Below are 114083 nucleotides of genomic sequence, written 5' to 3' on the forward strand. Positions count from 1 at the left end.
GAGCAGTACTTCGCCGACTACGCGGAACACTGGCAGCGCTTCATGAACAGCCTGCAGTGGGAAGCCGCCCCCACCTTGCCGGCGGCGATCGGGCAGCTCAAGCTGCTGGCCGATGCGCGCCAGTCGCCGGTGATCGCGCTGATGCGGTCGCTCGAGTACCAGGGCGGCGCCGGCGCGCGCAAGGACACGCTGTCCGACACGCTGGTGGCCAAGGCGCAGGACCTGCTCGGCAAGCAGGCGCCCGGACCCGAGGCGCCCAAGGCCGACCCGGCCGGGCCGCTTGGGGCCGCGTTCGGTCCGGTGCTGCGGCTGGTGGGACAGGGCCAGGGTGGCCAGGGCGGGCAGGGCGCCGGCGGCGACCTGAGCCTGCAACGGTTCCTCGACCGCGCCACGGCCTTGCGCCTGCGCCTGCAGCAGATCAGCAACAGCGCCGATGCCGATGCGCAGGCCCGGCAGATGGCGCAGGCGCTGTTCCAGGGCAAGGGCTCGGAGCTGGCCGATACGCAGGCCTATGCGCAGTTGATGGCCGCCAGCCTGGGCACCCAATGGGCCGGCATGGGCGAGACGCTGTTCGTGCGGCCGATCGCGCAGGCCACCCAGACCGTGCTGCAACCGGCGCAGGCGAGCCTGAACGACGCCTGGCGGCACGGCATCGCGATGGCGTGGGGCCGGTCGTTCGCCGGCCGCTACCCGTTCGCGGACACCGCCAATGACGCCTCGCTGGCGGAGCTGGCGCGCTTCCTGCGCCCGCAGGGCGGCCTGATCGCCAGCTTCCTCGGCACCCAGCTGGCCGGCGTGCTCGAGCTGCAGGGCGACCAATGGGTGCCCGCCGCCACCGGCGGGCAGGCGCAGGCCTTCGACCCGGCCTTCCTCAAGGCCATCAATACCCTGCAGCGGATTGCCGCCCACCTGCTGGCGCAAGGCGAGCCGCGGTACCGCTTTGAAATCATGCCGATTCCGACCCCGGGCCTGACCGACACGGTGCTGACCCTGGACGGCCAGAAGCTGCACTACTACAACCAGCGCGAGACGTGGCAGGCCATGGCCTGGCCGGCCAGCCACCCGCAGGATCCGGGCACCCGGCTGCAATGGCAGACGGAGAAGGCCGGCACCAACAAGAACTACGAGTTCGGCGGGCGCTGGGGGCTGGTGCGGATGCTGGAGCGGGCGCGCATCGTACCGATCGACAGCGCCACCTTCCAGCTGACCTGGCAGGGCGTGCCCGACGGCACGGGGCCGAAGCCCGGCACGGGCGAGCGCCAGCCGGAAGGGCAGGCGCCATCCCACCCCGCCGACCCGGACAGCCTGACCGAGCGCGACGCACGGCTGCCGGCGCCGGCGGGGATGGTCTACCCGATCCGCTACCAGTTGCGCACCGAGGTCGGCCATGGCCCGCTGGAGATGCTGGCGCTGCGCGGCTTTGTGCTGCCGTCGCGGATCTTTGTGGGCAGGGAGCCGCCGGTTGCGTCGCGGTCAGACGCGAACCTGCGCAAGTAGAGTAGGCGTCCAGCGTTCCCAGCTACGCGCAGATCCGGGGCATGGGCCATGCCGACAGACGGTCGCAGGCGCGGTTACGCCGGCTCGCCGAAGCGCAGCAGGTGGCCGTCCGGGTCGCGTATGGTGAACTCCCGTCGGCCCCAGGGCCATAAAGCGAGCTCCTTGACGATCGGCACGTTCTTGCGCCGGTACTCCTCATAGAGCATGTCCAATCGCGGAGCGACCACGAGGTACAGCGAACCGGAAGGCGCACCAGATGCCTGCTCGCGCTGTGTCAGTTGCAGCCGCAGCCCCTGAGTGGACCACTCGCCCCGGAACATCCCGGCATGCGAAACCGGGTCACCAAACATGAACTCGACTGAGAAGCCAAGTTGCTCGCGGTAGAACTACACGGAGGAGGCGACGTCAGCTACCTCCAGTACCGGTTCGACCCCATAGAACAGCGGCACGCTGTCTTGGTGAGTTGGCACCCGATCGTTCTCCTGCGAATTGCGGTCGAGCCACTGCGAACGCGTGCTCCCGTACACCAGCGTTTCGCGCGATTGGCGCTCTCGCGGATAGATCTGGCGGAAACAGCCTCGCCGCGCGAACCCGAGCGACTCCGCGACCCGTCGGGACGACATGTTGGCCTCATGGATCCACAGTTCGACGCGGTCAAGGTTCAACTCCAGAAATCCGAAGTCCAGCGCCGCGCGCGCCGCTTCCTTCGCGTATCCCTGGGATCGGTGTGCGGCATGGATGGCGTAACCAAAGCCCGGGATCGTACCGAAGCCGAGAAAACCCAGGAAACCGATCGTCTCCTGCGACGCGTTCGCACGCACGGTCCACCAGCATGCGCGCGGCGGGCGCAGCATGGATTCGATAGCCGCCCGCGTTTCCTCCACTGTTTGGTGCGGGAGCGTGTGCCAATACGGCATCGCTTCGGCATCGTGGAACAGCTCGAACAAGGCTGGCGCATCGTCCAGACATAACGCATGCAACTGCAGCCTGGCAGTTTGCAAGGGTCGCACTAGCATCTTCATCAGTGAACTTCCTTGTGTCGGCCGCGGTTCGCGCGGCATGGATGTTGACTGCCGCTGCGAACACATGTGATTCGCTCCGGATGGATCTACTCGATGGCCAATCCTTCCATGAGAACGTTCGTGTGAGCCGTATTCTGCCACGATGTGTTGACCGGCCTGGCGACACACTTGGAGCCAAAGCCGAAACTGGTGTGCGGGCGGGGAATTTTGGGGTGCGGAATAGAGGGCGGTGGATATTTGCTCCGACTCGCCATGGCTGGCCGTGAGCGGCTTGTTTTCCCTGCCGGGGAGAAGCGGTTGATTGATATTTGATTTTGTAAAAATTTCAATATAATTTTGAATTGATGTCTTACAATTAGGCACAACAAATCATTCGCCAAAAATGGATAAACCGAGGCGGGAGTAAAATCTGCATTGAACTCTGAATGGATGGTGGAGTCCGCAGTCAGCGGAGGTCGGCCCTAGGCACTGGCACTGATCTTTAGGCCAAGCACCCCGATGACAATTACTGTAAGGCTCAACAACTTTACGATTGTCATCGTTTCACTAAACAACACGAGGCCAAACACGACCGTCCCGACCGCGCCGATACCCATCCAAGCGATATAGCCAACGCTCAACGGAATTACCTTGAGCGCCATTGTAAGAAGCGCCACACTGCCAACGGCAGCGATGAGCGTCACGACGGAAGCGACGGGCTTGGTGAACCCGTCGGCGTACTTCATACTGGTGGCAAACACGACTTCGAGTGCTCCAGCTGCGAGTAGATATATCCAAGGATTCATAAATAGCCTCCGCGCTGTTCTATCGGCGACCAATTTAGCAAGGAGCCACTAAACCGAGAACTCCCAATTTTGTTAATGCGGTAATAAGGATCTGTTATGGCGTCGGTATTGGATGAGATTCTGCTCAGAACTTTCGTGGAGGCAGCCCGACGTGGCAGCTTCGGCCAAGCTGCTGCAGCAATGGGGCGGACTCAGGCCGCCGTGACGTTGCAAATCCGGCGTCTTGAGGACATCCTGGACCAGCCGCTTTTCAACAGGACCACACGAGGAGTCACACTGACAACGGCTGGCTTGGAGTTTTTGCCGTACGTCGAGCGGATCCTTACGCTCGCCGCCGAAGCGCAGGAGTTCATGGCGCGTCATAAGATGCCGATTGACAAGCGATCGAGACGGATTGGAATGATCGAGGATCTGTCATCAATCGCCGCACTCGATCATGGACTCGCAAGCATCAGGCGGCTCTTCGACCCCATCAAGATCGATTTGAACTTCGAATCCGGATATCAGGCCGAAGAAGCCTTCAGGGCGGGCAAGGTGGATATGCTCATCGGCGATAGATTGCGGTCGCCAGCAGGAGGCGTTGAACCAATCTCCGTTGCCTCCGTCCCGCTTGTCTGGGCTGCTTCGCCAGACTTTGATTCACTTCAACGCCCCCTTCCTCTTGCCGTCTATGGAGCCCCCTGCATCTGGAGAGAACAGATCGTGGCGACGCTCGATGCGGCATCAATTGCATCAAGAATTGCTGTAGAAAGCCGTGGCACGCCCGCGTTGCTTTCGGCAGTCAGATCAGGGTCTGCCATCGCTGCTCTGCTGCCGTCCTCAGTAGGGAATGGACTCGTCGCATTGGATCCTGCGACCGCGGGACTCCCTCGCCCTCCGAGAGTTGAGATCGTCCTCTATCAATCGCGACATGCCCTTAGGGATCCTGTGATCAAAGAGCTATCGGAAGTCTTATGGCAAGGTGTAGAGAGGCTTTCGGCCTGAGAGCCGTCACACGGGAATGTCGTTGTTTGAAAGACTAGTCTTCCGTTCTCCGTTCTCCGCTGACAGCGTCGATTGGGGTAGCCGCCATCGCGCGAGCGGCAATAGAGAGAATACACAAGGCCGCCGCGCGTTGGCCTCAGCCCTCACACGGGGGGGTAAGCGCATCCGGTTATACACAACTCTGACCACCACCGCCCGGCCTCGGGGGCGAGCGGTTACGTTCAATAAGCTGGCGCGGCCCTTGTAAACTTGCGGCACTTGGCGTTTACTCTCTGCTTTTGCGTGACGCATTGGCAACCGAATCGACGCACTGGGCAGAGACGGAATTCAAGCTTATTGCCCGTCGGCACCACGCCAGAGGACCAGACCGCGCAGGCGGAGGTTTGGACGGCAGCGACAGCCTACGCCGCGCTGCCGCACGATCTGGGCAAGATTGCCGTGGACCTCGACGTGGAGCGGGCCGATGGACTGGCTCCCAACCACGGATTTCAGGTCAGCCAACGCTCGGCCTCACGCGCCCTCTCGCGCCCGGCGCGCTGTCGGCCACCGGCATGAAGGCGGTGCCGCGCGCCGGGCGGCAGAGCGCCCGTGGGAAGCGCGACAAGGCATGCCGCCCGGACTGCACCAGGGCCCGGACGGCGCCACGGGCCCTGGTGCAAGATGTCACAGGTAGACCAACTCCACCGTGGTGGAGCCGTCGACGGCGATTTCCTGGCTCAGGTCGAGGTCTTTGGCGGGGGCTATGTCGATATAGAACTGCAGCCTACTGCTGATGTTCCGGAACGCCTGCGGCAAGCTCTGGCCAGGCTCGGCCCACGAGGAAAGAGGGGTGTCCACTTTAATGGCCCCCCAACCCAGCCCCCAGTTACTGCCCTTGGCGCTCCAGTCCACCAAGTGAACGAGCTTGGTGCCATCGCCAATGATCTCTTCAAGGAGGACGGCGATGGCGCCGACGTTCTTGCCGCCAGATGCGCCCAGGCCAAACTTGTTGTCCGAAGTCGACGTTCCTGCTCGATTGTCGAGTGCCCGGAAGGCAACCTTGGTGGGCGCCTGGCAGCGGATGTCCATTGAGATCTGATGCTTGAAGCCGGTTTCGTCGTCTTCCTTCAGATCCTTGGGCGAAATCGTGCCCAGATCGATGGTGCCACCATTGCCAAGCGCCAGGCTGCAGGCGCCGGGTTGGATGCGTCCGTTGACGCTCAGGTCGGTGCCGGCAAGCGCATGGCCGGCGCTCAGCAGCAAGGCGCTGGCGAGCAGCGAGGGAGCAAGCAGGTGTTTGAGGTGCATGATGCGTTCTCTCGGGTTGGAAGTGTGTGTGCGAGAAGGGGGCCGGCACACTGGCCTTGCTGCTTTACAGGTAGACCAGTTCCATCGTGGCGGAGCCGTCGATGGCGATTTCCTGGCTCAGGTCGAAGTCTTTGGCGGGGGCTATGTCTACGCTGATGAGCAGCGTACTGCTGATGTTCTGGAACGCCTGCGGCAAGGTCTGGCCAGGCTCAGCCCACGAGGAAAGCTCGGACGGATGGAGACCCCGGGTTGCCCCAGTACCGCCAACCACCTCCCAGCCACCGCCCTCCGATTTCACCAACTGAACGAGTTTGGCGCCATCGCCAACGCGGTCATCAGGCATGGGGTAGTAACTGCCGACGTTCTTGCCGCCAGATGCACCCAAGCCGAACCCCCCATATCCCAAAAGCGTCGTTCCTGCGCGATTGTCGAGTGCCCGGAAGGCAACCTTGGTGGGCGCCTGGCACTGGATGTTCAGTGATATCTCATGCTTGTCGAAGGTGGTCAGCTCGGCTTCCTTCAGATCCTTGCGCGAAATCGTGCCCAGATCGACGGTGCCGCCATTGCCCAGCGCCAGGCTGCACGCGCCAGCGCGTTCAATTTTTCCTGTGACACTCAGGTCAGCGCCAGCCAGCGCATGGCCGGCGCTCAGCAGCAAGGCGCTGGCGAGCAGCGAGGGAACAAGCAGGTGTTTGCGGTGCATGATGCGATCTCTCGGGTTGAAAGTGTGTGCGAAGGGGGGCCGGCGCACGGGCCTTGCCGCCTTACAGGTAGACCAGCTCCATCGTGGCGGAGCCGTCGATGGCGATTTCCTGGCTCAGGCCGAGGTCTTTGGTGGGGGCGATCATGATCTCGACCTGCAGCGTGCTGCTGATGTTCTGGAACGCCTGCGGCAAGCTCTGGCCACGCTCGGCCCACGAGGAAAACCAGGCCGGACTGAGCCACTTAGTACCGCCAACCACCTCCCAGCCATCGGCGCCCTCCTTGCCCACCAAGTGGACGAGGGGGGCGCCATCGCCAATGCGGTCCACAAGCACGAGGTAGTACGTGCCGACGTTCTTGCCGCCAGATGCACCCAAGCCGAACCCGTTGCCGTGAATCGGCGTTCCTGCGCGATTGTCGAGTGCACGGAAGGCAACCTTGGTGGGTGCCTGGCACTGGATACCCAGTGAGATCCGCTGCGTTTTTAAGAAACTTATATTGTCTTCCTGCAGATCCTTGCGCGAGAGCGTGCCCATATCGACGGTGCCGCCATTGCCCAGCGCCAGGCTGCATGCGCCGCCTGGCCGGATATGGCCGTTGACGCTCAGGTCGGTGCCAGCCAGCGCATGGCCGGCACTCAGCAGCAAGGCGCTGGCGAGCAGGGAGGGAGCAAGCAGGTGTTTGCGGTGCATGGTGCGATCTCTCAGGTTGGAAGTGCGTGCGCGAAGAGGCCCGGCGCACTGGCCCTGCCGCGTTACAGGTAGATCAGCTCCATGGTGGCAGAACCGTCGATGGCAATTTCCTGGCTAAGGTCGAGGTCTTTGGCGGGGGCTATGGCGATATTGAACTTCAGCGTGCTACTGATGCTCTGGAACGCCTGGGGCAAAGTCTGGCCTGGCTCGGCCCACGAGAAAAAGCTGGACGGGGAAATCATCTCGGCATCAGTAGTGCTGCTGGAATTTTTCCCCCAATATTGACCGTCGTAACTGCCCAACTGGAAAAGCGGTTTGCCATCGCCAAAGCGCTCGAACGGATAGAACCAATACCTGTTCTCGCTGCCAGATGGCCCCAAGCCATACATAGGATTCCCATAATAGTTCACATCTTCACGGTTGTTGACCACCTTGATGGCAACCTTGGTTGGTGCCGGGCACTGAATAGTCAGTGGAAGATCGTATCGGAAGCTATAGATGGTTTCCTCGGTTTCCGCCAAATCCTTGCGTGACAGCGTGCCCAGATCGATGGTGCCGCCCTTGCCCAGCGCTAGGCTGCAGGCGCCAGCGCGTTCAATTTTTCCTGTGACACTCAGGTCAGCGCCAGCCAGCGCATGGCCTGCACTCAGCAGCAAGGCGCTGGCGAGCAGGGAGGGAACAAGCAGGTGTTTGAGGTGCATGATGCGATCTCTCGGATTCGAAGTAAGTGCGAAGGGGGCCGGCACACTGGCCTTGCCGCTTTACAGGTAGACCAGCTCCATCGTGGCGGAACCATCGATGGCGATTTCCTGGCTCAGATCGAGGTCTTTGGCGGGGGCTATATGTATCCAGAAACCCAGCGTACTGCTGATGTTCTGGAACGCCTGCGGCAAGGTCTGGTCAGGCTTGGCCCACGACGAAAGATCGGACGGACCGATAGCCTGGGTCGCCCCAGTATCGCCAACCACCTCCCAGCCACCGCGCCCCTCGTCCACCAAGTGGACGAGCTTGGCGCCATCGCCAATGCGGTTTCGAGGTATGAGGTAGTACCAGCCGACATTCTTGCCGCCAGATGCACCCAAGCCGAACTTCCATCTGGAAGGCGACGTTCCTGCGCGATTGTCGAGTGCCCGGAAGGCAACCTTGGTGGGCGCTTGGCAGTGGATGCCCAGTGAGATCTCATGCTTCCACCAGAAGATTTCGGTTTCCTCGGCTTCCTTCAGATCCTTGCGCGAAATCGTGCCCATATCGACGGTGCCGCCATTGCCCAGCGCCAGGCTGCATGCGCCGCCTGGCCGGATATGGCCGTTGACGCTCAGGTCGGTGCCAGCCAGCGCATGGCCGGCACTCAGCAGCAAGGCGCTGGCGAGCAGGGAGGGAGCAAGCAGGTGTTTGAGGTGCATGATGCGATCTCTCGGGTTCGTAGTGTGTGCGAAGGGGGGGCCGGCGCACGGGCCTTGCCGCCTTACAGATAAACCAGTTCCAGCGTGGCGGAGCCATCGATCATGATCGATGCCTTCATATCGAGGTCATCCAAGGCCATGACCGCTCCGAAAAGAACGGCGGAAATCGCTCTGAAAGCCTGTGGAAGTCCCTGTCCCGGCTCCGCCCAGGAGACCTGGGTAACCTCGCCGCCGAATTCGCTCGATATATTGTTCTCATGCCAGGCCCCCCCCGAATTCCAACTCTGCAACGAGTTAATCCGCTGCCCATTGCCGACAAATTCCATCACCTGAAGACGGTACACGCCCACCTTCGAACCATCACTCAGGCCCAGGCCGTAGGTATATGGATTGTTCTCGGCGCCAGTGCCACTACGGTTATCCAGAGCGCGAAGCGCCAGTCGAGTGGCGTCCTGGCACTGGATCGATATGCGCTCGCGAATATGGCCGATGGTGTAATACGTGTTTCCACCGACCATACCCAGCTCGCTTTTTTCTACCTGCGAAGCCGACTGCACGCCCAAGTCAACGACGCCCCCATTGAGCAAGGTCAGGTCACAGGCACCCCTTGGTTGAATACGCCCGACAACGTTCAGGTCAACAGCCATGACCGGCTGGTTACCGGCCAGGGCGGAAGCGCAAAGCAACCCCAGAATCATCCTTTTCGGCTTCATTGAAGTTTCCTTTTCACTCAGAAAAAGCGCCGGTCGTCCGGTCAGAGATAAACCAATTCCATGGTGGCGGAGCCGTCGATGGCGATTTCCTGGCTATGGTCGAGGTCTTTGGCGGGGGCTATGTATATCTCGAACCACAGCCTACTGCTGATGTTCTGGAACGCCTGCGGCAAGGTCTGGCCAGGCTTGGCCCACGACGAAAGATCGGACGGGCTGATAAACCGGGTCGTCCCAGTATTGCCATCGTCAACCACCTCCCAGCCACCGCCCCCCTTGCCCACCAAGTGAGCGAGCGCGGCGCCATCGCCAATGCGGTTTTGAGGAATGAGGTAGTACCTGCCGACGTTCTTGCCGCCAGATGCACCCAAGCCGAACGCGTATTTATTAATCGACGTTTCTGCGCGATTGTCGAGTGCCCGGAAGGCAACCTTGGTGGGCGCCTGGCAGTGGATGCCCAGTGAGATCTCAGGCCGGAAGATGTTTAGCTCGGCTTCCTTCAGATCCTTGCGCGAAATCGTGCCCAGATCGATGGTGCCGCCATTGCCCAGCGTCAGGCTGCAGGCGCCGCCTGGCTGGATGCGTCCACTGACGCTCAGGTCGGTACCAGCCAGCGCATGGCCGGCGCTCAGCAGCAAGGCGCTGGCGAGCAGCGAGGGAGCAAGCAGGTGTTTGCGGTGCATGGTGCGTTCTCTCGGGTTGGAAGTGTGTGTGCGAGAAGGGGGCCGGCGCACTGGCCTTGCCGCGTTACAGGTAGACCAGTTCCATCGTGGCGGAGCCGTCGATGGCGATTTCCTGGCTCAGGTCGAGGTCTTTGGCTGGGGCTATCCATGCCCAGGATTGCAGCTCACCGCTGATGTCCTGGAACGCCTGCGGCAAGGTCTGCCCCTTCTCGGCCCACGAGTACAGCCAGGACCGTCTCATAAACCAGCCAACATCCGTCGCGTCCCAAGCTTCACTCCCAGGAGCGTCACGCAAGTGGTTCAGCCTCGCCTTGCCATCGCCGATGGCATTAACAATGCTGAGTTCGAGCCTGCCGACGTTCTTGCCGCCAGATGCGCCCAAACCATACGCCCACGCATTCGACGATGTAGACGTTCCTGCACGATTGTCGAACATCCGCAAGGCAACTTTGGTGGGCGTTTGGCAGTGAATGTTCAATGAGGTCGACCAACTCTGACGGTTTAGGGGGGTTTCCTCGGCTTCCTTCAGATCCTTGCGCGAAATCGTGCCCTGGTCGAAAGTGCCACCGTTGCCCAGCGCCAAGCTGCAGGCGCCGCGTGGCCGGATATGGCCGCTGACGCTCAGGTCGGTGCCAGCCAGCGCATAGCCGGCGCTCAGCAGCAAGGCGCTGGCGAGCAGGGAGGGAACAAGCAGGTGTTTGAGGTGCATGATGCGATCTCTCGGATTTGAAGTAAGTGCGAAGGGGGCCGGCACACTGGTCCTGCCGCGTTACAGGTAGACCAGCTCCACCGTGGCGGAGCCGTCGATGGCGACTTCCTGGCTCAGGTCGAGGTCTTTGGCGGGGGCTATGTAGGGAAAGAGCTGCAGCTCACCGCGAATGTCCTGGAACGCCTGTGGCAAGGTCTGGCCATACCCGTCCGCCCACGAGTAAAGCCAGGACACACGGGTCGCCCAGCCCCATCCAACCGTGGGAGCCTCCCAAGCTTGACTCCCAGGAGATTTACGCACTTGGTGCAGCCCTGGCTTGCCATCGCCGTTGATCCTGTCAACCCAGACGCTGTACCAGCCGACGTTCTTGCCGCCAGATGCGCCCAAACCAAACGCCCACGCAACCGACGACGTTGACGTTCCTGCGCGATTGTCGAGCATTCGCAAGGCAACCTTGGTTGGCGCCTGGCAGTGGATGCCCAGTGAGATACTCAGACCGCTCGGAGGGCCTAGGGGGTTTTCCTCGGCTTCCTTCAGATCCTTGCGCGAAATCGTGCCCAGATCGAAAGTGCCGCCATTGCCCAGCGCTATGCTGCATGCGCCGCCCGGCCGGATATGACCGTTGACGCTCAGCTCGGCAGCCGACGCCACGCCCGCGCTCGACAACGCACAGACCAGCACGGAAAGAACACCCCCCTGTTTAAAGCTCATCTGAATATCTCCCTCATTCGAAACAGCATGGATAAACCCATATCGAGACAGCATGCACGCCGGTGGATGCCCGGCTCCCATGCAGGCATGAACACTTCGGTGAGCGCCGCGCCGCTGCCTGGTTCATCGCTCCGCCGACACTTGCATCCCCGAAGCGCTATCGGCCTCAGAACGGGACCAGCTCCAGGAAGTGGCTACTGGACCAGAGGGATTCGTTGTTGACGACCTCGATCGAGGCGCGTGGAATCATGGGATCCAGTTCCAGTTGCAAGGCCAATCGGCTGCCCGTCGCCGGCACGCCTTGCTCCAGCACGACGACGCCCTTGTTCGGATGCAAGCTGGCTTTGCCGGCCTGCTCCGACGGTTGCTGGCCGGCATGTTCCACACTGCCCAACGCAACGGACCTGCCATCCAGATTCGCGTCGCCGGCCACCACTGAAAGAACGCCCTGCGGACCAAACCGGAACGCGCTCTGATCCAGCGCATCGCCGCGCAGGAAAATCGCCATGCGCACCGGGTCCTTGCAGACGACGCTCACGGAAACCACGCGTTTTCCCAACGCATGCCCCTGGGCCGATGCGGGCTGCCCCAGAATGGTCTGCCGATACTGAGCGCCGTAGTCCAGTTGCGCCGGCATGGCATGCACCTGACAGTTATCTGCCGCCGTCGCAGCGCTGCCCAGGCTCAAGCCCACGCACATTGTCCAAGCGCAGCGGCGGACAAACTTCGGTTGTCGCAACATATCGTCTCTCAAGGCTGGAATTCTCATTGGAGTACGCAACGTGCATCGGCGTCTTCGAACAGGGTGCCCGGAGGGACCCGCTCGGGCAGTTCATACTTCAACAGACACTGCCTGCCGTCAGACAACGCCACCGTCAACGCATCGGTCCCGGCGCCGTTGTTGAGAAACACCTTACCCTGCTCGAGCACCATGCCGACATACTTCTGGCGGCCGTCCAGCACATAGGTGCCGGAGGGCAGCGCATTACCCTCGGAGTCGCGTGCATTGAGCTGCACCCGACGCACGCGGGTAAGCTCGAAGTCGATCTGGCTCACCGACCCGCGCCCGGGGTCGACCTGGTGGAAGCCGTTGCCGATGTCGACGTTGCGTGGCAAGGTGCCGGTCATCACCTCCACACGATTGCTGCTGTACGCGGAGAGCCGAGGCACTACGGCACGCCCCCAGAAGTCGGTCCATACCGGCCCCTGCGGGGTGTTGATCTTCACGTTCGATACGCCCGACGCCGACACGATGCCGAACGTGTCCTGCACCGGATAGGGCGAAAGCGTTACCCCGTTTGCGTGCAGCACCACGCCGCCCGAGGCGCCGCCGTAATACGAGCGGGCGCGCTTGCCGTTATCGGAAAACCCCAGGTTGACTTGGGCAATGCGCAGCGTCGAGGCCACCTGGCCCGACACGGCATCGCTCTGATCGCGCGTGTTGCGCTCCGCGTTCAGCGAGTAATTCAGGTGATCGCCAACCCGCTCGTTGTAGTTGGCGCCGAATCGCGTATGGCCGCTCGTGTTGCTTGCATAAGTACGAACGCTGCGCTTCCCGAACGGGATGCTCAGCGACACGTAATAGGTGCTGCCGGGCCTACCGTAGGCACCGCCGCCGTGGCGGGGGCCGAGCTCGCGCTCCACGTTCAGCGACACGGTACCGAAGGGGAGGCTCTTTCCCCAGGAAACGTTCAGCCGCTGGGTACGCTCCCCGTTCTGCTGGTTGGATAATGCGTAGCCGAAGGTCAAACTGCCCAGCTTGGAATCGGACCACGCCAGGGCCGCGGTATGCCGGCTCCGGTAGCGCGATGCACCGAACCCGGGCTGGCCGGCATCCACGGTGAAGTCGTCCAGCGTGCGATAGCCGTTGCTCTGGTACGCACTGCTGAAACTCATGGTCAGGTTCTCGTGCAGGCCGCCTAAAATGCCCGAGGCCTCGATCTGCGTGCCCGACTTGCCGGCCGCCAGCGACATGCGCTGCTGCAGCTTGACGCTGCTCGACCGCGACATGCGCATATCCACGCCCCAACTGCCGGCCTGGTATCCGGGAGCGTATAGCGCGGCAGCGCCGACGTTGCCGCGCTTGCCCAGCACCCAGCTGCCGCTCGCGCTCGCCACCCACGGATTGCGCGCCTTGTTGCCGTCGAGATTGCGGCTCTTGCCGAACGCGAAAGCATAGCCCGGCCGCTGCCCGAGCGCCCCCGCGCTGATCGACGCGGCGGGCACGACAAAGCTGCGCCGCGCGCCGTCGGATTCGATGACGGTCACCTCCAGGTCGCTGCTATTGTTGAGCAACGGCAAGTCGGTGAGCGCGAAAGGGCCGACCGGCACGACGGTGGTATAGATCAACCCGCCCGCCTGGCGCACCTCGACGCGCGCCTGCGAATGCGCCACACCCTCGACCATGACGATGTTGCGCGTCTGCTTGCCCAGCGCCGAATCGGGGAACACCTGGATGCCGGTCAGCGGCGCGCCGGTCAGCACGGAATTGGCGATGTTGATCTGTCCGGCCTGCAGCGTGGCGCCCCATTGCAGCGAGGTTCGCTGGCCGTACGCGTAGAGGTGGCGACTCTGGAATCCTGAATTATCCTGACGTTGCGAATAGGCGCGGCTGCGCAGGATCCAGTCGCCGGCATTCGCACCGAGTTCGGAATTGAGCGACAGGAAGTTCGAGCCCGGCATGCCGCTCGCTTCGCTGCGCATGGTCATCAACTCGTAGTTGAACAGCGCCGCATTGCCGCCCCGGCTGTAGCCGGAAAAATCCGCCACCGCCTGACGAAGTGCCGTGGTCGGCACGACCAGCCGCACTTCTTCCCGCCCCGGCTTGAGCGCCACGTCGGTGCCGGGGAAAGCTTGCGCAAAATCGTAGCAGGTATCGGGGCCGACATCGCCGCCCACCGCGTACTTCGCGTCGGGCACGACCAGGCCGGCGGCGTCCAGAAAACCCCGATCGAAGCACAGCGCACCGTCCTCGTCGAAGCGCGTATTGATCCGCCCGCGCCGAATGTCGTTGACGTAGACAACAACGCGGTTGCGGCCGGGCCGATAGCGCGGCGCGGAGCGGAAATAGTCGGCGATCTGCGGATCGAGCCCGCGCTGCTGCAGGATGCTCGTGTCGAAGGCTGCATCCGCGGCGACCGAATCAGCCGTGGCTTGCGCGGCCGTCGCTTGCGCGGCGGACGCCGCGTCAGGTTGTGCGGCCGTCGTTTGCACGGCGGATGCCGCGTCCGGTTGTGCGGCCGTCGTTTGCACGGCTGATGCCGCGTCAGGTTGCGCGGCCGTCGCTTGCGCGGCGGATGCCGCGTCAGGCAGCGCGGCCGCCTGCGCGTGCGCCCGCGGCGGATAGGCGCCGGCCAGCAGCATCAACAGCGACGCGGCCGTCCCGCTGCGGTACACGCTCGATTCACGTTGGCGCCGTGCCCGGCGCGACGTACGGTCTAGCCGCATTACGGTTGCGTCGCGGCATTGACGAGCGGGGCGTCGTAGGTGTCGACCTCGTAGCCGTAGACCGTCGCGGGCGACAGTTTGACGCTGGTTGCCCGTGCCCCCGCCCCCGGCGGCAACGAGACTTCCACCGTGCTTTCGGGCAGGACATATGTCTTGCCCAGATCCACGGCGGTGTTGTCGGGCAGCAGTTGCACGCCTTGCCCCAGGCGCACCACATACGGGCTGTCGTTGCGCACGCGCAGCTTGCCGTCCGCCACCGACCACTGCAGCAGCGTCCAGGGCGAGGTGTGCTTCGCGAGCTTGGCGGGATGCACGATCAACGGCAGGTTCTGGCGGATCGTCATGCTGATGCGCGCCTTGCCGTCCGGGCCTTTGGGCGGAATGCCCTCGAACGTCACGCGCTTGAGCCGCTGCACCTGCAGCGGCGCCGGGCTCTGCAGCAGAAAGCGCACCAGCTGGGTGTCCTGACCTTCCACCCGGCTCACCGGCGGCACCGCCACGACCAGCAAGTCCTGGTCTTCCGGCGTGTTCTGTATGGTCGTATGCAGCAGCAGCGGAATCGACTCCGTGTTCTTCACGTTCATGGTGGTTTCGCCGTCCGCCTCGTTCAGGATCACCACGGACGATTCAGGCAGGACGCCCGAGGCCTGCGCAACGGTCGACATACTCAGGCATATCGGCAGTCCCGCCAACAGAAGGGCCTTCGCCAATGCGTACCGGCACGACGAAAAAGACTGGAGACGGGAAACAGGCCATGACGGGAAATGCAGGGCGCTACTAAACATGATTAGGAATCCAACTTAAATGGATTTAAAGGACAGGAATGACCGTTCCGCCCGGAAGGGCGAGGAAATTCAAGGGGGGCAGCGGGATCGATCGCTGCGTTGGCCCGGCGGCCGACGCCAGGCGCGATATTCGTGACGAGTGGGCGTTACAGGTAGAGCAGCTCCAGCGTGGCGGAGCCGTCGATGACGTTCTCCTGCGTCAGATCCAGGGAATTTTTCCCCGACAGATATATTGGCAAGTAGATGCGAATGGCGTAGTTCTTGAAGGCCTTCGGTACATCGGGTGTGCTACCCCCGTATTCCTTGAAACTGACCAAGGTACCGTTCGCATGCCGCAGCTGATGACGGCCATCGGGAGAGGGAGACCAGCGGCCGTCTTCATCAAGCGTCAGGATCTGAAGATACCCATAATCCCCATAGCTGCCGCCGTCAAGCAACTCCATTCTGTATGCACCGATCTTTTTTCCGCCGGCGGTTCCCAGCCCGTAGTAAATCTCCGGGTTCGCGATCGCGTTATGGTACAGGTCCAGATTGGCGGTGCCTGCCCGGTTGTCGCTGACTGCACGTACAGCAATCTTGGTCGGCGACGAGCAAATAACGTTGATCAACGCGCTGGGGCTAGCCACTGCTGGCAGAGTATTGCGAGTGAATGTACCGAGGTCGATAACGCCACCGCGATCCAGCACCATGCCGCATGCGCCAGCGGGTTCGATTTTTCCTGCGACACTCAAGTCGGCAGCCCGGGAGGGAACGGCGCTCGCCATCAAGAAGGCGAGCACCGCCGGAGCAATCAGGTGTCTCATCATTTGCATGACTCAGTCTCTTTGAAACGAGGAGGTTCAAACGACGTGCGTGCGCTACAGGTACACGAGTTCCATGGTCATGGAACCGTCGATCTTGAGCTCGTCGGTGAACGTGATGTCTTTCCTGAAAAAGAAATTGACCCCCAATTTGCTTGTCAGTGTCTTGAATGCCAACGGCTCTTTCTTCTGCGCCCCCGGCACGGCCCACGAGAAGATAAAGCCGGAGCTAAAGCTATAGCCATCACGCCCCCCATCCCACCCCCCTCCAAGAGCGTATATCGTGTCGGCACGCCTCCCATCGGCCTCATCGGAACCGTTAAAAATGTTGTAGTAGCCGATGGCAGGATTGCCCAGACCGAAACTGGAGTCGTGCGTCTTTCCATGCGGCCTCGTATCGGCGCGATTGTCGGTCACTTTGAATCCAACCTTGGTCGGCCGCTGGCAGCTAATCGTCCACGGAATTTCGCGAAAAATGTAGTTGTATTCCCAGCCAGAAGAGGGCTTCATATCCTTGCGCGTCAGATTGCCCAGATCGAAGACGCCGCCATTGCCCAGCGCCATGCTGCAAGCACCAACCGTTCGGATATGCCCGTTGACGCTGAGCTCGGCCGCCGACGTCACGCCCGCGCCCGACAACGTGCAGGCCAGCACGGAAAGAACACACCACTGCTTCAAGTTCATCTGAATATCTCTCTCATTCGAAACGGCATGGACAAACCGATATGGCGACAGCGCGCATGCGGGCTGATGCTTAGCTCCAATGTCGTGAAGCCCCGAACCGGATATCGGAATGCCCTTCAAATCGTGACGGTGCGCGTAGCGCCGGCGATCCGAATCACTACGCTGCTACGTGCCCGGCTCGATAGCGCGATCAGCCGCACGCGCCCAGCGTGGCGTCAACAACCACATCGCCACCAAGCAACAGCCCGGCGAACAGCAGCAACACGGTCCGATTTCCCACCGCTGACCCTTTGAAATGGGGGGATCCAACGACGCGCGTGCGCTACAGGTACACGAGTTCCAAGGTCGCGGAACCGTCGAACTCGCGCTCGTCGGTGAACGCGGAGTCGTATTTGGGCTGGAAAGTGAGATCCAACTTGGTCGTCAGCGTCTTGAACGCCACCGGCTCGATCTGCGGCCCACTCACGTCCCACGAAAGGGTCGTCTTGTCACCCCACAAATTGTTGTCCCCCTTCTCGCCCCAAGTATTCGATCCTTTCTTGCGCCAAATCCGGATACCGTCCCTTCCATCGATCCGAGCACCGTAGGCCGTAATGTGGTAATGGCCGATTGCAGGATTGCCTAGGCCAAAATAATGGGGAGCATCTTCGGATGCCGTACCTTTGCGATTATCGATCACATTGACGCCGACTTTGGTCGGGTGCTGGCAGTTAAGCGTCAACGTTGCGGAACGTTCGATCACATAGGTTGGCCCAGGAAAATGATTCTTTCGCGATAGAGTGCCAAAATCAATGACGCCACCATTGCCCAGCGCCATGCTGCAAGCACCACCCGTTTGGATATGCCCGTTGACACTGAGGTCGGCAGCCGACGTCACGCCCGCACTCGACAACGTGCTGGCCAGCACGGAAAGAACACACCACTGCTTCAAGCTCATCTGAATATCTCACTCATTTGAAATGGCATGGGAAAACGCATATCGCGGCAGCACGAACACAGGCGGATATTCGGCTCCAATGTCGTGAAGCCCAGACCGAACTGCCCGCCTTTCGGAATACCCGTCAAATCGGGACGCTGCGCGTAGCGTCAGCTATCCGCATCCCTCACCCCTGCTTGCCCAGCGAACAGCAGTGTCCGAGAGAAATCACGCCGAGCGCCGGCCATCGCAACCGCCCGACGCTCCGGCCAACTTCGATCGCTTCGTTTACAGATAGTGCAGTTCGACGGTCGCGGAACCATCCAGCTCGACGCCACCACCGGAAAGATCCAGCGCCGACAGCTTGTTGATCGTCGGGGTAACGGTCAGATCGGCCGTGATGGTCTTATAGGCCCCGGGCGCCACGCTGCCCGATTCCGCAAACGATTTGCGCGCGCTGCCGCTCGTCACCAAACCCGCGCTGTCGAACGCCCACACGTTGGAACCAGCGGGTGCGGCCAGGACGTCCGCCGTCTTGCCGTCGCCAACGGCACGTTTCAGCGCAAGCATGTAGTAGCCCGCCTTCCCCTTGCCCAGGCCGAACTCGTCGTCGTTGCCCTTGCCACCGACGGCCGTACCCGAGCGATTGTCCCGCACGTTCAACGCGACCTTGGCGCCTGCATTGCATGAGATGGCCACGGACTGCGTCTTGGCGTCGAGTGTCGTCGTGGCATCCTGGCTGAGTTTGTCCGGCACGATGTTGCCGAAATCATAGACGCCGCTATTGGCGATCGTGAGTTGGCACGCATCGGGCACGATTTTGCCAGTGACCTTGATTTCCGCGGTTTGTGCCTGCGCATGACCGGCAACAACCAACGCACCGGCAAGCAGCCCCAATCCTGCTAGTTTCTTCTTCATCGCCTTGCTCCAATAAAAAATGAACCGAAAAATGATGGCCTGCACCAAGTGACCGGTGCCGGAAAAGTCATTTCGCCACCACGCCGGCAAGTTTGCCGACCGTGTGCCTATTCAGGCTACAAGACTTATCTGGAAGAAGGACCACTCAGCCCATTTCGCCATCAATCCGAATTCGATCCGGATTCAACCCATCTCGTTGTACATAAGTCGAGGCGTGCGATCAGCGCCCTCGCCGCCAGAAGTTGACGGAGCTGGACGAGGAATTTGAAACGCTATATCCGGGCGATCCGAGGCGGGATCGGCGAGCGAAGGCGCTGCTCAAGCGGGTTGCAGCCATGCCAACGGCAAGCATTCCGAGCGCCTGCGACGGCTTGGCGGAGACCATGGCTGCTTACCGGTTTCTCGGCAACGAAGAGATCGAATGGCGAGACCTGATGCAGCCGCATTGGGAGCGTACGGCTGCGCGCATGGGGCAGTTTCCGGTGGTGCTGTGTATTGCCGATGCGACCGAACTGGATTTCAACGGTCAGGAGATGGAAGGCACTGGACCGTTGAGCTACGAAGCGCAGCGAGGGATCTATCTGCATCCGACCTATGCGGTGACGCCGGATCGGGAACCATTGGGGGTTGTGGACGCCTGCATGTGGGCACGCGAGTGCGGGATGCGAACGGAGAGCGCGGCGGCATCAAGGAGAGCGTGCGGTGGATTGAAAGCCATGAACGCGTGGCCGAGCAGGCGGGCACGCTGCCAGAGACCCGCATGGTCTACGTAACGGATCGTGAAGGCGACATCGCTGTACTGATGCGGCGAGCCGAGGAGCTGGGTCATCCTGCTCGCGCCGAACCGCTGTGAGATCTGTATAACGAGATGGGGTAAGCGTCCGACTTTAACGCAATAGGAAACCTCAATAGGAAACCTCAATAGACCGCATTTCAATCACAACCCGCTGATTTAAAAAGGGATGCTATGTCCTGCAAGCGCTACCGAGGTCTACTGGGTTCCACGAAAAATCGTCAGACGCAAACCTGCGTAAACAGAGCCAATAGAGCCAATAGACCAATAGAGCCAGCAGAAGGAAAAACCCCCGGCCACATTCCACCAGGACCGCAGCCTCCTCCTTCAGGGCTCACCCATGCAAACCTACACCGGCTTCCGATACACCACGAACCCCGATTTCTCCGCCACCTTGTCATAGAGCTTCATCGCCGTCGCATTGGTCTCATGCGTCTGCCAGTAGACCCGCTTGGCACCGGCGGCTTCGGCGCGCTGGTAGACCGCCTCGATCAGCGCCCGGCCCACGCCGGTGCCGCGCGCCGCTTCGGTGGTGAACAGGTCTTGCAGGTAGCAGCTAGGGCCGATCTGGATGGTGCTGCGGTGGTAGAGAAAGTGCACCAGGCCCAGCAACGCTCCGCCGCGCTCGGCCACCAGGGCGTGCATGGGCTCGTAGGCGTCGAAGAAGCGCGACCATGTCATCCGGGTGATTTCAGCCGGCAGCGCGGTCTGCTCCTTGCGGCCATAGAAGGCGTTGTAGCCATCCCAGAGTACCTTCCAGGCTTCGAAATCCCGCGGCTCGGCTGGGCGGATCTGGATCGGGGCGGTGGTCATGGGTGCGTCCTCGGTGTGATGGGTTGGGAGGCTGGCAGGCGTTGCCAGTGGCATTCCGATGTGCGGTGCCAGCCGCAATTGTGACCGATCGCGACGTATCCTGGTAGCCGTGCGGCGGGCGCCGGCTGCCATCGGCTGCGCGTATCCGCTACGCGCGCCTGCTTGACGTTGGCGGCGTGGTTGGCGGCGTAGCCGGCGGCGAATACCGGGCCTTGCCGGCGCGCTTGGCTTCGTAAAGCGCCATGTCGGCGCGCATGAACAGCTCGTTGGCGGTCTGGCCATCGTCGGGGTAATGCACGGCCATGCCCACGCTGGCCGTCGCCACGAAGGTATGGCCCTCGATGAAATGCGGGCGCTTCGACGCCGCCACGATGTCCTGCGCGATGCGCTCCAGCGCCGCCAGGTTGGCGGCATCGTCCAGCACGATGCCGAATTCGTCCCCGCCGATGCGCGCCACCGCATCGCTGGTGCGCACGCAGGCGCAAAGGCGCTCGCCGAACGCCGCCAGGAACTGGTCGCCAACCGCGTGTCCGTAGGTATCGTTGACGGCCTTGAAGTCGTCCACATCCACCAGCAGCAGGGCGGCGCTTTGATGGTTCGCGACGGCCCGGCTCATGACCTCGGACATGCGCAGGTCGAACCCCTTGCGGTTCAGCAGCCGCGTCAGGTGGTCCGTCAGCGTCTGCGCTTCCAGGGTTCGCATCTTCTCGCGCTCGCTGGTCACGTTGCGCGCGAATATATACAGCCCCTGCACGGTATCGTTGCTGTCGTTCCAGGCGGGCTGGTATGTCACTTCCATGCATTCGGCGCCATCCTTGCCCTCCAGGCTGAAGGTGACGGGCATTCCCTGGTAGGCCTGCTCCAGGTAAGGCTTGGATGCCATATAGACGGGCATACCCAACAGCTCGCGCACCGTAAGCCCGACGATCTGCCGCGCCGGCAGCTTGAACCGCTTCGCGTAGGCCTCGTTGACGAAGACATAGCGTTCGTTCGCGTCAATGAAGGACACCGGATCGGGCACGTGATTGGCGATGGCCTCGATGCGTTTCTCGCTCTCGGCGGCGCGGTCCTTGGCGGCGCTGAGCGCGGCTTCCCGTTCGGAAAGCTGCCGCATGACCGTGCTGAAGGTGCTGGCCAACTCGCCGATCTCGTCATTGCTCCCGGTTGGCAGCGAGGCCAGCACGGCCGGGTTCTGCGGCGCTTCGCCGACCACGCGATGCAGCAACTCCAGCGGCGCCAGCATGCGCCGTATCGCCAGCCACATCATCAGGGCCGCCAGCGCCAGCGAAAAGCCCGCGGTCTCGATGGTCTTGCGCCGCACATCCACCAGGGGGGCAAAAGCCTCGCTGGCGGGCAGGACCGACACCACTTCCCAGCCATTGGATTCAAGCAGGTAGCGCGCCACGATGGGCTGCGTGGGTTGCAGGATTTCCCAGGGGGAGGGGGCGGTCTCGAGGCCGCACGTCTCGCCATGCGCCTTGGCCGGAGTCATGACCTTGGACGCGTCCGGGTGCATCGCGTAGCGCGGATTGGTGCCGGACGAAACCAGGCAGAAGCTGCCGGTCAGCCCGACCCGGCTGTGCGCGATCTGGCCCAGGAAATTGCTGGCCGAGAGATTCAACGCACCACCCACCACGGCCAGCAATTGCCCGTCCGGCCCGCGCAGGGGAACCGCCAGGATCACGCCCGGCGAGCTGGTCAGCCTTCCCCGCAGCAGGTCGGAGACGGCAAAATCCGAGCCACGGACAATCTGCTGGAAGTAGTCGCGATCGGAAATATGGAGGCGCTGCCCGTCGGGCACCGCGGTACTGAATGCGATGTCCCCGTCGGGCCAGGCCAGGAACACCGCGTTGAAGTTTTGCGGTATGGCCACGGCATCGGCCGCGAAGCGCTTCATGTCCGCCGGCGGCTGGCCGAGCATGGGAGCAAGCTGGCGCGCCAGGCGGTGCAGGGCGATCGCCCGGTTCTCGAACTTCTCGTCCAGCTGTTCGGCAACCAGCTTCACAAGCGTATCCTGCTGCGCCTGGCGCAAGGCCTGGAGGCCCTGGAACGCGTAATACTGAGCGAACAATGCCCGCGCGAGGATGATCAATGTCACCACCAGCGCGGTGGCCACCGCCATCCTGTATTTTAAGGAATGCCGCATCATTATCTTATTGTTCGAATTTGCGGATCATGACCGTTTGACCTGGCTTGACCTGGCTTGCGCTATTCTCGAAAAACCGCCCCCTGCGAGCGACCGACCCCGAGTCGTAGGTTAGCAGAAGGAAAGGGGCCGCCCCACCAATGCCAACGCCTTCACTCGGCATTGTGTGTCTTATCGGTTGCTTTGCTCGCATGCTGAAGGCCGGCGAGGGCTAGAATGCGGCATTCCCCCAACAGTGGCGCCAGCGCCCGGGCGCGCGCCGGCCCTCCGGGCCTGACCGGATCGGCGGATTCACCGGCGCCGCCCCATTGCAGTGCTGCGCCTTAATCTAGACTTTCAGGCAACTTTCCCCTGTGATCATGGACCCCTTGCTCCACTTCCTGCATATCGCCAGCGTTGCCCTGTGGGTGGGCGGCATGTTCTTCGCCTATGTTTGCCTGCGCCCCGCGGCGGGCACGCTGCTGGAGCCGCCGCAGCGGCTGCGCCTGTGGCGCGGCGTGTTCGCGCGCTTCCTGGCCTGGGTCTGGGGCGCCGTCGTGCTGATCGCCGTCAGCGGTGTTGCCATGCTGGCCAGGGTGGGGTTTGCCGCGGCACCGCTCAACTGGCATGTGATGCTCGGTCTCGGCCTGGTCATGAATGCCATCTTCATCTATGTGTACTTTGGCCCCTACGGCGCGCTCCGCCGCGCCGTGGATGCGCAGGACTGGAAGGTGGCCGGCGCCGCGCTGGGCCGCATCCGGCAGGCCGTGGGCCTGAACCTGCTGCTCGGCGCGCTCACCATCGCGGTGGCCACGCTAGGCCAGCTGGCTGCATGATTTCCGTGCCAATGTAGCGCCTGAGCCACATTCGGGTCGCCGCTTCCCGGCGTAGCCGCGTCATCGGCCGAAGCGCGTTCCCGAACAGGTCAGGCCGCCTCCATCACCCCTTCCACCCGGTTCCTGCCGGCGCTCTTGGCCCGGTAGAGCGCCCGGTCCGCGCGGCCGATGGCGGCATCCAGGCGGGTATCCGCCTTGTCCACGCAGGCCACGCCGATGCTGATGGTCAGGTCGGCAACGCGCCTGCCGAAGTACCGGGAAGAGGTGGCCCTCAGGCGCTCCGCAAGGCCAAGCGCGGCGCCCATGCCGGTGTGGGGCAGCAGCACCAGGAACTCCTCGCCGCCAAAGCGGCCGGGGTAGGCATTGGCGGGCAGCTCGCGCTTGAGCATGGCCGAGAAATCCGTCAGCACCCGGTCGCCTTCCGCATGCCCCAGGCTATCGTTGATGCGCTTGAAATGATCGAGGTCGATCAACAGCAGCGTCATCTCGTCCCCGTGGTCATGCATGCGCGCCAGCTCAACCTTGCCGGCATCGTACAGGGCACGGCGATTGAGCAACTGCGTGAGCGGATCGGTTCTGGACAGCGTCTCGAGTTCCAGATGCACGCGCCGCGTCACCACCAGCATGAAGGCAACCGACAGCGCCAGGTCCATGAACGTGTAAGACGCCAGGTAGATAGTCTGGACAACGTCGTCGGAGGCGAAGAGCGTTGGATTCGGCAGTCCCCCGACCAGGCCGGTGGCAAAGCGCATCAGCACCACCAGCGTCTGGACGATCATCAGGCCGCCGAAGAAATACGTGCTGAAATGGCGATCGCCCTGGCGCAGGATCAGCACGCTCAGCGTAGCGTAGAAGCACGCCACGACAAAGGTCACGATCAGCAGCCGCGCGCCGTAGCTCGGTTCCACAAGCGAGAACCAGGCCACCAGCACGGTAGTGGCCACGGCGATCCCGGCAACCAGCCTGGGTGTTTGCGGCCGCCCGTAGAACGCCTGCGTAGCCAGCATCCACAAGCCCATGGCGACGATCATCAGCCCGTTGGCCACCACGATCGACAGCCAGTCCGGGGCGATGCCCCGCAGCCAGAACAGCACGGGCGTCACCACCAGGATCAACGAGCCCGACACCCAGTACCCGATGCCCTTGATCGCCCGGGGAAAACTGAAATACGCCGATAACAGGACGGCCGACATCAGGATCGACATGACCGACGCAAGCATCACCGTGGTTCTCAGGTCAATCTGGGGCATTGGCTGTTCGACTCCCCGTCAGCGTCGATTGGCTATCCTACCAAAGACCGATCGCGGCATGTTGCCTGCCGTTGCACCTTGCTCCTTGCCCGTCCAGCGCCGCCGGCGCGCCGGCAGTCAGGCCGGCTTGCTCACCATCAGCCAGTACACCGCCAGCAGCCCGCCGAACGCCGGGAAACCCAGCACCACCCAGATCCGCTCATACAGCCAGTAACTTGCCGGCAGGCCATCCACGCCCGTGGCAGAGCCCGATGCCCGCGCCGCCTCTGCCGCCATATCGCGCATCCGCCATTGCAGCCACAGCACCGGCAGCCAGCAGGCGGCGGCCAGCGCGTAGAGCGAGACCGATACCCACAGCCACATGGCCGACGGCGGATACCCCGCCGCGTGCATCATGTACAGCCCGCTCAACGGCTGGAAGACCACCGCCGGCGCGGTGATCCAGGCATCCGCGCGCACCACCCAGCGGGTCACCACGGCCATGGCCTGTACATTGCGGCTACGGTTGGCAAAGAACATATAGAAGGCCGTGCCAAAGCCCGTGCCGAACATAAACGTGGCGGACAGGATGTGCAGCCACTTGACGATCAGGTAAGTCATGCTTGCTCCTCGATTTGCGCATGGCGGCCGAGCTGCAGGAAGAGGGCGAACCACGCCAGCATCGGCAGGTTCTTCAGCACCGGCCCGAACGGATGGCGCCACCAGACCGGCAGCAGCCAGGTAATCAGCGCGGTATAGCCGAGCACCAGCGCGGCCTGCGCCGCCCATACCGCGCGCGTGGGGCGCCACAGCACCAGCACGCCGAGCGCCAGGTCCAGGCCGCCGCCCAGCCAGACCAGGGGCGCGCGCCAGGCCAGCGGCAGCCCGGCATCGCGCAGCAGCCCGGTGGCGGCGTCCAGGTCCGCAAAGCAGACATAGGCCGTGGCCAGCCACACCGCCGCAATGGCCATCCGGGCCACCCACAGATGCCAATGCAGCAAGGCCGGAAGCCGCTCCGCGGGGGTAGCGAAGCGGCCGGGATCGCGCAGCGGGCGCCCGGCCAGCGCAGCGGCGGCGTGCGGGCTGGCGCTGTTGTCGCTATGCAGCATGACAAGACTGTCGCGGTCCACCAAGCTGCCCGGGAACCGGCCCAGCAATGCCGCCGCCGCGCCGGCCAGCCAGCCGGGCACGCGCAGCACGCGCGCCGGCCGCATGCCCATGCCGCGCCGCAGCGCCCCAAGCCAGCCGGCATGCCCCAGCCGCACCGGCCCCACCGCCGCCACGGCGCGGCGCCCCGGGCAATGCGGGTCGAGCGCATGGCGCAGCAGCGCCACCACGTCGTCCAGATAGATGGGCCGCACATGCCCGGCGCCGGCCGGCACCGGCAGCAAAGGCAACGCCGCCAGCCGGCGGAACAATGCCGCACTGCGGCCGGCCGGCGCGTACACCAGCGACGGCTGCACGATCAGCCAGTCCAGCGCGCTCGCCCGCAAGGCCTGGTCCGCCAAGCCCTTGCTGCGCCAGTAAGCCGTGGCGGCATCGGGCCCGGCCCCCAGCGCGGAAACCTGCACCACCCGGCGCACGCCAGCCCGCTCGCAGGCCATGAACAGCGCGCGCGGCATCTCCACATGCAATGCCTGGAAGCGCTGCCGCCCCTGCTCCCGAAAAATCCCCACCGCATTCAGGACCGCATCCACGCCGCGCAAGGCCGCCTGCCAATGCGCCGGCGTGGTCCAGCCGGACAAATCGGCGCCGATACGATGCAGCCGCGGATGGCGCGGCAGATGCGCCAGCCGGCGCGCCAGCGCCACCACTTGGTGCCCATCCGCCAGCAGGCGGGCCACCACGGCCGATCCGATCAGCCCGCTGGCCCCGGCAACAAGAACCTTCATAGGTCACCTGTTAATTCTGTTGTTTCTGTGAAGACAGAAATTACAGAATGAAAGGAGCGAAGTCAAGGCTGGAGCAAGGCTGGGTCAGCGCCCGAACAGGGACAGGGCTAGGGGCAGGGCTAGGGACAGGGCTTCGGGCAGGGCCAGGGCGGCCCCAGTGACGTTGGTTCGGAAATCAGGGGCAAGGGCGCCGCGCCGGATATCGCCGGGCTGTGCCGGGTATAACCTGGCAACTGGCAATCGCGGAAATGGCATGCTTTGAAAGGAGGCAGCCGGTGTCAGGCAGCAGGCTCCCAGGCAGTGCCCGGCGCAAGCGCGGGGAACGCCGGAGGGCAGCGGCAATCCGAGCCGGCTCGGCGCGACGGCAGCCTACCGAAGTCATCCGGCAGCAGGCTGGCAGCAAGCAACTTGCCGAAGGCATTCAGCAGCACATCGGAAGTCAGTCCCTCGGGGCCCGCCAGCGCCGGACAGATGATCCACTTCGTGCCGTCCTTCACGAACACGCGCAATATCTTCACCTGATCCGCCGGCTGCAGCAGCAGATCCTCACCTTCCAGCCCCTGCAACCCGAAAGCGCGCAGGTAATCGTCGGCATGGCGATAGCCCAGGCAGACCACGATCTTTGGCCGCCAGCGCGCACGCATGTGCTGCAGAAAATGAAAGCGCCCACCCTGCCGGCACAGTGCCAGGTATCGATGCTTGGGCACAAGCGCCGTCTGGCCGCGAAACACCTTGGACCAAGGCATCAGGCCATCGAGCTGCGCGGGCAAGGGAAACAGGTTCAGCTTGAACTCGCAGCCATCGGGCGCGTAGAGCTGGCTCCGGTAATAGCGCCGCCAGTCGTCGTCGCCCAGAGCGACACCCAGCGCCTCTGCCCGGGCCGCAGCCATGAAGCGCGCAATGCGCTGATGATGAAGCCACTTGCCCATGTCCTCCAGATGCCGCGCGCGAAACGCCGCATCCCACGCGGGCGGCGCCGTGCGCGGCTGCAACGGCCTGGCAAGAGGCTCCAGCCACGGATGCGGGCTCCGGTCGCAGATCCAGACGGATGCCTGCGGGTTGCCCCCTTCCATACCGACATAGGACGCAAAGTATTGGTCCAGTTCCTGACTGGTAAATGTTTCCGGGTGTTGCATGAGTCCCCCTCACGGCAAAAAATGGGCTTCTCGCATGCATGCCGTAACTTGTCATGGCGGCGGCTGCCGGGTCCCGCATGCCCCTGAAATTCTTCACCAAAGGCTTCGCGCGGCAGGCGCGCCTGACCACGCTCTTATATCCAGGCCGCCTGACACATCATCGATGCGTCAGGCGAGTGCTTCTCATCCGGCTTGCCGCAGCATCACAGCCACATGCACGGCTGGGGCAGCGCCGGGGCGATTCCCGGTTCTTCCCAATGCCGGCGCGGGTCGGCAAAGCGCCCGATTCACATGCTTCGGCAAGAGAAGCCCGGCCAGCAGATCGGCATGTTCTTCGGGCCGGGCAAATCGTCACTGGGTTGAATAGATGCGGACCAGCCTAGCCTTAAGAGGCCAAGGCCGATAAGCCAGGATCCAGATGCAGATCATCGGGCCGACGACAGGAAGCAAGGCAAGATAGGCGTAATAGCCGCTGAAATGCGCAGCCTTGAACACCTTCCGGTAAGGCAGAAACCACAGCAGCTCAAAGAGCAGGAATCCCGGCAAATATATCCACATGATCTTGCTTCCTGTACGAATCCATTGTTCCCAGGCAAAGCACAAAGGGCAGACGGCGCCGCCCTGGCGCCTCCTCTATGAAGAATGCACCCGTCTCTTGCTTGATCGGCGGCGATTATGCTGCCTGGCAACGGATGCCATACCCCGCTAAAGGGGAGGACGCCGGAAGGCAGGGAGGGAAAACGAGAAAGCGGGGCACCCGCAGGAGGGGTATCAATCAGGGAACGCCGCCGGGCGATGGCGCTTGAAGAAGAGGCCGCGCAAATGGCGACAGGAGGCCGGGCCCCCGCCACGGGGGAAGGCGATGACAATGCCTTCCCAACAGCCCTCCGCATCCGTCCTGGGACGAGAACGCGGAGCGTCAAGAAAAGTGACTAAAAACAGACAAATAGGGGGCGACAGGCGCCGCCCCGGCGAGCCCGCGTGAATCAGCCCGCCTTCGACTCCTGGGCCGGGCCGCGGGCATTCCTGCGCTTGAGGGTATCGCTGGCCACGGATTCGGACAGGAAAAGCCACAAGGTACGAGCCCGGATCACGCCATCGCCCGGGCCATCGTGGGTCAGGCGGACGGCAAGCTCCTCCAGCTTGCTGAACATCTCCGGGCGAAGCTCGGCGCGCAGCACCGTCACCTGCGCCGCCGACACCTCGAACTCGTCGCGGTTACCGAATGCGCGGCGTTCCGCCAAAAACAACACGACCGCCAGCGCCGCCGCGCCAATCCCCACGCTGTGGAATCCATCCAGGTGGAAGCTGTCGGCCGCAAAGCACAGCACCGCCACGGCTGCCATCAGCGCAAAGGCGGTGCGCAGCAGCACAAAGCCGCGGGGGTTGGAAATCGTACGCGCGAGATCCTGCACCGTCGCAATTTCGTCCTGCTCGAGGATGTTGAGAACGTTGGTGGTTGAAACTTTCATTTTCTTACTGCCTTGTCTCATCGATTGGGTCGCGCATGCATGGCTACAGCGCAATGCGCGCCGCCGGTAGCGCGGGCAAACCGTTGCCCAAATAAACCGGCAGTGTATACGTATGCTGTCCAAGGCGCTTTAAACGCGGTGGCTAGGATACCTTCGTTTGCCCATTCGCGTACGTTGGCGCCAACTTGGGGCTCTTTGCGCTCTTTAAGCGATCTCTCCAAGCCCGCCAAGCCCATTTGCCACAGGCCTAAAGCCGATGTTAGCCCCGGGGCAGGTCGCGTCAATGCGCCGTTTGCCGTAGCCCCTCATCCTTTCGGCTGACGGCTGGGCGTGCGTTCCCCCACCTGGCGGCGATGACCGGCGCGGGCCGTACGCGAAATGTTCTAAATGTTTTGGGGGCGCGTCGATTGTGACGGCAAAGGGGAGGGGGCACCGGGTGCAATGTCTGGCATCGACAGCGCATGTGCTGCGGAATTCATGCCAGGCACTATGTGCTGGCCGAAGCGTCCAGCTCGCCGCCGATATCGCCGGATGCGTCGCGATCGCTATCCGTGCGCGCAGATCCGGCTATCCTGCGGCTGCCATGATCAGTCCGGCAGCGCGATTTCATCACCGGACAATCAGAGCGATCCTCCGGGCGTTCTCGGCACGTGGGGCGTTCTGATATTGAAATGCGGTTCGCCAAATGCCTCCAGCAGCCGAATGATCTCCCGCGCGGAATCTGCCCGCGTGGTACGGACCTCGCTGAGCCGCTTGGGCGCCGCCGCGCCACTGACGATGTAATGCCGCCGCACCGTCAGCACCGACTCGCTTGGCGCCGGAACCAGCACCGGCCCCGCATCCGCGTCCTTGTAACTGCCATAGGTCCAGCCCGACGGCGTCAGGTGCGCCTCGACCCAGGCCTCGCCAGACCCGCTCGCCGCGCGTGCCGCCAGCACACCGCCGTTGGTAGAACTTGAATCCTGCATTTGCTTCCGCCCTTCCAGGTGGCACGCAATGCCCGCGGTGCGCGATCAGCGCCAACTCCTGTGCGGCGCACATCGCAGCGCCAGCAAACCGGTGCCTTGACCATCGTGTGTCTGGGCGCAAGTCTGCTCTGGCAAAGCGCTGGTCGGTACCCTGCCTTGGTAGGCCCCACTCTTGCGCAGGGTAAGGCGGCAAGCACAACCGCAGAGGGAATCGCAGGGCATTCACGCAATCCGCCAAAGCGCGCCCTGCAAGCCATCGGCAGGCGAAATCCACGGCTTTCCCCCCATTAGCGTGGGGCCTACCTAAGCAGGGTAACTGTGCTCGGCACCCCCATCAATAATGCAACCCGGCAAGCGTGACCCCTTGCTAATTCCCGATAGGGTGTAGGCACTCCCCGCGCCTACACCCTCTTTTTTTGCGATGCATCGGCAAGTGAAGTGCGCCGGTCGACGCCATGCCAGGTATCCCCCGTTGCAGTAGCACCCCACGTGCACACGCGCGACACCGGTATCCGGCACCGGCATACATGAAGCGCCGCGTCTTGCCGAATTGAATCTATCCCCACCTTGGTGGGATACCGAAATTCGCGGCGCATAGCCGCCTTCGCGCGGAGAAAAACGTGGCCGGAAAGAACAGAAAAAATCGGCAAAAAAAGCGGAAAAAGCACCACGCAAAAAAGGCTCGCCCAAACGGGTGAAACACTCAACTTAGCGACGGATTTTTCCATCATGAACACGAGCCGGATTGTGCTGTATTACCCCTTTTGGGGGCATCCCCACTATTGTCGGGTCCACACTTCAGGGGGGATAGAAAACACGGCAAAAACGGCCGCTTCGCCTTGAAGACAGACCCGCAAGCGCCATACACTTCGCCGGTCTTCACGATCTGATGCAGTGCGAAAGCAATGTGTGAAGGCAGAAAAAAATCATCGCCGCAAAGTTCGTATCCGCCCGGCAGGCAAAAGAAGCGGAGAGGCACCGAAGCGTGCCGTGTTGGACAAGCGGATCCGTCGCAGCAATCCTGGACCGGGTAACCGACGGGTGCGCGGACCTTCGGGTATCAAGGGAATTATCTACACGTGTTCAAGCTTTCAAGCATTCAGTCTTGCCGTAGAGCGGTAGTGTGGCTGGGAATGGTTCCGCTGCTGGCATCCTGTGCGCTGGCGCCGGGCATGCGATTCGATCCAGGTCGCCCGCTCAATCCGGAAGATCCAAACTCCACGCCTAAAGTTACGCAGATTACGCCGGATCTGGTGCGTGCGCTGAAGGCGTCCACCAAGCCTGTGAATGAAGGCGTGGAGGATCTGTTTGGCACGGCGCAGGCTTATACGGTTGGCGTTGGCGATATCTTGTCTATCGTTGTTTGGGATCATCCGGAGTTGGTGTTTCCTACGCAGACCTATACGATTGGTAGCGCCATCACAACAGGCGGCGATCTCCCTGGCATGGGCGGGGCACCCAATGTCCCCGGGTATGTGGTCAGCCCTGCGGGTACGATCCAGTTTCCTTACGCCGGTGTGGTCACTGTGCTCGGTAAAACGCCAGACGAGATTCGAGGCGAATTGAGCAAACAGCTCAAGAGCGTTGTGAACATGCCGCAGGTAACTGTGCGCGTGCTCGCGTTTCGCAGCAAACGTGTCTATCTGGATGGCGAGGTGAAGGCCCCAGGCCCGCAAAATATCGACGACGTACCGATGACTCTCGTCGAAGCACTCAATCGCGCCGGTGGCATCAATACGACCACGGGTGACAACAGTCGCATCCGTGTATCCCGCAACGGCAAGAACTACGAACTTAGCTTGCCAGGCCTGTTGCGGCAGGGAATCGACCCAACGCGTGTCATGTTGCGCAACGGTGACATAGTGCGAGTGGAGCAGCGAGAGGACAGCAAGGTGTTCGTCATTGGCGAAGTGGTAAAGCCGTCTCCGGTGTTTCCGCGCAATGGTCGTCTAACACTGAACGAAGCCATTGGTGAGGCAGGCGGTGTGAATCCGCTCTCTGCCGACGCGAAAGAACTGTATGTAATCCGTAAGAACGTTGACGGTGAAGCCGAAGTGTTTCACCTCGATGGGAAATCACCTGTCTCACTTGCGCTAGCAGAATCGTTCGAGCTAAAGCCCAAGGATGTGGTGTATGTCGATGCAGCCGGTGTAGTCCGTTGGAGCCGCGTGATCAACCAGTTGCTCCCGCTCGGCAGCCTACTTAACTCAACTGCGTACACCCTGAAATGATTAAGACAGTACTCGTGGTGTGTATCGGAAACATCTGCCGGAGCCCGATGGCGGAGGGGTTACTCAAGCATGCATTGCCGGAGACAAAGGTGATATCCGCTGGTCTGGGTGCATTGGTGGGGCAACCAGCCGAGCCGCACGCGGTTGCGCTAATGAAAAGGCTAGGTCTCGATATATCTGGCCACCGTGCCCACCAATTGAACGGCACGCTTGCCAGGCAGGCGGACCTGATTCTTGTGATGGACAACGCGCAGAGGCAGGAAATACAGCGCCTGCATCCGGCAACAACTGGGCGGGTCTTCCGACTCGGCGAACTAGCAAAGTTTGATGTGCCGGACCCATATCGAGAAGCCCTGCCTGCCTTTGAGAACGCGCTCGAGTTGATCCAGCGGGGCGTGGAAAGCTGGGTGCCCCGCATCCGGGCCCTCCGATAACAGAATTCGCAGTAGAGAAAATGAATCAAAATCCTCCTCCCGTTCCTGTTGCCGGACCACCGGAAGACGAGATCGATCTCGTTCACTATTTGGATGTGCTACTTAACAGCCGCTTGCTGATTGCATCCATTGCCGCCGTGGTGATCACGCTTGGCATCGCCTATGCTTTCCTAGCGCGCCCTGTCTACCAAGCCGATATTCTGGTGCAAGTGGAAGACAATCCGAACAGCGCGAGTAGTCTGCTGGGCGATGTCTCTAGCCTGTTTGACGTCAAGGCACAAGCAACTGCGGAGATTGAGATTATTCGATCGCGGATGGTGGTAGGTAAAGCCGTGGATAACCTGCGCCTGTATATCTCCGCTAGGCCGAACTACTTTCCTTTTGTAGGCGCGTGGATCGCTAGCCGGGCAAAAGGGCTGTCGGAGCCGGGCCTGCTGGGCTATGGCGGCTTCGCATGGGCAAAAGAGTCGATCAAGGTGCAAATGTTTGATGTTCCCGATTCCCTTGAGGGCGAGAAATTCAAACTGGTGGCGTTGGGAGAGGGGAAGTATCGGCTCGAACAGAACAGCCTCGACAAACCTCTAGAAGGCCGCGTGGGTGAACTGCTGCATGCAGAGCAGAATGCCGGAGCATTTGACCTGCTAGTGACAGATCTCAAAGCCAAGCCCGGCGCTGTTTTCAATCTGACCCGTGCATCACGCTTGCAGACCTTGGAGCGACTGCAGGACCAACTCAAAATCGCCGAGAAGGGTAAGCAAAGCGGCATCATCGGCGCCTCGCTTGATGGTACTGACCCGGCGCTAACCGCAGGTATCCTCAACAACATCGGCGATGAATACGTCGCTCAGAATATCAAGCGCAAGGCCGCTGAAGCGGAGAAATCCTTGGTATTCCTTGGTGACCTGCTACCTCAGCTGAAAGGCGAGCTTGAGCGCGCAGAAGTGAAGTACAACGACATGCGCAACAAGCGCAACACTTTCAACCTCACTGAAGAGGGCAAGGCATTCCTGCAGGAGAGTGTCACAGTCGAAACTAGCTTGCTCGAACTGAAGCAGAAACGTACAGAACTGCTGACACGCTTCACATCTACACACCCAGGTATCCAGGCACTGGATCAGCAGATTTCCGCGTTGAGCGCGAAAGCTGCCAGCATGGCCGCCCAAATGAGGACGTTTCCAAATGTGGAACAGGACACCCTGCGTCTCATGCGCGATGTGCAAGTTAACAATGATCTCTACGTGGGTCTGCTGAACAACATGCAGCAGCTCAGGCTGGTGAAGGCGGGTAAAGTAGGTAACGTCCGGTTGCTCGACAATGCTCAGGTTCCCGAGCAGCCGATCAAGCCCAAAAAGGGCCAGACCATCGTACTGGCCGCTGTTCTCGGACTCCTGATAGGTGTGGTGGCCGCGTTTGTGCGCAACGCACTCTATGGCGGTATTACTGATTCGCAGGACATTGAGCAGCATACTGGCCTGAATGTCTACGCCACGGTACCCCTTTCCGTGGCACAGGTCGGGCTCACCGAGGAAATCCGGCAGCGAAAGCGCGGCAAGTTCCTGCTTGCGGACCTTTACCCCAACGATCCCTCGATCGAAAGCCTTCGCAGCCTCCGCACTGCACTGCAGTTTGCCATGCTGGATGCGGACAACAACCGTGTCTTGCTCACTGGCCCCACACCCGGCGTAGGCAAATCATTCGTCTCCGCAAACTTGGCTGTGGTGATGGCCTCAGGGGACAAGCGAGTTCTGCTAATAGACGCTGATATGCGCAAGGGCCACCTGAACCAATACTTCGGCAAAGAACGCTTGCATGGTCTCTCCGACGTTCTCGTGGGCCAGGTCACGTTCGATCAAGCCGTGCATCGTGGTGTATTCGATAACCTGGACTTCTTGAGTACAGGGGGATTACCGCCGAATCCAGCGGAACTATTGCTCAATGAGCGCATGGTGAAGCTGCTGAATGACGTGGGCGAGCAGTATGACTTGGTATTGATAGATACGCCGCCGGTTCTCGCCGTGTCAGACACTGCAATCCTAGCGGCGCGCTGCGGTACCGTTTTCCTCATCACGCGCTTTGAGAAGACGACCATCGGCGAGGTTGGGGAATCGGCGAAACAATTGCGCCAAGCTAATGCCGAAGTGAATGGCGTTGTTTTTAACGGATTAGACCCCAATGCTTATCGATACGGATATGGATCAAAGTATGGTCGGTATCGATATGCGTACTACGGCTACACAAGCGAGACTGGCAAGGTATAGAGGTAGATTAGATATGATCAGTAGGAGCGGATTCGACTGCCCCATAGCATGGGTTGAGGTTCCGTGCGCAGGCATCAACGTGGTGCATATGTTTATTCAGATCTGATGCACTTCCCGAGTTCGGCATCTCGATGCGATTGTTCCGCCTGTAGAGCAGTGTAACGAAGTTGCCTCTTGGGAGAAGAAGTCGATCGCACAGAAACGGACCTTCGCATAACGCAAGCCGATCTATGGTTGCTTTGACTAACTCTCCCTTAGCCTGTCTTGATCCTGGGAAATATATTTGTTGTCAATTGAATCCATGAAACTGGAAATAGACGTCGCGAAGATCGGATTCAGTCCTGGAGGCGCAATTGTAAAATGCCAAAAAACCGTTTCGCTCGCCAGAAAGCCGAATCGATAACGTGGGTCATCTAACCACGGTGCCCAGTTCTGGCTGCGGTGGAGTCATGGAGAATCGACGTAGCGTTTCGCGGAAAAAGCAAACCCTCGAAGCAACTGACTTTGTAAAGGAAGTATCAAAATCATGGATCTTAGCCAACAAACCATCGCCATCATAGGCTTAGGTTACGTCGGTCTGCCCTTGGCTGTTGAATTTGGAAAACGCCGCCCCGTTATTGGATTCGACATCAACCACGCCCGCGTCGAGGAGCTGCAAGCTGGCCTAGACAGCACGCGAGAGTGCAGTACCGAAGAGTTGGAATCTGCGACGCAATTGAGCTTCAGCTGCCAGGCAAGTGACCTAAAGGCCTGTAAGATTTTTATCGTAACAGTGCCGACGCCAGTGGATCAGGCAAATCGCCCTGATATGACTCTTCTGGTGAAGGCCAGCGAAACAGTAGGAAAGGTCATGCCTCAAGGGGCAGTGGTTATCTACGAATCTACCGTCTATCCGGGTGCCACGGAAGCAGTTTGTGTCCCCGTGCTAGAAAATGTTAGTGGCAAGAAATTCAATGTTGATTTTTTCTGTGGATACAGTCCGGAACGAATCAACCCCGGTGACAAAGAGCATCGTCTACCTGCCATTAAGAAAGTCACCAGCGGAAGTAACCCAGAAGTGGCAGAAGCCGTAGACCAGCTCTATGGACAAATTATTATCGCAGGTACCCACAAAGCAAGCAGCATCAAGGTGGCTGAAGCCGCAAAAGTAATTGAAAACACCCAGCGCGACGTCAACATCGCTTTGATGAACGAATTGAGCTTGATCTTTCACAAGCTGGAAATCGACACAGTGGAAGTGTTGCAAGCCGCCGGCACCAAATGGAACTTTCTGCCATTTCGCCCCGGCCTAGTTGGTGGACATTGCATTGGCGTAGATCCTTACTACCTCACCCACAAGGCGCAGGAAGTCGGGTATCACCCCGAAGTCATCCTTGCCGGCAGAAGAATCAACGACAACATGGCTGGTCACGTTGCTGATGAAACCATAAAGCTCATGTTGCGCAAAGGTCTGCCTGTGCTTGGCAGCAAAGTGCTAGTACTTGGTCTGACTTTCAAGGAGAACTGCCCCGACGTGCGCAATACCAAGGTCGCGGATATCGTACGGACCCTGCAGGGCTACAGCGCGCAGGTGGATGTGTACGACCCTTGGGTAAACCTCGAGGAAGCCGAACACGAGTATGGATTGAAGTGCCTAGCCGACATGCCTGCGCCCGACCAATACGCCGCCATTGTGCTCGCTGTAGGCCACTACCAGTTCGTGGCTCTTGGCGAGCAGAAAATCAGGGCATTAGGTAAGCCAGGGGCCGTGCTGTTTGACGTAAAAAGCATCCTGCCGCTGGGCGCCGCCGACGGTCGCCTTTAAAAAATATTCGATCGTTTGAAATCCTTCGCATGACAAACATCAACACACAGTCCGACGCATACGATTCTCTCAAAGAACGCTTGCTCCACGAGTCCCACACTTGGCTCATCACCGGTGTAGCAGGCTTTATCGGCAGCAATCTGTTGGAAACTCTGCTCAAATTAAACCAACGCGTCGTCGGTCTCGACAATTTTTCTACCGGCTTTCAGCGCAACCTCGACGAAGTGAAGAGTTTAGTCACAACCAAACAGTGGGCGCGCTTCACTTTCATAGATGGCGATATTCGCAAGCTAGAAGACTGCCACAGCGCATGCTCAGGGGTTGAATATGTACTGCACCAAGCTGCCTTGGGCAGCGTCCCGCGAAGCTTGGCAGATCCCATCACCTCTAATAGCGCCAATGTTACAGGATTTCTAAACATGCTGGTCGCTGCACGTGACGCAGATGTGCATAGCTTCACGTACGCCGCCAGTAGCAGCACTTATGGCGACCACCCGGCCCTACCAAAAGTGGAAGACAACATTGGCAAGCCTCTGAGCCCCTACGCCGTCACCAAGTATGTCAACGAACTATACGCGGAAGTATTCGCTCGTTCATATAGCTTCAAGACAATCGGCCTTCGCTATTTCAACGTTTTTGGAAAACGACAGGACCCTAATGGGGACTATGCCGCCGTCATACCGAAATGGATTTCGGCTCTGCTAAAGGGAGAGACGGTTTACATCAACGGCGACGGCGAGACTAGTCGCGATTTTTCATATGTAGAGAATGCAATTCAGGCCAACTTGCTAGCAGCTACCTCGAGCGAGGAAGCGAGAAATCAAGTCTACAACATGGCTGTCGGTGAGCGAACCTCGCTTAATACTCTATTCAGCCTGCTAAGAGCCAATCTGGCGCGGTACGGCGTCCCTCAGGATACTCAACCAACCCACCGCGACTTCCGTGCCGGTGATGTTCGCCACAGCTTAGCCGATGTCCAGAAGGGGCGCGAGCTCCTGGGCTATCGGCCTCGCCACAGATTGGCTGAAGGAATCGCAGAGGCAATGCCTTGGTACGTTGGCCTTCTGCGCGTGCAGTAATTGAATAAGGTTGAATCAATTGACACGAGCTAGGAGCAAAGGAGTTTTCGCTGGAATCCTTGGTGGTCTAGCGGGGCGTGGCTTCTCATTAGTTGCCCCTCTTATTGTTATGCCTGCCATGCTGAATTATTTGGGGGCGAGCAGTTTTGGCATATGGATGACAGCTGTATCGCTAACTAGTATGGCGATGTTTGTTGATTTTGGTATTGGGAACGGGTTGCTAACGCGCCTTTCTATCTCCTTTGGCTCCGCTGATTACAGTAGCATGCGGAGATATATAGCCAGTGCCTATGCCGCGTTATCGGCAATCGCAGTGGTGATTTTAATTTTATTTGCAGCCACTCTTTATGCGGTCCAATGCGGTTGGCTTGAAAAAGTTGGGTTGAGGATTAATTCTGACTCACTAAAGATATTCGTTGTGTGCCTTGTTAGTTTTATAGTTGGCATACCGATTTCAGTTATTCAAAGGGTTATGTATGCATGTCAGAGGGCTTGGTTAAGTAATATCTGGCAGATAGCTGGAGCGTGTTTTTCGGTTGTATTTTGCCTTGTTGGCATAAAGCTGTCGCTAAGGCCCTGGGAAGTGATTGGCGCGTATTCGGCATTCCCGTTATTTGCGATGCTAGTGTCCGCGATATGGTTTTACCGGAAAAATCCTGAATTCAGGCCGGGAATATCAGATGTTTCCGGAGGGCACGCCGCAGATCTACTTAAAATTGGAAAAAATTTCTTCCTTCTATCAGTAATGACATCGGTCGCGCTAAACGTGGACAACATGATTGTGGCTCACAAATTAGGTGCGCAAGCGGTGATGGAATACGCTGTTCCTGCAAAATTAGTATCTTTGTTAAGCTTGGTCGTTACTACGCTATTTATGCCCCTGTGGGCGGCAAACGGTGAGGCTTTAGCAAAAAAAGACTATGTCTGGGTAAGGAGAACCACATTAAGAATGAGCCTTTATGGCGGTATTGCAGTGTTTGCCGCTGGAGGCGGGTTGGTCGTACTTGGTGGGCCCATTTTGAGGGTATGGATGGGCCGGGATTTTGGTGATCAGACTGAGTTGCTTCTATTTTTATCGTTGCTCCCATTTTTTATGGCCATTACGTCTCCGTTTAATATGATTTTAAATGGCTTGGGGATCGTTAGGCTTCAAGTGTTGGCGTGGTTTATGTTTCTAGCCTTATCAGTGCCGATAAAGTGGTTTGCTCTGAGTGAAGGTAATTTGTGGGTAATACCTGCAACTAGCGCGATAGTCTATTTTTTGACAATAAGTATTTCTGTCTGTGTGTATATTTATCGAAATATACCTGGCTTTGGCGTTTTCTCGATGACTAGATTTGTAGATGGCGTGGAGAGGTCGTAGTGAATATCGCGTATGTAGGGCCATTTTCATTTCCGGCGTCAAGCGCTAATTCCCTGAGGATTAAGGGTATGGCGGAGGCGCTAGCTATGGCAGGCGACGAGGTTGATATCTGTTCGAGTATCCCGTCACGTGAGAAAAACATAGGCGTCGGGTTGAATGAAAAAATACGCATTCACGCAGTAGATGAATATGAAGACGGACTCTTCTCTTCTGTGAGCTCGGGTTTTCGAGGGCTATTTCTTGGAGATATTACTCTCCGTTGGTTGGAATCACTAAACCGAAAACCGGATGCTATCGTCCTTTATGGAACGCATCTTGGGTATCTTTTGAGATTGCTTCCATATTGCAAGAAATTCGATATACCTTTGCTTTTAGACGTGGTGGAGTGGTATGACCCGCGGCATCTTCCGGGCGGAATTATTGGGCCATTCGCCGCATCAAATGAACTAAGTATGCATTTTTTTGCAAAGAAAGCTGATGGCATGTTTGTAATTAGTAAATTTTTGCAAAATCACTTTGATAGGTGCGGTTGTAAGACGCTAAGAGTTCCACCTTTGTTCTCCTTCTCCTCGGAAACGTCGAAGGACTCGAATGGGGAGAGCGAAGGAATAAATCTCTGCTATGTCGGGTCTCCAGGCAAGAAGGAGGATATGGAGTCGATCTTCTTGGGCTTGCAATTGGCCTATAGGAAAGGCGCTAAGTTCACGATGCATATGGTCGGAATGACATATGACCAGTGCGTGCGAGATTTCCGGATGGAAGCGCTGGATGTGTTGAAGAATAAGAATGTTGTCAAATTTTACGGTCGCCTTAAAAATGACGAAGCAAAGATCATTATTTCAAAGTCCGATTTTATGGTCTTAGTTAGAAAGGATCTCCGCTTCACGCGAGCAGGCTTTCCATCGAAGATTGCCGAGAGTCTTTGCTTGGGTGTACCTGTCATGGCGAATTTGAGCAGTGATCTGGGTGACTACCTTCGGGACGGCGATAATTCTATTGTTGTTGGTGGAGCAAATTCGGAGGATTTCTGTGATGCCGTGTTGCGGGCATCTCATCTAGACATGAGTGAGCGCGCTCGTATGAGAGCATCCGCGCTCAGCTGTGCAGAGGCTAATTTCACGGTCAGTTCTTTCTCAAATAGGATTTCGAATTTCATAAGAACGATCCACTGAAATTAATATTGTCTGATCTAATTTTTCGATATATAAATCATTATTTCTTGTAGCGATTTTTGCATCGAATAACAAGATTTAGTGAATTATCGACGATTCTTTGTGTTAATTGTCTGGTTAATTCACTTTGTGCGGACAATAGCTAGGAGAGGTTAGTGGAAAGGCATGTTATGCAACATTGCTTCGGTAAGACCGGCACCGGCGGTCCAGTCATGGCATTTGAGCGGTTGATCAATAATTCAACTTGGCGCTATTCTCAGATCAGACAGGTTGAGCCGGCTGGCGGATTAAATTTCGCTCTTATTCGACGCTTTGTAGCCGAAATTCGTTCCGAACGACCGAAGCTGATTCATGTTCGAGGACTAGGAAATGAGGGGTTTCACGCTGCATTGGCAGCGCGGATTTCCGGTGTTCCGAATATCTTGGTGTCTATTCACGGAACCCATCGTGACTTGACTAAACCAGGAAGCAGCCTACGCCATAGCATTGTCAAAGATTTTCTTGAGCCACTCACTTTAACTATGGCCTCCCACATTGCTACGGTTTGTGAGTTTGGAGCAAGGCGAAGCTTTCTTGCTGCTCATCGCAGTAAGCTTGTGGGGGTGGTGCCGAATGGAGTGATTCTTCCTGATGCTTCACAGCTCCACAATACCTCTATTAGGGAGGGATGGGACATACCGGGGGATTGGCTTGTTGGTGTCTGCGTATCCCGTGTGACAGAAGAGAAAGGATATCGGGTGCTAGCAAAGGCACTAGCGATTTTAGACGGGAGCGTCCGTAATTTTGCTCTGATGATTATCGGAGGCGGTGATGAGGATGGACGCTTACGAGCATTGTTTATTAATTTGAAGAACATAAAAGTAAATTTTGTCGGCCATCGGAACAATGTAGGGGATTTTTTGGCGGCAAGCGATTTTTTTATATTCCCATCCTTACACGAGAATCTATCGAATGCCCTGATTGAAGCGATGGCGTATGGGCTACCCGTAATAGCAACGGAGGTCGGAGGTAATACTGAGGTAGTGGCTAAAGGTGGCGGAGTTTTGATTCCTGCTGATGATTCCAAGGCTCTCGCCAGCGCAATCAGCCGTTTTTTGGACGATGGCGTGTCCAGGACGTCTATGGGAAATGAAGCCCGTGAGAATATCCGTCAGAACTACTCCCTGCAGAAAATGGTAACCGGTTGGGAAACGATTTATTCAAGAATTTTGGATGATGGCCATGGTAAAGCCTAGAGTTCTGCTTCTTGGTTTCACGATACCTGATGCTCTGGCTCGCCATCTCTTTTCGATTGACAGTACGCCGGCGGTTCAGACCCACAAATTTGCCTGGAGCCTGGTTAGGGCACTACAGGCCGGGTTCGGAAAGATTGTATTGGCGTCGGCTAGTCCCATTCAGAACTATCCCCTTGGTCGTCAGCTTCTGTTTCGAGGGGGGGGCTTCGAAGAGCGGGGCACCGAAGGCGTATTGCTCGGCTTCATCAATCTTTTGGTGTTGAAGCACATAACCCGTTTTCTAGCTTGCGTATGGACCGTGCCGCAGATGTTGACCAGATATCAGGTTGATCTGGTTTTTATCCACGGAATCCACACGCCATTCTTACTATTTGGCTTGTTAGCTCGAGTCTTCGGTAAGAAGGTAGTAGTGATACTTACCGATCCACCGGGCGTGCAACTTCCGACGGATAGCAGTCTTTCGAGAGTTCTTAAGAGACTGGACGTCCAACTGGTAAGTTGGGTACTGGAGCATACGGATGCAGTGATTGCGCTCGCGCCGGAGCTGGTAAGGAGATTTTCTATTCGCAAGCCGACGTTGATATTTCCAGGAATTATTGACTCCGTCATTGTCTCGGAGATTGCTAAGGTAGATCGGCAAAAAAAGACGTCGATGGAGCCCTTCACAATCGCCTATGCCGGAGGGCTGAGTAAGGCTTACGGTGTTGATCGATTGTTAGACGCAATAGCGGGGTTGGAAGGTATTAATGTGCGTTTAAAGTTGTTTGGGAGAGGTGATCAGGAAACGAGAATTCGCGAGTTGGTAACCCATGACAATCGTTTTCAGTATGGTGGGTTTCTTAGCAATGAACTATTAGTTCCCGAGCTTGTCGGCGCCGACTTGCTAATTAATCCTAGGCCAACAGGGGAAGAATTCTCTGTTATGTCATTCCCTTCGAAGTTGATTGAGTACCTAGCTATGGGGCGACCAGTACTTACCACGCGTATTAAAAGTATTCCAGATAGTTATCGGCCGCATTTTTTCTATATTGATGACGAATCAGTCGAAGGCATGAAAAATGCAATAGTGACAACCATGAGAATGGATTCCACATGCAGAGAGAATCACGCTCTGCGGGCCGGTGAATTTATAAGAAATGAGGCTTCGGAGATTGCGGTTGGTAAAAAAATAGCCAATCTGCTTGGTTCGATAAGCAAAGATTATTGAAATAAAGACTACGGAGAGAATGCAATGTTCAAAGAAAAGAATCTACTAATCACCGGTGGCACCGGTTCATTCGGAAACGCCGTGCTAAAGAGATTCCTTGATACGGAAATTTCTGAGATTAGAATTTTCAGCCGCGACGAGAAGAAGCAAGACGATATGCGGAAGCGATATAACAATCCCAAGCTGAAGTTTTACCTTGGTGACGTTCGCGACGCGCGTAGTGTGATCGGGGCGATGCGTGGGGTGGACTATGTTTTTCACGCTGCAGCGCTCAAACAGGTTCCATCTTGTGAGTTCCATCCGATGCAGGCGGTCGGTACGAATGTGCTGGGAACTGAAAATGTGCTGGAGGCAGCAGTCAATGCTGGCGTGAAACGAGTAGTGTGTCTCAGCACCGATAAGGCTGTGTATCCCATCAATGCAATGGGTATTAGCAAGGCCATGATGGAAAAGGTGATGGTGGCCGCTAGTCGTAACCTAGAAGGCACTGGCACAGTAATCTGCGGCACACGCTATGGCAACGTGATGGCGTCGCGTGGTTCTGTGATTCCGCTTTTTGTTGAACAGGTTCTAGCGGGCAAGCCGATCACGATAACAGATCCTAGCATGACCCGGTTCATGATGACATTAGCTGACGCGGTGGACCTAGTGTTGTATGCATTTGAACACGGTAACAACGGGGATATCTTCGTGCAGAAGGCACCAGCGGCTACCGTGCAAGTTCTTACCTCGGCTCTCCTAGGCTTGATGGGGAAGCCCGATCACGAGGTGCGTGAGATAGGTACTCGCCATGGTGAGAAGCTTTACGAAGCACTGCTCAGCCGTGAGGAGATGGCCTGTGCTGAAGATCTTGGAGATTACTTCCGCATGCCGCCCGATGGGCGCGATCTGAATTACGCCAAGTTTGTGGAGAAGGGCGAACGACGCATCACCAAGAGCACGCATGGCGAAGATTACAACTCACATAACACTACGCGACTAGACGTCGAGGGCATGAAGGCGCTCTTGCTGAAACTCGACTTCATGCAACGCATTGCACGTGGCGAGCACGCCGTAGCGGAGGAATGAGGCTATGAAAGTACTGATTACCGGGGCCAACGGCTTTGTGGGCAGAAATCTGCAGTTACACCTCGCTGAGCGCGAGGACGTGCAGGCCATATGCTTTACGCGCGACGATGATGTAGGCAGTCTGCCCGCCTTGTTGGATGGTGTGGACTTTGTTTTTCATCTTGCAGGTGTGAACAGGCCAAGAGATCCGCAGGAGTTTGTTGCCGGCAACGTGGAATTGACGTTGGCGCTATCCCAGTCGATCGGTGCGGTGGCGGAGAGCACTGGCAAGAAGATTCCTATTGTTTATACGTCTTCCATTCAGGCAGAACGCGACAATCCTTATGGTCAGAGCAAGCGCGGAGGGGAAGAGGCCTTGCTCGCCGTTGCAGATAGAAGCCAGGTGCCGGTGTATATTTTCCGGCTGCCCAATGTGTTTGGAAAATGGTGCAAGCCTAACTACAACTCTGCTGTGGCAACGTTTTGCCATAACATTGCGCGAGGCTTACCCATACAGATCAATGACCCGGCGGCGCCGGTTACGCTCGTGTACGTGGACGACGTGATTGAACGCTTTGTCCAGCTAATGGATGGCGTCGACGCTAACGTGGGATCAGATGACCCCGGTTTTTCCACCGTGACACCCCAGTACACCACGACTGTGGGTGAGTTGGCAGCGCAGATTCAAGCCTTTAAGGACAGCCGTGCCACGCTTATGACCGAACGAGTAGGTACTGGGTTGGTGCGGGCACTTTATTCAACCTACGTTAGTTACCTGCCGGTTGAGGAGTTTGCATACTCAGTGCCGCAGTACGGTGATCCGCGTGGCGTTTTTGTCGAGATGCTTAAGACACCAGACACTGGGCAATTCTCCTTTTTTACCGCCCATCCTGGCATCACGCGTGGTGGTCATTATCATCACAGCAAGACCGAGAAATTCTTGGTGATCAAGGGGCAGGCCCGATTCAAGTTTCGTCACATGCATACCGGCGAGGCGCATGAATTGGTTACCATTGGCGATAAGCCCGAGATTGTGGAAACAGTGCCAGGCTGGACGCATGACATAACCAATGTTGGCACTGACGAACTGATCGTCATGCTCTGGGCCAACGAGGTTTTTGATCGCGCCCGGCCTGACACCTTTGCTCATCCGCTGTAAGCAGGAACGATATGAATAAACTGAAAGTCATGACCGTAGTCGGAACACGTCCGGAGATCATTCGTCTTTCGCGCGTAATGGCACGGCTCGATGAGCACTGCGACCATGTTCTAGTGCATACAGGGCAAAACTACGATTACGAATTGAATCAGATATTCTTTGATGATCTTGGTATTCGTAAACCGGATCATTTTTTGAATGCTGCGGGTGGCGGTGCAGCAGAAACTATTGGCAAGATCATTATCGCCGTGGATGGTGTGCTGGCTATGGAAAAGCCGGAGGCCATGCTTGTCCTGGGCGATACAAATAGTTGTATGGCTGTCCTACCCGCTAAGAGGCGCAAGACGCCTGTGTTCCATATGGAGGCGGGAAATCGCTGTTTTGATCAGCGAGTGCCGGAAGAGATCAATCGCCGGATCGTTGATCACACAGCAGACGTCAACCTAACCTACAGTTCCATCGCGCGCGAGTATCTGCTACGCGAAGGCTTGCCGCCAGACATGGTGATAAAGACCGGTAGCCCGATGGCAGAGGTCTTGGCACATTATCGACCGGGCATTGAAGCGTCGGATGTGCTGAATCGACTCGGATTAACCGAAGAGCGATTTTTCGTCGTGAGTGCCCATAGGGAGGAGAATATAGATTCCGACGTGAACTTTGGCAGGTTAGTGAGGGTGCTGAACACCGTCGCTGAGCACTATGGCTTGCCAGTTATTGTGTCGACTCACCCGCGCACGCAGAAACGTGTTGACGCAATTGGCGCGCAATTTCATGCCATGGTGCAGCTCCTCAAACCGCTTGGGTTCACGGATTACAACAAGCTGCAAGTGGCGGCCAAGGCAGTGCTGTCCGATAGCGGCACCATCAATGAAGAATCGTCCATTATGAATTTCCCAGCGCTGAACTTGCGCGAGGCACATGAGCGGCCGGAGGGCATGGAGGAGGGCGCAGTGATGATGGTTGGTTTGGAAGCGGAACGCGTGATGCAGGGCCTTGCGATCCTGAGTAGTCAGTCACGAGGCGAGGTACGTCTTTTGAGGCAAGTCGCGGACTACAGCATGCCCAACGTTTCCGATAAGGTACTAAGGATAATCCATAGTTATACAGATTATGTGAACCGCGTTGTGTGGAAAAAATACTGATACTGAGGTAAATACGTTGCGGATAGTCTTCGTATCACAGATCTTTGATCCGGAAAACTCGATCAAGGGCTTGGAGTTCGCGAAACGGCTTAGTGCGCTCGGTCATGAGGTCGAGATTGTAACTACGTTCCCGAGTTATCCGGGAGGGAGGATATTCCCTGGGTACAAGGTCAGTTTGATACAACGATCTGTTGTGGATGGAGTAACGGTAGTAAGGTTGCCAACATTCGTAAGCCACGGAAGATCTGCCGTGAAGAGAATGATGAGCTATGCCTCATTCGGTATGGTTGCGTCGTTTTATTCTCTTTTTTTCTTGAAAAGGCCGGATGTTTTGTATGCTTACTACCCGCCGGTAGTCGTTGGAATAATGGCGGCATGCGTTTCTCGGTTTAGGAAAGTACCATTTGTTTATGATGTGCAGGACCTTTGGCCTGAGGCTCTTGTTGCCACCGGGGCGGTGAAGGAAGGCCGAATAACCGCCATCATCGATAAGATTTGTGGCTGGATTTATAGGAAAGCAGCTCGCGTTGTCGTTTTGTCAGATGGATACCTTAATGCTATTGCGCTTAAAGGAGTGCCAAGAGAGAAGATCGAAAGGCTATTCAATTGGTGTGATGAAAGTCGCATGAAAACCGATTTAGAGACTTCCGATGAAATTTTTGAAAATGGTTTCTTTAACATACTTTACGCGGGAAATATGGGGGCTGCGCAGTCCCTTGAGCATGTCATCGATGCAGCAGAGTTGTTACGGAAATCTGGAGAAAACCGGATAAGATTTGTTTTTCTCGGGGCGGGTGTTTATAGTGAAGCTCTAAAAAAGAAAGCATCTGATCTAGCTCTTGATAATGTCAGGTTTTTCCCGCAAGTCCCCGTCGAGGAAGCGAGCAGAATAATTCCAGCGGCGGACGCGCTGTTGGTACATCTCGCCGATGAGAAGGTATTTGAGATAACGATACCATCTAAAACGCAAGCCTATCTAATGATGGGGCGGCCGATATTAATGGCAGTAAGAGGTGATGCAGCATCTATTGTCAAGGAAGCCGGCGCTGGTATGGTGGTTGAACCCTGTCAACCGGAGCAATTGGCACGCGCCGCTCAAGCAATGTCGAGTATGTCCGCACTGGAGTTGGGTGCGATGGGGCGCAATGGACGTGACTATTATCTAGCGCACATGAGCATGCAAAATGGTGTGAAGAAGGTTGAGTCGATGCTGAAAGGGATCGTTAAATTTTCCTGACTAAGAGAGGTAACGGGGTATGCGAAGGCTCGCAGAATATGAGGATCTTAATCAGATTGTTGATGTTCATGTGGTGGCATTTCCGGGTTTTTTCCTTACGTCTCTCGGTAAGCCCTTCCTGAGGGTTATGTATCACGCCTTTCTGAATAATTCTGGCAGCATATTTCTGGTCGATGACGTAGATGGAGAGATAAATGGATTCGCTGTCGGAATGTTGAAGACGGCGAGCGGAGATAGGGGCTTGGCGATCAAGTTTTTACCGAAGTTCTTGGTTGCAATTATTCCAGCTGTTCTGCGAAATCCATCTGGTGTTTTTGCGCGAGTCTGGAGACAATTTTTTAATTATGGCGGACAGCCGGACATACCGGAAGGGGCGGCTATTTTAAGAAGCATTGGGGTTTCTCCGAAAAAAAGGGGAGGTGGGGTTGCCGGTAAATTGCTCTGCGAATTCGAGAAGATATCGATGCAGAAGGGAGCCTCAAAGGTTGTACTGACGACCGATGCCGAGAGTAATGATAGAGCGATTAATTTCTATTTGAAGAATAATTATAAAATCAATCAGAAATTTAAGCAGGATAATTCGAGATCCATGCTAGTGATGCAAAAAATATTTCCGTCTACTAATTAAAAACTGGGGTAAATGATGAGTGATTTGGACAAGAAATTTCTACCATTTGCTCTTCCTGAGATCGGCGAAGAGGAAATTGCGGATGTTGTAAGCGCATTGCGTTCTGGATGGGTTACTACTGGGCCAAGAGCCAAGCAGTTTGAATCCGATTTTGTTCAATTTCTTGGGGGTGGTGTCGAAGCTGTCGCTGTCAATTCGGCTACGGCAGGTTTGCACTTGGGGCTGGAGGCTCTGGGGATTGGGGCTGGTGATGAAGTGATTACAACTACACATACATTCACGGCTACTGCGGAGATTATTCGCTATCTGGGCGCGGATCCGGTATTTGTGGATGTCAATGCGGACACGCTTTGTATTGATGTGGATGCCGTAGAAGCTGCAATCACGTCGCGTACCAAGGCGATTATTCCTGTGCATTTTGCTGGACGAGCTGCGGATATGCAGAGATTGCTGCGGGTCGCTCGGGAACACGGCCTGTATGTCATGGAAGATGCAGCGCACTCTCTTCCGACGACGTGTGATGGCAAGCTAGTCGGTACGTTGGATAGCGATGTGACAGTGTTCAGCTTCTACGCGAACAAGACTATTACGACCGGGGAAGGTGGAATGTTGGTCACACGTAACCCGGAGATCGCTAGGCGCGCTCGCGTAATGCGCCTCCATGGTATCAACCGGGATGCATTTGATCGATTTACGTCGAAGGCGCCGAGCTGGTACTACGAAATTGTGGCACCAGGATTCAAATATAATATGACGGATATTGCGGCATCGATAGGTATCCATCAGCTAAAAAAGGCGCACGGATTCCAGAAAAAACGCTTGGATATTGCGGCTATGTATGATGAGCAGTTGGCCGATCTGCCAGTAATTCGTCCCCCTCATGCTGAACAAGGCGACACACATTCATGGCATCTTTATGTAATTAGACTCGACGACTCGGTCAAGGTTAGCCGTAATCACGTGATTGATCGGATGTTCGAGCAGGGAATTGGATGCAGCGTGCATTATATCCCATTGCACTTGCAGCCGTATTGGCGGGACACTTACAAGTTGACACCTCAGATGTTCCCTCGGAGTCAGCAGATTTATGAGAGGACACTGTCATTGCCAATATATACGCGCATGACGGAATCAGATGTTAATCGTGTCATCGTCGCTTTAAAAGCAGCTATACAGTGATGGCGAAGCGCTTGTTTGATTTAATAGCGAGCGGATTTGGGTTGCTTGTATTATCACCAGCCCTTCTATTTATAGCTCTTGCTGTCAAAATTGATTCTCCAGGGCCAGTTTTTTTTCGACAGGAGCGAGTTGGACGTTTCGGAAAGAAATTCCGTATCCACAAGTTCCGGACGATGGTCACCGATGCAGAGATCCGCGGATTACAGATAACAGTGGGAGCGGATACAAGAGTAACTCGCGTAGGCTTAACGTTGCGTAAGTACAAGTTGGATGAGCTTGCCCAATTGATCGACGTATTCTCGGGTGAAATGAGTATGGTTGGCCCTCGGCCAGAGGTTCCTCGTTATGTGGCCTGCTACCCAGAGGAGACGCGCGATATTGTGTTGTCGGTCAAGCCGGGAATTACAGATCGAGCATCCATCGAGTTCAAGGACGAGAATGAGATTCTTGCCAAGACCGAGGACCCGCATCACGCTTACGTTAATGAGGTATTACCGATCAAGCTCCGTTATTACACAGATTATGTGCGGGAGCGCACCTTCCTTGGAGATCTTAGAATCATAAATGCTACGCTGATAGCGCTGGTTCGCAGGTAAGCTGGCAACGATAACTATGGATTTCATTTGTTTTCGATGCTATTTTCGGGCAAATTGGATAATCTGTATATGACGCTGTGGGCACATGTTATTCCCTTTGGTAACAGTTCATGGACTTTTCCGCTTGCTATATCCATCGCGATCGTCTTGCTCCTAGCGGGTTATCGGGCAAGCGCTTTGCGTTGGCTGGTGTCCTTTACCGCAAGTATTACGGTGATCATCGCGGGGAAGCTAGCTTTCGACCTGGGGGGATGGTGTCTGCCGTCAATAGGCCTCTACAGTATCAGTGGCCACGCTATGCAGACTATGGCAATTTATCCGCTGCTATTTATGATGATGGGATCCATGTTGAACACGCGGGCGGCACGATGGGGCTTCTATCTGGGAGTTGCGGTAGCGCTATTTATGGCGGTTACGCTTGTAGCCGGCAATTATCACACGCTGTCCGAAACTGTAGCCGGCATAACGGTTGGATTGGCCGTCGTTCATACATATTGGCGCTGGAAGCCGCATCTGGGAGCGATTAACTCGGCACTGCTAATTGGCCTTCCCATTTGTTTTTATGAATTGACTGATTGGCACGGTGCGGTCAATCCTGCTAAGCACGCTATTTGGCGCGGAGTGGCCCATTGGCTGGGTGTCACGGAATACTATTCTCGATGGATTTATCCGAATCCGAATGGAATCGGAAGGGCTGTTTTGGTAATAAAAGGTCATATTTGATGTGAGAAACGTGATATGCCGAATTTGAAGATAGTTTTGGTGAAATGTAGGTGTTTTTCGGTTTGTATATCCGTTTGATTTAATTTTTATTCTTTGGGTGGTGCTGAGGTGTGATCTGGAAATATGAAAGGTACGTATTTTAAATAGCTACTTCGAGCAAATAAATGCCATTGAATATACAATCTGCTATCAAGATTTTTGTACTTGTGATTGCGTTGAATTCGTATGGCTGCGCGGCAACGGATTCGCAAGTCGCTTCCATTGGAAAGCCATATGGTCTAAATCCGCTGCCAAATTATAAGGATTACTCCCAAAAGGAAATTGAATCAGTACTAACGGATGGTATGCTGGCTAATGGGAGAATGTGGGTATCACGACAGGCGTTGACCTGGACGCATACTGCGAGGATTTCGCTGTCTCTCGACTTGAAGGACCTGACTAATTTAAGTCAGATTGCTGTGCATTCCGGAGCCGGATTAGGAGGCGGTGTTAGTTTTCCATATCATATCTACGTCTACGTAAGCCAGGATGGCAAGAATTTTGCCTATGCTGGAGATATGATGAAGGGAGCAGACAGGTCCGTTGAGGAAAGCTACGTCGAGAGAGAATTCTTGTTGGATAGGCTCAATGTGCAAGCACGATTTGTTAGGATTGAAGTCATTACACCGCCCACATATTTCTCGTTGGATGAGATTATAGTAAAACGTGGTGGCTCCGAGGGTAGTGATACCAGCTTCCAAATAGGATTGGAGGATTTGAGTGGGGACGTGGATAGAAGAAGGGATGTTGATTTAAATGCATCATATAGATCAAATGATGAATTCAGCCTTAAAAAAGTTGGTGCTTCGAACTATGGCGATTTAAATAAAAGAAGGAGCGATATATTGCGGGGTCGCTATCCGGGGCGCGAGTTTGTTGTTCAGATCACTTCGCCTTGGGCGGCAATATCACCGCTGGAAATTCCTGCGAGCGTGTCGAATGTTAGCACATTCACAATGCTGTTACCAAATGGCGGGTGTGATTACAGATCATTTATCGTTAGCAATAGCTCTAAAAAAGATATCGATATCTCTATCGATAAGGAAGTGCCTTTGGCTGCATCCTTTAATGTGGACGTATTCGAGGCAAAGGAGGTGCGTGACGCGACAGGAAAGGCATCCTTCGATCCGTTGGTCGAATTGGGGAAGAATTTTTCGATGGTTGCCGGCACGTCAAAGTTCATTATGCTACGGTTCTGCGGTCGCCAGCCGGGAGAGGCAATATATCGGCTCAGAATGACGAGTGGGGTGGAAGATTTTGTACTAAGCGGTACGGTGAAGACAGTATCGATTGATCTGATGAAAACAGCATTGGATTCGACGACATGGAGCTATCTAAATGTCGGTGATCTGCGTACGCTTGGAACGAAAGCTGTGGAAGATTTGGTGAGCCATCATGAGACAACTGTTATCGTTCCGGTAGGATCTTTGGGTGCATATCCGGATAAGAATATAGGAAAGTTAGACGAATATTTGTCTCTATATGATGGAGTAGTGAAGAGCGGGAGAGTGACAAAAGTTGTACTTTTTTTCTCATTAAAAGGGAAGGCGGATCTTGGTTCCGATTCTTGGAGGAAGGAGTTTGTTGATTGGTACAGCGGTGCTATCCGCATACTAAATAAGCATGGCTGGAGGTCCAGTCAAATTTATTTGTATCCGTATGATGAGCCATCAATGGAAACTGTGCCAGAGGCGGTCTCATTCTATCGTTGGGTGAAATCCAGTATCGTTGGCGTGAAATTATTTGCCACAGCTGGCAATAAAGCCGCGCTGGCGTTGCGCGGAATAGTGGATGTTTTGGTGGTGCAGCCAGATCTGGTTGGTGGAGAGTTCAGTGGGAATGGGCAGACCTGGATGTACGATACCAAAGGCCCCGGAAAGACAAACGACATATATGGCTACTACAGACTGCTGCCTTGGCGGGCTATCGCCAATTCGATGTCGGGTGTCGGCTTTTGGAGTTATTCTGACTTCGGTGGGGTTCCTGGTGGATGGAATGATATTCAAGGGGTAAGTGCCTACAATTATTCGCCAGTTTATATTGATGGCAGCAAGAACCTGCGGTCAAGTCGTCGATGGGAAGCATGGCGCGCTGGGTTAGAGGATGCCGCACTGTTGCGAGCGTTGGACTATAAGCTCGGTCGGATGGTTTCAAAGGATACGGCAAAGAGGGTGCTGGCCGCACCGGCAGGATCGGCGCTGGATGCTGATGCCGTGCGGCGTGTTGTTATAGAAGAGTTGATAAAGTAGTCTTGGATTTAAGGATACTTCCTCTGTCGCCCGATTTTGGGGCAGGCTGAGTTGTGGGAACTTAAGCATGTGAGCGACGGGGTCAGCGCATGGTTGAGGGAGTGTCGTACGAGCTTGAGGGTGGGCTCCCTCCTTTAGTCGCGGCGCACCAATCGCGCTATGCTGCTGTCACTCTCGACACAGTGTTCGCCGGGATTAGTGTTCCGAAGTTCAGGCGGATGAGATCGGCAAGTTGCGGTTGTTGGTCGAGCACGACATGACTCCTATTGGGACCATGGGAGGCGACAGATGCCGTAGTTAGTACGTCAACGCGCAAGGTCCTGCCTACGTCGGTTCGTGTTGAGGAGTGGTCCAATATCCGTTGTACGATGTTGTGTGTTTAGATGATCTCCGTGGATCGCTCCCCCCCTTAGGGGGGGAGGGGGCCGGGTGTGGTTTCGCTGTGCCAGCCCGAGTCGTCGGAGTACAATAATCTTCCTTCCTTCCATCTGTTCCGGGCAGCGACGGTTCGCCACCTCAAAAAAATGAATAATCGCAGTAGTTTATGGCCGTATTTTTCAGCGTTCTTGGCTGCCGCCAGTGCATTCTTTTGCAGTTGGGCGCTAGAAATCGGACCATTTTCTGCCATTCCGATTTATTTTGTGCTCGGCATGATGGGGATATTGACGATGTTCCTAAATTCGCTGCAGCGAAATCGAATAATCCCCATCTCCGGATTGGAGGTAGCATTGGTATTGTTTTGGATGTGGGCGGCGATGAGTTTCATTTGGTCGCATGACCAAATTCAAAGTCTATACCGTACAAATTCATACTTTGGCTGTTTTGTAGCATTCATCTTGATCTCGAGGGTTTCGGCAGAACCACGGTGGTGGCGCTTAATCGGATGGGCAATTATCGCAGGTTGCGGAGTCGCGAGTGCTATTGTGGTTAGCAAAGGAGCCGAATTTGTAACGGGCGGTATCGGAGATGAAAGGGCGACCATCGGCCAATTGAATGCAAATTACGTAGCGTATTCAATCGCTACTTCAATTCCTGTTGTGCTGGCTCTGATGACTGCGAAACGGTACCCAATTGCTGTAAGGTTAATGGTTAGTGCATATGTTGCATTAGCTGGGGCTGCAATCGCATTCTCAGGATCGCGTGGTGCCATTTTCGCGATTTTGGCGAGTCTAATTGTCTTCTTTTTTATCCGGGCGCGTCGTAATCTTCTGAGTTCAGTTGTCGCCATCACTGGGGCGGTTTTGGGTATGTACGTGTTGTATGATTATTTGCCTGAACCCGTAAGAGTGCGCCTAGAGATGTTTGGTGAAGCGGTGAGCATGAGCGGTGGGACGGTTGATCTTACGGGGCGGGAGGATATTTGGCCATATGCACTTAAAGCTTTCGGTGATAATCCGTTGACAGGAATCGGAGTTGGTGCTTTTCCGACGGCTAATCCTCTTCATGTCTATGCACACAACGTCCCGTTGGTCATGCTTGCAGAGACGGGGATTATCGGGTTTGCACTCTATTTTTTTGTGGTGTTAGCAATTTTTTATCAGATTCTGTTCAAGGCCAAGGACGTTAATATTAGGGGGGCAGCATATACGCTTCTGCTGACTTGGCTCGCTATAGCGCTAACAGGTGTTTGGGAAGTCGCCGCGTTTGCGTGGCTTGTGTTTGGCTGGATGTTTGCTGGGTCAAGTCATGCACCTGCTCATGCCGAAGTGAAGGCGGTCCGTAAAAAATGGGCGCCATATCATTTGTCGGCGTTACATCGAACGCGAAGGTAGACGCATTGCAGCAGGGCAATATTCGACGTTGTGATGGCCGGCCGGTACCGGGCGGATACCGCGGTGCGCCCGTCAGTCTTATGGAGCTCGATCCAGGCCACCAACCAAGCTATACTCCCTCCGCTGCCATGCCACGGTAGCCGGGATTGGCGTCCTGAAGTACAGGCGGACCAGTAGCAACGCTGCTGGATAATTGTCGCTGTGCGGAGCCTGTCCATGATGTGTCCATCCAGGGGTGCGTGCTTGCACCTTTTCAGGATTTTCCTCTTATCAAAACCCTTTGCTTATCGGTGGTCATGCACGATAGGAGGGGGCCTCCGTGTGCGCAGTGGTTCCTTCCTGTTGCCGGAATGGTTCGCCAGCAGTCTGAGGAGATCGGGCATGCGTGAAGTAAAGCGATACGGAATAGAGGCAAGCCGGGCGGGTCGGAGTACCGTTCTAATAACCCACGCCAAGCTTGAGTCCCCCGCCGAGCTCGCCGCCACCAAAGCCGCGCAACTCCACGCCCTGTTGCTCATGACGCACGGCAGCGCCCTCGAGCGCTTCGTCAGCATGGATGCGGCCATTCAGGAAAGCCTGCTTTCTCTTGCGGCGGATCTCGCGTTGGAAATTACGGTGCTGAGCGAACTGGAACTCGAGCACGGGCAGGATAGGACGGCTTCCGTTTCGGCACCGGCGTAAGCGGCTCGGCTTCGCCATGGCCACCAGCCCGCAGGTGGGTTGTAGGGCTGGAGGCAGCAAGGTGAACCCGAGCCTCTACGTTTCAGGGCAGGGGCTCATGCCAGCTGCAGGTTTGGCCGTATCTGGCAGGAGAGGATTGTCAAAAACGGAAGTTGATCTAGCTGCTCATCGGAGCATCGCTCGGCGTTGTTGCGTCTATCTCATGGGCGAGCCCCCGCCGCCTGCCATCTTCATCTGCTCATTGGCCAGGTCCAGCATCCATAGCGCTTCGTCGAAAACACGCAGCGTCTCTTCCTGGCCCCCCCGGTCTGGCAACAGCCCGGCGCGATCAGCCTTTACGCCGCGGATGAGATCATCAAGGCAGCCGGGCTGCCGTTGCTCGGCACGTTGCAGCAACAGGTGCAGCAGGTAGACGCAGGCGCCGAGGCGTGCGTCTTGCGTTTGAGTCATCGAGGCGGTCTCCGTGAGGGGGCATGTGTAGGGATATGGTAGGGCATGGAGGCGTTTCCCTCTTGCTAAGTCCCCTCGACACGATCAGTATCTTCGATGCACAGCGACGCGATCTGCCAGCGGCCTTCGACAATCAGCCACAATTCGAAGAATTCGCATTGGCTGACGATCTCTCCGTTTCTCTTGAACCAGGCCGAACCTGAAACGGTGGCCCAGTTCTTGTGTTCATGCATCGCGGTGACTGTTTCCCTGAACTCGACATCGCTCGTTCTCTTGTTCGGAAATTTGGCGCGGCTTCGTTCGAGGTATGCTATCTGATCGGCTTTGGAGATGAGCTCAGCATTCCTCTTTACAAAGAAGGAAGGGGCTTCCAGATAGGCGAGCCAGTCCGTTTCTCCGTTCAGATAGGCATTGATCCAGACCTCTCTGATCTGCTTTACCGAGTACGCTTTACTCATACTGCAGCAGGATATCGAGCTGCTCGGCGATGTCGGACAGCTTGCGGTCCATCACACGCTTCGCGTCAAGCACGCCTTCGTTGTAGGCCTGGGCGCGCATCAGCTTGTACAGCTTCTCGGCAAACGGCACCACTTCCATGTTGCCAACTGAAATCTGGAGTTCGCTATCCAGTAGATCCCGCACTTGCGAGGAGAATTTGATCAGGTCGAGCTTGTCGTTTTGCATGATGCACGGATGGATCTGAAGTGAAGTGGAAATGCGGCGGCGGTATCTATTTTGTAGTCGTGTGGTGCTCCTTGTCAGCAGTTGGAAATCGATAGCTCCCGCGCAATCGTACGTAGGCGGAGGCCCTGCAGGGATGCTGGCAAGCCCGTCCGGTGCGCGAGAGGCAGCCATGTCCGGCTGCGGCGCTCGCGCCGGGCTGAGGCAACGCGCAGGCGATGGGTGGCCAACAAGTTACGGGAGGAGGGAGGCTTCGGGATTGGGAAATTTCCCAACGTGCATGGAGAGAGGGAGGAACCGGCGCACATTGGCCGGTTGGCTATGTCAGCGACGCTATGCGCCACGGATACGTCCCCGGCATCGTTGCCGCCATCCTGGCCTGAATGTGCTGGGTACCTGACAGGTGCGGACATATCAGCAGCAGTTCAACGACGCTATCCAGAACGCGGCGTGGAAAGCCTGATCCGGTCCCTTGCCGAACACAATCAATGACTCGCCGGCGGCAAGGACTGGCGGGAGCCTGCCTGAGCATCATGCTGCCGTTTTTCCTTCAACCAGTGGAGGAAAAAGGAAAAGGGCAGGCGCCAGCGAAACTGAATGCGCCCGCCCTGGCCCTCAGATCAAGCCCTGCACCCGATTCACAGCCCCGTCCAACTGCTGCTTCAACGGCGTCAGCAAGCAATGCAGCCCGTGCGTTGCCTCGAATGTATCGCCGTCCGCCTCCAGGAGCCGCAGCACCGCACCCAAGCCAGCGCTCACGCGCAGCAAAGTATCGCAGCCATCTTGCGCCGCGACATGCATGCTGCCGCGCAGCTCGTCCAACTGGTAAGCGAGTTCCTGTACACGGAGCTTGTCCGGGGTGTCGGCGGGGAATGTGAGTTCGATGAGTTCCGCGATCAGCGCGGATTGCCGGGAGATGGCAAGGGTGTGTGAGTACTCGAACTGAGCGGTGGTGCTGTTTGGCATAGCGGCCTCCTAGATTGGGTGGAAGCCCGCCGCTCATTTCCACGTGAGGGTGGCGGGCCCGCAGCGAGGGTGGAAAACCGGATATCTAGGAAACCGGCCAGCCCGAAGGCTGCCCCGCCCGGCCCGCCTCAGGATTGTAGGCGCGCGCGAACGCAACGGACACAAAAAAACCACAAACTGTGGCTGTCCGCCTAGATATTCCCGGGTTTCCACGCCCGATCACCGTTGTTTGCGGTGATGGATGGATTCTCGGTCACGCGTGTCGGCATGTCAATCAACGCCCCACTAGTGAGGCTGTCACGGGCGACGCGCCGGCTGCCGGGTTGCCGGATACGGTCAAAGTTGATCTCTCGCGCGGCTGTGGATTCGTGGCGGCCGGCGGGCCTTCGGCCGCGTTCCTGGCATGGCAGGCATTGACCGGCATCGTGCCAGGTTTGCGCGGCTGTTGGCGCCTGAATATCGGCATACCCGTATTTGACGTCTTCCTCTATATCCTGTGAAAACATATCCCCCCATCGGAGGGGATAAACTCAATTGTATTTCACGGGATTACATTCCATCAGATCTTTTTATGTCTGAACTGAAAACAATAAAATTTATGTTCCAAATGATTTGGGTTAAAGTTCGGTCCGTTCCTGATGATAGGCCGGCTTGGACATCGTCCTTCCACGGCCTGCGGGCGCCGTTTTTCTCTTCGGGCCTGCCTTGCGTTTCCGATATGGATATGCGTTTTCAGAAGGAGATTTTATGGATGCCAAGCGAGAGAATTTCATCAGATTGTGATGTGGATAGGGCATAAACGACAGTGTAGGGTGGCTTGAGTCAGCTTATGTCTGCATTGCATGACAATACAAGGTCGCAATTGGTTATTTGCGGCCTGTGGCAGCATCCGCCGAAGAGCGGAGTGGCGTTGGGCTACTCGACGCCGGTTATGCCGCGACACTCCAATCCCCCGCGCCCTTTCAAAGGGCAATCGTGTACGGCATAAGGCCAGTGGCAACATCATGCCGGATGCGCGGCGAGCGCGATGACAACGCACAAGAGCGGGCTTCAGCCCGCCGGGGCGGCGCGCGCGGCGTGCAGACCGGACAAACGGACCACAGCGGCACGCTAGACCTCGAAGCAGGCACCAAAGCGGCACGTTGTGGCATGGGGTAAAGAGGGTCCCATTGATAAGGGGCAACATGCAGGATCTAGGGGTATTTACGAGCGACGAGCTCGACAATTATTTTGCGTCATACGTCGGAATGGAGGGAGGTAACCCGCAGGCATCCGTCTGGATCTGCGACAGAAGTCCGCATCCCTGGCTTGAGCCGCTGGCCAGGCCATTGCGCCCGAGCATGGAGCCGCCCGCATGGGACGCGGCGTTTCGCGCCAGGCACCGGGAGGATATGGGGCGCTGGCTCCAGCATCAGCGCATTGCCCGCATCATGGCCGCGGCACGTGCGCAGGCGCTGGGCCTGCGGTCGGACGATGACGACTGGAAGCCGTACTTCTGGGAGCGCCTCTACGCGCCGGATGGCAACGAGTTCAAGCTGAACCTGTTCCCCCTGCCGGCGCAGCTCGATGGGCTGACGCCCTGGTCCAAGGTGTTCCGGGGCCAGCCTGAACTGGTGCCCAAGGAGCGCTACCTGGAGCTGTGCCGGAATGGCGCCCGTTTCCGCTTTCTGGAAACGCTGCGTGCCCGCTGGCGGCCCAAGGTGATCTTCTGCCTCGGCTATCGGCATGAGGAAGACTACCTCCGGGCATTCGGGCTGGAAGCCGTGGTGGCTGAGGAATTGCCGTTCCAGCCGGCGGACCTGGTCAAGGTCCTGCGCGTGTATGTCAGGGACGGCACCACCTGGATCGTCTGTCCTGCTTTGGCGGGCAGCATGGGACTGACCTCGGATGTGCTGCTGACTGCATTCGGAAAGCTGCTTGGCGCGCGCCTGGCGCCGAGCGATTTTGTGGAGTCCGCCGAGACGCTGAACAGTGTGCCGGCTGGCGTATTTACCGGGTTGCCAGGGGCCTGCAATGAGGTTCAGGGCGCCATGATGGCGCGGACCATGTCGGGTGCGTGGGCCGGTGCCGCAAATAGCGGCAACGGTGTGCAACGGCAGGCATCGGCTCGGTCAGGCGCGGTGTCTTGCGCCACTGCGTCGGAGGCCACGCCTCATATGCCCGCCCAGGCGCTTTGATTGGCTTGTCCGCCGTCCCGGCGGACTGCGCATCGGCCGCCAATGGCGACATGCCGTAAGCCCGGCGGAATGCCCTGGTGAAGTCCGACGCCGCGCCAGAGCCGAGACCGGGCGCGATCTGCTCCACGGGCACGCGGTGCAAGCGCGGCGGGTCGGCGGCGGCGCGCCGCCGTCGTATCTATGCCTCCACGCTGCGGGTGCCACCCCTGCCGGCGCCGGCTGGTTTCCGGGATATGGCTCCGCGTCCGGATCACGCCGGGATTGCCTTCCAGAAAGCGCTGCGCCGGGTTTGTGCTGTGGGCGTTTGCCTGGCAAAGCCGGTGCCTACCATGCCTGTACGGGTGAGCGACATGGTCTTTTTGGACTATGTATCCGGATGGAAAAACTGAGACGCACGGTCAAGCGTCCCCGGCTGGCGCGATTACGCTGTTTACGGGTTTTGCCTCGGGCTTGCCGTTGCATCCGCCAGAAAAAAGGCGGGGGCGGCAACGCCGGTGTTGCGGCAGCGGTGGGTTGGTGGATTCCTGTCGGGGCGACGAGGCAAAGCCGGGTAGTCGATGCCAGTCAATGCCAGCCGTGCCGGACCTATGGAACCCTATCAAAGCCCTTTTACCCGCGAGCAGTTCGACGCTTATTTTTCTTCCTATGTTGGCATGGAGGGGGGAAACCCCGCCGCCGCAGTGTGGTTCTGTGAATTTGCCCCCAGCGGCATCGATGCGCCGCTCTCCGGCGCGCTCGCCCCGTTGCGCAGGCCGCTGGCGTGGGACCACGAATTCCGCTGCCGGCACAGGCAGGATATGGCGCGCTGGCAGACGCACCAGCGTATTGCCCGCATCATGGCGGCTGCGCGCGAGACGGTGCTCTACGGGCGTACCGATGGCGGCGACTGGCAACAATACCTGGAGGAGAGCCTTTACCAGCCGCGCGGCTGGGAATTCAAGCTCAATCTCTTTCCGCTGGCCATCCGGCCGGAAGGCAGGCTCCCATGGTCCAAGCTGTATGGCGGCCAGCCGGAGCTGAATCCCAAGCAGCGCTACCTCGACCTGTGCCGGGAGGGAGGGCGCTTTCGCTTTATCCACGGCCTGCGCCGCCAGATGCGGCCCAAGGTGGTCCTGTGCCTGGCCGAGCGCCATACCGCGGATTACCTGCGGGCGTTCGGCATGAAGGGGATTCAGGCCGTTGAGCACACGCTCAAGCCGGCGGACCAGGCCAGGACCCTGCAGGTTTATACCCACCAGGGCACCAGCCTGGTGATTTGCCCGGCGGTCGCCGGCACGGCCGGTATTGGCTCCGATGTCTTGCTCGATGCGGTGGGGGGCTTTGTCAGCCGCTGGCTGGGGGCGGGCGACTTTGCCGAGCCGACCGGCACGGTGGCGCGGGCTGGCCTGGCAACCCCGGCGCGCGTGCCGGCAGCGGCGGCGGTGCAACGCCCGGGGGGCTCGGCGCCGGGCTCCGCGCCATCGGCGTTGCGGGCGTCAGGGCGTGCCGATGGTGGCGCTCAGGTCTTTGCTCGCTTGTTGCCGGTGTAGCCAGTGCTGGTATTCCGGGCCTTGCACCCGTAGCGCGGCGCGCAGCAGGTCTTCGCGCTGCGGGTTGGCTGCCTGGATGCGCAGGTCGCTCGGCGACATGCCGTAGGCGCGCCGGAACGCCCGCGTGAAATCCGACCCGCTCGAGAAGCCGAGCCCGTACGCTATCTCCACCACCGGGAGATGCGGAAACCGCACCAGGTCCACCGCCGCGGCGCGTAGCCGGCTTTTGCGGATGTAGGCCTGCACGCCGCCCTCGTGCTCGAACAGACGGTACAAGGTCGGGCGGGAAATGTGCATTGCCTCCAGCAGGCGGCCGGGCGAGAGATCCGGCTGGTTGGCATTGGCGTCGATCAGCCGGCGCGCCCGGGCCAGCAGGGCGCTGCGGGCGGCGGCGCGCGCATCGCCCTCCAGCCGTGCGGTCTTGCGGAAGGCAGCGACCAGCACCTGGACGGCCTCGCGCAGCGCGATGGCCGCCTGCGGTGGCGGCATGTGGGGCAGCGCCTGCCGGAGCGCCTTGATATGGTCGACCGCCAGCTGCGTCATTGGCGTGTTGGTTTCCACGATGCGGCCATGCGCCGACTCGGCATCGGGGAACACGGATTCCATCAGGCCGCGGGGTACAAAACAAGTGAGCACGCGCGCCCTTTCGCGCATCATCAGCGCGGTCTGCCCGAGATCGGCTAGCAGGATGCCGCCATGGCGGGGCGTTGCGTTGCGGCGCATGCCGTCGACATAGCCGGCATTGCCGTCGATAAAGACCTGGAGCACATAGTGCCGCATGGCATCGGTGGAAATGCGCGCCACCGTGCGCTCCAGCACCACGCTGTCGCAGCGGCAGTCGGTAAAGACCATGTCATCCACGAGGTACCGGTCGATGACGCCCGCGAAGCGGCCGGCAACCTGCTCCCGCGTTACGGAAAGATCGACCACATGGCCGACGCGGTCGCGCCAAGCCAGGATCTGCCCCGTGGCGGGTTCCTCCGCTGCGGACCTGGACTTGGCTGTGGATGCGGGCAGGGCGCCGCCGACTTCGAAGCGGGTATGCGGCAGGCTCGGTGACGGCTCCTGCTCGGTACTCGGCGCATCGGGCTTGTAAGGCGTCATGACATTCGGTGAGCGCTACCATGCCCCGGTGGTCCCGGGCATATGCGGGCCAGGAAATCGGCCTGCAGTCTCGCCTAATGTACTGGATATGGACGATATTCGCTAAAGGACGTTTTTTGCCGGATCCGATGACTTGGTCCGGTGCGGGAATCCGCGCTAATCCAGGCACGATTCCAGGCGCGATTCCGTGTGCGATGCTATGGGCGATTCCGCGCGCGGCCGGCTGCCCGATCCGGGGCTTGAAGCTTCGCACCGGGCTTTATGCCGGTGCGAGTATTGGCAGGCATGCCAGCATAAAACATTTGGTAAGACATTCAGCGAAACCTTGAATATTAAATGTCTGTACGTTTGATTTGATTGATCGCTGATCGCTGATCGCTGATCGCCCGGTCGCTTGATCACCCGATCATTTGAATGCTTGCTAGCCTGCGTTGACCTGCTGCTTTGCGTTCATTTCCGCGAACTCCGTCAATACAACTTCGGGCCCGCGTGCCTTGGTGCCCAGCGGAAACGGCAGCAATACGCGTGGCGGGCGCAACCGCTTGCCGCCCTTGCCTTCCTCGATCGAGCTATAGGGCGCGTACTCGGGCACGATGCTTTGCACCAGGCTCTGGATCCGGAACGTGTCGCGCGTATCGCAAGCGGCAAACAGGGCGGCTAGCAGATCGTGCAGCGTGGCTTCGGCAAGTGAGTGCTCCTTTGCACACATGATGCGGGCGTGCGAGCTGGCGATGACGTCGCCGCCGATCAGCAGCTCTTCATACAGCTTTTCGCCGGGGCGCAGGCCCACCACCTTGATCTCGATATCGCCGCCGGGGTTGTCCCGGGTCTTTTCCTGCAGGCCTGACATCTCGATCATCGTGCGTGCCAAATCGACGATCCGCACGGGGTCTCCCATGTCCAGCACAAAGACCTCGCCGCCCTTGGCCATGGCGCCAGCCTGGATCACCAGCTGCGCCGCCTCGGGGATCAGCATGAAGTAGCGGACCACATCGGCGTGCGTGATGGTGATCGGGCCGCCGTTCTCGATCTGCTTGCGGAACAAGGGAACCACCGAGCCGGACGAGCCCAGCACATTGCCGAAACGCACCATCGAGAAGGTGGTACGGGTACGCGGACGGGCCGCCGCGGCCTGGAACACCAGCTCGGCCATGCGCTTGCTGGCGCCCATGATGTTGGTGGGCCGCACGGCCTTGTCGGTCGAGACCAGCACGCAGGTCTCCACGCCATACAGGTGCGCGATATCGGCGACGGTCAGCGATCCCATCACATTGTTGCGAATGCCTTCGGGCATGTTCGACTCGACCAGCGGCACGTGCTTGTAGGCTGCCGCGTGGTAGATGGTGTCGATGCGGTTCTGCCGTACCGCTGCCGTGACCGCCTCCGGATCGCACACCGAGCCGATGCGCGCCGCGATATCCAGGTTCGGGAAGTGCTGGCGCAATTCCTGTTCGATCGTGTACAGCGCGAACTCGGAGTGTTCGAACAGGACCAGCTTGCGCGGCCCCTGCGAGGCGATCTGCCGGCATAGCTCACTGCCGATCGAGCCGCCGGCACCCGTCACCATCACCGCCTTCTTTTGCGTGCATTTGGCGAACAGGTTCTTGTTGGGCGGGACCGGCTCGCGGCCCAGCAGGTCTTCGATGCGGATGTCACGGATCGATTGCGTGGTGATCTTGCCATCCACGAGTTCCAGCAGGGTGGGCAAGGTGCGCACTTCCACCGCCTGCTTGCGCAGGGTCTCCAGCACCTCGCGGCGGCGCTCTGGCGAGGCCGACGGAATGGCCAGCACCACTTCATCGATATCGAGCCGGGCCAGTTGCTCCGTCATCCGGCTGACGTCATAGACCGGCAGGCCGGCCACGATCTTGTTGTTCAGCGTGATGTCGTGGTCGAAGAAGCACAGCGCCCGGTGGTCGGGGCTGGCGCGCATCGCCAGGGCCAGCTGGAAGCCCGCCTCGCCGGCGCCAAAGATCGCCAGGCGCGTGATCTTGCCATGGTTCTTGCGATACTGCGACGCGCGCAGCAGCGCGCGCGCCAGGAAGCGCGAGATCACCACGTAGCTGAAGGCGACAAACCAGTAGATCAGCAAACCGGTACGCGGCAGGTAGTCGTCTTGTATCAGCACCGACACAAAGTAGGTGAGCGAGATCAGCGCGGCCAGGCTGAGACCGGACACCCACAACACCTTGAGGTCGATATACCGCAGCACCGTGCGGTACAGCCCGCTGAAGTAGAAGACCGGGATGGTGAGCAGCGCAATTGCCAGCGGCGGCAACGCACCATATTGATTCAGCAGTCCGGTATCGCCCTTGCGTAGCAGGAGCGCGAGCGAGAAACACAGCGGCAGCACCACCAAGTCGGCCGTCACCATCAGAGCGACTTTGCTACGGCGCGATAGTGCGAGTAGCCATTGTGTAAGCGCGGATGTCATTTTCATATCCACTTAGCGAATCCGGCACCGTTGATCCGGTGCGGCAAATCTGGACTGCCGTGCATGCGGCAGGATGAGACGAAGGCAATGCCAGAAGGGTGCTGACCAATTGCTCTATGTTGTTGGTGACCGATGTAGAGGTTGGTCTCGCGGCTGGTCCTCATCGTCTTGCGATTGGTGCGAATAGTGCGTCGCAGCGGAAGTCACCGGTACCCTGCGTGAGAAGGGAACGCGTGGGGATTGGTGGGGGACGGCGCGGATAGTGCCGACAAAACGGACTATCGCGCTGTGTGTCTCGCAGGGCGTTGGGTCGGGGGCGTAATGCCTGGAGAGAACGGCGGTCGCAAGTCATGCACGCGATGGCGGTCATGCACGCAATGCGGCCGATACAGGGGGCTGACTCCGCGCCTCCGGGGATGTGATTCCTATGTTCATCCCCCGGTTGGTAGGGATTGAGAAATCCCCGTTTCACATGGGACTATCCTTAAACGAGACCTTTCAAGATTGGTTCACGTCCGAATCTGGAATAGCGGTATGTCTATCCAAAATGCTTTACGCTGGAGTCCGCCGTTCGATTCGGATATTTCTGGCAATTTCTGGCAATTCCCGTCACCTGAGAGGCACCTGATTCCTTGACGGTGCCCCACGCGATTCACGTTCAGAAAGTGGTAGTAAGGGGTAGTAAGCGGGAGAAGATTGAATAAATCGCCAAAGGCACAGAGGGCGCAACGATGCCGGGCACAAGAGCGGGTCAGAGCCCGTCGCCCCGGCGCGAAGCGCGTGCCGGTTTCGGTGAAAGACCACAGCGGCACGCGGGGCCTTGAAGGCGCCCCGGCGGCACGTTGCGGCATGGGTGAAAGGGGTCCCAATCTTTGTGGCAAGGGGTATTTATGGAGCACCCAGGGGTATTTACGAAGCAGGAACTGGACGATTACTTTGCGTCCTACGCAGGCATGGAGGGCGGCAACCCGCAGGCATCCGTCTGGATCTGCGACCGAAGCCCCCACCCGTGGTTCGAGCACCTCGCCAGGCCGTTGCAGCCGCGCACGGAGCCGCCTGCATGGGATGCGGCGTTTCGCGCGCGGCATCTGGAGGAAATGGGGAGGTGGCTTCATCATCAGCGCATCGCGCGCTTCATGGCGGCGGCCCGGGCAGAGGCCCTGGGCGTGGCGCTTGGCGACAACGACTGGCGGCGCTATTACTGGAACCAGCTCTACGCGCCCGACGGCCACGAGTTCAAGCTGAACCTGTTTCCCTTGCCCGCGCAACTCGATGGCCTGACGCCTTGGTCCAAGGTGTTTCGCGGCCAGCCGGAGCTTGTGCCCAAGGATCGCTACCTGGCATTGTGCCGGCAGGGTGGGCGCTTTCATTTTCTGCAGCACATGCGTGCGCGCTGGCGGCCAAAGATCGTGGTCTGCCTTGGCTATCGCCATGCCGACGACTACCTGCACGCTTTCGGGCTGAGCGATCTGGAGGGTGAAGACCTGCCGTTGCAGCCGGCGGATCTGGTGAAGATCTTGCGCGTCTTCGTAAAAGACGGCACCACGTGGATTATCTGTCCGGCGCTGGCCGGCAGCGCCGGGCTGACTTCCGATGTGCTGCTGAACGCGTTTGGCAGGTTGCTGGGCGCCCGCCTGGCCCCGGGTGACTTTGGTGAGACGGCCGGAGCTTGCCTGCAATATGCCTAGCGTCCAGGTTTCGCCGGCAAGGCGCCGCGCATTGGATAGGGCGCTGCCGTGGCGGATGGGCCGCTTTGTATGGCTCATATATGGATTCTGTCCACGCCTGTGCGCCAATCCGCCAGTACGGCTTGCGTGCCTTCCCTGCTGTACGCCTGCATGTCAACGCGCTGACATATTGCTGCCGCGCAGGCGGAGAGCCTGCCTTCAGCCGTATTGGCTTGGTTGCCGCTACCCTGCGTAAGAAGGGATAGAACACTACGGCTAATCCCTCCAAAGGGGGGCGCGGTCCAGGCAAATCTCGCGCAAAATTTCGCACCGCCTAGTAAGTGTTTCGCGCAAACGTGATCAGGTCGTTGGGAGCGGAATGCGGAGTGTCGCGAGTTGGAAATAACAGGCTCCGCATAGCGTTCACCATCGGGGACGATACTGATCCAGATTGGTTGCAGGCAGGTCATGCAGGGACTGGCGATATGGGCGTCAGGCCGGACTGCCTCTGGTCCAAGCAGGATGAGATCCCGCAGGTGCGTCAGCAGTCTCCGCATTTTTTTGCCGGGGTTGTCGCTATCGTTCTATTAGAGATTTGCCGATCATTTGGGTGTCTCGCGGCCCGTCACGTCGTAAAGGTAGGTTTGGCCTCAGCGCGTGGGCATCTTAAATTCCACCAAGCGGTAGGGCATGGAAATAGAACAGAAAACGGTATTCTCACGTGAGCAGCTGGACGTGTATTTCGCGTCATACATTGGTATGGAAGGGGGAAATCCAGCAGGCGCTGTCTGGTTTTGCGACAGTAATCCGCATCCCTGGACCGAGTCGCTGGTGGCGCCATTGGAGCCGCGACTGCAGCCCGGGGCGTGGGATGAAACCTATCGCGAGCGTTTTCGCGAAAACATGGAGCGCTGGCAGTCGCATCAGAAGATCGCAAGGATCATGGCGGCTGCACGCGCGCAGACCTATGCCGCACAGCAGAGCGAGTGCGACTGGAAGCACTACTTTGACCGGCATCTCTACGCGCCCGATGGCGCGGAATTCAAGCTCAGCCTTTATCCCCTGCCCGCGCACCTGATCGGGCAGACGCCCTGGTCCAAGGCGTTTCGCGGGCAGCCGGCGCTGGTACCCAAGCAGCGTTATCTGGATCTTTGCCGCAATGGCAACCGTTTCCGCTTTATCGATGGCATCCGGCAGCGCTGGAAGCCCAAGGTGGTGGTGTGCCTGGGCGAGCGGCATTTCGATGATTACGTACAGGCGTTCAGGCTGGAAGACGCGCAGGCCGGCAACTTTATCCTGCAGCCCGCGGATCTTGCCAAGACGCTGCGGGTGCTGGAGCGCGACGGTACCACCTGGATCGTTTGCCCGGCGCTGGCCGGTGCGTTGGGCCTGACGTCCGACGTGCTGCTGGAGGCCATGGGCCGCTATCTGGCGCGCTGGCTTGTGCCGGAGGATTTTCCAAGGCTGCATGCATGAAATGCGGGAAGTGCGGGGCATGTGGGACTTGATGTAGCGACACGCAGTAGCAACACGAACCAGCGATAGTCGCCAGCGTCGCCAGTGTCACTGGCGGCGCTGATGACGCTGGTGTCGGTGCGGAGGGAACAAGGGCAACAAGCAGGCGGCTAGCGCGCGAGCGTCCCGCCATTGGCCGCCAGGTGGCGATGGCGCTTGGGCGGCGAGATGCAAGCCTGTGCTTTCCCCCTCCTGGTAGGGGTGACACGGAACCTGGGTTTGTTTATCTAGTGAAGCAGGCAAAGGCAGTGTCGGATTGGGCTTGCCGATTCCGATTGCAAGAGCCAGCGACGGTATCCGGTGCAGTACGACAAGCCAGGGCAGCTAAGGGCATCAGGGACGGTGCGCTGCCTTTGCCTGGTTCAGGACCCCATAAACGACGTATCGATTCATCGATGTATTGATCTCAGGAGCGAGAAGAGTGCAAACCAATATCAGGAATATCCTTACCCTCGGCCTTATGGCTTCGGCGGCCGTGGCGCTGGTGGCCTGCGGAGGCGGTTCGGACTCGACGCCGACACCCGTAACCGTGCAAGGCAAGGCAGTCGACTTCTATCTTGCCGGTGCCACGGTGACCTTTGCCGATTGCAACAACCAGACCGTGAAGACTGGCCCGAACGGCGAGTACACTTTCCCGTCCGGTTGCTCCTCGAGCGCACTCTCGGTATCTGGCGGTACCGATATCGGTACCAACCTGCCGTTCAACGGCGTGCTGCGGGCACCGGCGGTGCCTTATGTCGCCGGCGTGACGCCCATGATCACGCCGCTGACCACGCTGCTGTCGCAACTGAGCGCGACGCAGGCTGCGACGTTTGCGACCAAGCTCGGCTTGCAAGGCAAGAATCTCACCACTGCGGACCCGATGCTGGACGCTTCGCTGATCCAGACGTCGGTGGTGGTTGAGCAACTGCTCGAGCAAGTCAGCAAGACGCTCGTAGGCCTGTCGACGGGCACGGGCGGCACGCTGACTTCCGCTGCGGCCTCGGCGGCGGCGATCAGCGCCTTGGCCAGCACGATCGGTTCGGCCACGGGTACGGTCGACCTGACCAGCAGCCGCCTGATTTCCTCGGTCATCTCGTCGGCCGTGCAGAACGCCAAGGCTGGCTTCTCTGCCAGCGTGCAGGCCAATATCGGCACGGTGGCGACTAACGTCGCGGCGCTGGCTGCCCCGGTGGTGGCGAACCAGGTGTCGAACGTCAGCACGGCCCTGAGCATTGTCGTGCTGGGCGACAATCCGGCTGCCACGCTGACGGCCTTGCGGCAGAGCGGTTCGCTCAATGCGGTGATCGCCAGCGCCAACTCGACCACCGTTACCACGCTGACAAGCGCGGTGTCTGCCGCCGGCCTGGCTGACTCGACGCAGGCGTCCAACCTTGCTGCGCTCGGCGGTGCCGTGGTTACCGGCAATTCGACGGCAATCCAGACTGCGGCCACGAACCTTGGCGGTTATGTGAACCCGGCCCCCGTTACCACCGTGATCAACGCCGTCAAGCCAGCCAACTTCATCCAGCTGGCGAGCATGACCATCAACGGCCAGACGCTCCCGATCAGCAATGCGGTGACGGTCACGGGCGGCACGCTGAACACGATCCAGGTGGCGCTGTCGCAAAACGGCAATGCATTTGCCGGCGGGGCTTCGCAGGTCCGTGCCGCCATGAGCTACACGGTTGGCGGCAACCAGGTCGATCTCATCATCGAGAACGTTGCGCTCACCTTCAGCAACGGGCAGTTGACCGCCGCACAGGTTCCGGTCAACACGACCTTCTCGTTCCGCATCGCCGGCAGCATTTCGGCCAACGTTGCTATTACCAATGCGACTGCCGACAACCTGTTCGTGAGCGACAACGGCGGCTCGCTGAATCTGCCGTTCACCACGTTCCTGAGCAGGCTGCAGAGCGCGGGCGCGTTGAGCCAGGCCCAGATCGCCGCGCTCACGCCCAAGTCGGTCAGCACCTTCCCCGTGACGTTCGCGGTGACGGGCCTGGGCGGCAAGGCCGTCGGCGTCGATACGCTGGTCAGCAGTGTCCCGCAGGCGACGCTGACGCAAACCGTGCAGACCGGCTCGGCACGGCTTAGCGGAAACGGGATCAAGACCTTGGTCACGCTGAATCCCTGATCGATGCGCTGCGTAGCTCTCCCCGTGGTTCGGGGAGGGTCTGCCCGGTCATCCGCCACACGCGCCATCCGGCGCAGTGGCGGGTGGCCGGCTTCTTTTTGTGTGCGGAGCGCCCGGGGCTGATCCCGGGCGTGCCGTGGATGAGGCCCGTCGTCCGGCCTCGGAGTCTCCCTATGCTGTTGTATCGTTCGCGCCGGCTACGCAATGCCGGCGCATTGATGCTGGGCTTGTCGTGTGCGGGTGTTGCGAGCGCCGCGCCGGACGACGTATTCATGCAGGCCGAGCCCGCCACCGGCGAGTTCACCAGTTTCCGGGCAGAGGCCAGTTATGACCTGGTCAACAGCACCGTTGACATCTTCAACCTGCGCCAGAGCCAGGGCTCTGTGCCGGACAACGCCGGCGACTATCGCGGCGGGCGCCTGATGCTGGGCTACAAGTTCAACCCGCACTGGTCTGGCTCGGCCACGTATTGGCGCCGCGGCATCGACTACGGCAAGGACACCAACAATATCGACAGTTGGATGCTGGCCTTGCACTACGACCCGCTGGCCGAACCCGGCGCGCGCGACCGGATCATGTTGCGCTTTTCGCTGTGGGGCGATCGTGCGGGCAGCCTGACCCGTTCCTCGGCGGTCAAGGTTGGGAGCACGACCTTCAACGGCGTCACCGTCCACGATGCCAACGATGTCCAGGGCCAGGCCGACGTGATTTTTTCCGGGCAGCTGACCGAGCGGAACCAGTTGACGGGTTTTCTTGGCCTTGGCGTCAGCCGTGTGACGATCGGCGGCATCAACACCAGCCTGCAGCGCGGCGGTTGTAATTTCAATGTCAGCATCGGCTCGGACAACGTTGCCAATGGCAACCTTGCCGCACCTTGCCGCGTGGGCAACGTCAACCTGCAGTCGGCGTCGTTCTCGTCCGATGCGGGGCAGTACGGGTTGAACATCAACGACGATTTCACCTATACCGCGGGCTTCCTGAACCTGGGCGGATCGTGGCGCTGGAAATACGAGAACTTCAGCGCCAGGCTGGGCTACCAGTTCCAGTACCTGGTCCGCAGCAATGTCGATAGCCATACCAGGGCTTACGGTTATTCGCCGATCAAGTCAAACCATACGCTGGGGATGGAGTTGTCCTATGCCGTGGTGAAGAATGTCGAAGTCTTCCTGCGCGGACAGGCATCGCTGTACAACTTTGTTGGCACCATTCCGTTTCTCTACAATGCCGCCACGGCAGGCAAGATGGATCGCTACTACGGCTATGGCTCGATCGGCATCCGTTTCTCCGGCTTCTAAGTTCTAAGGCGCGGATGGCTTGGGTGTGCATGGCGGAATCCCGAATACCGGATTCCGGCACGAGCCATTGGCAAGCGTGAGACGACAGGAGCTGCGCTTGGCGCACTTCTGTTGCAAGGCGAAAAGAGGGGAGGCCGGCAGCACGGCGTGGTCTTCTTGTGTGAACCACGCTTTATTGCCAGTGCGCCAGCATGCCGATGGCGGGAGTTGCCGTAGCGGCGAGGCAAAAAAAGAAGGGTGTAGGCGCAGGGCGCTCCTACACCCCTTGAGTGGTTCAGCAAGGGGTCAGTCTTGCTGAGGTGAATTGTCTTACGGCTTGTATTGCATCAGTACCCTGCCTTCGTGGGTGGTCATCCTTTGGAGGGGAATGGGGATCGACTGTGGCCTGCCCCGTGCTGGAAGAATAGGATCCGGATGACATAAGCCCGGAGCGCAAGCGCGAGCGGGAATGCGCGATGGGCCTGGGTTTGCCGTCGTTTGAATTTGCCGGTAACTAACCAAAGGCAACGGGGCCAACGAGAGCCAGCGAGAGCCAGCGGGAGCCAATGGAAATAGAGTTACCGGGCGGTATGGGTTTGCCGCTGTTCGCGGTACCTGCTTACCTGGTGCGCATGTCGTGCCCGGCCGTCCAGATGCCTCCAGGAGGTTAGATTGCATTACGCGTTTTTCAGTGGCCGGGCGTCTCACGGCGCAACGATATCGAGTGACGGCGAGAGCACCGCCGTGCCGCGAGGCGGACCGGGCTACGTCTGTGCCTCGCGCATTGCACGCGTGGTGCGGTTGCGGCGGATCATGGCGCAGTCTTCGGCGGTGGAAGCGGGAGCGCAGGCCGGCGAACGCAGCCTGGATGGCGCCGACCTGCTTGCGCTTACCCGGAACGATCTCATCGGCGCGATCGGGCTGGGCCACATCTATCCGGTATTCCAGCCGCAGATCAGCGCGCAGCACGGTGGCATCGTCGGGATCGAAGTGCTGGCGCGCTGGTCCGACAAGGGGCGGCACCACAGGCCGGAGAAGTTTGTCGGCAGCATCACCAGCCTGGGGGTGGAGACACTCCTGCTGGATTATTTCCTTGGTGCCTGCAGCCAGGTGCTGACGCGTTTTCCCGGCTACCAGGGGCGGTTTTCGCTCAACGTCAGCCCGAAGACGGCGGCTTGCGCCGGCTTTGTCCAGGAGGTACTGCGCGCGAGTCTCTCCCACGGGCTGGATCTTGCGCGGGTGGTGCTGGAGGTGACGGAGCAGACCCGGATCTCGCGCGGCAGCGAGGCCAGGCTACTGGCGAACCTCGGCGCGCTGTCGGCGCGCGGCGTGGTGATTTCGCAGGACGATTTCGGGTCCGGCTACGCCTCGCTGCAAGCCCTTGGCCTGCTGCCGTTCAAGCAGGTCAAGGTCGACAAGACCTTGCTGCACCGTGCGCGCCACGCAGAGCGTGCGCGGTTGCTGTTCTCTTCCTCTATCCATCTGGCCCGCTCGCTGGAGCTGCAGACGGTTGCCGAGGGGGTGGAGAGCCCGGACGATATGCTGCTGGCAAGATCGCTCGGCGCCGATCTGCTGCAGGGATACGCCATTTCACCGCCCGTGCCGTTCGAGCGCCTGGTGCTCTAGCCCGGTGCCTGGTGCCAGGTGGTTTGGGGTCGGGGCCGTAGATAATTTGCAGATAACTTGTAAATCACTTTATTTGCTTTATTCACTGGCGTATCGCCAGGAGTGCAAGCAGCGCCACCGCGTTGACTACCGTTATATACATAGCTATATTTCGGTCATTGGACTATCGCAGGCCATGCCTGCCGCCGGGGAAGGGCGGCATTGGGGCAACCGGCGCTTGCGGGCCTATTTCCACAAGGCGTTGCCGTGAACCAGTCGTTGCTGATCCTGGATGCATTTTCGCTGGCGCCCGGCGAACCGGCGAGCCGCGCGCTTGCCGGTGTGCTGGAGAGCGCCAACGCGGGCAGGCTGCCCAGGTTCGCGCAATGGCTCGGGCTGGCGGAGCCGGAGTTCTGGCAGATGCTGGAGCACTGCTTTCCCGGTGCGCGGGCGGCAGGGTGGGCGCCGGAGTCGGCGCCGGTCGATGCCGCGGCGCTGCCTTGCGAGTTTCCCGACCTGGCCCAGATGTTCATCGCCGCAGGAAATCCGGCCCGCCCGGAAACCCGCTGGGCCGCGCATGCCCTGGCCAGTGGCTGCTTCGGCGGCTCTCATCTCTGGCATGACATGGGGCTGTCGGGCAGGCACGATGTGTCTCGCCTGCTTCAGGCATATTTCCCGCCGCTATACGAGGCCAATACCACCGACATGAAGTGGAAGAAGTTCTTCTACCACCAGCTCTGCGAACGGCTTGACCTGCAACCCTGCCCGGAGCCGGCTTGCGATGGGTGCGACAACTACGCGGCCTGCCACGGCGCCGAGGCCGTGGTCCATTGGCGCTAGACGCGTATGCGCAGCCAAACGGCAATCCATCGCTGAAGTCCGGCGCATTCTTCAAATCGGCTTGCCGGAGCGGGAGGATGGGGGCGAGCCCATGCATGAGGCCGGAATTGCAGCGGCAGAATTCGGACCGGAAGCAGGCGCGATCCTGGCTCCCTTCCTCGTCAGGGTACCGTATCTGCTGCCTTGCAGCATACTTGTCCATGGCAACGCGACTGACCCCGTTGTTGCCATTTCTTAAAGGTGTAGGCTGTCTCCCCTGCCTACACCTTTTTTTTGCCTTCGTGCGGAAACAGCGGGAAAAATGGTCCTTTTGTTGCGGGGTAAGGCAAGTGCCAGAGCGGGTCGCACACCCCCCCGGCATCATTGGATCCTGATCCATCGAAGCGTGTCTTCTACTTCCGTGTGGTGCAGAAATTGCCGCAATGCAGCATATTCCGCCTGGCAGTTCAAATTCGTCGTGGCTGAACCAGGTGGAGAATTGGTTCTCCCGTATCCAGCGTGACGTAAGCAGCAAGACCAGCGCCATGGCGTCGAAGTAACGTTTCGGAAAGGCATCGTGCAGACGCCTTGGCATTGGAGGCCCTTGCATTCCGCATTTCCTTACCATATTGTAAGGAATCAGAAAACATGGAGGAGTTATGGCTTCCGCCACCTTGACATCGAAAGGACAGGTCACGATTCCAGTGGACGTTCGGACTCATTTGGGACTGTCTACCGGGGACCGGGTCGAATTTGTGCTCAATGAGCAATCTGGGCGATATGAGATGGTTCCCGCCACCCGGTCCGTGGCGGCCTTGAAAGGGATCATCCGCAAGCCAGCGAAACCGGTGTCGATAGAGGACATGAATACGGCAATCGCTGAACAGGGGGCCGCGGCCCGATGATCGGTCTGGATACGAATGTGCTGGTCCGGTACATCGCGCAAGATGATGCGGTGCAAGCGAAGAAGGCTACTGCTTTGATCGAATCGCTGACGGCCCAAAACCCCGGCTATGTCACGCAGGTGGCACTTGTCGAGGTGGTTTGGGTCCTTACGCGAGCGTACGATGCGAACCGCGAAGAGGTCACACAGGTGATTGAGACGCTACTAAGAACGAAGGAACTGCTTGTCGAAACTGCGGAAACGGTCTGGAAAGCACTGCGGCTCTACGCCGGATCGTCAGCCGATTTCGCCGACTGTTTGATCGAGCGAACGTGCCATGACGCGCAGTGCGAGTACACGGTGACATTTGACACCAAGGCAGCCAAAATCGCAGGGATGCAACTGGTCAGGTAGCATACCAAGACCGAAGACTGGCGGAATCGACGAGGCGCACTCTGCCGGTACAGCCCGGCCCTGGCCACGTCTCATGCGACGCCGCAACCTGAGGCGCTCCGGTCACTGTTTGTCGGAAGACGCCACACGCAGGCCCACGGATCTCCACGCCTGGCACGCTCTCCCGCAATCCGCCTATTGCGGCCGGTAGCCGCTCTCGCGCACGACGCCCGCCAGCGCCGTGCTCACCTGGGCAAGCCGCTGCGCCTGCTCCGCCGGTGTGCCCGGCGCGGGCAGCATGACATGCTCCCGCAGCTTTTCCCCGACTTCCGGCATGGCCAGCACGCGATTCAGTGTGGCGTTGTAGCGTACGACGATGGCGTCGGGCGTTGCGGCGGGCGCATACAGGCCCAGGAAATCGGTGAGGGCAAGCCCGGCGATGCCGGCCTGCGCGAACGAGGGCACGCCAGGCAGCAGCGGCGTTGGGTTGGATACAGCGATGATGCGCAGCTTGCCGTTCTGGTGGTAGGGCAGGAAGTCCGACACGCCGGAGATGCCCGCCGCCACTTGTGCGCCGAGAAGATCCTGCACCAGGGGCGCCGCGCCGCGATATGGCACGGGTACCGTGTCTGCCTTCAGCGCCTTTGAGATTTTGCCGGCGACGAATTCCGGGGCGCTGCCCGCGGCCGGCACGCCGATGCCTGTCTCGCCGGGGTGACGGGCGAACCATGCGCCAAGGCCGGCCAGATTGGTCGCGCCCGTCTTCGGGTGCACTGCCAGGGCAAGCTCGAATGTGGCAATGGTGCCCACCGGACGGAAATCGGTGGCCGGCGAGAAGCCCGCGTTCCTGACCGTCAGCGGAATCGTGGCCACGGTGTGGGTGTTGCTCAGGAGCAGGACCGAGCCGTCCGCCGGCGCAACCTTCAGGGCCTGCGCGGCAATCTGGCCGCCCGCGCCCGGGCGGTTGTCCACCAGCACGGTCCTGCCCAGTGCCTGCGTGAGTTTTTCCGCAACGATGCGTGCGGCCGTATCGGCGGGGCCGCCGGGCGGGTAGCCCACCAGCAGCCTGACGGGGCCGCGCGCGTCCTGCGCCAGGGCAGCGCACGGTGCCGACAATGCCCATAGGGCGCCGCATAGCAGGAAGGCGCGGGCGGCGCCGCGTGACCGGCGGGATGCAATGGCACGGAACATGAAATCCTCCACAGGTATCGCCGCAGGATGCGGCGAAAGAAAGTGCCGGGCGGCGATGGCCGTGCCCGGCGGTCCTCAGCCCAGCCGCTTGCGCAGGATTGCGCCGCGCGCTTGCACGATGGGCTGCATCTTTGCGCGCATCGCCGCCACGATGGCGGCGGGTGCCTTGTGCGGGCTGCCGCTGTCGAAGGGAGGCTGCGGATCGTATTCGGCGAAGAGTTGAACGCCCTGCGCCACGGCATCGCCGCCGGCCAGTGCGATCACGCGCAAGGCGCAATCGATGCCCGATGTCACGCCTGCCCCGGTTACCCGGTTGCGGTCCACCACCACGCGCTGGTCCACGGGTTTGGCGCCGACCAGTTCCAGCAACGCATGCGATGCCCAGTGGCACGTCGCCGCGTAGCCTTCGAGCAAGCCGGCGGCACCCAGCAGCAGGGGGCCGGTACAGATACCCACGATCCATTGCGCGCCCGCGGCCTGCCGCGCCAGGAAGCGCAGTACCTCTTCGTCGTCCAGCAGCCTGCCGAGGCCTGGCCCGCCGGGGACGACGAGCATGTCCAGCTGGCCGCAATCGTCCATGCGCCTGGTGGCGCGAAATTCCCAGCCGAGCTCGGTGGCGATCGGGTCGGTGTGCTTCCACACCAGTTGCAGCTGCGCGCCCGGCATGCGCACCAGCAGGTCTGCTGGCGCCACGTAGTCGGTGGCGGTGATGTCCGGAAAAACCAGCATGCCGATTTGCATGGAGAGGGTCCTTGTTTGTTGGGTCCCGGGGTATCCCGGACGATGGATCGTGGTAGTCGTGGCAGGAATATACAATCGGGCTATCTGTCTGAAATGACAATCACCCCACGATTCCTGCCATGCCGCTTCGCCATATCCGCTTCCTCGTATTCGATCGTTTCCAGGTGCTGGACGTCTGCGGGCCGTTGCAGGTCTTTGCCACCGCCAACGACCTGCTCCGGCAGGCAGGGCGCCCGCCGCAGTACCGGACCCACGTGTGCAGCCTCGCGCCCGGGCTGGTGGACAGTTCCGGGGGCGTCGAGCTGAACGCGCGGGCCATGCCCGCGCGGCTTGGGCGCAAGACGGATACGCTGATCATTCCCGGCGGCCCAGGCGTGTGGGACCGGCCGGCAACCGATGCGCTGGTGCAGTGGATTCGCCGCGCGGCGCCAAGGGTGGAGCGCATCGCTTCGGTATGCACGGGGGCCTTCCTGTTCGCGCGCACCGGCTTGCTCGACGGCAGCCAGGTGGTGACGCACTGGGCTGCATGCGACCAGCTTGCCGAGGCGTTCCCCGCGCTCAAGGTGCAGCGCGACGCCATCTTTTTCCGCGAGGGCCGGTACTGGAGTTCAGCGGGCGTGACCGCTGGCATCGACATGACGCTGGGCATGGTGGAAGCGGATGCCGGGCGCGAGATCGCCATGGCCGTGGCCAAGACGCTGGTGGTGTTCTACAAGCGGCCCGGCGGGCAGTCCCAGTTCAGCAGCGCGCTGCTGGAGCAAAGCGCGCAGGACGGGCGGATCGCGGGGCTGAACGCGTGGATCGCCAGCCATCTGCATCATCGGCTGGATGTGCCGTCGCTGGCGGAGCGCATGTCCATGACGCCGCGCACCTTTGCGCGCTTCTATCGGCAGCAGACCGGCATGACCCCGGCGCGCGCGGTGGAAAAGATCCGGCTGGAACGCGCCTGCGACCTGATCGAATCGCATGCGCAGCCGATCAAGTCGGTGGCGCAGGCTTGCGGCTTTTCCTCGGAAGAAATCATGCGCAGGGCGTTCGTGCGCTATCTGCAGGTGTCGCCGTCCGAATACCGGGAGCGGTTCTCGGGGAAGGGGGGACTTGCCTGATGGCCAGGTGCGCGCCGGATCTTCGTCTTGTGTGTGTAGAAAGGGCCACTTCGGCAAGCAGGCATTGCTGGAATCCGGTGAAATCCGGCAACGCCGATTCCTGCTATATTCCTTTGCCCCCACACTGGCGCGCACGGGGGAGGGTCGGGGACCAAACCGGAATCCCGCCGCACCGGGCGGGCCGCAACGATACGGAGATCCGCGATGCGCCCCCACGCACGATCAACCTGCTGCCCGCGCGCATGCCGCTGAGCCGACTGTTGTTGCCGCCAGAGCGGCCGGCGCTTGCGCCGGGCATCGTGCACAGCAATTTCAGCGTGCAGGGCGACGCCCGTTTCAGTTTCCTGGCCTGGCAGGAGCGGATGAGTCCGGTCTACGACATACGGCCTGCCTCGATGGACGGCGAGCAGACCTTCGATGCTTCGCTGTTCCGGTACTCGATCGACGATCTGACCTTCTTCGACATGCGCACCGCCCCCAACGTGGCCGAGCGGTCGCTGGGGCGCGTGTCGACCGAGAACGTCCGCGACGTTTCCTTCAGCGTGTTCCTGGAAGGGACGCCTGCGCGCTTCCTGGGCGGCAAGCAACGGCCTGACGCGCCGCACGTGCCGTCCGTGCCGAGCATCCTCGCGGTGGACATGGATCAGCCGTGCACCATCCGGAGTTTTCAGAGCCGGATGCTGTTGTTCTTTGTGCCGCGGGCCGTGGTGGAAGCTGCGTTCCCCGATGCCGCCTCGCTGCATGGCCGCCTGGTTGAGGCCAACACACCCTTGACGCGCCTGCTGGTCGCGCATCTGGTGACGCTCAACCGGCAGATCGTGGGCCTGGGCAAGGAGGAGGCGGCTCAGTCCTTTCGTACCGCGGTCGAACTGCTGGCCGCGGCGTTCAGCCGGCAGGTGGGTCTTTCCGGCAACGCGCGCGCGGCGGTGCGGGCCGCGGTGTACGGACAAGTGCGGCGGTATGTCGAGGCCAATCTGCACGACCCCGGCCTGTCCCCGGAGAGCGTGCTGCAATCGCTGCGCCTGTCGCGCGCCAGCGTGTACCGGCTGTTCGCGCATGAAGGCGGCCTGGCCGCTTATATCCGCAGCCGCAGGCTGCGAACGGCGGCCGATGAGCTGGTCCGCTTTCCGCATCTGCAGGTGCAGGATATCGCCGCGGGGCTGGGCTTCAACAATGCGTCGAGCTTTACACGCGCATTCCGCCGCGCCTACGGCATCGCGCCGCAGGATTTGCACGGGTATGCACCGTTGCTCCGGCGCGATGAGGCAAGGCCATACCAGCAAGCCTCCTGGCGCGCGGCGGGCGTCCGATAACCGCGATTCCCGTCCGGGCCCGGGCTGCCGCGGCTACAGCATCGCCGAATGCAGGTGGTGGGGATCGTCCAGCGTATCGGCCGCGATCTGCAGCGATTCCTCCACCTCATCCCGGTCGCCCGGTCCGCCCAGGCAGAGCCGGATCGCGTCCGGCGGGTTGCCATCGGTGGAGAAGGCGGCGCTCGATACCGCGCCGATGCCGCGCGAGCGCAGGTGCAGCGCCAGTTCGGAAGGGCGCCAGCCGCTGTCCGCCGGTATCGGCAGCCACAGGTGGAAGCCTTCGGGGTCCGCGTCGTAGGGGCGCGCCGCGAATACCTCCCGGGCCAGGAGCTGCCGGGCCACGCTCTCGGCGCGGATGGCCTTGAGCATGTCTTCCGCCGTGCCGTCCTTGATCCATGACGTGGCCAGCAGCGTGTTGAAGGGGCTCGCCATGACGGTGGTGGCGCGCAGCGTGCCGGCCAGCCGCTGGGTCTGGCGCGCGGTGGGGCCGTTGATGAAGGCAATGCGCAATCCCGCGCCAAAGCACTTCGACAGGCCGGTGACGTAGTAGGTGAGCTCCGGCGCCAGCGTGGCCAGCGCATCGGGCGTGCGCTGCGGCAGCATGCCGTAGGCATCGTCCTCGATGATCGGCACGTTGTAGCGCAGGGCGATATCGGCCAGGATCTCGCGCCGGCCTTGCGGCATGGTCCTGGTGCTGGGATTCTGCAAGGTCGGGTTGCAGTACAGCGCGCTCGGCTTCTGCGTCTTGCACAACGTCTCGAATGCCGGCCCGAGCGGCCCTTCCTCGTCGCCGGGCAGGGCCTGCAGCTGCACGCCGAGTTGCGTGGCGATGGCCTTGATGCCGGGGTAGGCCAGCGCATCCAGGCAGATGGTCTGGCCGGGACGGGCCAGCAGCGATACCAGCGCCACCAGCGCGCTGTGGATGCCGGGGCAGATCAGCACGGTATCCGGACGGCAGGCGGGCACATATCGCTTCAGCCATTCCACGGCCACGGCGCGGTCGGCCGGCGTGCCGCCGAAATCCTGGTAGCGCAGCAGGTCATAGGGATCCGTCGTGCTCATCAGGCGGGCCGCCGACTCTCGCAGCTTTGCCGTCAGCGCAGGCGGCTCGGGCGGGTTGTTCATGGTCATCTCGGCACCGGTGCCGGCGCGCAGCGGCAGCGCGGGCGGACGCCCCCGTACAAAGGTGCCGCTGCCCGCCTTGGCGTCGATCAGCCCGCGCTTGCGGGCTTCGGCGTAGGCGCGTGCCACGGTGGTGTAGTTGAGCCGCAGCGCATCGGCCAGATCGCGCAGTGCCGGAAGGCGGTCGCGCGCTTGCAGGCGGCCGCTTGCCAGGTCTTCCTCGATCAGGTCGGGGATCGCCAGGTAAGCGGGTTTGGCGCTCTCGGAGAGGCGTTTCAGCCAATGGCTGGCCATTGCGGGCAAGGTGGGCTCCAGGCGGTTCGGGGGTGGCTTCAGGGGAGGCGATACCGAGCCGTCAGGCTATCACAATGATCGTTTTCCGTGCGGAAAGTGATCGCATCTTGAATTGCGCAATGATGGTGCGTGATCGCCCGGATTGCACTGCTTGCGGGCGTCCGGCCAGTGCCGGCACGTGTCGCGGCGGTGCATGCCCAAAATTGACCTGTGTGCGCCAATGCACAAGCAAGCCGGTCAAATGCCGCCTTCCGGAAAAATCACCGATGCGATCAATGAGTGATTGTGTGCTTGATCGGTAATTGATTGCATCCATCGGTGGGATATATGGCATGGCGCGTGCTCATGGTGTGGTGTCGGCCCCCCGGCCGATCGATCGAAACGACACATCGAACGATCGATTGAACCCACCATCCCCATGGAGCACAGCATGCCCGCAGTCAACAAACCGGCCCACAAGAAAGGCGATTTCCTGGTCGACTACGAAGAGAAGGTTTTCGAGGACGTGAAGGCGGAGCCGGGCGAGAAGGCGCTGGTCACCTTCCACACCGTCGCCTTCGAAGGTTCGATCGGCTTCGTCAACCTGTTGCAGGCCACGCGGCTGCAGCGCAAGGGCTTCGAGACTTCCATCCTGCTGTACGGCCCGGGCGTGACGCTTGGCCTGCAGCGCGGCTTTCCCACGCTGGGCGACGAAGCCTTCGCCGGCCACCTCAACTTCAACAAGCAGATCACCAAGTTCATGGAAGAGGGCGGCAAGGTCTACGCCTGCCGCTTTGCGCTGCAAGCGCTCTATGGCCACGGCGAGGCCTCGCTGATCGAAGGCATCCGCCCGATCAGCCCGCTCGACGTGCTGGACCTGAAGCTGATCCACCGCAAGGAGAACGCGCTGATCCTGGATACCTGGACGGTTTGAGACACGGATAGATAGATAGATAGATAGATAGATAGGCAGATAGAAAAGGCGGGCACCACCATGTCACAGAAACGCATTGTGCGCGCGGCAGCGGTCCAGATCTCACCGGACCTCGAGCACGGCGAAGGCACCCTCGGCAAAGTCTGCGAGGCCATCGACCGCGCCGCGCGGGAAGGCGTGCAGCTGATCGTCTTCCCGGAAACCTTCCTGCCGTACTACCCGTACTTTTCCTTCGTACGGCCGCCCGTGCAGTCCGGCGGCGACCATATGCGCCTGTACGAGCTGGCGGTGGTGGTGCCGGGCCCCGTCACCCATGCCGTGGCCGAGCGCGCGCGCCGGCACGGCATGGTGGTGGTGCTGGGCGTCAACGAACGCGACCATGGCAGCCTCTACAACACGCAACTGATCTTCGATACCGATGGCCGCCTGGCGCTCAAGCGCCGCAAGATCACGCCGACCTTCCATGAACGCATGATCTGGGGCCAGGGCGACGCGGCCGGCCTGAAGGTGGCCGACACCGCCATCGGCCGCGTGGGCGCGCTGGCCTGCTGGGAGCACTACAACCCGCTGGCCCGCTACGCGCTGATGACCCAGCACGAGGAAATCCACTGCAGCCAGTTTCCCGGCTCGCTGGTGGGGCCGGTCTTTGCGGAGCAGATCGAGGTCACCATCCGCCACCACGCGCTGGAATCCGGCTGCTTCGTGGTGAACGCCACCGGCTGGCTCACCGACGGGCAGATCGCCTCGGTGACCACCGACCCCGCCTTGCAGAAGGCGCTGCGCGGCGGCTGCAACACCGCCATCGTGTCGCCGGAGGGCCAGCACCTGGCGCCGCCGCTGCGCGAGGGCGAGGGCATGGTGATTGCCGATCTCGATATGTCGCTCATCACCAAGCGCAAGCGAATGATGGATTCGGTGGGGCACTACGCCCGGCCCGAACTGCTCAGCCTTGCCATCAACGACCGGCCGGCGGCCACTGCCTCGCCCATGGCCGCCGCCTTCTCCAACTTCCACGGGAGCACCCATCATGAACTCCAGCGAGATGATGCCGGCCTCGAGCCGGTTGTCGGTAACTGAACTTCGGACCGAGCTGCAATCGGTGGGGCTGCGCCTGCTGGACCCGGCGGCGGGCGCGGCCAGCCGCCGCGGCGGCGCGGGACCGTCCGACCATAAGGCGGTGACCATCGATGGCGTGACCATCATGGTGCCGGTGCACACCAATACTGCCTGGCATTCGCCGTACGTGGCGTCGCCGCCGGATGGCAAGGGCACCAGCGCGCTGATGCGCGGCACGATCCCGATCGCCGATATCAGCTTTCCGAAAGCACCGCGTTTCTACGGGCTGCAGACGCTGGATGGCGTGCCGTACGCCCAGATCGCTACGCTGCACAGCGCGGATGTATTGGCCACCACGGTGCTGCAGACCTGCATCCGCTACGAGAGCCGGCGCAAGACCTGCAAGTTCTGCGCGATCGGGCAGTCGCTGGCCGCCGGGCGCACCATCGCCCGCAAGACGCCGGAGCAACTGGCCGAAGTGGCGCGCGCCGCGGTGCTGCTGGATGGCGTCAAGCATATGGTGCTGACCACCGGCACGCCGCCCACGCCGGACCGGGGCGCCCGCATGCTTTGCGAAAGCGCTTTCGCGATCAAGGCGGCGGTCGATCTGCCCATCCAGGCGCAATGCGAACCGCCGGACGATGATCGCTGGTTCGATCGCATGAAGGCCTCCGGCATCGATACGCTGGGCATGCACCTGGAAGTGGTGACGCCCGCCCTGCGTGAACGCATCATGCCCGGCAAGGCGGCGGTGCCGGTCAGCCGCTATATGGAAGCATTCAAGGCTGCGGTAGCCGTGTTTGGCCGGGGGCAGGTGAGTACGTATATCCTCGCCGGGCTTGGCGACAGCGCCGAGACCATCCTGTCGGTCTCGCGCGAGCTGGTCGAGCTGGGTGTCTATCCTTTCGTGGTGCCCTTTGTGCCGATCACGGGCACGCCGCTGGAAGACCATCCGGCGCCGCCGTCTGAATTCATGAAGTCCATCCTCAAGCCGCTCGGCGCCATGATCGGCGCGGCGGGCATGCGCTCGGCGGATATCAAGGCGGGCTGCGGCAAGTGCGGCGCGTGCTCCTCGCTGTCTTCGTATGAGGAGGTGGCCGCATGAGCGACGATCTTTGCGTTGAGGTGCCCGCGGCGACAGCATTCCGCATCCGCTGGGCCGGGGCCGGGTGGGAGGTGGAGCAGGCCATGGCGTTGCGCCGGGCGGTGTTCTGCCACGAGCAGGGTATTTTCAAGGACGACGATCGCGACGAGATCGACGATGTGGCGCAGCTGCTGGTCGCGGTGAAATGCGAAGCGGACGGACCCGGGACGGTGGTTGGCACGGTACGCATCCATGAAGCCGAGCCCGGCGTTTGGTTTGGCTCCCGCCTTGCCGTGCATGCCGCGTATCGCAGCCACGGCAGGATCGGTGCGACGCTGATCAAGCTCGCGGTCAGCAGCGCGCATGGGCTGGGTTGCAAGACATTCCTCGCGCATGTGCAAAGCCAGAACGTGCCGCTGTTCCTCCGCCTGCATTGGGACGTGCTGGCCGAGGAAACCCTGCTTGGCCGCCCGCACCACCTGATGCAGGCCGGCATGGACCACTACCCGGCCTGCCTGACGCCGCGTATCGGCATGTCGACGCTGGGCAGGAGCTGAGCATGCATGTCGCGCAAATCGTGGAAAGCCTGCGCGCCAGCCGCGGCTTCGGCCACAAGCGGGATATCGCTGGCGTGCTGTCGGCGCTGGGCAATGCGCTGCCGGGCGGGGTGCACGATCTCGGCCAGGCCGTTGCCGTGGGCGACGATTGCGCCGTCATTGCGGATCGGGATGGCTACCTGCTGTTCGCCATCGAGGGCATGGTCAGCGACTTCATCCGTGCCAAGCCGTGGTTCGCCGGCTACAGCGCGGTGATGGTCAATGTCAGCGATGTCTATGCCATGGGCGGCCGCCCGCTGGCGGTGGTGGATGCCATCTGGAGCCAGGGCGTGGGCGACGCCGCCGAAGTGCTCAGGGGCATGGCGGCAGCCTCGGCGGCGTACGGCGTGCCCATCGTCGGCGGCCACAGCAATGCCCGCAGCGATCACGGCCAGCTTGCGGTGGCCATTGTCGGCCGGGCGGGCAGCCTGCTCTCCAGCTTCGCGGCGCGTCCGGGTGACCGGCTGCTGATGGCGGTTGACCTGCGCGGCGCCTTTGCCGAGCCATATCCCTACTGGAACGCCTCCACCGAGGCACCGGCCGGGCGGCTGCGGGCCGATCTGGAACTGCTGCCGGCGCTGGCCGAAGAGGGCCTGTGCGCCGCCGCCAAGGACATCAGCATGGCGGGTACGCTGGGTACGGCGCTGATGCTGCTGGAGTGCTCCGGCGTTGGCGCCCGGATCGACCTGCAGCGCGTGCCGGCGCCGGCGGGCGTGCCGCTGCAGCGCTGGCTCACGGCGTTTCCCAGCTACGGGTTCCTGCTGGCCGTGCGCGAGCCGGACGTGGAGCGCGTGAGCGCGCGCTTCAGGGCGCGGGACATTGCCTGTGCGCAGATCGGCATCATCGACGATTCACGGCAGGTCTCGGTCAGCGGGGCCGGCGAAAGCGCACTGCTGTGGGACTTCGCGCGTGATGCATTCATCGTCCCGCAGGCCGGTGCGCCGGCGCGGGGCACCACCCCAGCCGATGCCTGAGGAGCTGTCATGCCAGTCACGCATTTCCGGGTACGTTGGCCCGATCAGAGCGAAGCCACGTGTTATTCCCCGTCATCGGTGGTCAGCGAATTCTTCGTCGCCGGACAGGACTACGCACTGGAGGAATTCCTGGTCCGTGCGCGGCAGGCGCTGGGCAGCGCCTCCGAGCGCGTCAGGGCGAGGTATGGCTACGCCTGCTCGTCCGCGATGGACCAGCTTGAACAGATAGAGAGCACCGCCGCGCGCTTCGGCGCGCAGCCGGACGCCACGGTGCGCGTGCTTGGCTTTGGCCGTTAGCCCAGCGCTGAACGCACTTCACCTTACTGCATTGCATATCACCGTATTCAAGGAAGGACGCATCATGTCGAACCCCCTCAGCGAAACCAAGGCCACGGCCACGCCTCCCAGACATTACAGCGTGATCGTCGTCGGCGGCGGCCAGGCCGGCTTGTCCATGAGCTACTACCTCAAGCAGGCCGGCATCGATCATCTCGTGATCGAGAAGCACACCGTCGCCCACACCTGGCGCAGCCAGCGCTGGGACGCCTTTTGCCTGGTCACGCCGAACTGGCAGTGTGCCTTGCCGGGCTATCCCTACCAGGGCGACGATCCGCACGGGTTCATGAAGAAGGATGAGATCATCGCCTATCTCGACGGCTTTATCGGCATGGTCGACGCGCCCGTGCTGGAGCACGCCGAGGTCCGGCGCGTGAAGCCGCTGGAGCAGGGTGGCTACCTGGTCTCCACCTCGCAGGGCGACTTCACCGCAGGGCAGGTGGTGGTGGCCTCGGGCGGCTATCACACACCGATCGTGCCGCGCATGGCGGAGCGGCTGCCCGCCGGCATCCGGCAGATGCAGTCCTCCGAGTACCGCAGCCCGCAAGCCCTCCCGGGGGGCGGCGTGCTGGTGGTGGGCTCGGGCCAGTCCGGCGCGCAGATCGCGGAAGACCTGCACTTGGCCGGCCGCAAGGTGTTCCTGGCCGTCGGCGAGGCGCCGCGCTGCGCGCGCTTCTACCGCGGCCGCGACGTAGTGGACTGGCTGGCGGACATGCAGTATTACGACATGCCGGTGCAGGAGCATCCGCTGCGCGAAGGCGTGCGCGACAACACCAACCACTATGTGACCGGGCGCGATGGCGGACGCGATATCGACCTGCGCAGGTTCGCCACCGAAGGCATGGAGCTGTTCGGTTCGCTCGAAGACTTCCATGACGGCAAGCTGCGCTTTACGCCGAACCTGAAAGCCAACCTCGACGATGCGGACGATACCTACAACCGCATCAACGCCAGCATCGACAAATACATCGACAGGCACGGCATCGCCGCGCCGGCCGCCAGCACGTATGCGCCGGTATGGACGCCGGGCGAGGAACGCTGGGCATTGGACCTGGCCGAGGCCGGCATCGGCGCCATCGTCTGGTGCATCGGCTTCCGCCCGGATTTCAGCTGGCTGGAGGCGCCGGTCTTCAACGGGCGCGGCTATCCGGGCCACGTGCGCGGCGTGACCGTGCAGGATGGGCTGTATTTCCTTGGCCTGCCATGGCTGCACACCTGGGGCTCGGGCCGCTTCTCGGGCATCGCCCGCGACGCGGAGTACCTGGCCGGACTGGTCCGGCAGAAACGCGGTGCCGATGCGCTGGGTGTCGAGCAACATCGAACCCTGGACCTGTTGCCCCTGGCTGGGGCAGTTTGATCCCGTCAAGGTTGAATCCTGGCGTCGTGCATCTTTGCGCTTTCGGGCAGGTGAGTCGCTTGGCTTGGACTCCCCGCGCCTGACTCGTTGATAATTCGCGGGCCAACGCTAAATGCCGGCGACATCGAGCGGCCTCAAAGGCCTCTCGGCAAGAGGCCATGGGTCTAACCCACGCCAGTCCGAAAAGCCTTAGCCCTTGGCCGCGCTCACTGCCGTGTTTCCGACCAAACCGGCGATTTCTGCCACCATGTCGCGGGTAAGGCGCTTGGCTCCAAGGCGCCGCAGCAGAGCCTCGCGCGCCACGGCGAATACGATAGCCTGGCCCAAGATGGCATGGGCGCGCAGGATGCTTTCGGGGCTGTCGGGTGTCTCGCACCGGATTGCCGCCACCAGCGCCGTCACGGCTTCATGTAGCGGCACGAACAGGACGACCTGGATAGCGTCGAACTTCGGCGTGGGCTGGAGCTGCTCGCGCGCCAGCAGTAGGCTGCGGGCAGCGGCAGTCTCCGAGTCCAGCAACGCCGTAGTGAAAGCGCGCATGAGCCCATCCAGCCGGGTCGCGGCTTCCTTGGCCGTGGCGGGCGGCGCGGCAGGCAAGTCCAGGCGCTGGACGATGTCTTGCGCGGTCTGTTCCAGCACTGCGGCGTAGACGCCTTCCTTGCCGCCGAAATGGTAAGGAATGGCGGCTTGGTTCACGCCTGCGGCTTCCGACAACTGCCGTGTGCGCACGCCTTCCAGGCCCAGCCGGCTGAACAGTGCCAGTCCGGCCTGGATTAGCCGTTCACGCGTCTCGGCTGCGCGGTCGGTGGATGGGTCTTCAATAGTCGATCTGCTCATTTCGGTGTCGTTTTCCATGTCGCCGGCCTGCGTCTGCGCGAGGCCGCGGCCGGCGGCCATCAGCCCTAGCCGCCGGCACGCATCAGCCGGGTTGAGTTCTCGTTCAGCGCAATGCCACCTTGTTCTCCCACGATGACCGTGCCGCCAATATTGGCCAAATGGCGCCCGAAACCGCAATTGGGTTCAAACGCAAAGCACATGCCTGTCTGCAGTGGAAGTTCCCGCCCTACTGTCGGCAAGGGCCTGAGTTGCGGATAGCGGGCGGCTTCAGGCAGCGATTCTATGCCGGGCGCGGTGCCAAAGCCTACCGGGCCGTAAGGATTGATGCTGTGCACCAGCGGATGCACATGCCATCCGCCCGACGCCAGAAGGGGAGCTTCCATGGCATCGACCAGGTCGCCGAAGGTGTTGCCGGCGCGTAGCGCCATCATTCCGGCTTCGTAGCTGGCACGGGCGACGTCCGCAGCGCGCAGGATGTTCGGATGCACCTCGCCGACAGCAACTGCGGCCTGATGCTGGGTTTCCATCAAGCCATAGAGCGCGAAGATCTCCGACAGCACGATGTCGCCCTCGCGCAGGGTTCGCGGCGATTGCGAGCGGTACTGCCACGCAGGCGGTCCCCAGCCCACATATTCGGGGCCGGATCCCAACAGGATCTCGGCGGTATAGCCGCCCATGGAGAAGCAGGCGGCGACGACCGCGGCCACCAGGTCAGCCTCGCTGACGCCCGGTTTGGCGGTGGCGCGCAGCGTTTCACTCATGGCTTCGCCGATCCGGGCGGCATAGCGAATCAATCCCAGCTCTTCTTCGCTTTTGACCGAGGCGCGCTTGAAGAAAGCCTTGTACACGGGCTGGAATTCCGCCTTCGGCAGCGCTTGCTCCAGTCCCTGCATGGTGCGTGCCGGCATGGCGCCATCGAAATAGAAAGGCGGGTAGGGTTCTAGCCCGATGATGCCGATCCGGCCGCCGTCCAGTCCCCGTTGCGCCAGCCAAGCGCCAACATCGCGGCCAGACTTGCCCACATATAGATGTTCCGGCGAGATCCATTGCAGGTCACCGCGCAAGGCCGCTTGGATGTGGTCAGCGATCATCAGCGACGCGAAGGTATAGACCCGGGGCTTTTCGTCGCCGATGAAACACACGATGGATCCGGGGCGGTCACTGCTGAAATAACTGTCCGGTGAGAAGCCGGCGGGCGCGGCCGCTTCCCGGTCGCCGTAGACGATCAGAGCCCGCAGGTCTTCCGTCCGCATGATGTCGCGGGCAAGGTTCCAGCGCCGGTCTCTTTCCGCCAGCGACAGCGGGGCGGGTTGGGCGAACATGTTGCACTCCTTTGAAGTGGATGGTGCGTTTATAGTAATTCATTCAAATGAATGAATCAAATGAATTAATTTGCGGGCCCGTTTTTCGCCCGCCTCAACAGCTCGCACCGACGACGAATCGACGGCTGCTCGTTAGAAATCGAGTTGGCCCGCCTCGCGTAGCTTCGCGAGCAGCAACTCGTGCAGTCGGCCCCACACGCCCGCCTTCTGCCAGTCGCGCAGACGCCGCCAGCAGGTCGGGCCTGAACCAAAGCCCAACTTGGTCGACAGGTCGCACCAGCGTATTCCGGTTTTGAACACGAACAGAATGCCGTTCAACACAGCCCGGTCCGACGCACCAAAGGATCGTTCAACCGCGAACAATGTTCAATGGCTTCGATCGTCGCCCGCCTAATGCGATCGGTGGGCGGGCCATGACCCGGGGCAGCCATTGCGGCGGCTCTGCCCATTCGAGTCGCTTGCGCGTTTCGAGCCAGCAGCGCCTCGACATCCATCCGATAGTGCCGCCCAAACTGCAGATGCTTCTGCTTGAGTCGCGCTGACTGCCTGCTGGCCAGTGCGCCGGTGCCTCGATCTTCGGATTGGTTTGTGCAGCAAGAATCGGAGTTTTGAACAACGCGGGGATGCCTATTCTCTTGCTCAGGGCATCGAATGGTTTCGATGCACCTTCCCGAAACTAACTGTGAGGACCTTTCCATGAGCAAAGAAGAGCAGAACAAGGCCGTCGTCGGTCGTTGGTTCACGGAATTCTGGGGCAAGAATGTCAACCTGGCGGTGATCGATGAGATTGCGGCCCCGAGCATGCTGCTCAAGTATTCGTTGCACGAGCCTCGCCGTGGTCGCGAGGATATCAAGGCCTTCATGACCGGCTTTCGTGCCGCGTTCCCCGATCTCAACTTCTGGGGCACGGCTGAGCTGATCGCCGAAGGCGACTATGTCGTCGGCCAGTGGGAAGGTGGCGGTACCCACACGGGTCCGGCATTTGATGACTTCCTGATTGGCGGTTTGCCTGCCGCAACTGGCCGCAGGATGCACTTCACCGGTACTACCGTGCTGAAGGTGATCGACGGCAGGATTGTGGAAGAACTCGGCCTGGACGACGGGGTGGCTGCGCTGACCCAGCTCGGCCTGATCAAGGAGGCCGCCATTAATGGCGACGGCTGATTTCCAGAAATCGGGAGAAGTGGCGGGACGCCCGTATGGCGTCGCGCGACACTTCTTCATTGCGCACCGCATATACGAAGCTTGGCGGGTCTCGGTGTCGAGGTTTTCCACTTTCCATATGGAAGGCTCACATCGAGCAGTGCGCTTCGCCGGACCCTGCAAAACATCGACGACCTCGCTGTACGAGTGCGCCGAAGTGAGTTTGTGATGGACGCTATCACGGGGTGATGCCACTAAAGAAAGAGCCGCATCCGTTGCTTGGAAGTCAACGCATCAACTTCACCTTCCGCAAGGCGGGTTGAGCATTGGAATTCATGAGCAAGAGTCGGAGTTTTTTCCCGCGATGACACGCCTAGAGTAGCCGTAGTCGCCAAGACGTGCCCATGCACTCGATATCGATAGAACCGACGAACGAACAGGCCGAAGCGCGCCGCCGGATTGAGGCCTATTGCCAGTCGTTGGTGGACATGGGCGCGGCGCAATGGCGGGTCGGCAATGCCGGTGCCATCGAGCTGCACATGGAAAGCGGCGCGGCCTACCTGTTTGGCGAATGGGGCGTTACCCGCCTGAGATGAGCAACTGACCACATCAAGTGGGCCGCCGATTCATTCAACAAGGAGTGCATCATGCAATTGTTCTTGAGCTATGTGGAGTCGCCGTTGGGCGACCTGGTGCTCGTCACCGATGCGCGGCAGATTGTGCGCGGACTCGATTTTGCCGACCACAAGGCGCGCCAGCATCGCAGCTTGCGCGACCACTATGGCAGTGTCGAGCTGGTTGAAGTTCCGGCCCCTGCGGAGATCGCCGAAGCCTTGGCTCGCTATTTTTCGGGTGAATTGGGCGCGCTGGATGCCCTGCGGACCGAGACCGCTGGTTCTCAGCTTCAGCGCCGGGTCTGGGCCGCGCTGCGCCGCATTCCGGCCGGCACGACCACGACCTACGGCAAGCTGGCCAAGGAACTGGGCTTCGACGATCCGCGCGCGGCCATCGACATCGGTGCGGCCAATGGCGCCAATCCGATTGCCGTCATCGTACCGTGTCATCGGGTCATCGCCAGCAATGGCGATCTCAAGGGTTACGCCTGGGGGGTGCCCCGTAAGCGCTGGCTACTGGAGCACGAGAGGGCGATCGCGCCGGAGCGCGCCGAACCGCAGACTGCCATGCTGCCGGGGATCTGATCTTGACCGATACCATTGCAGCGGACTTGTCTCCACGCGCATATGAACGGGCCTCTCAGTACCTATCCGGTCTGGATGCAGACTGGGCGCGCCATATCGCCAATGTTGGACCATGCCGACATGAGGCAAAGCCTGCGCGTGAGCCCTACGAAGCCTTGGTGCGCGCCATCGCCTACCAGCAGTTGCACGCCAAGGCCGGCGATGCGATTCTTGCGCGACTGCTTGCGCTCTATCCGGGAGCCTCCTTCCCATCGCCGGCACAACTCCTGTCGACCGATCCCGAGTCGCAGCGTGCGTGCGGCTTCTCGGCCGCCAAGCTGGCCACCATACGTGGCATCGCACAGGCCGCAGTGGATGGGATCGTGCCCAGTCTCGATGAAGCACGGCGCCTTCCCGACGCCGCGCTGATCGAGCGCTTGGTCTCCCTGCGTGGCGTGGGCCGCTGGACCGTCGAAATGTTCCTGATCTACTCATTGGAGCGCTCAGACGTCCTGCCGGTGGACGACTTCGGCGTGCGCGAGGGTTACCGGCGCCTGAAGGGGTTGGAGAAGGCGCCGACCCCGCGGCAGATGCGCGAGATCGGCGGGGCCTGGTGTCCCTGGCGGACTGTCGCGGCCTGGTACTTGTGGCGACTGCCCAACTCTACGGCACGGTTACCCAAGCGCGAAAACGTAGAGTTCTTCGACTCGGCAAAAGCTGCCGAAGCGGCGGGCTACCGCCCCAGCCGCCGCGCGCGTGGCGACCAGAGCAGCGCGGCAGCCGAGCGCGCCGCGCTGGTGGAGCGTGCCTGTCGCCTGATCGAGGCGTCAGAGACACCGCCCCAGCTCGACGACCTGGCGGCCGAGATCGGCATGAGCCCGTTCCACTTCCACCGTCTGTTCAAGGCCGAAACGGGCCTCACGCCCAAGGCCTACAGCTCGGCCTATCGTGCCCGCAAGTTGAGGGAGGAGTTGAGCACACCTGACGCTTCGGTCACCAACGCGATTTATGGCGCCGGCTTCAACTCCAATAGCCGGTTCTACGAAGCCTCCGACCATCTGCTGGGCATGCGGGCGCGAGACTACCTGGCAGGCGGCACCGGGACGGTCATTCGATTCGCGGTGGGGCAGTGCTCGCTAGGTGCCATTCTGGTCGCGCAGAGCCAGCGCGGCATTTGCGCCATTCTGTTGGGTGATGACCCGGATGCGCTGGTGCGTGACCTGCAGGACCGGTTCCGCAAGGCTCAGCTTATCGGCGGCGATGCTGAGTTCGAGCAATCGATCGCCCAGGTGGTGGGATTCATCGAGGCACCGGCTATCGGTCTGCACCTGCCGTTGGACGTACAGGGCACGGCCTTCCAGGAGCGCGTCTGGCGGGTTCTGCGCGAGATTCCGCCGGGCACGACCGTGAGCTACGCGGAGATCGCCGAGCGCATCGGCGCTCCCAAGGCCGTGCGTGCCGTAGCGCAGGCCTGTGCTGCGAACCACATTGCCGTGGCCATTCCATGCCACCGCGTCGTGCGGCGCGATGGCGATATCGCCGGCTACCGCTGGGGCGTGGATCGCAAGCGTGAATTGCTCCGACGCGAAGCTCAAACCTGAAAGGATGCTGCCATGACGCAATTTTCCGATGCGTTTAATCAACTGGATTGGTTTGCCATATACGGCCACCTGGAGGCAGACGGCTACGCTGTGATTCCGGGACTGCTTGCAGCCGGTCGGGCGCGCGAGCTGGCGCGGCGGACCGATTTCGACGGAAAGACTCGCCGAATCTCATTAATGACCACCGAACTCGGGCAAGGTGATCTGTTTTACTTCGATCAGAACTTGCCAGACCCGTGGCAATCGCTGCACGAAGCGTTTTATCCCAAGCTCGCGGCAATTGCCAACACGTGGAACGAGCGACTGGACATAAGTTACCGTTATCCAGAGGAATTGTCGGCGTTCCTCCAGCAATGCAGCGCGGCGGGACAGAGGCGTGGCCAGTCTTACCTAAGCCGGCTGAGTGCCGGAGGTTACGTCGCGTTGCACCAACGCAGTGATGCGGAGCACGTCTTCCCCATGCAAGTCGTTGCCTTGCTTGCGGCACCGGGCGACGACTTCCTCGGAGGGGAGTTTGTCATGACGGAGCAGCGCCCACGCATGCAATCACGGCCACTGGTGGTTCCGCTCAAACTTGGCGATGTGGCCATTATCACGACAGCCCAGCGTCCGTTCAAAGGCACGCGCGGCGACTATCGGGTGAACCTCAAGCATGCGATCAGTCGCGTCCGGCAGGGTGAGCGTATTGGCGTGGAACTCACGTTCCATCATTCTGTGTGAGCCTGAACGGTGGATCGGACTATGACCGAATCGAGAACCTGGGCTCTGATCGGACGGGATGGCAAGCCCTATGAGAGTTCGGTGCCGGGCACACTCGGTGGCCATCTAGGCGGCCGGATCTACGGCAGATTTGATTGCCGAGCGGCCCTGCAGGCCATCGCCCGCGGGGGCTATATCAAACAGCGCGTTTTCTTTCTCGATGAGTCGATCGCTATCGCCGCCGGTTTTCGGCCGTGTGCGGTTTGTATGCTTGATCGATACGCTGCCTGGAAGAAGGCGCAAGCCACCAGAAGCTGCCCTACATCACGCAATCGAGTGCGGTCATGACCGCTGAAACGCTATTCAACGCAGCCTTGGAGAAGGCCCCGGGAGGAGAACTCTTGAAACCGCAGTCCCTGGCCGAAAAGCTTGCGATGCTTGACTGGCTCGCAGTCGAAGAAGCGTTGACACGCGATGGATACGCCATCATTCCGGCGCTGTTGACATGCGACCAGTGCGAGGCAGTCACTGGGTACTTTCCTGAGGACCAGCGATTCCGAAGCCGGATCGTGATGGAGCGATACGCATTTGGGAGAGGCGAATACAAATACTTTTGCGACCCACTGCCTGATCTCGTCAGTGAACTGCGTCGCGAGCTCTATCCACGTCTCTCGCCAATTGCGAATCGCTGGCATGCGGTTATGCGCATTGCGGAGAGGTTTCCTGCCACACATGCGGAATTCCGCGAAATCTGCCGCCGGGCAGGACAGACCCGTCCAACCCCGCTCCTGTTACGCTATGGCGCCAACGACTATTGTTGCCTCCACCAGGATCTGTATGGCGACCACGTATTTCCGTTCCAGGCGGTCTTCCTGCTCAATGAGCCCGGGCGCGATTTTGACGGTGGCGAGTTGCTGCTGACCGAGACTCATCCGACAAAGCCGGGACGCGCGCAGGTCGTACCCCTGCGTCAAGGTGATGCAGTGATCTTTGCCGTGAATCACAGGCCCGTCCGCTCGGTGCGAGGATTCCATCGCCTGAGTCTGCGTCATGGTGTCAGCAGGCTGCATCGGGGTCAGCGGCATACCTTGGGCATCATCTTTCATGATGCTAGATGACTGCGGTAGGTAGCCAATCCATAGCGACAATCCTGGCCGGTGCGTATGCGAATGGCCAATGGACCCATGGCGACCAAGTGAAACCATGGCTCGATCCCGCCAGGGGCGGCCGCAAGCCTGCTTCACGGAGATTGCCGGTGCACTGATGACTGGGTTGGCGCCGCGCAGGGCAAACCGGCTGCCTTTGCCGTCGGCGTTAGAAGCCAACTGGCGTGCGTCAGTCCGCCACTCTGGGCAGGAACTCTCTGCCTGGCCATCCGTCGTGCATGTCTGGCCGGCGCAATCGGCTTCACGGAATTCACGACCTCAGGTGTCCGTATATCGGTGCGGATCAGTCATTGATTAACCATTGGCTGACCGACCGCTTATGGCCGATAGTGTTGAAAAACGCTGTGGACCCCGTTTCCGGCGAGGTTTCAGGGGTACCCGAACCCCTTCGCGTGTCTATCGACAGCGCAATTAGGAAAGGTCTTCATAAAGACTGCTGGCCACGCTTAAGCGCGTGTGCTCGGGGGAGTGTCTTCTACGCAGGTATCTTGATTCGCCAGGCGGGTCTCTTAGCGGTTTGCGGTTTGCCGTCTGCGGCTGAGGATCGGTTGCGTTGGTTCAGTGGGAATTCGGATACTGGACGGGGACCGTGCGGCAATAGCCGCAGCCGATCGAGCGCGGTCGGTTAGGCATCGGCACCGGCGTCGAATGCAAGCGCACTGGAAAACGTTCGATGAGGACCCCCGCAAGCCATGCCGCCGGATAAAAAAAACGCCAACCCATTTTGGGTTGGCGCCATGTTTGGGGCGTATTACTGGTATCAGAACTGGTTCATGGTGTTGTCTTTACCCGCCGCTTTCAGGGCTGCTTCGCCGCTGAAGTACTCCTTGTGGTCGTCGCCGATGTCCGAGCCGGACATGTTCTGGTGCTTGACGCAGGCGATGCCCTGACGGATTTCCTTGCGCTGCACGCCAGCCACATAACCCAGCATGCCCTGGTCGCCGAAGTATTCCTTGGCCAGGTTGTCGGTCGACAGTGCGGCGGTGTGGTAGGTCGGCAGCGTAATCAGATGGTGGAAGATACCTGCTTCGCGCGACGCGTCGGCCTGGAAGGTCCGGATCTTTTCGTCGGCGAGCTTCGCCAGTTCGGTCTGATCGTACTCCACGCTCATCAGCTGGGTGCGCTCGTATGCCGACACATCCTTGCCCTCGGCCTTCATCGCGTCATACACCTGCTGGCGGAAATTCAGCGTCCAGTTGAACGACGGGCTGTTGTTGTACACCAGCTTGGCGTTCGGGATGACCTTGCGAATCTCGCTGACCATGCCGCCGATCTGCGCGATATGCGGTTTTTCGGTTTCGATCCACAGCAGGTCGGCGCCGTTTTGCAGCGCGGTGACGCAATCCAGCACGCAGCGCGCTTCGCCCGTGCCGGCGCGGAACTGGAACAGGTTGCTGGGCAGGCGCTTCGGACGCAGCAGCTTGCCGTCGCGCTTGATGATGACGTCACCGTTGCCCAGTTGGTCGGCCGACAGTTCTTCGCAATCGAGGAACGCGTTGTATTGGTCGCCCAGGTCGCCCGGCGTGTTGGTCACGGCGATCTGCTTGGTCAGGCCGGCGCCCAGCGAGTCGGTACGGGCCACGATGATGCCGTCGTCCACGCCCAGTTCCAGGAAGGCGTAGCGGATGGCGCGGATCTTGGCCAGGAAGTCCTCGTGCGGCACGGTGACCTTGCCGTCCTGGTGGCCGCACTGCTTCTCGTCGGACACCTGGTTTTCGATCTGGATGCAGCATGCGCCCGCTTCGATGAACTGCTTGGCCAGCAGGTACGTTGCTTCGGCGTTGCCGAAACCCGCGTCGATGTCCGCGATGATGGGCACAACGTGGGTGACGTGGTTGTCGATTTTTTCCTGGATGGCGGCCTTGGCAGGTCCTTGGGCAGCATCCAGTTCGCGGAACAGGCCGCCCAGTTCACGGGCGTCGGCCTGGCGCAGGAAGGTGTACAACTCGCGGATCAGCGCGCTGACGGAGGTTTTTTCGTGCATCGACTGGTCCGGCAGCGGGCCGAACTCGGAGCGCAGCGCGGCCACCATCCAGCCGGACAGGTAAAGGTAGCGGCGTTCGGTGCTGTTGAAGTGCTTCTTGATCGAGATCATCTTCTGCTGGCCGATGAAGCCGTGCCAGCAACCCAGCGACTGGGTGTACTTGGCCGGGTCGGCATCGTAGGCGGCCATGTCGGCGCGCATGATCTTGGCGGTGTACTTGGCGATGTCCAGACCCGTCTTGAACTTGTTCTGGGCACGCATGCGGGCGGCATACTCGGGGCTGATGGCATTCCATGCGCTGCCGTGGTTCTCTTTCAAACCAGCAACTGCCTTGATGTCGTCTTGATACTGGGCCATACGAAATTCCTAAGCGCGATTGAAGAAAGGGTTGCGTGTGCCGCTACGGATGTCGGAGCAAGCAGCGTGGAATCATTGTATGGCGCTTTTGGCGCCTCGCGGCGAAGTCTTATATAAGACATAAGAGTTGGTTTGTCCTTATTTTTCAATGAGATAGGTGTGGAATTTCGTGATGTGGAACGCGTTTTCGGGAAACGAAAACGAAACACTGGGGAAATTCGGGGTGAATTCCACAATGTGAAAAGTACTTTCAGCTGTTAGAGGTAAAGGCAAGCACAGATGGCTTGAGCAACGATAGTTGGGGTGATTTTGTAGACGCCTGTCGAACGAACAGGGTCATGAGTCGGCGCAGAAACGTGTGGCTGTCTTCGTGTCCGCGGCGGTCATTCGATCACGAGCGAGGATCGTCGCAAACTGGCCGAACCCGGAAGTTCGTCGCCGGCCAGCGCTCGATCGCGCCGACTCAGCTCCGAACTTCCGTAGTCGACCCAAAGCGGACCTCGGCTAACAGGGAAAGCGGACGCTCTCACGCCCCGCCTCACGGGGTCGTTTCAGAAAATAATGCACGCTAAGGCCGTTGCCCTGCGTCCAGAATCTCAGCTGTTTGCTGAATTCATCCCCGCCAGTCGCCCAAGAAGAACGGACATCGTTTCGATTTGGTCTACTGGCACCAGGTCGGTTGATTCTTGTGCAACCACGCCCGCTGACGCGACCGCATAGCCCAACAGTTGACGCCCCGATTCAGTCAGGGTTGCGTAGCCGACACGTGCATCCCTTGGGTCCGTCTGTCGTGACACCAATCCCAACTTTTCTAAGGGCAGGAGGCTTCGCGTCACACCAGAAGCCGTCAACCCCAAGCGCTCGGCCAAATCGACCCGGCGCAGCTTAGCGCTTGGCGCGCGCTCAAGGTAGTAGAGGATCATGAAATCGGCAAAACTAAGCCCATGTAGGCCTGACAACACGCTGTCAAGGCGTCTCATTACGGTCGCATGGGCACGCGACAACCTGATGCAGAAATCTAGTCCCATGTCCGTGCCACTGCGTGAACCAAGCGTATCCACGGCGGTACTCATTTTTCCGAAACTCCTTGACGCCGTGAGATCGACAGCTCACTTTCAGTTGGTCGTTCAAAGTAAGACTCCATCGCTTCGAACATCACGGGTGTGACATCGAACGAATAGGTTTCTCCTTTCTCGATGTTCCTGCGAAGCACGCGTTCTCTGCGTATCGCCAAATCGGCATCCACAAAGTGGAAAACTGCGACATGTCCTGCTTGCTCCACCTTGGACTTGATTGCGGCCCGATCGGCTCTTCGGAGTAAGCCAAGCTCCAGAACGACATCCGTTCCCGTTCCAAGGATTTGCTCTGCAACCGACCAGATCTGAGCCTGACACCTGGCCACACGAGGCATTACCCATGCCATGTCCTTCGAGCTTGGTACATCACTGCCAAACATTGCGTGCATCCACTCGTCGATGGCAAACCGAACGCCATTAGCCTGTACAGCCAGCTTTCGGGCGAAGGTTGACTTCCCAGCAGCAGTGGGTCCGTAGATAAGGTGAGCGGTTTGTGGCTGTGTATTCATGCTTTTAGCCCTTGAGTGATCAATACTTGATTACTCAAGTATGACGCAATCATTTGGCAATGACAAGGGGGATAGAGTCTGAACCCAGCACCTTGTTCTTCCAGAGAGCGATGGCCCGTTTGCACGGGTTGATGACAAGCCCGTACCGCCTTGGAGCGCTGACCTCACCGCTTGGCATCTGGGGTATTTCCACGAAGGAGGCAGCGATTGTGCTGAGCGAAAACTCTCGCCGTCTATTGGTCCTAATGGGTCGGCGCTGAGATTTTATGCGGCAAGGCGCCACGATGAGGGTAGTTGCGACCTACCTACATGCTCCGCAGACGGAGATTGCACGCAATCTAGGCTTCTATCTCAAACGGCCGTTCTTGGCCGATCTCCGCCGGACGCGTGCCGCGAAACGCGGCCGTCCCAGATCGACCCCAAGCGGCCCTTCAGGATTTCCTATAACGGTCGTTCACCATGTACAGCGAGCTCCACTTACGGCGGGTCATCCATGCTCCCACTTGCATTTTCATCGACCGATGGATTTCGCAATTGAAGGCAACGGAAGACCCCTTGTAAGCGACCGTGCGTCGCTGTCTACGGATTGGTCGCGTGCGCGAGAGCGGTCACGTAACCCTCTCTAGCGACTTTAAGAGCTACTAGCGAGGATCGACTTCGACTTGCTCAATGCAGAGTCCCGTGCTGAGTTCGAATGGTGAGCGGTCATCAAATCGAAAATCCTCCTTGCGACGTTCCAATTCCTTTTCGATTGAGAACAAGAATCGCTTTCCCGATGGTGACTCGACATCTCCAACGATATTGAGCGTGACACCCTCGGCGAATCGACCGCCCCCCTTGTAGAGTCGATCGTTGAATTCTTCAAGGGCATTGATCGCGAATTGCGCGATGACCACGCAGAAACCGTGGCTATGGTGCCTGTCGCGGTGCGTAGGTTCGATGAAAACCTCCAGCACATCGACTTCAAACTCAATCAACTCATCTCGGTCGATCAACTCGAGATTCACTGCAAAGGCACAGAATCCGACCGGACCCTCTCGATTCGAGAGGACCAGTACATAATAGGTTTGGAGAGCGGGTACGGAATATGGATCGTCCGGCGAATTCCCCACGTTCACACTCGACGCGCTCATATTTCTAAGAGCTTTCCCGGCAAGACCCGAAAACTCCATCGACTTCTGGTCAGCCTTCCAAGCGCTCTTGAGCTTCGCTTTGAGTACACGACACGTTTCGGATGTCCGCCATCCCGGTGCAGTGGAGAAGGTGACAGTCCACCGCTCATCCATATCCGTCAATGAACCTCCGTCGTACTCATAGATTGGCACTCCTTCTGACAGGGGCAAGAGTAATGGCTTAGCCATCGCCGACCGGACGATCTCGAGGATCTTCTTGGGGGTTTTCTTCACTTTAACCCGTTTGTTGAGCAAGCCGCTCAGGGTAGATCAATCTCGTTCTCGAAACTCAGACCGAAATCTTGAATTTCCCGTTGGATCTGCTGACGAATATGCTTCGGTACGTCGTTTACAACGTCATTCTTTACAAGATGGAGAATTTGTTCTGCACCGACCTTGTCGCGGATGACCCCGTAGTAGATTTTTTCCTTGATGCCAAACTCATCCTTCAAGGCATTCATGACCCGGTCATTGCTTCTCGTGGAGAGGTGATGACGTATCAACGCCAAAGCTGCATCAGGCTTGCTGCCGCGCTTCTGGTCTCTCAGGATGGCAAAGAGCCTTTCGAGTTCCTGTCTCGACATTCGCCAATCGATCCCACGCCATACATCGGGATCGCCCCCTTCCCAAGAGCCGTCTTTGAAGTGCGCGAATGAGACGTCATCTCCGCGCCTGACCTGGTACAGCCCGTCTCGACCAGGCGAATGTTGTTTCTCGAACCATTCCGAAATCGTCCCCGTTTCTTCGCAGGTGGCGCAGGAGTGATCGCCGCTCCTGGTCTCTCGATACGACAGGAGGCCCTCTTTGCCTTCGCTTGCGGGGTCGTGGTCCGTAGTGAAACCCAGCGCGTTCAACCGAGCTTCGAATTCGTAGATCAGTTCCGCCACCTTACTGTCGATGCGTGTTTGACGGTTCATCGCGACCTCTTTATGACTGGCGTTGGCGCTAAATTCAGATGAGGTCTGCAAGTGCCGTCTCGGATTCGTTGGCAAACCGGCCACGACGCAGCGAAACGAAGTGTTCGCCTTCAAGGACCATGAGCGGCAGAGGCTCGTCATGCCCAAACTCCTGACAGAGATCTTCCCAGAGACCGTTGAGGGTGCGATAGGGCTTCTTGACCATGCGCTGGACGCCAGTCCAGTGGTAAAACTGGTCCTTGCGGATCGTGGCGTTGCCGGTCAGCCAGACTTCTTCGAGAGCCCGCTCCAGGAGTGCTTCGCGATATTTGGACATGACATTCCTCGTGACAGAAGCGGCAAGCATATCATATTTAATTAGCTAAGAGCTCATTATTTGTGCAGGTCGCGCCTAATAATTTAATGTCTTTTACGTGGACCAAGGCGGGGTGATTGCGCAGCATTCGTCGGCGCGAATTGAGCCGCCGTTTTGTTCCCGTGGGGCAGCCATCTCGATGGCCGCTGGTCGGCAACGGTGAATGACGGTTCCTGGCCGGTTTCCGCCCTCCGGCGCAGGCAGGTTGGCCGATCGGCGCCATCTTGCACCCACGCAATACCGGCCTCGGTACCCCCGTCTGCCTGATGATGCTATCAGGCAGGCGCAGACGCTAGCGCCGTGCGTCCGCTTCTCGGCCAGACGTTCACAAAATGACATTGCGACAAGACTGGCCCGGCCGATGTGCCAACGTTTGGACGTGACCGGAGCGCCCGACCAGCGCCGGCGCAATGAGAATCTTCGCTACTCATTGCGGTGTCTGCAATGATTCCCATGCTGTCAGCAATTGGACCTGCTTTCGTAGCCAAGTCGTGGGCATTGTCTGTGTCCCCCAAACATCGATACGGCCTGCATATTCGGCCAAAAGCCAGAAATGGCGTACCGCGACAAAGGACGCGATGGCGGCAAAATCTGTCGCTTCAATCGCCCGGACGCTACGATACCCAGCTATGTAGTGCCGCCACTGCTCGCGAGCTGGGGCGTCCAGATCGGCGTCGACCTTACGCGGCAGCATGGCCCAAAGGTAGACAGCGAGTTCGTACGCCAGCAAGCCAGGGCCGGCATCGTCGAAATCGAAGAAAGATGCGATACGAACCCCTTCTGGACTGTCGGTCATGAAGTTGTTGCTACCATGGCAGTCGCCGTGGCAGTTCACGCGGGTTAGCCCAGGCATCGCCGCAATGCGCTCGTCCAGTCGTTGCGCGATAGCGGAGAAGTCCGCGCGTAGCCCTTCGTCCATCGTTGGTGCGGTGCACAAGCGTCGAATCGACGCGCCAAGTAACTGCGGGAGTTCAAGCGCGTAGCGGCTAGTTGGGCCGTCGTAGTTCCGACCTGCCTGGTGCAACAGCGCTAAGCCGCGGCCTGTTGCCTCGATGTCGGGCAAGGCGTCGCCAGGAGGATCTCCCTCCAGATGCTCGAACAGCATCAGGGTGCGCGTGCCTTCGGGCAGGGCCATCGACGTAGCCGCAGCACCGCATCGAGTCGGCAACGAGGCGGCGACAGCTGCGCCGGCCGCCTTCAGATGAGCGAGCAGAGCCGCTTCGTAGTCAGTGTTGGGTGCACCGCGCGGACGATTGGCGCACAGTCGTGCCACGGCACGGCGCCCATCGACGAAGCGGATCCCGTAGACGTGGTTAAAGCCGCGCCGCAGCAATTCACATTCCAGAACTTCGCCGAGCGCGTAGCCCTGGCTAACTGCCGCTGCAATGGCGTTGCTGGTGGGCGTGGTTTGCGCGATATCGGTGAAAGAGGTCATGGTTTGACTGCAGCAATAAGCAGCAGGAGTCGAGCATTGATGATGGATTGGCGAGAGCAGCCGGCTATCGGGGAACCATTCGTTACGCCGCAGAACGGAAATCTGATGTTCGCCTTTATGAAGCATTCCTTCGCGGCCCGTCTACCCCCCATTTGAGTGAAGCTGCTACCGATCTGGTTGTCAGTGCCTGTCTCACCGACAGGCAGCTATCGCGTGCAAACGGCCGCTTATGGCCGATAGTGTTGAAAAACTCTGTGGACCCCGTTTCCGGCGAGGTTTCAGGGGTACCCGAACCCCCAACCGATCGACGATCGTTCAATACAGGCCGATCTGAGGGGTCGGCAACCGGCAGACCTGGTCTGCTCAGTGGGCAGATTGAGTTTTTCAACACTATCGCCCGGCAACCGACTTCCACCAGTCGTGAGCCGGTCGGCTTCTACCGAACCTCTGCGGTCGGTCGTTTGTCACGAAAGCGGCCGTTCAATGAGAGCGGTTAGCGGGCAGTATTGGTATCTTGTTGGAAGTGAAAAACAGTGTGTTCCCAATACTTTCTGGGCGGTTTTCCAGAACACAGCCACCCCATTTTTTTGAGATATCTGGCAATGAACCAGTTTAGTGAGCCGTGCCCAACAAACAAAACAGCACCGTGAGCAGAAGCCATCTCGACCAAATGCTCGGCACAGCGGCAAGCTCTCTCTCTAGCCGTTTTGAATGACTCTACATTTTCTGAATATCCGAATGCCCAGGCAAGCCGAAAAAATACCAACCACAGTGGTAGCGAGAGTTTCGGGAAGCGCCACGATGCATGGGGCATATCCATCTCCCGGAACATAGAGTCACAAACATTTATATGCTTGACACCCAGAAATTTCGCAGACTCCAACGAGCGCACAAGGTTGCTGCAAACGGTAAATGCGCATTGATCGGTTTGCTCAATTGCGATCTGTGGAGGTGGGTACTTCGTATCGATACCGACGGCATTGTATTTCTCAACCCAAACGCCGAACTCTGCTGCATTCAGTTTGCTTTGCTTTTCGATTTGAGGCTTTCCATGTCTCATCAGAACGATTTTCAACCAAGATCTCCCGCTACGGTAACTACCCTCTGGCACGCGAATCCAGGCGAGGATCAATTTACAGGCCGCTTGTGGCCGTTCCACTCCAAATAAACCCGCGCGCTCGTCCGTCGATTATCGACGATCTAGGCAACTACGTCGAACGTCTCAGACAGCCGGGAGCGGCCGGTCGCCGCGGGATACCGGCGTCTAGCCGCCTTCATCCAAGCCCGAGATGGAGTCCTATGGTAAGGTTGGCGGAATGAGTGAATGTACTTCAACTTGTGATGCATGGGCCGCATCTATGTGGTGCTGGGAGAGTGAGGCAGTGTGAGTGATCCGAAGCAGGAAACGCGGCGCATGCTGCGGACTGAGAGAGTTTCAATCAGCAGGGCTTTGCGCCTGAGCGTGCCGCCAGAGGCCAGGCCTGCGCCGGTCAACGGGAAGGACTGGCTGCGGCAGAGGAAAGAGCAATTGCAGGCTGCCCGTGCCGCTGCCAAGCAAAGGCGCAATCTACTAAGAGCCGAAATCATGTCGGCCGTGCAAGATATTGCCCGAGAGGAACGCACTGCTGCGCGGCTAGAAGCTGAACGCCTGAGGGCGGAAGCCAAGGCCGCGCGGACCTACACGCGGGAGGACGCACGCGCCGCCGCCAAGTTCGAGCGCGGCCAACCAACCCGCTCGGCGTCCAGACAAAAGACGCTTGCTAATGAGAAACGCAAGCTGGTCTCTTACGCTGATCTGTTGCGGATGCGTGGGTGATCTGGCGGAAGTTCGACGGGGCGGACTGCCGATCGATTTCGTGGAAAGCGGCGTCGATCTCGTGATCCGAATCGACGCGTTGTCGGACAAGCGGCGGAACGCACGGTGGACCATGTCGAACCGGCGGTTGACCTGCATCGCTACCGACCCAATGCAGCCGTTGCCGACCCGAAGCGGTCCTTCGCGTTTCCCAGAAGCGGTCACTCCCGTAGTGCGCACCGGATGACTCGACGACTGCCCGCGCCTATATCGACAGATCGGAAAACTGCTATAAAGCCCACTCCAAAATATCGACCACATCACCGTCTTTCCAGGCGCGAATGACTTTCACTGAAGCGCGAATGAAATTGCGCCCGGCATCGTCGCCTTCCATGGGATTGATAAGAGAAGCTTCTCCGCTGCGGTTGTCGGGACTGAGCATACCAACCTGATTTTAGCTTGTTCCAGATGTGAACCTGTATCGAGCAGTGGCTGCGTCCTCATCCGGCTTACTTATCAGAATATGTAATGCCATTACACGACAATCCCTAGAACGAACTCACGGCTGCGGACGGCCGGCACCAGTCGGTCAACGGGAGCTCACGGCGAGGAATAATCAGTCGAGGAGTTAGATTCCTCGTCTCATCAGACCCATGAGTCAAGTTCGAGACGATCAGATTGGATATTCGAACATCCCGATGTAGACCAGTTCGAATGCATCGTCTCGCACTGATCTTGGCGATTTTATCTGTTCACTGTTTATGAAGACGAGTGCATCTGCGTCTTCTAAATTTAGGGCGCGAGCCGCCTCGCATAGCAGCCCTGACCACTTTTCAGAGTACGAGTGAGGCGCAAAGAACTCTTCCAGAGATGTACCTGGCTTTCGCTGCCCGGTTTCCATGAAGTCATGGTCACAAAAGAACTCACCCTGAGAACCGAAAAACTCGGAGATTGGTTGATTTTCATCCTCGCCGTAGTGCTCCGCGAGAAATCTCGAAAATCGAGAGCTATCTCCTACGCGGCCAAGATAAAAGTGCGATGTTTCCGTTCTATGCATGGTTGGCTGGCTCCGTATTATGGCTGAAAATTGTATTCATCGACTTACCCACTGGCTGCTATTGGCTGACATGAGCCAGCAAGATCACGCGCCGTTCCGCGGCGTCAATATGGTACGCCACATAGAAGCGTTCCCATAGCTGACCTTGACCGAGTTCTGCTTTCTACAGTCCGTCTCGCCGTACACCGTCTCAGACATCCCGTGTGAACACTTCGGCGCGTCTGGTCCGGCTCCATGCGCCATTAATCGAAGATCGCCTCCGCATGCCACATAGCACCCTTTTCCGCGGCGCGAGGGTCTATTTTCGCGATGGCACTCAGAGGAGACCGCCTCGTCTCGGAGCACAAGTGCTCTTGAAAGATGCACAGACACTCGAGGAATTGGTCCAGCGTCGAGTTAATGAAAACACGATGATTGTGGAAATCGTGATTAAGGTAGACAACCTCATTCGTGGTTGTGTCAATTCCCAGGAGATCACCAGAGCCATTTTGCCCGAGCGGCACGAACTGCTCTGGGATGGCACCACTTTCTCGGAGATCATTGATCTCTATATCGCCGTAGCACGAGAAGCTAAGAAATGGTGACGCGGTGCGCGGCAATCCTTCTTCCACAAGCAACCTCTTAGCGTTGTCGTTGAGGCCCGGCAGGTCGGTGGATTCGAAAACAGTAAACTCATCGAGCTGGAGATCCAACTCGGGCGGCGTCTCTGGAAGTCCTGAGAGAAATCTTTGCTTGAATGACACGGGCATACAAGAGCCCCTCCGCGACGGGTTGCAAAAATCGGAGCATATCCGAGATTCGGATGGCCGCTTTCGGAACAGACCTTCGAACGACCGCTCCTGGGATTGCCCTGACGGATACAATGGAAGACGTGTGTTGAGCACTTTCCGGTCCGACTTATCAGTGCAGAAGTTTGGCGTCCTCGTCGACGCCGAATAGCCAACAGCACAAGACATCCTCGAAAAATTGAAGGGAATCACGTGAGCACCAAACTATCGATCAATCTCAACAAGATCGCGCTGATCCGGAATGCCAGAGGGGGCAACTATCCGGATCTGGGGCGGTTCGCGGAGCAGTGTCTCAAGCGAGGTGTGGACGGCATTACGCTCCATCCCCGGCCGGACGAAAGGCATGTGCGCTTTGCGGACCTGCCGGAGATCGCGGCGATTTGCGCCCACTTCGGCCGGGAACTGAACGTCGAGGGCTATCCGTCGGAGCGTTTCATGGACGCGATGGCGGACATCCGACCGGCACAAGTCACGCTCGTGCCCGATGCGCCGCAGCAGCTCACGTCGGATCATGGATGGGACGTGCAGGCTCACGCTCCTTTTCTTCGGGGCGTCGTGGCGCGGCTGAGCGCGCTTGGCTGCAGGGTGTCATTGTTCATCAGCGCGAATCCGCGGGATGCACGCGACGCGGCGGCCGTGGGTGCGCAGCGGGTCGAGCTGTATACCGGCCCGTATGCGGTCGCCTATACAGCCGGCGATGTTCGGGCGCTCCTGGCCGCATATCGGGACACAGCGCAGACCGCGCAGTCTTGCGGCATCGACGTGAACGCCGGTCACGACCTAAACCTGCAGAACCTCTCCACCCTGCTGCAGGCGTTCAACGTATCAGAGGTATCGATCGGACACGCATTCGTGGTCGAGAGCCTCGAGCATGGTCTGGACGACGTGATTGCGCAGTACCTGAAGATCGTTCGCGCCTGAGGACCGAGTGGTAGCCGTCAGTGGGTTCCATGGCGGCGCAAGAAGCACACCGAGACATCAGCCATTACCTGACGCACCGGTACAACGGGATACGGCCACATCAGTTCAATGAAGCGGGCACGAGCCACGATTGAAGCGCGAAAGGGACGCGTGAACTGCGGGTCCATATCCCCGCGGCTGCGCCAGCCCTCGCCGGGGGACAGCAGCTTAAGGCCGATTTTGTCTTCCAGCACATGCGGCAGGGGGTCGGCCTCGACGTGCAGTGCGCGCCACAAGGCGACGCGCGCTGCTGTGCTGTCCGCCGCTACATCTTGCTTGTCGTTCATGACGTTCAATCCTCCGGTTCGTTTGCTTTCGCCTGAAGCTGACCGACTGGTACGGTGCCACGCTATGGAAGAAAGAGCTGTGCTTCGGCCCTTTAGTGATTGACTGAGAACGCTTCACACAGCATCCGGGTGTAGAAATGCAGCGAGCAGCAAGAATACACCTGCCCGACGCATCGACGGACCGCGTCCGTGCCCAGGTCCACTGGTGTGGTTGGGCCGTCGGTCGAGCGACCTCGCGAGAGTGCGGATCAACGGCCGTAATTGGCTGTGGATTCAACCGGTGAGCCGCGCCGCTCGGCTGGTCATTGAGACGAGAACTGAAATGCCTCCACCCAGGCGCAGGTCGCACGTGCGACTACCTCGCTCTTCCTTCAACCACGCGCGTCTAGTAAAGTTCCGATCGTTTGTCATGATAAAGCGTTGCTGAGCGTGAAGACGAGCTACCTGTCTGAAATCCGTGAGATCGCGGTTGAACGAGAAGTTTTCCTGTTCCACTTTACGCGGATTGAAAATCTCCCTGGCATCGTCCGGCACGGGCTTCTGTCCCGGCGCATTCTGGCTGGACCGGAATACCGGGCTTACGCCAGCGGTCAATATCGACTGGACGAGGATGATGACGCGGTCTCAGTCTCGATATCGCGCGTTAATATGGCGATGTTTGCCTCGAAGCGCCAGAAGCATGATCAGCCAGGATGGGTTCTTCTGGTTCTTTCCCCTGAGATCCTCTGGAAGCATAGCTGCCGATTCTGCTGGACCAATGCGGCAAGACGGGAAATCAGGAACCACACGGGGTTCCGTGGCGGGCCCTGGGCCTTCAACAAGATGTTCGACGGCGGTCTCGAGGAAAGGGATGGCCTAGCACCTTGCCATCCGACCGATCCGGAAGCTGAAGTTCAAGTGCTCGAAGTCATCGCGGCTCAATACATTATTGCTGCTGTCGTAGATCGAGAGGAGCTTGCCGAATATGTGCGGACAACATTGGATGCGCTACTCGGTCAGCCGAGACCTGTGTTGGTCGACGACGATTGGTCTATTACCAGGTCATTGCAATGGCGCCTGTCCGGCGCGGGTGATTCCTCAGGTTGAGGCGTAAGCGATCTAACCCTTGAACGTGAAACGAGCGTAGAACGGTTCGACGCCGTCGGTGGATGCGGATCGACGTTGTCTTCAACGAGGTCGACGCGCGGTGCAAGCGAGCCCAATGTGTTTTGCCGCAAGACTCAAGATATCCGCGGTCGCATCGACGCCTACGAACCGCCATCCGAGTTGCGCTTCCGCGCATACCTTCAGTTCCAAGCCTCCAGCGTGCTTCTCGCACATCCTTCTCGAATCCCAAAGCGGTAGCGCGCTATGCCGAAGGACCTGCCAAACTCGTTCCCGGCTTTTCCGGCCTTCAGCGAACGCAGTCCCGAAGACGGCAAGGTCCTGGTTCTCGGCGCCGAGGCCGCTCCCGGCCATAGGTGGCCGTTTAGGCCGAATGTCGCCACGTGGTTTTCCGCCATCATGGTGATGGCGGTTGACTCGAAGATAAGGACTCCGTGCCTCCTGTCCCGTCGCTGCAGGAATAGAGGCGCCTAACGGTTGGGCTTCGTGTAGTCGTCACCCAACTCGGCCGCGAGCCAGGTCCCAGAATGCGCCATCGGCGAGCTTTACCATTTCCATCCCCGTGCCCTCGCTCGCCGGGCCCTTTCTGGCCGGCAGTTCAGAGTTGAATTCAGGGGCGCTTGCCCTGCCTTATCGCACAGCGTCTCATACAATGATGGGTTTGGCCAATTCAATAGACAACCAATGCTGCGGTCCACGCTTGCATTAGACTCGGGAAATCGACCTCGTATTGGCCAAAAAAGGGGTCGTTGACTGAGACCAATCCGAGTGGCCCCATAGGAGACGGAACTACCCGCATACCGGTTGCAACCACGAAATGACCAGCACCCTGTCGTGTATGCATCACTATGGGGCCACGTCTTAGCGCGTCATAGAGTACGAACCCGTTGGCTGGCGGAGCAACACTGGAAAAGCGGCCACCAAATTGGCCAATCAACGCTTGAACTTCGGTGATATGTCCGCCGCGTGAACAAAGCTGCGGATTTTGACAGCAAGGCGCGCCATACTGCATTTGAAGCATCGAACATTGATCTGGGACTGGTTGACGCCCGTAAAATTCCGCCACCATTTTTGCAGCAGCCACCCAGCACCAAACCATGGTTTGCTGTTGATGAAACGGAACAGCATGTTGAATCGGTGGATATCTGCTGTAATCGAAATGGGGGGTATATAGATACTGAGCATTGCTTGGTCCAGCCAAGAGGGATAGCGATAGAAATGCCGCGAGCCACATTATTCTGAAGAAAATAAACATAGTGGTTATCCTTCTGTGGCAAAAGTGTTCGAATTAATGTGGGCATAACGGAATTTTTATGTGCCAGCCGCCTTAAACGATTTTCCGCTGATGCGCGATTATAGTCTCTTGTCTGCTAGATCGCTCCATAGTCCAGAAAGACGAAAATTTCCGTCTTTTTCTTTGATCACAACAATACGCTCAAAGACCCTGCCGGCGGCATAGAGGTTTAGGAATGTGACGGCGTGTATAGTACCTTTGTAGCCGGTGGATGGGTCGAAATCAGAGAAATCACTACTTAAAACCTTGCTTTCGATCAAACCACCTAATCGCGCACGGCCCAGTGTCATATTGGCTATGAAGGCGTCCTTCGTCGTCATCCGCCGAAACGAGTCACTGGTTTGAAAGTCCCACAGATCGGAATACTGTGCTTTTGCAAGCGTAGATACTATGCTCATCGCAGCCTTTTCAGCCGCGTCCTTGTTCGCTGGATCACTATTTGATTTAATTGTATTTCCATCGCTTGGAAGAGATGGGCCTGTTCCAGGCTTTCGTTCGGCGAGGAATTTGCTAAGGGTATTGACTTGTGCTGGATTGCGAATCAGCCCAGCTTTTAATAGAAAATCGAGGTTTTCGGCCGCCTTATCCGGGTTGCCGCCAACCTTTATGACTTCCAGTATACGTGTTTGCTCAGATTTCTGGTCTTCCAAATCGCGTTGAAGATTGCCATTAACAATAGCGACGACGGCGTTTCCTGCTGCAGCAATTGCAGCAGCAAGTATTGCAAGAACCAATGGATTTTTCCATTTTGATTGAATACTCTCCCGCCGAGAAATTTCGACTTCAGCTTCGCGAAGCATAATTTCTCGTTCCCGAAAATTCTTGTCAATGTCCCATTTTTCTCTTTCGGAGATATCAGTGTCTTTTTTTTCCATTATTTTGCCCTCAGGACAACAAATGGTGAGACCTAACGCGAAGTGGATGCCACTTCAAGCAGTAGGCACAGTATTGGACTGACCAATAATCTGGGCGGCTCATGTTGGCTGCCGTTTTCGTTGATGCTCATGTGTATTCCTCTAGTGGCCAGTCTAATATCGACTTTCCACGGTGGACAAAGGCCACAACTAAGGAAGATCTATGCTAGTTGCCCATCGTGCATCAATTCAACTGGGATAGCAATAAGCAAAGACCGGTATTGGCTGACAACTGCCATTCGTCCAGTGCTTGCGAACGACCGGTTGAATCCACAGGCTTTCGCCGACGTTGGACAGCTCAAACGTCCGCCAAGGGACGGGGGCCGAGGCCGACCCCTGGTCTCGTCCCGGTCCGCGGGGCGGAATGGCTTTCGCGGGTTCCGGGTGGTGCCATCGGTGCAGGCTGGCGCGCGGCATTGCCGTCGGCGGGTCAGTTCAGCGTCAAGCGAACGGAGTTCAGTGTTGCGTGACTTTCGCCGCTACGGCCAGATTTCGCTGAACCTGACCACCTTGCCGCCTGGCGTGGCCAATACTGCCTCGATGCCGGGTTCCTTGGGGCCGAACACGATCGCGCCCTTGTCGCTGGCCCGGCTCGCCGGGAAGCCGTATTCGGCGGGTACGATCACCGTCATGGTCTGCAGGTCGGCCAGGCCGTAGCGGTGGTTCAGGTTGTTGGCAAAGGGCACGTAGCGCTGGTTGCCATAGGCCGGATCGGCCGACCCTTCGAGCAGGCGTCCTTGCCGGTTGACAAAGCCGGACCAGTCGAACTGGCGCTGCTTGCTTCGTTCGAAAGCGGCCTGGTCGAAGGGCATGGTTACCCTGATGAGGGGGACGCCTTTGGCGGTGGTCGGCCAGATGCCCTGCATCTCGGGCGTGTCCAGCCGGCGGCCGCTGGGATCGAAGAATTGCCAGCCGGTGTCGCTCTCCATGGCGAACATGCCGAAATCCAGCCAGCGGCCGCGCGCGTATCGATGGGGCACCGCCACCTTGCCGCGCGCGTCGATCAGTCCCAGGCCCGGCTCGGAGCCTGCCGCCTTCGCCATCAGCAGCGGCTGGCCGGGAACGGGTTCCAGCCACTCGTAGACGGGCGGCAGCAAGGGTTCGCCGTCCTGGCTCAGCAGCCCATGGAGATGGCGCGCGGCGTGCTTGTCGCCCGCGGCCTGCGGATTGGCGATTGTCTGGATGACCCAGCCGTTCTCGCCCAGCGCCAGCGCTTCGTACTTCGGGGCGATCCGGAACCTGCCGGACTGGTCGAGCAGGCCTTGCCGCCTGGCACCATCCGGCAATACGGTCTCGACGACGGCGAAGCCGTTGCGCCAGACGCCATTGACCATGCGCAGGCCGGCCGGCAAGGGCGCCACATGGCCGTCCTTGTTCACCACCCATTGTTCGTCCGGGTTGCCGCCCTGGCGGTGTACAACGGCGGCCAGGGCGTTGTCCCGGACGCCGTACCAGCCCTCCTTGGCCAGGAAGCCGTTCAGGGGCTGGCCGCGCGCGTCGATCAGGAAGTAGCCGTCTTCGGTTTCCACCTGGGCTACGCCATCGATCATTGCCGAAGCCCGCTTGTACACGGGGGGCACCACCCAGTTCAGCCCGGCGTCGAGGTAGCCCCAGCGCTGGTCGCTGGCGGCTCGGGCGCTATCGAAACTCCGCGCAGCCATGAGCGGGGCGATGGCCTGCAGCGGGAAGCTGAGCTGCCGCACCATGTTGCCCTGGCGGTCATGGTAGTCATAGCGGTCAGCGGCGGCCCCCCTGACGACATAGGGGGAGTCGAGCGGCGGCATGAGCTGGCGCGCCACGGGGTGCATCGGGAACACGTCGCGCATGACCCGCTTGCCGTCGGGGCGGTAGAGGCTGTAGGCATCCCCGTCCGGGACCATGACAAAGCCATCGGTCAGCGGCACCGGCTTGTCCTTGCCGAAGCGGGCCACTGTCTCGCCCTTGCGGTTCAGCAGGCCCCAGCGGTCATCCGCGAAGAACAGCGCCGTATCGCCGACGAAGGGTTCGATTTTCTCGTAGAGCCCCGGCACCGCCGCCTTGCCGTCCTCGGTGGCGAGGCCGCAGCCGCGTTTGCCGCATAGCACGAATTCGTCGGCCCGCGCGGCGCCGTTGACCAGGCACGCCCCGGTCAGCAACAGCGCCAAAAAACCCTTGCCCATCGTTATGTCTTCCGTCTTCTTACGTTCTTGCAGTACCGGCCGCGCCTTCGGTGCCTTCAGTGCCTTCACTGCCTTCAGCGCTCCAGGGCCGCGCCGTGGGCCTGGTTCTTTTGCCTTTCGCGTGCGGCGGCTACCCGGTTGCGCCCGGACTCTTTCGCCTCGTATAGCGCCTCGTCGCTGGCACCGAACAAGAGGCGCAGGTTGGCAAAGCGCGAGCGGCCCTCCGCGCATGCCACACCGATGCTGATCGTGAGTACCTGGTGGGTGCTCCCCGCATTCGGGAGGCCCAGGCCCTGGACCGCCGAGCGGATTTTCCCGGCCACGGCCATGGCGCCATCCATGCCGGTGTTGGGCAGCAGCACGGCGAACTCTTCGCCGCCGTAGCGGGCCGCATAGTCGCCGGGCCTGCGGATATTGTCGGCAATGCACCGGGCTACCGCGGCCAGTGCATCGTCGCCGCCTGCGTGCCCGTAGCGGTCATTGAAGTTCTTGAAATGATCCACGTCGATCATCAGCAACGACAAGGGCTGCTGGTTGCGCCATGCCCGGCGCCATTCGATGTCCGCTGCCTCATCCAGGGCCCGCCGGCTTCCGATGCCTGTCAACCCGTCCGTGTTGACCATCAGCCGCAGGTGCTCCTCCATCGCCAGCCTGCGCCTGAACTGCTGGGAAATCAGGGCGGAGAGGAGGATGATCACGATGTCGAGGGCAAGGATCAGCCCACCGATCAGCCACGCCCTTTTGCGCCATTCCGCATAGATATCGTCGGTCGACAGGCCAACCACAAGCACCAGGGGGAAGCCGGCAACGTGGCGGAAATCATATAGCCGTTCGGTGCCGTCCAACGCGGCAATCCCGACAAAGGAGCCTTGCTGTGCCTGCATCAGCGGAGGGAAGGACGAACTGGCGGCAATACTTCGGCCGATGGTGGCGGCATCGTAAGGACGGCGCATCAGCACGATGCCATCGTCCCGCAGCAGCGTGACGGTGCCTCCGGGGCCGAGTTTCGTCCCCTCGAACAGCCGCCTGAAATAGTTGAGGCGC

The 114083-nt window shown here is 59.6% G+C and carries 106 protein-coding genes and 7 pseudogenes (1 of these 113 running past the window's edge); 56 read left to right on the forward strand and 57 right to left on the reverse strand.

Annotated elements, in window-relative coordinates; all coding sequences use genetic code 11:
- A partial coding sequence (locus AC3FOF_RS18440; protein ID WP_488727388.1) for a type VI secretion IcmF C-terminal domain-containing protein occupies positions 1-1497 on the forward strand: 1497 nt, incomplete at its 5' end.
- Positions 1498-1571: 74 nt separating this feature from the next.
- On the opposite strand, the pseudogene AC3FOF_RS18445 reads toward AC3FOF_RS18440, so the two are convergent.
- From AC3FOF_RS18445 to AC3FOF_RS18455, 3 genes and pseudogenes are all read right to left on the reverse strand, one after another.
- Positions 1572-1871, reverse strand: a pseudogene (locus AC3FOF_RS18445) (VOC family protein); the annotation flags it as partial.
- A gap of 12 nt (positions 1872-1883) precedes the next feature.
- Positions 1884-2519, reverse strand: coding sequence for a GNAT family N-acetyltransferase (locus AC3FOF_RS18450; RefSeq protein WP_488727389.1), 636 nt, complete (start codon positions 2517-2519; stop codon positions 1884-1886).
- Positions 2520-2980: 461 nt separating this feature from the next.
- Positions 2981-3304, reverse strand: a complete 324-nt coding sequence (locus AC3FOF_RS18455; RefSeq protein ID WP_488727390.1) for a DMT family transporter — start codon at positions 3302-3304, stop codon at positions 2981-2983.
- A gap of 96 nt (positions 3305-3400) precedes the next feature.
- On the opposite strand from AC3FOF_RS18455, the gene AC3FOF_RS18460 reads away from it, so the two are divergent.
- Both AC3FOF_RS18460 and AC3FOF_RS18465 read left to right on the forward strand, forming a co-directional pair.
- The gene (locus AC3FOF_RS18460; RefSeq protein WP_488727391.1) at positions 3401-4288 is read left to right on the forward strand and encodes a LysR family transcriptional regulator; all 888 of its coding nucleotides are present in this window, start codon (positions 3401-3403) and stop codon (positions 4286-4288) included.
- A gap of 321 nt (positions 4289-4609) precedes the next feature.
- A pseudogene (locus AC3FOF_RS18465) lies at positions 4610-4774 on the forward strand (TraI domain-containing protein); the annotation flags it as partial.
- A gap of 177 nt (positions 4775-4951) precedes the next feature.
- Here the strand turns inward: AC3FOF_RS18465 and AC3FOF_RS18470 are convergent.
- The 16 genes from AC3FOF_RS18470 to AC3FOF_RS18545 form a co-directional block, all read right to left on the reverse strand.
- Positions 4952-5575: a DUF1120 domain-containing protein gene (locus AC3FOF_RS18470; RefSeq protein WP_488727392.1), complete on the reverse strand. Its 624-nt coding sequence runs from the start codon at positions 5573-5575 to the stop codon at positions 4952-4954.
- Positions 5576-5639: 64 nt separating this feature from the next.
- Positions 5640-6278 (reverse strand): DUF1120 domain-containing protein, encoded by a 639-nt coding sequence (locus AC3FOF_RS18475; protein ID WP_488727393.1) that lies wholly within the window; start codon positions 6276-6278, stop codon positions 5640-5642.
- A 61-nt stretch (positions 6279-6339) separates the two neighbouring features.
- Positions 6340-6969: a DUF1120 domain-containing protein gene (locus AC3FOF_RS18480; RefSeq protein ID WP_488727394.1), complete on the reverse strand. Its 630-nt coding sequence runs from the start codon at positions 6967-6969 to the stop codon at positions 6340-6342.
- 62 nt (positions 6970-7031) lie between these two features.
- Positions 7032-7670 carry a DUF1120 domain-containing protein gene (locus AC3FOF_RS18485; protein ID WP_488727395.1) on the reverse strand — a complete coding sequence of 213 codons (639 nt, stop codon included), beginning with the start codon at positions 7668-7670 and terminating at the stop codon, positions 7032-7034.
- Positions 7671-7730: 60 nt separating this feature from the next.
- Positions 7731-8372 carry a DUF1120 domain-containing protein gene (locus tag AC3FOF_RS18490; protein ID WP_488727396.1) on the reverse strand — a complete coding sequence of 214 codons (642 nt, stop codon included), beginning with the start codon at positions 8370-8372 and terminating at the stop codon, positions 7731-7733.
- A gap of 62 nt (positions 8373-8434) precedes the next feature.
- Entirely contained in the window at positions 8435-9085 is a 651-nt protein-coding gene (locus AC3FOF_RS18495; protein ID WP_488727397.1) for a DUF1120 domain-containing protein, read from the reverse strand.
- Positions 9086-9126: 41 nt separating this feature from the next.
- Complete coding sequence (locus AC3FOF_RS18500; RefSeq protein WP_488727398.1) at positions 9127-9765, reverse strand: DUF1120 domain-containing protein; 639 nt, start codon at positions 9763-9765, stop codon at positions 9127-9129.
- A 64-nt stretch (positions 9766-9829) separates the two neighbouring features.
- Positions 9830-10474 (reverse strand): DUF1120 domain-containing protein, encoded by a 645-nt coding sequence (locus AC3FOF_RS18505; RefSeq protein ID WP_488727399.1) that lies wholly within the window; start codon positions 10472-10474, stop codon positions 9830-9832.
- Between the two features lie 60 nt (positions 10475-10534).
- Positions 10535-11185, reverse strand: a complete 651-nt coding sequence (locus tag AC3FOF_RS18510; protein ID WP_488727400.1) for a DUF1120 domain-containing protein — start codon at positions 11183-11185, stop codon at positions 10535-10537.
- Positions 11186-11351: 166 nt separating this feature from the next.
- The gene (locus AC3FOF_RS18515) at positions 11352-11822 is read right to left on the reverse strand and encodes a DUF1120 domain-containing protein (protein ID WP_488727401.1); all 471 of its coding nucleotides are present in this window, start codon (positions 11820-11822) and stop codon (positions 11352-11354) included.
- 128 nt (positions 11823-11950) lie between these two features.
- Positions 11951-14632, reverse strand: a complete 2682-nt coding sequence (locus AC3FOF_RS18520) for a fimbria/pilus outer membrane usher protein (protein WP_488727402.1) — start codon at positions 14630-14632, stop codon at positions 11951-11953.
- Positions 14632-15417, reverse strand: coding sequence for a fimbria/pilus chaperone family protein (locus AC3FOF_RS18525; RefSeq protein WP_488727403.1), 786 nt, complete (start codon positions 15415-15417; stop codon positions 14632-14634). The genes AC3FOF_RS18520 and AC3FOF_RS18525 overlap by 1 nt, the downstream gene beginning before the upstream one ends.
- A gap of 146 nt (positions 15418-15563) precedes the next feature.
- Positions 15564-16229 carry a DUF1120 domain-containing protein gene (locus AC3FOF_RS18530; RefSeq protein WP_488727404.1) on the reverse strand — a complete coding sequence of 222 codons (666 nt, stop codon included), beginning with the start codon at positions 16227-16229 and terminating at the stop codon, positions 15564-15566.
- Between the two features lie 45 nt (positions 16230-16274).
- Positions 16275-16901 carry a DUF1120 domain-containing protein gene (locus AC3FOF_RS18535; protein WP_488727405.1) on the reverse strand — a complete coding sequence of 209 codons (627 nt, stop codon included), beginning with the start codon at positions 16899-16901 and terminating at the stop codon, positions 16275-16277.
- A 322-nt stretch (positions 16902-17223) separates the two neighbouring features.
- Complete coding sequence (locus tag AC3FOF_RS18540) at positions 17224-17838, reverse strand: DUF1120 domain-containing protein (RefSeq protein ID WP_488727406.1); 615 nt, start codon at positions 17836-17838, stop codon at positions 17224-17226.
- Positions 17839-18105: 267 nt separating this feature from the next.
- Complete coding sequence (locus AC3FOF_RS18545) at positions 18106-18735, reverse strand: DUF1120 domain-containing protein (RefSeq protein WP_488727407.1); 630 nt, start codon at positions 18733-18735, stop codon at positions 18106-18108.
- A gap of 242 nt (positions 18736-18977) precedes the next feature.
- Between AC3FOF_RS18545 and AC3FOF_RS18550 the strand changes: the two are divergent.
- A pseudogene (locus tag AC3FOF_RS18550) lies at positions 18978-19570 on the forward strand (IS4/Tn5 family transposase DNA-binding protein); the annotation flags it as partial.
- 306 nt (positions 19571-19876) lie between these two features.
- Here the strand turns inward: AC3FOF_RS18550 and AC3FOF_RS18555 are convergent.
- Positions 19877-20341, reverse strand: coding sequence for a GNAT family N-acetyltransferase (locus AC3FOF_RS18555; RefSeq protein WP_488727408.1), 465 nt, complete (start codon positions 20339-20341; stop codon positions 19877-19879).
- A 148-nt stretch (positions 20342-20489) separates the two neighbouring features.
- Entirely contained in the window at positions 20490-22463 is a 1974-nt protein-coding gene (locus AC3FOF_RS18560; RefSeq protein WP_488727409.1) for a sensor domain-containing diguanylate cyclase, read from the reverse strand.
- Between the two features lie 383 nt (positions 22464-22846).
- On the opposite strand from AC3FOF_RS18560, the gene AC3FOF_RS18565 reads away from it, so the two are divergent.
- Complete coding sequence (locus AC3FOF_RS18565; protein ID WP_488727410.1) at positions 22847-23302, forward strand: CopD family protein; 456 nt, start codon at positions 22847-22849, stop codon at positions 23300-23302.
- A gap of 89 nt (positions 23303-23391) precedes the next feature.
- Here the strand turns inward: AC3FOF_RS18565 and AC3FOF_RS18570 are convergent, their stop codons facing one another.
- The 7 genes from AC3FOF_RS18570 to AC3FOF_RS18600 form a co-directional block, all read right to left on the reverse strand.
- The gene (locus tag AC3FOF_RS18570) at positions 23392-24552 is read right to left on the reverse strand and encodes a GGDEF domain-containing protein (RefSeq protein WP_488727411.1); all 1161 of its coding nucleotides are present in this window, start codon (positions 24550-24552) and stop codon (positions 23392-23394) included.
- A 117-nt stretch (positions 24553-24669) separates the two neighbouring features.
- Positions 24670-25152, reverse strand: coding sequence for a DUF2269 family protein (locus tag AC3FOF_RS18575; protein ID WP_276269424.1), 483 nt, complete (start codon positions 25150-25152; stop codon positions 24670-24672).
- A complete protein-coding gene (locus tag AC3FOF_RS18580; protein ID WP_488727412.1) occupies positions 25149-26423 on the reverse strand; it encodes an SDR family oxidoreductase in 1275 nt (424 codons plus the stop codon). The genes AC3FOF_RS18575 and AC3FOF_RS18580 overlap by 4 nt, the downstream gene beginning before the upstream one ends.
- A gap of 278 nt (positions 26424-26701) precedes the next feature.
- Positions 26702-27559, reverse strand: a complete 858-nt coding sequence (locus AC3FOF_RS18585; RefSeq protein WP_488727413.1) for a transcriptional regulator — start codon at positions 27557-27559, stop codon at positions 26702-26704.
- A 351-nt stretch (positions 27560-27910) separates the two neighbouring features.
- Complete coding sequence (locus AC3FOF_RS18590; RefSeq protein ID WP_488727414.1) at positions 27911-28117, reverse strand: hypothetical protein; 207 nt, start codon at positions 28115-28117, stop codon at positions 27911-27913.
- Between the two features lie 428 nt (positions 28118-28545).
- Positions 28546-29031, reverse strand: coding sequence for a hypothetical protein (locus AC3FOF_RS18595; RefSeq protein ID WP_488727415.1), 486 nt, complete (start codon positions 29029-29031; stop codon positions 28546-28548).
- Between the two features lie 620 nt (positions 29032-29651).
- Complete coding sequence (locus tag AC3FOF_RS18600) at positions 29652-29999, reverse strand: hypothetical protein (RefSeq protein ID WP_017224276.1); 348 nt, start codon at positions 29997-29999, stop codon at positions 29652-29654.
- Between the two features lie 1079 nt (positions 30000-31078).
- Between AC3FOF_RS18600 and AC3FOF_RS18605 the strand changes: the two genes are divergently transcribed.
- From AC3FOF_RS18605 to AC3FOF_RS18700, 20 genes are all read left to right on the forward strand, one after another.
- Positions 31079-32230: a polysaccharide biosynthesis/export family protein gene (locus AC3FOF_RS18605; RefSeq protein WP_488727416.1), complete on the forward strand. Its 1152-nt coding sequence runs from the start codon at positions 31079-31081 to the stop codon at positions 32228-32230.
- The gene (locus AC3FOF_RS18610) at positions 32227-32664 is read left to right on the forward strand and encodes a low molecular weight protein-tyrosine-phosphatase (protein ID WP_488727417.1); all 438 of its coding nucleotides are present in this window, start codon (positions 32227-32229) and stop codon (positions 32662-32664) included. The genes AC3FOF_RS18605 and AC3FOF_RS18610 overlap by 4 nt, the downstream gene beginning before the upstream one ends.
- A 20-nt stretch (positions 32665-32684) precedes the next feature.
- The gene (locus AC3FOF_RS18615; protein WP_488727418.1) at positions 32685-34922 is read left to right on the forward strand and encodes a polysaccharide biosynthesis tyrosine autokinase; all 2238 of its coding nucleotides are present in this window, start codon (positions 32685-32687) and stop codon (positions 34920-34922) included.
- Between the two features lie 526 nt (positions 34923-35448).
- Positions 35449-36726 (forward strand): Vi polysaccharide biosynthesis UDP-N-acetylglucosamine C-6 dehydrogenase TviB, encoded by a 1278-nt coding sequence (gene tviB, locus AC3FOF_RS18620; protein WP_488727419.1) that lies wholly within the window; start codon positions 35449-35451, stop codon positions 36724-36726.
- Between the two features lie 29 nt (positions 36727-36755).
- Positions 36756-37805 carry an NAD-dependent epimerase/dehydratase family protein gene (locus tag AC3FOF_RS18625; protein ID WP_488727420.1) on the forward strand — a complete coding sequence of 350 codons (1050 nt, stop codon included), beginning with the start codon at positions 36756-36758 and terminating at the stop codon, positions 37803-37805.
- Between the two features lie 10 nt (positions 37806-37815).
- Complete coding sequence (locus AC3FOF_RS18630) at positions 37816-39168, forward strand: lipopolysaccharide biosynthesis protein (RefSeq protein WP_488727421.1); 1353 nt, start codon at positions 37816-37818, stop codon at positions 39166-39168.
- Positions 39168-40340 (forward strand): glycosyltransferase, encoded by a 1173-nt coding sequence (locus tag AC3FOF_RS18635; protein ID WP_488727422.1) that lies wholly within the window; start codon positions 39168-39170, stop codon positions 40338-40340. The genes AC3FOF_RS18630 and AC3FOF_RS18635 overlap by 1 nt, the downstream gene beginning before the upstream one ends.
- A 170-nt stretch (positions 40341-40510) precedes the next feature.
- On the forward strand, positions 40511-41575 hold the full coding sequence (locus AC3FOF_RS18640) for a glycosyltransferase family 4 protein (RefSeq protein ID WP_488727423.1): 1065 nt from the start codon (positions 40511-40513) through the stop codon (positions 41573-41575).
- Positions 41553-42782 (forward strand): glycosyltransferase, encoded by a 1230-nt coding sequence (locus AC3FOF_RS18645; RefSeq protein ID WP_488727424.1) that lies wholly within the window; start codon positions 41553-41555, stop codon positions 42780-42782. Before AC3FOF_RS18640 ends, AC3FOF_RS18645 begins: the two co-directional genes overlap by 23 nt.
- A gap of 24 nt (positions 42783-42806) precedes the next feature.
- On the forward strand, positions 42807-43850 hold the full coding sequence (locus AC3FOF_RS18650; RefSeq protein ID WP_488727425.1) for a polysaccharide biosynthesis protein: 1044 nt from the start codon (positions 42807-42809) through the stop codon (positions 43848-43850).
- Positions 43851-43854: 4 nt separating this feature from the next.
- Positions 43855-44988 carry a UDP-2-acetamido-2,6-beta-L-arabino-hexul-4-ose reductase gene (gene wbjC / locus AC3FOF_RS18655; RefSeq protein WP_488727426.1) on the forward strand — a complete coding sequence of 378 codons (1134 nt, stop codon included), beginning with the start codon at positions 43855-43857 and terminating at the stop codon, positions 44986-44988.
- Between the two features lie 11 nt (positions 44989-44999).
- Positions 45000-46130, forward strand: coding sequence for a non-hydrolyzing UDP-N-acetylglucosamine 2-epimerase (wecB, locus tag AC3FOF_RS18660; RefSeq protein ID WP_488727427.1), 1131 nt, complete (start codon positions 45000-45002; stop codon positions 46128-46130).
- Positions 46131-46200: 70 nt separating this feature from the next.
- Complete coding sequence (locus tag AC3FOF_RS18665) at positions 46201-47367, forward strand: glycosyltransferase family 4 protein (RefSeq protein WP_488727489.1); 1167 nt, start codon at positions 46201-46203, stop codon at positions 47365-47367.
- Positions 47368-47386: 19 nt separating this feature from the next.
- Positions 47387-47995: a GNAT family N-acetyltransferase gene (locus AC3FOF_RS18670; protein ID WP_488727428.1), complete on the forward strand. Its 609-nt coding sequence runs from the start codon at positions 47387-47389 to the stop codon at positions 47993-47995.
- Between the two features lie 24 nt (positions 47996-48019).
- On the forward strand, positions 48020-49174 hold the full coding sequence (locus tag AC3FOF_RS18675) for a DegT/DnrJ/EryC1/StrS family aminotransferase (protein WP_488727429.1): 1155 nt from the start codon (positions 48020-48022) through the stop codon (positions 49172-49174).
- Positions 49174-49770, forward strand: coding sequence for a sugar transferase (locus AC3FOF_RS18680; protein ID WP_488727430.1), 597 nt, complete (start codon positions 49174-49176; stop codon positions 49768-49770). Before AC3FOF_RS18675 ends, AC3FOF_RS18680 begins: the two co-directional genes overlap by 1 nt.
- 69 nt (positions 49771-49839) lie before the next feature.
- Positions 49840-50493, forward strand: coding sequence for a phosphatase PAP2 family protein (locus tag AC3FOF_RS18685; protein WP_488727431.1), 654 nt, complete (start codon positions 49840-49842; stop codon positions 50491-50493).
- Positions 50494-50657: 164 nt separating this feature from the next.
- The gene (locus tag AC3FOF_RS18690; RefSeq protein ID WP_488727432.1) at positions 50658-52781 is read left to right on the forward strand and encodes a hypothetical protein; all 2124 of its coding nucleotides are present in this window, start codon (positions 50658-50660) and stop codon (positions 52779-52781) included.
- A 524-nt stretch (positions 52782-53305) separates the two neighbouring features.
- Positions 53306-54553: an O-antigen ligase family protein gene (locus AC3FOF_RS18695; protein ID WP_488727433.1), complete on the forward strand. Its 1248-nt coding sequence runs from the start codon at positions 53306-53308 to the stop codon at positions 54551-54553.
- 381 nt (positions 54554-54934) lie between these two features.
- Complete coding sequence (locus AC3FOF_RS18700; RefSeq protein WP_488727434.1) at positions 54935-55234, forward strand: hypothetical protein; 300 nt, start codon at positions 54935-54937, stop codon at positions 55232-55234.
- 195 nt (positions 55235-55429) lie between these two features.
- Here AC3FOF_RS18700 and AC3FOF_RS18705 read toward each other — a convergent pair whose 3' ends face one another.
- From AC3FOF_RS18705 to AC3FOF_RS18720, 4 genes are all read right to left on the reverse strand, one after another.
- Positions 55430-55684, reverse strand: coding sequence for a hypothetical protein (locus AC3FOF_RS18705; protein WP_488727435.1), 255 nt, complete (start codon positions 55682-55684; stop codon positions 55430-55432).
- A 65-nt stretch (positions 55685-55749) separates the two neighbouring features.
- Positions 55750-56142, reverse strand: coding sequence for a hypothetical protein (locus tag AC3FOF_RS18710; RefSeq protein WP_488727436.1), 393 nt, complete (start codon positions 56140-56142; stop codon positions 55750-55752).
- Complete coding sequence (locus AC3FOF_RS18715; protein WP_488727437.1) at positions 56135-56368, reverse strand: DUF2164 family protein; 234 nt, start codon at positions 56366-56368, stop codon at positions 56135-56137. The genes AC3FOF_RS18710 and AC3FOF_RS18715 overlap by 8 nt, the downstream gene beginning before the upstream one ends.
- Before the next feature lie 612 nt (positions 56369-56980).
- Positions 56981-57331 (reverse strand): DUF1484 family protein, encoded by a 351-nt coding sequence (locus tag AC3FOF_RS18720; protein WP_488727438.1) that lies wholly within the window; start codon positions 57329-57331, stop codon positions 56981-56983.
- A gap of 1340 nt (positions 57332-58671) precedes the next feature.
- Between AC3FOF_RS18720 and AC3FOF_RS18725 the strand changes: the two genes are divergently transcribed.
- Together AC3FOF_RS18725 and AC3FOF_RS18730 are read left to right on the forward strand one after the other, a co-directional pair.
- A complete protein-coding gene (locus AC3FOF_RS18725; RefSeq protein ID WP_488727439.1) occupies positions 58672-59508 on the forward strand; it encodes an XpsR family transcriptional regulator in 837 nt (278 codons plus the stop codon).
- A 587-nt stretch (positions 59509-60095) separates the two neighbouring features.
- Positions 60096-61037 (forward strand): transcriptional regulator, encoded by a 942-nt coding sequence (locus AC3FOF_RS18730; protein ID WP_488727440.1) that lies wholly within the window; start codon positions 60096-60098, stop codon positions 61035-61037.
- Here the strand turns inward: AC3FOF_RS18730 and AC3FOF_RS18735 are convergent.
- Together AC3FOF_RS18735 and AC3FOF_RS18740 are read right to left on the reverse strand one after the other, a co-directional pair.
- Complete coding sequence (locus AC3FOF_RS18735) at positions 60984-62141, reverse strand: AraC family transcriptional regulator (protein ID WP_488727441.1); 1158 nt, start codon at positions 62139-62141, stop codon at positions 60984-60986. The two genes, AC3FOF_RS18730 and AC3FOF_RS18735, sit on opposite strands and share 54 nt — an antisense overlap.
- Before the next feature lie 421 nt (positions 62142-62562).
- A complete protein-coding gene (locus AC3FOF_RS18740; RefSeq protein WP_488727442.1) occupies positions 62563-64575 on the reverse strand; it encodes a polysaccharide biosynthesis protein in 2013 nt (670 codons plus the stop codon).
- An 890-nt stretch (positions 64576-65465) separates the two neighbouring features.
- Here AC3FOF_RS18740 and AC3FOF_RS18745 point away from each other — a divergent pair.
- The 8 genes from AC3FOF_RS18745 to AC3FOF_RS18780 all read left to right on the forward strand — a co-directional run bounded on the left by AC3FOF_RS18745 (position 65466) and on the right by AC3FOF_RS18780 (position 74868).
- Positions 65466-66263, forward strand: coding sequence for a transcriptional regulator (locus AC3FOF_RS18745; RefSeq protein ID WP_488727443.1), 798 nt, complete (start codon positions 65466-65468; stop codon positions 66261-66263).
- A gap of 675 nt (positions 66264-66938) precedes the next feature.
- Positions 66939-67718: an XpsR family transcriptional regulator gene (locus AC3FOF_RS18750; RefSeq protein WP_488727490.1), complete on the forward strand. Its 780-nt coding sequence runs from the start codon at positions 66939-66941 to the stop codon at positions 67716-67718.
- Between the two features lie 460 nt (positions 67719-68178).
- Positions 68179-69873, forward strand: coding sequence for a hypothetical protein (locus AC3FOF_RS18755; RefSeq protein ID WP_488727444.1), 1695 nt, complete (start codon positions 68179-68181; stop codon positions 69871-69873).
- A 173-nt stretch (positions 69874-70046) separates the two neighbouring features.
- Positions 70047-71168, forward strand: coding sequence for a hypothetical protein (locus tag AC3FOF_RS18760; protein ID WP_017227709.1), 1122 nt, complete (start codon positions 70047-70049; stop codon positions 71166-71168).
- A gap of 792 nt (positions 71169-71960) precedes the next feature.
- On the forward strand, positions 71961-72773 hold the full coding sequence (locus tag AC3FOF_RS18765) for an EAL domain-containing protein (RefSeq protein ID WP_488727445.1): 813 nt from the start codon (positions 71961-71963) through the stop codon (positions 72771-72773).
- 246 nt (positions 72774-73019) lie between these two features.
- On the forward strand, positions 73020-73592 hold the full coding sequence (locus AC3FOF_RS18770; protein WP_488727446.1) for a nitrogen fixation protein NifQ: 573 nt from the start codon (positions 73020-73022) through the stop codon (positions 73590-73592).
- Positions 73593-74230: 638 nt separating this feature from the next.
- The gene (locus AC3FOF_RS18775; protein ID WP_017225080.1) at positions 74231-74476 is read left to right on the forward strand and encodes an AbrB/MazE/SpoVT family DNA-binding domain-containing protein; all 246 of its coding nucleotides are present in this window, start codon (positions 74231-74233) and stop codon (positions 74474-74476) included.
- Positions 74473-74868 carry a type II toxin-antitoxin system VapC family toxin gene (locus AC3FOF_RS18780; protein ID WP_017225081.1) on the forward strand — a complete coding sequence of 132 codons (396 nt, stop codon included), beginning with the start codon at positions 74473-74475 and terminating at the stop codon, positions 74866-74868. Before AC3FOF_RS18775 ends, AC3FOF_RS18780 begins: the two co-directional genes overlap by 4 nt.
- 174 nt (positions 74869-75042) lie before the next feature.
- Here the strand turns inward: AC3FOF_RS18780 and AC3FOF_RS18785 are convergent, their stop codons facing one another.
- Complete coding sequence (locus tag AC3FOF_RS18785) at positions 75043-76038, reverse strand: tripartite tricarboxylate transporter substrate-binding protein (RefSeq protein ID WP_488727447.1); 996 nt, start codon at positions 76036-76038, stop codon at positions 75043-75045.
- Between the two features lie 75 nt (positions 76039-76113).
- Positions 76114-76779 carry a DJ-1/PfpI family protein gene (locus AC3FOF_RS18790; RefSeq protein WP_017226877.1) on the reverse strand — a complete coding sequence of 222 codons (666 nt, stop codon included), beginning with the start codon at positions 76777-76779 and terminating at the stop codon, positions 76114-76116.
- Positions 76780-76898: 119 nt separating this feature from the next.
- On the opposite strand from AC3FOF_RS18790, the gene AC3FOF_RS18795 reads away from it, so the two are divergent.
- A complete protein-coding gene (locus tag AC3FOF_RS18795; protein WP_488727448.1) occupies positions 76899-77885 on the forward strand; it encodes a GlxA family transcriptional regulator in 987 nt (328 codons plus the stop codon).
- Positions 77777-79198, forward strand: a complete 1422-nt coding sequence (locus AC3FOF_RS18800) for a helix-turn-helix domain-containing protein (RefSeq protein ID WP_488727449.1) — start codon at positions 77777-77779, stop codon at positions 79196-79198. The genes AC3FOF_RS18795 and AC3FOF_RS18800 overlap by 109 nt, the downstream gene beginning before the upstream one ends.
- Positions 79199-79231: 33 nt before the next feature.
- On the opposite strand, the gene AC3FOF_RS18805 is transcribed toward AC3FOF_RS18800, so the two are convergent.
- Complete coding sequence (locus AC3FOF_RS18805) at positions 79232-80614, reverse strand: aminotransferase-like domain-containing protein (RefSeq protein ID WP_488727491.1); 1383 nt, start codon at positions 80612-80614, stop codon at positions 79232-79234.
- A gap of 61 nt (positions 80615-80675) precedes the next feature.
- A complete protein-coding gene (locus AC3FOF_RS18810; RefSeq protein ID WP_488727450.1) occupies positions 80676-80948 on the reverse strand; it encodes a hypothetical protein in 273 nt (90 codons plus the stop codon).
- 96 nt (positions 80949-81044) lie between these two features.
- Here AC3FOF_RS18810 and AC3FOF_RS18815 point away from each other — a divergent pair, with 96 nt between their 5' ends.
- The 7 genes from AC3FOF_RS18815 to AC3FOF_RS18845 all read left to right on the forward strand — a co-directional run bounded on the left by AC3FOF_RS18815 (position 81045) and on the right by AC3FOF_RS18845 (position 86930).
- Entirely contained in the window at positions 81045-81527 is a 483-nt protein-coding gene (locus AC3FOF_RS18815) for an MSMEG_0572/Sll0783 family nitrogen starvation response protein (protein WP_035811662.1), read from the forward strand.
- Positions 81528-81587: 60 nt separating this feature from the next.
- The gene (locus AC3FOF_RS18820) at positions 81588-82604 is read left to right on the forward strand and encodes a Nit6803 family nitrilase (protein WP_017226882.1); all 1017 of its coding nucleotides are present in this window, start codon (positions 81588-81590) and stop codon (positions 82602-82604) included.
- Positions 82555-83688: an MSMEG_0568 family radical SAM protein gene (locus AC3FOF_RS18825; protein WP_276263463.1), complete on the forward strand. Its 1134-nt coding sequence runs from the start codon at positions 82555-82557 to the stop codon at positions 83686-83688. The genes AC3FOF_RS18820 and AC3FOF_RS18825 overlap by 50 nt, the downstream gene beginning before the upstream one ends.
- On the forward strand, positions 83685-84224 hold the full coding sequence (locus AC3FOF_RS18830) for an MSMEG_0567/Sll0786 family nitrogen starvation N-acetyltransferase (protein ID WP_488727451.1): 540 nt from the start codon (positions 83685-83687) through the stop codon (positions 84222-84224). The genes AC3FOF_RS18825 and AC3FOF_RS18830 overlap by 4 nt, the downstream gene beginning before the upstream one ends.
- A 2-nt stretch (positions 84225-84226) precedes the next feature.
- Positions 84227-85237, forward strand: coding sequence for a sll0787 family AIR synthase-like protein (locus AC3FOF_RS18835; RefSeq protein ID WP_488727452.1), 1011 nt, complete (start codon positions 84227-84229; stop codon positions 85235-85237).
- A 9-nt stretch (positions 85238-85246) separates the two neighbouring features.
- A complete protein-coding gene (locus AC3FOF_RS18840; RefSeq protein ID WP_017226886.1) occupies positions 85247-85534 on the forward strand; it encodes an MSMEG_0570 family nitrogen starvation response protein in 288 nt (95 codons plus the stop codon).
- A gap of 64 nt (positions 85535-85598) precedes the next feature.
- A complete protein-coding gene (locus tag AC3FOF_RS18845) occupies positions 85599-86930 on the forward strand; it encodes an MSMEG_0569 family flavin-dependent oxidoreductase (RefSeq protein ID WP_488727453.1) in 1332 nt (443 codons plus the stop codon).
- Positions 86931-87119: 189 nt separating this feature from the next.
- Here the strand turns inward: AC3FOF_RS18845 and AC3FOF_RS18850 are convergent, their stop codons facing one another.
- The 3 genes and pseudogenes from AC3FOF_RS18850 to AC3FOF_RS18860 all read right to left on the reverse strand — a co-directional run.
- Positions 87120-87767: a CerR family C-terminal domain-containing protein gene (locus tag AC3FOF_RS18850; protein WP_488727454.1), complete on the reverse strand. Its 648-nt coding sequence runs from the start codon at positions 87765-87767 to the stop codon at positions 87120-87122.
- Between the two features lie 65 nt (positions 87768-87832).
- Entirely contained in the window at positions 87833-89089 is a 1257-nt protein-coding gene (locus AC3FOF_RS18855) for a M24 family metallopeptidase (RefSeq protein WP_488727455.1), read from the reverse strand.
- Between the two features lie 135 nt (positions 89090-89224).
- A pseudogene (locus AC3FOF_RS18860) lies at positions 89225-89422 on the reverse strand (transposase); the annotation flags it as partial.
- A gap of 363 nt (positions 89423-89785) precedes the next feature.
- Between AC3FOF_RS18860 and AC3FOF_RS18865 the strand changes: the two are divergent.
- From AC3FOF_RS18865 to AC3FOF_RS18900, 8 genes and pseudogenes are all read left to right on the forward strand, one after another.
- A complete protein-coding gene (locus tag AC3FOF_RS18865; protein WP_488727456.1) occupies positions 89786-90253 on the forward strand; it encodes an ester cyclase in 468 nt (155 codons plus the stop codon).
- Positions 90254-90465: 212 nt separating this feature from the next.
- A pseudogene (locus AC3FOF_RS18870) lies at positions 90466-90555 on the forward strand (alpha-ketoglutarate-dependent dioxygenase AlkB); the annotation flags it as partial.
- A gap of 81 nt (positions 90556-90636) precedes the next feature.
- A complete protein-coding gene (locus AC3FOF_RS18875; RefSeq protein WP_017224486.1) occupies positions 90637-90828 on the forward strand; it encodes a hypothetical protein in 192 nt (63 codons plus the stop codon).
- Positions 90829-90879: 51 nt separating this feature from the next.
- The gene (locus AC3FOF_RS18880; RefSeq protein WP_488727457.1) at positions 90880-91431 is read left to right on the forward strand and encodes a methylated-DNA--[protein]-cysteine S-methyltransferase; all 552 of its coding nucleotides are present in this window, start codon (positions 90880-90882) and stop codon (positions 91429-91431) included.
- A 158-nt stretch (positions 91432-91589) separates the two neighbouring features.
- Entirely contained in the window at positions 91590-93011 is a 1422-nt protein-coding gene (gene ada, locus AC3FOF_RS18885; protein WP_488727492.1) for a bifunctional DNA-binding transcriptional regulator/O6-methylguanine-DNA methyltransferase Ada, read from the forward strand.
- 12 nt (positions 93012-93023) lie between these two features.
- Positions 93024-93731 (forward strand): 2OG-Fe(II) oxygenase, encoded by a 708-nt coding sequence (locus AC3FOF_RS18890; protein ID WP_488727458.1) that lies wholly within the window; start codon positions 93024-93026, stop codon positions 93729-93731.
- Between the two features lie 21 nt (positions 93732-93752).
- Complete coding sequence (locus AC3FOF_RS18895; protein ID WP_276264855.1) at positions 93753-94058, forward strand: metal-binding protein; 306 nt, start codon at positions 93753-93755, stop codon at positions 94056-94058.
- A gap of 86 nt (positions 94059-94144) precedes the next feature.
- The gene (locus AC3FOF_RS18900; RefSeq protein WP_488727493.1) at positions 94145-94828 is read left to right on the forward strand and encodes a 2OG-Fe(II) oxygenase; all 684 of its coding nucleotides are present in this window, start codon (positions 94145-94147) and stop codon (positions 94826-94828) included.
- An 808-nt stretch (positions 94829-95636) separates the two neighbouring features.
- Here AC3FOF_RS18900 and AC3FOF_RS18905 read toward each other — a convergent pair.
- The 8 genes from AC3FOF_RS18905 to AC3FOF_RS18940 all read right to left on the reverse strand — a co-directional run bounded on the left by AC3FOF_RS18905 (position 95637) and on the right by AC3FOF_RS18940 (position 103756).
- Positions 95637-97217: an isocitrate lyase gene (locus tag AC3FOF_RS18905; protein ID WP_017224902.1), complete on the reverse strand. Its 1581-nt coding sequence runs from the start codon at positions 97215-97217 to the stop codon at positions 95637-95639.
- A 596-nt stretch (positions 97218-97813) separates the two neighbouring features.
- Entirely contained in the window at positions 97814-98290 is a 477-nt protein-coding gene (locus tag AC3FOF_RS18910) for a MarR family winged helix-turn-helix transcriptional regulator (protein ID WP_309407984.1), read from the reverse strand.
- Complete coding sequence (locus AC3FOF_RS18915; protein WP_017225257.1) at positions 98287-98802, reverse strand: P-loop nucleotide/nucleoside kinase family protein; 516 nt, start codon at positions 98800-98802, stop codon at positions 98287-98289. The genes AC3FOF_RS18910 and AC3FOF_RS18915 overlap by 4 nt, the downstream gene beginning before the upstream one ends.
- Positions 98803-99443: 641 nt before the next feature.
- Positions 99444-100208: a hypothetical protein gene (locus AC3FOF_RS18920; RefSeq protein WP_488727459.1), complete on the reverse strand. Its 765-nt coding sequence runs from the start codon at positions 100206-100208 to the stop codon at positions 99444-99446.
- Between the two features lie 26 nt (positions 100209-100234).
- Positions 100235-100942 carry a hypothetical protein gene (locus tag AC3FOF_RS18925; RefSeq protein WP_488727460.1) on the reverse strand — a complete coding sequence of 236 codons (708 nt, stop codon included), beginning with the start codon at positions 100940-100942 and terminating at the stop codon, positions 100235-100237.
- On the reverse strand, positions 100926-101207 hold the full coding sequence (locus tag AC3FOF_RS18930; protein ID WP_488727461.1) for a hypothetical protein: 282 nt from the start codon (positions 101205-101207) through the stop codon (positions 100926-100928). Before AC3FOF_RS18930 ends, AC3FOF_RS18925 begins: the two co-directional genes overlap by 17 nt.
- Positions 101208-101673: 466 nt before the next feature.
- Positions 101674-102681, reverse strand: coding sequence for a phosphotransferase enzyme family protein (locus AC3FOF_RS18935; RefSeq protein WP_488727462.1), 1008 nt, complete (start codon positions 102679-102681; stop codon positions 101674-101676).
- Between the two features lie 493 nt (positions 102682-103174).
- Positions 103175-103756 (reverse strand): histidine phosphatase family protein, encoded by a 582-nt coding sequence (locus AC3FOF_RS18940; protein ID WP_488727463.1) that lies wholly within the window; start codon positions 103754-103756, stop codon positions 103175-103177.
- A 309-nt stretch (positions 103757-104065) separates the two neighbouring features.
- Here AC3FOF_RS18940 and AC3FOF_RS18945 point away from each other — a divergent pair, with 309 nt between their 5' ends.
- Positions 104066-104497, forward strand: coding sequence for a hypothetical protein (locus AC3FOF_RS18945; protein ID WP_035807230.1), 432 nt, complete (start codon positions 104066-104068; stop codon positions 104495-104497).
- Between the two features lie 268 nt (positions 104498-104765).
- On the opposite strand, the gene AC3FOF_RS18950 is transcribed toward AC3FOF_RS18945, so the two are convergent.
- The 3 genes from AC3FOF_RS18950 to AC3FOF_RS18960 form a co-directional block, all read right to left on the reverse strand.
- Positions 104766-104918, reverse strand: a complete 153-nt coding sequence (locus tag AC3FOF_RS18950) for a hypothetical protein (RefSeq protein WP_488727464.1) — start codon at positions 104916-104918, stop codon at positions 104766-104768.
- Positions 104919-105149: 231 nt separating this feature from the next.
- A complete protein-coding gene (locus tag AC3FOF_RS18955) occupies positions 105150-105533 on the reverse strand; it encodes an immunity 22 family protein (RefSeq protein WP_488727465.1) in 384 nt (127 codons plus the stop codon).
- Positions 105534-105775: 242 nt separating this feature from the next.
- Positions 105776-106282: an SMI1/KNR4 family protein gene (locus AC3FOF_RS18960; RefSeq protein WP_488727466.1), complete on the reverse strand. Its 507-nt coding sequence runs from the start codon at positions 106280-106282 to the stop codon at positions 105776-105778.
- A 231-nt stretch (positions 106283-106513) separates the two neighbouring features.
- Between AC3FOF_RS18960 and AC3FOF_RS18965 the strand changes: the two genes are divergently transcribed.
- Both AC3FOF_RS18965 and AC3FOF_RS18970 read left to right on the forward strand, forming a co-directional pair.
- Positions 106514-107242, forward strand: a complete 729-nt coding sequence (locus tag AC3FOF_RS18965; protein ID WP_017224934.1) for a pyridoxine 5'-phosphate synthase — start codon at positions 106514-106516, stop codon at positions 107240-107242.
- Positions 107239-107376, forward strand: a pseudogene (locus AC3FOF_RS18970) (IS3 family transposase); the annotation flags it as partial. The gene AC3FOF_RS18965 and the pseudogene AC3FOF_RS18970, both read left to right, overlap by 4 nt.
- On the opposite strand, the pseudogene AC3FOF_RS18975 reads toward AC3FOF_RS18970, so the two are convergent.
- A pseudogene (locus tag AC3FOF_RS18975) lies at positions 107347-107568 on the reverse strand (class I SAM-dependent methyltransferase); the annotation flags it as partial. The pseudogenes AC3FOF_RS18970 and AC3FOF_RS18975 overlap by 30 nt on opposite strands.
- A 429-nt stretch (positions 107569-107997) precedes the next feature.
- On the opposite strand from AC3FOF_RS18975, the gene AC3FOF_RS18980 reads away from it, so the two are divergent.
- Positions 107998-108654 (forward strand): DarT ssDNA thymidine ADP-ribosyltransferase family protein, encoded by a 657-nt coding sequence (locus AC3FOF_RS18980; RefSeq protein ID WP_488727467.1) that lies wholly within the window; start codon positions 107998-108000, stop codon positions 108652-108654.
- Between the two features lie 688 nt (positions 108655-109342).
- On the opposite strand, the gene AC3FOF_RS18985 is transcribed toward AC3FOF_RS18980, so the two are convergent.
- The 4 genes from AC3FOF_RS18985 to AC3FOF_RS19000 all read right to left on the reverse strand — a co-directional run.
- Entirely contained in the window at positions 109343-109927 is a 585-nt protein-coding gene (locus AC3FOF_RS18985; protein WP_488727468.1) for a papain-like cysteine protease family protein, read from the reverse strand.
- Positions 109928-110025: 98 nt separating this feature from the next.
- The gene (locus AC3FOF_RS18990; RefSeq protein ID WP_488727469.1) at positions 110026-110841 is read right to left on the reverse strand and encodes a DUF4019 domain-containing protein; all 816 of its coding nucleotides are present in this window, start codon (positions 110839-110841) and stop codon (positions 110026-110028) included.
- A 518-nt stretch (positions 110842-111359) separates the two neighbouring features.
- Positions 111360-113108 (reverse strand): WG repeat-containing protein, encoded by a 1749-nt coding sequence (locus AC3FOF_RS18995; RefSeq protein ID WP_488727470.1) that lies wholly within the window; start codon positions 113106-113108, stop codon positions 111360-111362.
- Positions 113109-113113: 5 nt separating this feature from the next.
- Positions 113114-114083, reverse strand: partial view of a sensor domain-containing diguanylate cyclase gene (locus AC3FOF_RS19000; protein WP_488727471.1) — the 3' portion only. 512 nt of this gene lie beyond the right edge of the window; only the last 970 of its 1482 coding nucleotides appear in the window; the start codon falls outside the window, past its right edge; it ends in the stop codon at positions 113114-113116.

The organism is Cupriavidus sp. 96C5-1 (assembly GCF_057798855.1).

What these genes read in the sequence shown, in the direction of transcription:
- AC3FOF_RS18450 (WP_488727389.1), bottom strand. Translation starts at nt 2,519, where the DNA reads ATGAAGATGCTAGTGCGACCCTTGCAAACTGCCAGGCTGCAGTTGCAT.
- AC3FOF_RS18455 (WP_488727390.1), bottom strand. Translation starts at nt 3,304, where the DNA reads ATGAATCCTTGGATATATCTACTCGCAGCTGGAGCACTCGAAGTCGTG.
- AC3FOF_RS18460 (WP_488727391.1), top strand. Translation starts at nt 3,401, where the DNA reads ATGGCGTCGGTATTGGATGAGATTCTGCTCAGAACTTTCGTGGAGGCA.
- AC3FOF_RS18470 (WP_488727392.1), bottom strand. Translation starts at nt 5,575, where the DNA reads ATGCACCTCAAACACCTGCTTGCTCCCTCGCTGCTCGCCAGCGCCTTG.
- AC3FOF_RS18475 (WP_488727393.1), bottom strand. Translation starts at nt 6,278, where the DNA reads ATGCACCGCAAACACCTGCTTGTTCCCTCGCTGCTCGCCAGCGCCTTG.
- AC3FOF_RS18480 (WP_488727394.1), bottom strand. Translation starts at nt 6,969, where the DNA reads ATGCACCGCAAACACCTGCTTGCTCCCTCCCTGCTCGCCAGCGCCTTG.
- AC3FOF_RS18485 (WP_488727395.1), bottom strand. Translation starts at nt 7,670, where the DNA reads ATGCACCTCAAACACCTGCTTGTTCCCTCCCTGCTCGCCAGCGCCTTG.
- AC3FOF_RS18490 (WP_488727396.1), bottom strand. Translation starts at nt 8,372, where the DNA reads ATGCACCTCAAACACCTGCTTGCTCCCTCCCTGCTCGCCAGCGCCTTG.
- AC3FOF_RS18495 (WP_488727397.1), bottom strand. Translation starts at nt 9,085, where the DNA reads ATGAAGCCGAAAAGGATGATTCTGGGGTTGCTTTGCGCTTCCGCCCTG.
- AC3FOF_RS18500 (WP_488727398.1), bottom strand. Translation starts at nt 9,765, where the DNA reads ATGCACCGCAAACACCTGCTTGCTCCCTCGCTGCTCGCCAGCGCCTTG.
- AC3FOF_RS18505 (WP_488727399.1), bottom strand. Translation starts at nt 10,474, where the DNA reads ATGCACCTCAAACACCTGCTTGTTCCCTCCCTGCTCGCCAGCGCCTTG.
- AC3FOF_RS18510 (WP_488727400.1), bottom strand. Translation starts at nt 11,185, where the DNA reads ATGAGCTTTAAACAGGGGGGTGTTCTTTCCGTGCTGGTCTGTGCGTTG.
- AC3FOF_RS18515 (WP_488727401.1), bottom strand. Translation starts at nt 11,822, where the DNA reads ATGCCGGCGCAACTGGACTACGGCGCTCAGTATCGGCAGACCATTCTG.
- AC3FOF_RS18520 (WP_488727402.1), bottom strand. Translation starts at nt 14,632, where the DNA reads ATGCGGCTAGACCGTACGTCGCGCCGGGCACGGCGCCAACGTGAATCG.
- AC3FOF_RS18525 (WP_488727403.1), bottom strand. Translation starts at nt 15,417, where the DNA reads ATGTTTAGTAGCGCCCTGCATTTCCCGTCATGGCCTGTTTCCCGTCTC.
- AC3FOF_RS18530 (WP_488727404.1), bottom strand. Translation starts at nt 16,229, where the DNA reads ATGCAAATGATGAGACACCTGATTGCTCCGGCGGTGCTCGCCTTCTTG.
- AC3FOF_RS18535 (WP_488727405.1), bottom strand. Translation starts at nt 16,901, where the DNA reads ATGAACTTGAAGCAGTGGTGTGTTCTTTCCGTGCTGGCCTGCACGTTG.
- AC3FOF_RS18540 (WP_488727406.1), bottom strand. Translation starts at nt 17,838, where the DNA reads ATGAGCTTGAAGCAGTGGTGTGTTCTTTCCGTGCTGGCCAGCACGTTG.
- AC3FOF_RS18545 (WP_488727407.1), bottom strand. Translation starts at nt 18,735, where the DNA reads ATGAAGAAGAAACTAGCAGGATTGGGGCTGCTTGCCGGTGCGTTGGTT.
- AC3FOF_RS18555 (WP_488727408.1), bottom strand. Translation starts at nt 20,341, where the DNA reads ATGACCACCGCCCCGATCCAGATCCGCCCAGCCGAGCCGCGGGATTTC.
- AC3FOF_RS18560 (WP_488727409.1), bottom strand. Translation starts at nt 22,463, where the DNA reads ATGGCGGTGGCCACCGCGCTGGTGGTGACATTGATCATCCTCGCGCGG.
- AC3FOF_RS18565 (WP_488727410.1), top strand. Translation starts at nt 22,847, where the DNA reads ATGGACCCCTTGCTCCACTTCCTGCATATCGCCAGCGTTGCCCTGTGG.
- AC3FOF_RS18570 (WP_488727411.1), bottom strand. Translation starts at nt 24,552, where the DNA reads ATGCCCCAGATTGACCTGAGAACCACGGTGATGCTTGCGTCGGTCATG.
- AC3FOF_RS18575 (WP_276269424.1), bottom strand. Translation starts at nt 25,152, where the DNA reads ATGACTTACCTGATCGTCAAGTGGCTGCACATCCTGTCCGCCACGTTT.
- AC3FOF_RS18580 (WP_488727412.1), bottom strand. Translation starts at nt 26,423, where the DNA reads ATGAAGGTTCTTGTTGCCGGGGCCAGCGGGCTGATCGGATCGGCCGTG.
- AC3FOF_RS18585 (WP_488727413.1), bottom strand. Translation starts at nt 27,559, where the DNA reads ATGCAACACCCGGAAACATTTACCAGTCAGGAACTGGACCAATACTTT.
- AC3FOF_RS18590 (WP_488727414.1), bottom strand. Translation starts at nt 28,117, where the DNA reads ATGTGGATATATTTGCCGGGATTCCTGCTCTTTGAGCTGCTGTGGTTT.
- AC3FOF_RS18595 (WP_488727415.1), bottom strand. Translation starts at nt 29,031, where the DNA reads ATGAAAGTTTCAACCACCAACGTTCTCAACATCCTCGAGCAGGACGAA.
- AC3FOF_RS18600 (WP_017224276.1), bottom strand. Translation starts at nt 29,999, where the DNA reads ATGCAGGATTCAAGTTCTACCAACGGCGGTGTGCTGGCGGCACGCGCG.
- AC3FOF_RS18610 (WP_488727417.1), top strand. Translation starts at nt 32,227, where the DNA reads ATGATTAAGACAGTACTCGTGGTGTGTATCGGAAACATCTGCCGGAGC.
- AC3FOF_RS18615 (WP_488727418.1), top strand. Translation starts at nt 32,685, where the DNA reads ATGAATCAAAATCCTCCTCCCGTTCCTGTTGCCGGACCACCGGAAGAC.
- tviB (WP_488727419.1), top strand. Translation starts at nt 35,449, where the DNA reads ATGGATCTTAGCCAACAAACCATCGCCATCATAGGCTTAGGTTACGTC.
- AC3FOF_RS18625 (WP_488727420.1), top strand. Translation starts at nt 36,756, where the DNA reads ATGACAAACATCAACACACAGTCCGACGCATACGATTCTCTCAAAGAA.
- AC3FOF_RS18640 (WP_488727423.1), top strand. Translation starts at nt 40,511, where the DNA reads ATGCAACATTGCTTCGGTAAGACCGGCACCGGCGGTCCAGTCATGGCA.
- AC3FOF_RS18645 (WP_488727424.1), top strand. Translation starts at nt 41,553, where the DNA reads ATGATGGCCATGGTAAAGCCTAGAGTTCTGCTTCTTGGTTTCACGATA.
- AC3FOF_RS18650 (WP_488727425.1), top strand. Translation starts at nt 42,807, where the DNA reads ATGTTCAAAGAAAAGAATCTACTAATCACCGGTGGCACCGGTTCATTC.
- wbjC (WP_488727426.1), top strand. Translation starts at nt 43,855, where the DNA reads ATGAAAGTACTGATTACCGGGGCCAACGGCTTTGTGGGCAGAAATCTG.
- wecB (WP_488727427.1), top strand. Translation starts at nt 45,000, where the DNA reads ATGAATAAACTGAAAGTCATGACCGTAGTCGGAACACGTCCGGAGATC.
- AC3FOF_RS18670 (WP_488727428.1), top strand. Translation starts at nt 47,387, where the DNA reads ATGCGAAGGCTCGCAGAATATGAGGATCTTAATCAGATTGTTGATGTT.
- AC3FOF_RS18680 (WP_488727430.1), top strand. Translation starts at nt 49,174, where the DNA reads ATGGCGAAGCGCTTGTTTGATTTAATAGCGAGCGGATTTGGGTTGCTT.
- AC3FOF_RS18685 (WP_488727431.1), top strand. Translation starts at nt 49,840, where the DNA reads ATGACGCTGTGGGCACATGTTATTCCCTTTGGTAACAGTTCATGGACT.
- AC3FOF_RS18690 (WP_488727432.1), top strand. Translation starts at nt 50,658, where the DNA reads ATGCCATTGAATATACAATCTGCTATCAAGATTTTTGTACTTGTGATT.
- AC3FOF_RS18695 (WP_488727433.1), top strand. Translation starts at nt 53,306, where the DNA reads ATGAATAATCGCAGTAGTTTATGGCCGTATTTTTCAGCGTTCTTGGCT.
- AC3FOF_RS18700 (WP_488727434.1), top strand. Translation starts at nt 54,935, where the DNA reads ATGCGTGAAGTAAAGCGATACGGAATAGAGGCAAGCCGGGCGGGTCGG.
- AC3FOF_RS18705 (WP_488727435.1), bottom strand. Translation starts at nt 55,684, where the DNA reads ATGACTCAAACGCAAGACGCACGCCTCGGCGCCTGCGTCTACCTGCTG.
- AC3FOF_RS18710 (WP_488727436.1), bottom strand. Translation starts at nt 56,142, where the DNA reads ATGAGTAAAGCGTACTCGGTAAAGCAGATCAGAGAGGTCTGGATCAAT.
- AC3FOF_RS18715 (WP_488727437.1), bottom strand. Translation starts at nt 56,368, where the DNA reads ATGCAAAACGACAAGCTCGACCTGATCAAATTCTCCTCGCAAGTGCGG.
- AC3FOF_RS18720 (WP_488727438.1), bottom strand. Translation starts at nt 57,331, where the DNA reads ATGCCAAACAGCACCACCGCTCAGTTCGAGTACTCACACACCCTTGCC.
- AC3FOF_RS18725 (WP_488727439.1), top strand. Translation starts at nt 58,672, where the DNA reads ATGGAGCCGCCCGCATGGGACGCGGCGTTTCGCGCCAGGCACCGGGAG.
- AC3FOF_RS18730 (WP_488727440.1), top strand. Translation starts at nt 60,096, where the DNA reads ATGGAACCCTATCAAAGCCCTTTTACCCGCGAGCAGTTCGACGCTTAT.
- AC3FOF_RS18735 (WP_488727441.1), bottom strand. Translation starts at nt 62,141, where the DNA reads ATGACGCCTTACAAGCCCGATGCGCCGAGTACCGAGCAGGAGCCGTCA.
- AC3FOF_RS18740 (WP_488727442.1), bottom strand. Translation starts at nt 64,575, where the DNA reads ATGACATCCGCGCTTACACAATGGCTACTCGCACTATCGCGCCGTAGC.
- AC3FOF_RS18745 (WP_488727443.1), top strand. Translation starts at nt 65,466, where the DNA reads ATGGAGCACCCAGGGGTATTTACGAAGCAGGAACTGGACGATTACTTT.
- AC3FOF_RS18760 (WP_017227709.1), top strand. Translation starts at nt 70,047, where the DNA reads ATGCTGTTGTATCGTTCGCGCCGGCTACGCAATGCCGGCGCATTGATG.
- AC3FOF_RS18765 (WP_488727445.1), top strand. Translation starts at nt 71,961, where the DNA reads ATGGCGCAGTCTTCGGCGGTGGAAGCGGGAGCGCAGGCCGGCGAACGC.
- AC3FOF_RS18775 (WP_017225080.1), top strand. Translation starts at nt 74,231, where the DNA reads ATGGCTTCCGCCACCTTGACATCGAAAGGACAGGTCACGATTCCAGTG.
- AC3FOF_RS18780 (WP_017225081.1), top strand. Translation starts at nt 74,473, where the DNA reads ATGATCGGTCTGGATACGAATGTGCTGGTCCGGTACATCGCGCAAGAT.
- AC3FOF_RS18785 (WP_488727447.1), bottom strand. Translation starts at nt 76,038, where the DNA reads ATGTTCCGTGCCATTGCATCCCGCCGGTCACGCGGCGCCGCCCGCGCC.
- AC3FOF_RS18790 (WP_017226877.1), bottom strand. Translation starts at nt 76,779, where the DNA reads ATGCAAATCGGCATGCTGGTTTTTCCGGACATCACCGCCACCGACTAC.
- AC3FOF_RS18795 (WP_488727448.1), top strand. Translation starts at nt 76,899, where the DNA reads ATGCCGCTTCGCCATATCCGCTTCCTCGTATTCGATCGTTTCCAGGTG.
- AC3FOF_RS18805 (WP_488727491.1), bottom strand. Translation starts at nt 80,614, where the DNA reads ATGGCCAGCCATTGGCTGAAACGCCTCTCCGAGAGCGCCAAACCCGCT.
- AC3FOF_RS18810 (WP_488727450.1), bottom strand. Translation starts at nt 80,948, where the DNA reads ATGCCATATATCCCACCGATGGATGCAATCAATTACCGATCAAGCACA.
- AC3FOF_RS18815 (WP_035811662.1), top strand. Translation starts at nt 81,045, where the DNA reads ATGCCCGCAGTCAACAAACCGGCCCACAAGAAAGGCGATTTCCTGGTC.
- AC3FOF_RS18820 (WP_017226882.1), top strand. Translation starts at nt 81,588, where the DNA reads ATGTCACAGAAACGCATTGTGCGCGCGGCAGCGGTCCAGATCTCACCG.
- AC3FOF_RS18825 (WP_276263463.1), top strand. Translation starts at nt 82,555, where the DNA reads ATGAACTCCAGCGAGATGATGCCGGCCTCGAGCCGGTTGTCGGTAACT.
- AC3FOF_RS18830 (WP_488727451.1), top strand. Translation starts at nt 83,685, where the DNA reads ATGAGCGACGATCTTTGCGTTGAGGTGCCCGCGGCGACAGCATTCCGC.
- AC3FOF_RS18835 (WP_488727452.1), top strand. Translation starts at nt 84,227, where the DNA reads ATGCATGTCGCGCAAATCGTGGAAAGCCTGCGCGCCAGCCGCGGCTTC.
- AC3FOF_RS18840 (WP_017226886.1), top strand. Translation starts at nt 85,247, where the DNA reads ATGCCAGTCACGCATTTCCGGGTACGTTGGCCCGATCAGAGCGAAGCC.
- AC3FOF_RS18845 (WP_488727453.1), top strand. Translation starts at nt 85,599, where the DNA reads ATGTCGAACCCCCTCAGCGAAACCAAGGCCACGGCCACGCCTCCCAGA.
- AC3FOF_RS18850 (WP_488727454.1), bottom strand. Translation starts at nt 87,767, where the DNA reads ATGAGCAGATCGACTATTGAAGACCCATCCACCGACCGCGCAGCCGAG.
- AC3FOF_RS18855 (WP_488727455.1), bottom strand. Translation starts at nt 89,089, where the DNA reads ATGTTCGCCCAACCCGCCCCGCTGTCGCTGGCGGAAAGAGACCGGCGC.
- AC3FOF_RS18865 (WP_488727456.1), top strand. Translation starts at nt 89,786, where the DNA reads ATGAGCAAAGAAGAGCAGAACAAGGCCGTCGTCGGTCGTTGGTTCACG.
- AC3FOF_RS18875 (WP_017224486.1), top strand. Translation starts at nt 90,637, where the DNA reads ATGCACTCGATATCGATAGAACCGACGAACGAACAGGCCGAAGCGCGC.
- AC3FOF_RS18880 (WP_488727457.1), top strand. Translation starts at nt 90,880, where the DNA reads ATGCAATTGTTCTTGAGCTATGTGGAGTCGCCGTTGGGCGACCTGGTG.
- AC3FOF_RS18890 (WP_488727458.1), top strand. Translation starts at nt 93,024, where the DNA reads ATGACGCAATTTTCCGATGCGTTTAATCAACTGGATTGGTTTGCCATA.
- AC3FOF_RS18895 (WP_276264855.1), top strand. Translation starts at nt 93,753, where the DNA reads ATGACCGAATCGAGAACCTGGGCTCTGATCGGACGGGATGGCAAGCCC.
- AC3FOF_RS18900 (WP_488727493.1), top strand. Translation starts at nt 94,145, where the DNA reads ATGCTTGACTGGCTCGCAGTCGAAGAAGCGTTGACACGCGATGGATAC.
- AC3FOF_RS18905 (WP_017224902.1), bottom strand. Translation starts at nt 97,217, where the DNA reads ATGGCCCAGTATCAAGACGACATCAAGGCAGTTGCTGGTTTGAAAGAG.
- AC3FOF_RS18910 (WP_309407984.1), bottom strand. Translation starts at nt 98,290, where the DNA reads ATGAGTACCGCCGTGGATACGCTTGGTTCACGCAGTGGCACGGACATG.
- AC3FOF_RS18915 (WP_017225257.1), bottom strand. Translation starts at nt 98,802, where the DNA reads ATGAATACACAGCCACAAACCGCTCACCTTATCTACGGACCCACTGCT.
- AC3FOF_RS18930 (WP_488727461.1), bottom strand. Translation starts at nt 101,207, where the DNA reads ATGTCCAAATATCGCGAAGCACTCCTGGAGCGGGCTCTCGAAGAAGTC.
- AC3FOF_RS18935 (WP_488727462.1), bottom strand. Translation starts at nt 102,681, where the DNA reads ATGACCTCTTTCACCGATATCGCGCAAACCACGCCCACCAGCAACGCC.
- AC3FOF_RS18950 (WP_488727464.1), bottom strand. Translation starts at nt 104,918, where the DNA reads ATGCTCAGTCCCGACAACCGCAGCGGAGAAGCTTCTCTTATCAATCCC.
- AC3FOF_RS18955 (WP_488727465.1), bottom strand. Translation starts at nt 105,533, where the DNA reads ATGCATAGAACGGAAACATCGCACTTTTATCTTGGCCGCGTAGGAGAT.
- AC3FOF_RS18960 (WP_488727466.1), bottom strand. Translation starts at nt 106,282, where the DNA reads ATGCCCGTGTCATTCAAGCAAAGATTTCTCTCAGGACTTCCAGAGACG.
- AC3FOF_RS18985 (WP_488727468.1), bottom strand. Translation starts at nt 109,927, where the DNA reads ATGTTTATTTTCTTCAGAATAATGTGGCTCGCGGCATTTCTATCGCTA.
- AC3FOF_RS18990 (WP_488727469.1), bottom strand. Translation starts at nt 110,841, where the DNA reads ATGGAAAAAAAAGACACTGATATCTCCGAAAGAGAAAAATGGGACATT.